The sequence below is a fragment of the Paenibacillus sophorae genome, from assembly GCF_018966525.1.
GTDB lineage: Bacteria > Bacillota > Bacilli > Paenibacillales > Paenibacillaceae > Paenibacillus_AQ > Paenibacillus_AQ sophorae.
Genome location: NZ_CP076607.1, coordinates 2,873,637 through 2,988,979, shown reverse-complemented (window position 1 = coordinate 2,988,979; position 115,343 = coordinate 2,873,637). Strand labels below are relative to the sequence as shown.

Here is a 115,343-nt window from a genome sequence, read left to right as displayed (position 1 = left end):
CCAGTGCCTGGTCGAGGCCGAATTGCGAAGGCACGCCGGACATTTTGATGCTGGCGGCATGCTGCTGGATATCGGGATTGATGCGGATCGCGATGCCGACGGTTTTGCCAAGCTGCCCGGCAATATCGTTGATCATTCGGATTTCCCTCATATTTTCCGTGTTGATACTGTAAATGCCATGACGGACGGCGAGCTGCAGTTCCTCTTCCGTCTTGCCCGGACTTGTAAACACGATATGGCGCGGCTCGAAGCCGGCCTCAAGGGCAGCCGTCAGTTCGCCTCCGGAGGCAACCTCGATACGGCAGCCGTTGCGTCGCAGCAATTGGGCGATGCCCAGGAGCGGATTGGACTTGAACGAATAAAAAATCTCCGTCTGTTGCGGAAAACAGCTTCGAAGCTCCTCCAGCTTCCCTTCAACGACAGCCGCGTCATAGAGATAGAGCGGGGTTCCGTATTGCCGGGCAGTCTGCCGGATACTGTCATCGTCAAGCCCCGATTGTACCGTTGCAGTCATTATTTCCTTTCTCGCCGAATCCACCGATTTGTCCCGCCCGTTCATGCCAGCTTCCATGGAGCCTCCCCCCGTTTCCACAAGCTTTCCAAATATTGCTTATCGCGCAGTGTGTCCATACAATCCCAGAATCCGTTATGCTTATAAGCGGCTAGCTGCCCGTCCTGTGCCAAACGGCCCAGTACCTCCCCTTCCAGTTGCGATTGATCGCCCTGCAAGTAATCGAGCACGCCTGGCTCGAATACGAAATAGCCGCCATTAATCCAGCCGACCTCGGACGGCTCCTTCTCCTTAAAGCCGATCACATGGTCGCTCTCGAAGCTGATTGTGCCGAACCTTCCCCTCGGCTTGACGGCCGTCACGGTCGCCAATTTGCCGTGCGAATAATGAAAATCGAGTAAAGCCCTCAAGTTGACGTCACTCACGCCGTCGCCGTAAGTCATCATAAAGGTTCCGTCCCTCAGTTGATCCCGAAGCCGATACAGGCGTCCGCCTGTCGTCGTGTGAAGTCCGGTATCGTTCAGATGGACAATCCAATCCTTGCTACGGCTTTCCGTCACGTGGACGCTCGAATCCGCCATCCGAATCATCAAGTCGCTGTGATAATAAGGAAAATGCAAGAAATATTGCTTAATTGCCTCCCCCTTATAGCCGAGCGCGACCACAAATTCATTGAAGCCGTAATAGCTGTAGATATCCATAATATGGCACATGATCGGCATATTGCCGATCTCAACGAGCGGCTTCGGTTTGACGACGGTTTCCTCGCTCAATCTGGTGCCGAAGCCCCCGCATAGCAGAACCACCTTGGGTATATTCCCCATTCTTATCACCTCAACTGCTGGCACTCGTATAGTTGTGCACTGCAAATGTCCAGATCAACCGCGTGGCGATGTTCGAGGCAGTCAGTGGAACGGCCGCTTTCCTCCACCCGTAGACGACCATCACGATGCCACCGGTCAGATTCGGAATAGAATAGTCGACGTCGGTCGTTCGCAGCGTCGCCATAAATTGCAGCGATACCGGCAGGGTTATCATTACATCGAACGTTCCTGACTTGATATGCTCGGGAAGCTGGACGAAGTTGTTGTAAAAAAAGTCGTATACAGCCCGGCCATGATCGTGCATACGCCGACGGACAGCACGATCTGATCCGGGGAAACCCCGTTAATGTCGACTCCGATCCTGTAAATAATGCTTGCCTGCAATGTTTTTCGCCCAAAAAGCTGCTCTGCCTGAAAATGAAATAACCGGTAGGCTGCACGATACATTTGCTCAGTTGGCCGTTTTCACATCGTTTGCCATTTCGTGTTCGAACCCGGCCGCCGAGCTTGGCGAACAGCGCCGCCATGACCGCATAAGTGATCGCCTGTTCCTCGGTATAGCCGAGTAAGCTGGCTTAATCGTTGCTGAAAAAATCGCTTTCCACAAAAACATTTGAATCGCAATGGGGTAAATGCGGCTCGCCGGACTAAAACAAAATTCGTGCGGTATTCCATCGCGCTTTGCATCCCTATGGCGAACGTTTTACCGTACTTGCGCCAACTCATGCGCACCGTCCATCTCCTTCTTTCCCGCCGGATAGCCTGGCTTCATCTACACGTTGATTTTGGCCGATTCGTAGATTTTTTCCTGCAAGGTGATTCGTTCAAGCGACGATTCGAGCGGTATATTAGCTTTCAATCCGTCGATTACATCGCTGAAGAAACTCAGTTGATTGACATAATAGCTTTGCGGCGCGAATTCGATCTTAGTGGTTTCCTTCATGCGCAGGTCAGTTACCTTAAGCACAATCTTGTAGAAGCCAAGATTGGCCCGAAAGAAATCTCTCATCTCAACTACCGCATAGTCGAAATAAATCGTGTGCGTCGCCTGATAGGGAATCTCAAACGAGGTGGTCAAACCGGCATGCACGCCTCCCGCCAGCCGAAGCTCCGCCTGGAAGGTCCAATCGGCGCTGTTCGGTCCATCAAACGACGATTGTCCCCGATAATCTTCATACTCAAGCCCGGTGACAGCCTGCAGGAATTGAAGCCAATAGCACCCCAAATCGTAAAATGAGCCACCGCCCCACTCCGGAAAGCTGCGGTAATTGTTCAGGAACGATTCCTTGGGCAAAAATCCAATCGTTGTCTCGATCGAGCGCAATGAACCGTATGTTCGGGCTTCTACCATGCCCTTTACCGCCTGCTGCCAAGGATGATGCTGAACCATGAGACCCTCCAGCACATGAACGCGGTCCCGTTCATAGGCCGACATAATGCGGGCCCCTTCCTTGGAGTTGAGGCAGAGCGGCTTTTCCACCAATACGTGCTTCCCCGCTTCGATCGCTCTAACGATCCATTCTGCATGCAAATTGTTGCATAATAATATATAAACGAAATCGATATCCGGACTTTCGAGCAGTGCTTCGTAGCTGTCAAAGACGATGGGGATGCCGTATTGTTCCGCATAGGCTTCCGCCTTGCTCCTGGTTCGGCTGGATATGCCGTATACTTGCAGATGTTCCAGGCTTTTCGCAGGCTCTATCAGCACTCTTGGCAGGATAGCCGCGCAGCCGATGACGCCGATGTTTTTATTCGTCCTCATACTCGTCTCAAATTCCGTGCAAATGCAGCACGCTGCACTTCGAGCAGGCCGGCGTCAAGCCTTCTACATTAATGATCTCGCGCACACGGTCGAAATTGTCCGAATCCCAAACCTCTTGCGTCCCTTGATGCTTTAAATTGCCGACCGTAAACTCGGCAAAAAATTTGCACGCGCTCACATCGCCGGTCGGCATCACGTCCATCCTCGTCGATAGTGCCATGCAAGTCGTCGCGCAGCGGCTTGTCATCGCTTCCCCGCGGACGAACTGCTCGATTTCGTCATAGTCGAGCCCCGGCTGGTAGCGGACGCGAATATTCCATACGCGCTCGTTGATGCGCTCCAAAGCCTTTACCAAGGAATCGACATGCTCGGGGTTCATCTGGTACTTGAAGGCGTGCCAGGAATTGACTTGATTCTCGTGCAGCTTGCGAAGCCAACTGAATTTTTCCATGAAGTAAGCGTCCATTTGCTTCGAAGTTTCCTTGGAGATGTACCAAGGGAAGCAAAGGATGACGAGATCGAGCTTGAGCGATTCAAAATACTCGAGCAATTCGTAGAGCTTCGGAATCATGGCGTCGTTGATCATGGAATGCACAGATATGCGTCCTTTATAAATGCCCTGCTCGCGCAACTCGACCAGACGCTCGATTTGCTTCATTGTCTTGGCAAAGGTGCCTTTGCCGCGGATAAAATCGTTCTCCGCCTCGAGGCCTTCCACGGCGATCAGCAGCTCCAATCCAGGGGAAATTCTAATGATGCCGTCAAGATATTTATCGATTAGCAGACCGTTGCTGCAAATCGTCATCTCCCGCGGATCGGCTGCCAGCATTTCCAGAATTTGATCGAATTGCTTATGGAACATCGGCTCCCCACCCCATATATACAAACGGGATTTCGCTTCAGACGTTTCCTCCATAATCTTGCGAAACACATCGAGATCTATGTCCTTGTTTTGCTCCTCTTTATCCATCGCATGATGGTATCCGTCCTCGTTCCATTGGAAGCAATGGATGCAACGCAGGTTGCAGCGGTTGGTCAGCTTGATGCCGACCGATTCGGGGACAGGCGTTCTGTATTTCGGATTTTTGAGGCGTTCCCGGTAAGGAACCGCCATATTTCTCATCGTCCGTTTCATCACCTCGAAGGAACCTTCGTCAATCACCACACTGCTTTTTGGCTGCATACGCTCACCTCGCCATTTGATTGTCAGACCATAAATCGGCATAGATGGAGGATGTGTCTTTCTGCCCGGCCAGCGCTTCATGAAGCGGCTGTAGCAGTTCGGGCGCAAATTCCGCCTGCTTCCACGTCTCGTAAGAAATACCGAATCCGCATTGTATCCAGAGCTCCGCATTTTTCTGCTCGTGCAGCCCGAATGGATCAAGGAATACGATCGGAGTCGCCGACGACAGCGAGTCGATTAGCGTGGCGCCGCCCGGCTTGCTGATGATCGCTTTTGAGCTTTTGATGATGTCATATAGTCGATGATGGCTCTCTTGGCTTGCAAATACAGGAGACTCCCCCGCCTTGATTTCTCCGAATCTCGGGAAAGTATGTTTGCCCGTGGACGGGTCTTTCTCCCACGCTTCCCAGGAAGGGTCGTTCATCCAATAACGGTGCCTCGTATTGGCAAGGTCGCAGTCCGCTTCGCTTGAAATGACGATATCCAACTCGTAATGGCGTTCCAGCTCAGCAACCTTCTCCAAATAAGTTCCCATTCCCCAGCCTCCGCCGTGAACGGCCAGCCGGTTCCGACGCTGCACATACGGCACCGCCTGTTCTTCGGTCACCGGAATCCGATACCGGATCGGCCGATCGGCGGCTTCGAAGAGCCACACCTCATGATAACAGTTGCCGTAATCGGGCACGTACTTCTTTACACTTTTCCAGGAAGGCGACAAGTCCGTATCGACGTATAGCAGTTCAACGTGTAACGACTGGTCTCCGACCTGATCGCGGTATATATCGAGAATGTGAATCCAGTGGCCCGAGAAAACGATAAAATCTCTCCGACCCTCCCGTTTCCATTCGGCAACCAGCCGATCGACGGCCTTATAATCGATGCTGTCGCGGATATCTGTCGGAAGCTTTTGCGCGACCCGGGCGACGGCGAAATTGAGGTGATAATCGTTGCGACTTTGGGCAATTTTATCCTTTTTGTTCTTCACGATAAAATTTTCAAAAATTACGACTTCCGCTTCCGTCTGACGTTTGCTCAGCTGATATTCCAGCAGAAGCGCCGGTGTGTAGAAGCCTAGGCCGAATCCAGAGCTTAGAATGGTCTTCTTTCCCATCGTGCATCTCCTTGCCTGTCTCGGCATCGACGCCGGATTAATTCAATACTTGGAGCGATAGTCCAGCAAACAAACGGTTTAAACGTTGATGCAGCTCCTTTCGAGCCTCCTCGAGCCGGCCGACCATCGATACGTATATTCTTCCTTTATATGATTTGTCTGGCCTGCGGTTGATCATCAACATGTTGGCCGTCAAGGGAATGACTCCTTCAGACATACCTGGCTTATACAGGATACCGGCTTCTTCCATAGCTGCAAGAAGGTCTTCAAACTGAAGCTGCGCATTCGTACTTGTAAGCGAATAGAAGCGAAGGTTGCCCAGCAGCTCCTGAGAGGCCAAATACCGGTCAATCCGGCTCTTGATCAGGCTCATCGATTTTCTGGCGTTGATCTCTACGATCGGGACGAGTTCCCCGCTCCCAAGCTGCATCGAGTCAACGCAGACGTGCCCGTAATAACCGTCGCTGTACAACTCCTTCGCCGTTCTCCTCATCAGTTCGAAGTAGCCTTCGCAGTCCAGAAAATGCATGAACTCCGGCTCCGGCGTGTACGATTCTTGATAGGCAAAGTCGTCGTTGGTCAGCCTCTGCAGCGAGAGAAACCGGTACTCTCCGTTGCTTGTAATCTCAAATTGACAGGAGAAGTCGTACAGCTTATCCAGATAGGGCTCTACAACAAACTGTGATCGCATGCCCTTCCTCTCTTGAGCTGCCATATACGCGATAACCCGCTCCAAAATGCTTACCGAATCGATCAGCAAATTGCCTTTTCCGGAAACACCGTAGTTGTCTTTGATCAGAAAAGAGCCTTCCCGCAGCAGCCGCTCGCCGACTTTCCGAAGCTCGGACGAATGATTGACGATGAAGCTGACATTCGGCAGCTCCAGCCTCTCTTTCATTTCTGTAGAATACGTTTTCATATTCACTTTGCGGATAATATCCATTTCGGGCATACGGCAAATGAACCTGTATCTTTCGCTTGCTTCTTTCGTGAAGGGAATTGCCGCAAATGGCTCCAGCTCCGGTCTTGCCTCGGCTTTTGCCTCGGCAGCCATAGCGGCCACTTCCACCGAATCCGCTTCAGCCAATAATTGAAGCATGCTTTTACTCTGTTCCTTCAGCTCACCGTCCATATCGAGCGTATTACTCCAAAACCGGAAGCCGATATCATTCAAATACTGTTTGTGGGCCGGGTTCATCGCTTTACGGGTAATCAGAGCCTCCGAAGGGCTACAAAAAACAAACAAAAGTTCATCCATCACCGAGACGATGCGCAAATTTTCCGGGTCTGCGAACCCCGGCAGCTTCGCCAGATCAGGCTCTCGCCAATACTGCTCCGCATCGAACGTACCACAATGGATTTTCTCGATCCGGTTTGCCGATGTCATGGCTGGCCTTGCCCGCTTAGCTCCGGATTGCGCTGCCGGATATATTTGCAAAATGCGTCGATGGAGTCCAAATTCTCCATGTTGAACTCATCGAAGTTGATTTCGCAGCCGAATTCATCCTCGACTTGGAGAATGAAATGGACGATCTGAAGCGATTCCATGCCCGAGTCGTGCAAAATGCTGGAGCTGCCGTTTAATGTGTCCAAAAGCTTCGGATCGTTCTTAATTTTACTGATTATTCGAATCACTATCTCTTTCATAATCACCACTCCCTGTATTATAGCGTTGATGTTCTTCCGCGCCATGCTTCAGTTCCATCGCCCGAAGCTTTCCGTTAAATAAGATCACCTCCTTATTCAAATATGGGTGGAAGCCGCTGAAATAGCTCGGTATGATCAGCTTCCTTGTATAAATATTTCTCTTGAAAAAGGCAGAATTATTGGCAAAGACGGTCAAAAGCTTCTTTGCCGGATTCATCGGGTTAGGTTGGATAAATAATATGCAATAATCGCCTTTCTCGAAGCCTGCATCAGCGGTAAAGCCGTCCGCGTGCAGCCCAATTCGCAAGTGGCCGACGATTCTCGATAGAAAATCATGCCGGCCGACGCCGGTAGCGATGCAAATCAGATTGCAACGTGCCGCATCCTCATCCGTTAATCGGCTTGACTGCAAAATCGGGTAGTGAACATAAATGTTCGTATCCCAGGTATCTGTCTTGGGGTTCGCAAACACGTCAGAGACTTTCAGAATGTCCAATCTTTCCTGTTCCGATGAATATCGGTCTGGAACGACAATGCGGACCTGGTCCATATAAACGTCCATGATGCCCATGCCATTGCTTGTGATGCCGTCGTGCGCCAAAGCGAACGAAGGCGGCAGCCATACAAAGACGTCACCCGATTTGCGGAACCTCAGCCCCCTTGCCTCCCCTGGCTGCACCGTAAACTGCTGACCATCAATGATCACTTCCAAATGGCCGATTTTTACCGAATCCGGAAGTGTCAATTCGAATTGTCCGATATGGATGGTTTGAATAAGTATCGTCGTATCCCTAATCCATTCGCCTACTATTTCGCCATAATGACTGCCTTCGGCAAATTCCTCGATTTCGACCCAGAAGCACTTTCGATGACGGGCTTTATCCGTCCGAAAATGAATCCGCCTGGGGGCCGTCCTCCTCTTATGCTGCAAGAGCCACCGAATGCCCGACAATTGATGATGGAAATAAGGCGTATCCCAATGGTTGGAATCCGGCTCCAGTATTCCTTTATAATCGTCGCCGCCCAACACTTCGGACGGTTTGGTGTAAGACGTTTCGATGGCGTAGTCTTCCTCGCCGCAAACGTTAAGCACCGCCATATTCGATAAATTGATCAATTTGTCCGGATCGGCTCCCCCGGAATAGGCGGCAATCCCGGCGAACCGGTCCGGATACGCTTGGGACAGCGCCCAAGCAGCATAAGCTCCGTTCGAGTAACCCGAAAGATAGATTTTATCTTCGTCAACGCGGAATCGCTGCGTGATGACGTCAAGTCCCTCCAGAAACGCGGCTTCGCCGACATAGCTTCCCATAGTCACCCCCCTGCAAGAGAAGGTGACTGCAATCGCCTCCAGGTTCCAGTAAGCATAGAGGCGGTCGCGAAAATCGGGAAGATCGAGTTCGTATCGGCCGACAGGCAGAAAGATGATGAGCGGATACGTTCTCTGTTCCGAATAGTCGCTTGGCAATAACACCGTATACCGTTCTATGCTATCGTCCAGTTTCGAACGAAAAAAGCCATCTCCTAGCCTTTGTTCGGCAATCGCATTCTCGTAGCTCCGCCCCTCAAGGAGCTTGCCGCAAGCCCCAAAAAACAGACGCTTGTATTCTTTGACAAGACATAGCCGTTTGGCAGTCAGTTTGTTGGTCTCTAATACGTTCACCGCTCTCAATCTTTCCAGCAGCCCGGCCAATTGAGTCAGATCGTCTGCGCTGCATCGGTCTGTTCGCTCAAGTTCCTCGGCTTGAAGCTCCATCGATTCGATCAACTCGCCAAGCGGATGTACCAGAATGACATGCGACTTTTCATGGAACCGGCTGCCCAAATCTGCATATTCGATTTGAATATGGAGCATGGTACGTGTACGGTTTTTCACGCCTGCTGTATCATAAACGACTTTTCGGCCTATGGCTGTTTCAAACCGATCCACCACATCGCCGTCGTCGTTCATTACGATGATCATTGCAGGCGAACCGTTCGGCACGCCGACCGCATCGCAGCTCAGCAAGTAAAATTCGTAACGTGTCCGTTCCAGTGCATTGGCGGTTTCATGAACGACGCATACGCGATTCTCAATCCACTGTTCCATGAATTCTCCGATCAGTTCTTCGTTAAAAAACCGATCCAAATTCGTATCTCTGATCCGGATCGAATAGTGTTTGCTCACCTCGGCGTATTCGATAACCACTGTGTTGTCTCCCTGTTGAAGCCTGTATCTGAACGGTCCCGAATCGTTGTACAACAGCTCACCATTTATCCATATTTTTCCTTTAACGTCAAATGGGCGTACATAGATTTTCTTCACTTCAGCGCTGTTGATATTAGCGACAAGAAACATCCGTTCGCCTTCCTTGAGTTCGTAACCGGTCAAATCCAACTCCAAAGATTCCATGCCGATCGTGCAATGAAACCTGCACTCGCTTGAACGGCCGTCAGCGAGGCTCACCGTCGCACGATTCTCCAGATCGATTGGTCCCTTCTTGAAAATCCGGTAAAGATCCGAATTGCACTTGTCGTTGTCTGCAGGATTTTGAACAGGACCAATGACGTAAGCCGCTTGTAACCTAACGGCTTTCTTGTCCAGGCAGGCGGTCGCCCTTCCCAAATTGACGAATATGAAAATTTCTCCTCTCTTATACTTTCTCAAAGTGATCCTCGGCTGGGAGTTGAGCTGCGGACGGATTTTTCATTTCCAATCTCCGCAAAAGGATAGCTTAATCGCCGTTTTCGGTGTGACCCCCTATATTTCCTTAACCAGAATTACCACCATACTAGTTTCCTTAGGGGGAAGTGCTCAGATATCAAGCTTTTCGTTATTCAGGCTTAATTGTTATTAGTTAATGACTCAACTTTCTCACCTTAGCTATCAGTTGAATCCCTTGGGGCTGTAAGAAGAATTCAATGTATTTATCCCGTATTGACAAAAAACACCTTGCTTGTTTGGTATCATGGAAGTGTCGAGCAACCATGCCAACAAGAAAGGTGCGTAACTCTTATGTTACAACAACGTTCCCTGTCTGAACAGTCTCGCATTTCCAAACTTTTTGTCACTCTTCAAATCGGGAAATCCTTACGACATGCGGGAATTTCCAAGTCGTTTGGCCTTTCCAGTCTCGTAGTCTTTCAAATTGTCTTCTCTCTGGTCTTCGAGGGGAAAAACTGGTTTCGCATGCTTGAAAGCCAGCGTGGAGCGAATCTTCCCGGCAAAGATGTCGTCTATCGTTTTTTGAATCAAGCTTCCTTTGCTTGGCGGCGCTTTTTGCAGACGTTCAGTCTTCGCATCGTGCGCCATTTCGAATCGCTCATTTCATCGAATCGGATACGGGTGTTCATCGTCGACGATTCCGTTCTGAGCCGAAACCGGAGTAAAAAGGCAGAACTACTGGCACGGGTGTTTGACCATTCCACAGGCAAGTTTACCAAAGGCTACACCATGCTCACGCTGGGCTGGTCGGACGGTTTTAGTTTCGCTCCGCTTGACTTTGTCATGCTCTCTTCCGCGAAGTTAGCCAATCGAATCTGCGAAATGGCTTCCAACCTCTCGAAACGCAGCGTGGGGTACAAACGTCGAATGGAGGCCTTCTCTCGAAAGCCAGATGCCGTCGTCGCCTTGCTGGAACGGGCGGTAGCGGCGGGATTTATCGCCGACTACGTCCTCATGGATAGCTGGTTTACGCAAGCCCCTCTTCTTCGTCAGCTCACAGGCAAAGGCCTTTCCGTGATTGGCATGGTGAAGGAGATGAAACAGCGATATCTCATTCAGGGATAACGAATGACGCTCCATAAAGTCTTTCAAAGCTTTCCATAATCGGATTCCAAAGACATTAAAGGCTCCGCGAGGGTACACACCACTTGCGGTCTGCCAGTGAAACTTGTTTTTGTGCGCAACCAGAATAAAAAACGGGAATGGCTTGCCATTTTAAGTACGGACGTCACTCTGGATGACGCTGAAATCGTACGAATCTACGGGATGCGCTGGAGTATAGAGACCTTTTTTAAAGTCACCAAAAGCTATTTGAAACTGGGAACGGAATTTCAAGGCCGTTCCTTTGACCAACTCCTTAGCCATACGACGATCGTGTTCAGCCGATATTTGGCGTTGGAATACGAACGGCGTCAATCCAGTGATGATCGGACGCTCGGAGGACTCTTTTTTCTCTTTGCCGATGAGGTCCGCGATCTGGACTTCCAGACCGCACTTCAGCAATTGATGACTTTATTTCTCGAAATGTCCCAAGCCACAACCAAGAAGAACAAAGCGGCCGTTTTTTGTCAACTCCAGGATTGGATCTCCAGTTTACCTATCTATATCAAGGGTTTGTTTAAAGATTTGTGCTGCGAAAGTTGAGTTAATGATATTTACTAATTCAAGATTTTATGTTTTTATTTTTTCATTCCGGTTCATATTTAATTTTTATTAAGATCAAAGAATCGGGTAGGAGGCTACCTTCTCCGAAACCGTCCAGCGGATTTCTTTCGTATGTGAACGTTCTGTAGTAGTTAACGCCGATAAAGTCAGGCTTGTTTTGCTAATAATTCCAAATCTCCTTCTTCCAGTTGGGGTGCCAGCCCACGATCAGTGAGGTGATTCCAGACAACACAAAGTAATGATAGGTTCAATATTGTATTTGCGCAGTTCGCTAATTAACGAATCGTAAAAGGCGACCCCCTGCTCATTGATTTCACCGTTGCCGTCGGGATAAATTTAGCTCCACGCAATCGAGAAGCGGTACTTTTTTAAGCCTATTTCCGCCGGACATCTTCTTCCCAGCGGTGGTAATTATCTACTGCTACATTGCCATTCGTGCCTTTGTATGTCGTTCCGGGTATACGGACACCAGCTGTCCCAAATCGAAGGCTTTTTCCCGTCCTCATCCCATGCCCCTTCCACTTGGTAGGCCGCGAAAAAACCTTCCGGAAATGGTTTTAACGTTCATGGATCATGGATAACCTTCCTCCTCGTTATCGTAAATATCTGTCAGCAACCTTCCCAATTCCTCCAGTGCTTCTTCCTCCCGTTCGCCGTCAACCTCCAAGGTGACTTCATTTCCTTTTACCAATTCTAACGACATAACTGCAAGCACGCTTTTCGCGTTAATTCTTGCGTCGCCTTTCGTCAAATGTATTGTGCAGGAAAAATTCATCGCCTTTTCCGTAAAAAATGTGCATGGCCGTGCATGCAGACCGAATGGATTTTGAATAACAATTGTTTTTGTTAACACATAACCTTCTCCTAATTTAGATTCAATCCGTTGTGCCCTGCTTAACGTCGATATTTTTTCATACAAGGTTACAAACTCACTAGCCGAGTCTTTGACCGTAATCGGATTCATCAAATGATCCTGCGTATGGATCAGCAGAATGGAAATTCCCATTTTTCCCCATATGCTTCGTTTTGGATTAATTTGGTTTGGAGGTGATGCGCTTAATTCAAATGTTTCTTTGCATTGTTCAACGCATCTGCAGCCCTGGAAAAATCCCTTTTTTTTGAAAACGCAATTGCTTTCCGAAAATATTCGGTTCTTTAATATTAAATTTGATTATCCAACTAACACAGGATAAGTGATGGTCTTGGTTAGTAGGCAGCAATGAAAGCGAGTCGATTGAATATTTCACTTTTCATTTCACAGCGATTAAAGCGATAGCAAAATTCATCCAAGTATGTTGATGATGCTTCGCATCAAGACCTATTCTCACCTCCAATAAAAGCTTTGGCATTGGAAATGACGGTGTAGAGCCATTTGAGATGATCAAGGTCATCAATAGGGTTAAACAGCTTGGGTGCTGCTGGTACCCTTGCTTGGCTAACGCCTGATAGGATCGTCGGTATTTATCGCTTGAAATCGTGGAACTGCGGCAATGTACTTTTGGGCGAAATCGATAAGGGTGACGCCTATAACATCCGGAATGACTTGCATCTTCAGGTACTTGGGCAGCCGGCAGCCCTATTAATCCAATGACAGCGCCACAAGAACGGGGGTTTGTTCCGTACCGCGCCCACGTTTCCCTCCCTCCGTGGGTGCTCTGAAAAGAGCATCATCCAGTTCCACGATTCCAGCTAAGGTGTAGGAGGCATCGCGCTCGCCCTTAGCTTTTCGGATCTTATGTTGAATCGTCCAAGCAGTTTGGTGGGCAATATCCAGTTCTTGTGCCAGATAGGTCGTGGAAATGCCACGCTTGTCATGTTCAATCAGAAAGATCGCTCAGAACCATTCCACCAATTCCGTTCGAGTCTTTTCAAATAACGTGCCTGCGATAACGTTCGTCTGATGACCACAGTTTGCACATTCATAGAGAGACAGTTTACAGGTTTTGATTTCGTAAGCTATGTCATATTGACATAGTGGGTACCGAAAGCCTTCGGGTCATTTCATCTTATACAAATGCCGGTGACAAGCTTCCTCGGTTTGAAAAGTTTTTTAGAATTGAATGAGGTTCAGCGGCTCCTTGTGTGCCCTGACAATCACTCCCGAACGTACGTTTGACTTCAAAATACCAAATAAACGTTCGTATAAATTGAGTGTCCTGAGCTAACTGATGGATCAAATTATAAAATTAATTAAAGCAACGAGATTATAAACTCTAACCCCTTTTCGCCATTCATCAAACCAAAAATCTGTACTGGGACAACAGCCACTTTCTTTTCAGGAAATTTGTTTTTTACATCTTGTTCAACGTATCGTGTTTGTGGACCAATTAAAATCACATCTGCTTTTACCCCTTCTTCATAAACAACCGAAGTCGAGTATGCCCTAATTTCAGCATCAAGTCCTTTCTCGTCCATTGCTTTTTGAACATTTCGCGCCCAAAGTGAGGTCGATGCTCCTGCTGAACAAAAAATACGAACCGTTAAATGTCCTTCAAACTTAGGTTCTACACTTTCTTTCTCTTGTACTTTTTCTTTTACAATGTCTGCTTTTATGCTTTCTCCTTTCTTTTTTCCAAAACCAAATAATCCCATATTTTTCATCCTCCTTTTTCTAATTAAATACCATTTTTTCGAATGACTTCTTGATACCAATAAAATGAATCTTTTTTACTGCGTTTTAAAGTTCCATTTCCTAGATTATCTTTATCTACATAAATGAAGCCATAACGTTTTTCCATTTCGCCTGTTCCAAAACTTACGATGTCGATAATTCCCCAAGGAGTGTAACCAAGTAAATCCACACCATCTTCTTCCACTGCTGTCACCATTTCTTTTATATGTTGACTCAAATATGCCACACGATATGGATCTTGAATACTTCCATCTTCCTCCACTTTATCATAGGCTCCAAAACCATTTTCAACGATAAACATTGGTAAATTATAGCGTTGGTGGATAATGTTCAGTGTATATCTTAAACCAATGGCATCAATCGGCCAGCCCCAGTCACTTGCTTCGATATAAGGATTGACAACAAGTTTTGCATTTGGATATTCAGTCACTGGAAACTTTTCTACTACATCTTTTAGTGTGCTTACAGCACCCGACATATAATAACTAAATCCGATAAAATCAACGGTTCCTTCTTTTAAGTTAGTTAATTCTTCTGGTGAGTAGTCAATTTTATATCCTTTTGTTTCCCATTCTTTTAAAATGTATGCAGGAATTTCTCCACGAGCATGAATATCACTGTAGAAAAATCTGCGGTTCATCACTTTCACAGAAGCCATCATGTCATCCGGGTTACAAGAATATGGATAGAGAGGTACATACGCCATCATGCAGCCGATTTGAAATTCCGGATTGATTTCATGCCCTAACTTTATGACTTTCGCACTTGCAATTAATTCATTCAGACCCGCTTGATAAATAACTTCTTCTTTATTTTCTCCATCAATAAACTGAATAGCTGAGTTTGTCCAAGCGTGCAACTCGCTTTGTCCATCTGCTTGATTATTAATTTCATTAAAGGTCATCCAATATTTCACTTTGTCCTTGTAGCGATTCATCACGACCTTGGCATAGCGAACAAAGAAATCAATACATTTTTTATTACGAAAACCACCATATTCTTTTGCTAAATGATAGGGAATTTCAAAGTGAGATAAGGTAATGACTGGCTGAATTCCTGCATTTAACAACTCATCAAATAAGTCATCATAAAATTTCAATCCCTCTTCATTCGGTGCTTCTTCGTCCCCTTTTGGAAAAATCCGAGACCAAGCAATAGAAGTACGAAAAGCTTTTAAGCCTAGTTCTTTGAATAATGCTACATCTTCGTTGTAATGATGATAAAAATCAATCGCTTCATGATTGGGATAGTTTTCTCCATCAAGCACACCGTCAGTAATACGACGGTCTACGCCATTGCTTCCAGCGGTCATCACATCAGCGATACTGAGACCTTTGCCACCTTCTTGCCAAGCCCCTTCAATCTGATGAGCGGCAACTGCTCCACCCCATAAGAAATCCTTTTTTAGTGCCATTATTTTTTCCTCCATCTCTTGATTCCACCGCTAGAAGTATAGCAATTTGTACTACACTTTCTAACTTTCTCATTTTTCTATGCCAATTTTTTGTATAAATCAACAAGCTCTTTTGCTAAATCGTTAAAGGCAATCGTTGTCATTAAGTGGTCTTGGGCGTGTACCATATAAATGGTAATTTCCACTTTGTCCCCTTGAGCTGCTTTGGTCAACAAACTCGTTTGTGAACGATGCGCTCCTACCAACGCACTACTTGCGTGTTGTAACAGTTCTTCTGCTTTTTCAAATTCACCATTTTTTGCTGCCTGAATAGCCTCAACTGCGGAAGACTTTGCATCTCCTGCGTTCATAATAATACCCATGATCACTTCCATATTTTCCATGATTTTTCTCCTCAATTCTTTTATCCTTTTGATTTTTCTTCCTCTAGCAATGCCAATCTATCTGCTATGCCAAAGAATGGTTTCCAAACAAGGGTAGATAATATGACAATCGTAGCACCAATGATAAATAATTTTATTCCACCTTGAAAACCTGAAACAATGATTCCTGGAGTTGTCCAAGGAAGTACTAACATTGGATTAAATTTCGTAATATTTAACACTTTGATTAAACCTAACGTCGCAAAGCCATTGACAAGAGGTGTCAAAATCATTGGAAGAAAAAAGATTGGATTCAGCATAATCGGAAAACCAAAAATCAATGGTTCATTGATATTAAAAATACCTGGAGCAGCGGCTAATTTAAATAATTCTTTGTATCGTTTTGATTTTGCCCGAATCATCGCAATCACTAAACCAATAGATGACCCAGTGCCACCGAACGCATTCCCAACTGCAAGTATAACGATTGCAAATGTCAAATAAGGTAGTTTTTCATGAGCTAGAAAAGCATTTTGGTTTTCAACAATTGTTGCCATGATTACAGGAGTAATGACTGAATTAATTGTATTTGGATGAACTCCAAAGAACCAAAGGAAATTCCCAAAGGTCATCACGAGTATCATCGGAACAGGTGAAGCCAATGTATTTTTTATTGGTGCTTGAAAGATACTGCTAATTAATGAGAAGGCATTTCCATAATCACTTAGGAAAGGAACTTCTTTAAAAGCAATGCGAATGACTAAAAATACAAGTAAAATAATTCCTGATGATAAAATTGGACGAAATGATTCTGAAACCATTGGTGGCACACTTGACGGCATTTTGATGACAAGATTTTTCTTGGCAAGGAAAGAATATAATGCACCAACAATCCAACCGACTAGAATAGCGGCAAAAATCCCATTAGAGCCAAGAAAATTGGTGTCATATGCACTAATATTTGACATCGCTGTCACAGTTGTATCATACGGAAATTTTTCTAATGTTTTCTCTACCACTGGAATGCTAATTTGTTGCGGGACTAAAATTAGAAATGAAACAAGTGAGAGTAATCCCGCTGATAATGGTTCATATCCAGCCCTTTTTGTATAAGCATGAGCAAAAGTAAATGCCGTCAGCATGGCGATGATGTTCATTGTTGCTACTTGTGCTGCAGCAAAATGTGCATCAAGCCCTAAACTTTTTAGTAAATCAAGCCAAGGTTGAAATGGAAAATTCCCAATGAATAGGATAAATGCCCCACCTAATGTAATGGGCAATAATCGAATAAATGCTTCAGCCAAAGAAGCAAAAAATATGTTTTCATTCATAAATTTAGCAATAGGTGCAATATACTTGTTCATAAAATCTTCAATCTTTTTCATTATTAATTTCCTCTTTTCTTTTATCTTCTCCAATCTGAAATACAAAATATGTCGTTATTTGTCTAGCAACAATGCGATGAACCGAACTTGAGGACCAAGCAGAACAATATCGGCTTGATTGATGCAATTCCCAATGACACCCCCGGGGATCACCCATATTTTGTGCTACTCACCTTTTTCCGCTATCGCTTTTTCCATTTTTGTCACTACCAAGCTTGTACACATTCCTTCTGTGCAGCATAATAAATGTTCATTTGATTAGCCTCCCTTTTTATCGTTCGGTTTCATCGTAACTTAAAAGCGCTTACATCTAAACACATCCTTTTTCCTTTGCTCAGAGGAAATGATTCTACTTTATTGCTTCGCAAATGCGGTAATAAATTCTTGATATGTCTTGCATTTTAACAGCTTCTGTACGAGATCCGTTTCGTCCACAAGATTGATAAGCATGGCGTACATTTGCTGCAATTCCGCCGTACTGTTCTTTTGTATACTTAATAGGCATACAAACTGCACGCGCTTATTATCCCAATCGATCGGTTTCTGCAAAGTGCAGATGGCCCAGAAAGTCGAATCGGTTTGCGGAATAATCGGGTGGGGAATCGCTACAAGATTGCCGAAACAGGTTGAAGACACGGCTTCCCTCTCGATTACGGAATCGATAAAGGTTTCGTTGATAAGACCCAAGCCCCTCAATTTATCACCCAAAAATTCCAGGACCTCTTCTTTCGTTTCCAAATTCTGCTGAAGAAACAGCAGCTCTTCCCTCAAATATTCAAAGATTGGATCTTTATTTGCAGATATCATCTTTTCAATTTTTTGTATATCATTGCTTCCCAGAATTGCATTGACCTCAATATGCGGAATCGGCAATGAATCCCGGATCGGAATCGTGCTCACAATGAAATCCAGTGAATGCAGGGGTATCTGCTTTAACTTGTAATAATCCGTTGTGCCGAGAATATCGAGCTTGGAACCAAAGACGGACTTCATCTTGTAAAATAGAAAACGTGCGCTTCCCATGCCCGAGGCGCATACGATCATGCAGCGCTTGGGGCTTGTGCTGACATTTTTTCTTTCCATTGCCGCCGCGATATGAAGGGCAAAGTATCCCGCCTCATTCTTATCAATGCCGATTCCCAACTTTTCATTAAGAACCATGGCCGCAAGGATGCCGGCTTCAAACGCGATCGGACAATTGGCTTTAATCTCCTCAAGCATCGGATTTCGCAGATTCATCCCATACCGGTGCCGGTTGATGGCAGGCTTCAAATGCAGGCATAATCCTGCAAACAAATCTTTATCCTGTTTGATACCGAGCTTGAGCTTACTCTCAATGGTTTCCATTATTTCCGTTGCTAGCTGGTGAATTCCCAACCCTTGAGATGTTTGCGCTTCCATTTCGCTGTAGGTATGCGGAATCGTTTTCTTACCCAGCAGCAGGATAGCGATATAGGAAATTTCGGACGGCGGAACGCTGATATTCATGTTTCTCTTCAAACAATTTGCTATTTTAATGGCCGTTTCGAATTCCTTTTGATGAATAATATCTTTTATTTGTTCGGGATGAAGCGTCACAATATGATTGCTTTGTAATCGCTTAACTGCAATTGCAAGATGAACCACCAAATTATTCACTTCAAAATCCGATAGAGAAAAGTCCTCCAGCACATCCTGGTCCAAAATAATGGTCCGTATGATCGTCATCTCTTCATTTGATAGAATCGGAATCCCGGCGTTTAATAAATTTGCTTCCGTCTCTTTTCGGTTAAAGATATATTCAGACATACAGAATCGCAGCTTGACTTCTTCCCCTTTGATCCTGAGTCCGTAATTGGGGCGTTTGTCTAATTCGATTCCATACTCCTGAAGCGCTTTCTTTACGTCCTTTAAATCGTTTTGAATGGTTGATTTGCTGATATACAGCTCATCGGCCAAGTCTTCAAGCTTTACAAACTCCTCTGTAAGTAAAAGCCGCTTGATTAAATAACGGATACGTTCTTCCGGTGTATTGGGAATCATTCCATGCTGTGAGGAGTCGTTTCGAATCATTTCCTGAAGCAGCTTGCAGAACAGTGAATCATCAAGGATTTGCATTTTATATCCGATGCCCCTTACAGAATGAATGACAGCAACGTGTTGAGACAACATATCTTCCAAATCCTTCATGTCATTTCTGATCGTTCTTGATGTTACGCCAATGACATTTGCCAAATATTCGCTGGTTACAACGGTATCTGCTACCATCAGTTCACGTAAAATTGCGTACAACCGGGCATTGAACATCTTGATTTCCCCCTGTCCTTAGAGTATTTTTAAAATTCATCTTATCATAGTTTATAGTCCGTTCAGTACGATTAATCACTTGTTTTGAATTGACACCAGGACAAGACCATGATCCGGTCACCGGCTATCGCCTGCTTCATGAACTGGACGTCTGCCCGGGCGAAGTATTAGGTGATCGCGCCTACGATACCAATGCCATTCTGGGGCTTTTACAAAGCCGAGCGATCACTCCGGTGATCCCAAGCAAACGCAATCGGCGGGTAAAGCGTCCGTTAGATTCTGAACGTATAAAGAGCGACACTTAATCGAATGCTTTTTCAACAAAGTAAAAAACTATCGACGCCTGGCCACTCGCTATGAAAAAACAGCGAATATGTTCTTGGCTTTTTTGACGCTGCTTTCTATTCGTTTATGGCTCAAATAGGTTTGCGTACAGGCCCTAGTAAAGGAGCTCTATTTTTTCACAAAAGATTCCTTGAGTTTGTGATCGAGGATATTCGTAATGGATGGGAAATGACCGAAGGGAAAAAGAGCGGATTGAGCGAGGATGTTCTTGTCCAATTTTTTGCCCCGGCATATGTAGAACTCGTGGAATGGTGGTTTAAGAATGAAATGCCTTATCCACCACATGTTATGGAAGAACAAGTGGGGACTATCCTAGAAAAGAACCTTTCGTAGTATTGATAAAACAAAGTTACATTTGGAAGGCAGCAGCTCCCTCCTTTGAGTTCTTAACTGCTATTGTAAGAAGCAAAGGACAAGAAATTGGTCCCTTTCTCTCAATCATAGCAAACATAGCAAAAAACCGACCTCGTATCGAGGACGGTTCCCTAATTTAAAGTTAGCCATTAAAGTTAACCATTTTTTTCGAATCATCCTGGCATAGATCTTTGGCATTTCAGATGTAACATTAGCTATAGGCTGGTTAATCTGTCCACATTTAATTTGTCATGTTCATATTCTTGGAGAATTGCTTTCGTCATTCGAAGCAAGCGGTCCTCTTTGCTTGTAATACTCCTCCTGTCTTCTAATTGACCACGAAGAGATTTATTTTCGAGCCTCAAAGATATGATTTCTTCGAGTTGAGATAAGATTAAATCCTCTAATTGCACAACTTTATTCTGCACACATTCTAGTTCATACGGATCGCTCATGTTCTCACCTTTAACATTTTGTTGTTTAAGAAATCACTTATAAATATTCCCTCATTTGTTCGTCATCTCAACAATAAGGTTTAATCAAGTGCTGCAAGAGAAATTCTGTACAGCTTGTCATCATTCTCCTGTGGGTCTCCGCGGCCGTCTCGATTATTACTGATGAAATAAAGAAAGTTATCTTCAATTCTTACATCTCGAATTCTTCCAAGCCCTGTAATCACACTACGGGATTCACCTGTGTTAAGGTCAAATTCTAAAACGGCAGCCCCTCTCAAGGCAGCTACATACAATTTGTTATTATCATAGTCCATGCCAGATGGCGCCCACGTGGTCGCATCTCCGGAAGTATATAGCGGAGAAACCATCCCCCTCTGTTCTTCATGTCCTTCAATGATCGGCCAGCCATAATTCTGACCGGGTTCTATAATATTTATCTCATCATTCTGACTGTTGCCGTGCTCACTGGGATACAGCTTTCCATCAGGCGACCAGGCGAATCCTTGCGGATTTCGGTGTCCATAACTATAGACATAGGAATTGGGATAGGGATTGTCACTCGGAACCGATCCATCCAGATTTATCCTTAAAATTTTTCCTCCCAATGAATCGAGATCTTGTGCAAGCTCAGGTTCATAAGAATCCCCTGCTGTTGCGTAAAGTTTTCCGTCAGGTCCAATTTTAAGTCTGCCCCCATGATGCGCAGGACCGCTTCGAATACGATCAAGAAGCACACTGTTTTCACTCCAAACGCCATCATCCAAACGGAGGGCTACAATACGGTTAAATCGTTCGGCGTTATCTTCATACGTATAATATGCATAAGCCAGATTCGATTCCTGAAAATCAGGAGCGAGTACAAATCCTAGCAATCCTGCCTCCGAAGCTGTCGATAGCCGGTTCTTAAGTTCTACCTTCTGCCTGTCCACTTTTCCATTTTCGATTCTAATAATGGCTCCTGGCCTCTCTGACAAATAAAAAGTATCCCCTTCTTTTTCTATCGACCAAGGAATCTCAAGATTTTCGGCAATTACTTCTACATTTAAATTACTTTCTGCATTTTGGGTATTTTCAGTGGCTTGTGTGCATCCAACCAGCAAAAGAATGATCATCATTATGCTAAGAGCTTTACTCAACATGGTCACCTCAACCCCTCTTAATGGTTTTGGTTTCACTTTTAATCATGGTTTTATTAATTCCATGTAATTGGCTACATCTTTTTCCGTCATAGTGCCGGTTATAACCTTTTGAATGGTTCCGTTCTTATCAATCAAGAATGAGGTCGGAATGGGGATAATGTCATAAGCTTCAGTGACGGCCCGATCCTTATCTTTCAGAACCGGGAATGTAAGTCCATGTCTTTTCACGAAAGATTCAATGGCAATGTCGCTTTCCGCAATATTAACAGCCAATATTTCTACACCAAGGTCTTTATATTGCTTATACTGGCTCTCCATATAAGGCATTTCCTGCTCGCATGGTTTGCACCATGTCCCCCAGAAGTTCAAAAAAACCCCTCTTCCCTTTAAGTCTGATAGTTGAACCTTATTTCCTTCCATATCTTCAAGAACAAAATCAGGTGCTTGATCTCCTGCCTGAACCCGAATTTTTTCAGTAAAGAAATGCTGATAAAGTGTGTAAGCTATGGCGAACATCATAATAAGCAGCAGACTCAAGCGAAGAATAAATCGCCTATTTTTGTTCCTCATCTGAACCTTCCTTTACTTATTAGGCGTAAGAATGCAGTCCGGCGATAATCAGATTCACAAAAACAAGGTTGAAAATAATGATTCCAAAACCGATGACTCCGAGCCATGCTGATCTTTCACCCTGCCACCCCCTGGAGAGCCGCAAATGCAAATATCCAGCATAAAATAACCAGGTAATCAGCGCCCATACTTCCTTGGGATCCCACCCCCAAAAACGTGTCCAGGCGATTTGAGCCCAAATCATCGCAAAAATGAGCGCACCCAAAGTAAATATCGGGAATCCAATGGCAACCGACCTGTATCCTATTTCATCAACCAAATCCAGCTTAATATTCTTCGTTAACGGCTGAAGCGCGGCAGATATTCTTTTCCTAACAGTCAGTCTTAGGATGGAGTACAACAGGAAACCCGTGGCAGCAGACCAAATGACCGTATTTAATTTTGCTGCATCAATAACAGCCGGTACATAGGCTAATGCCTCCAGCCTGCCTTCAGTCAGCAGCTCGCCTCGATGAGGTCCTATAAGTGAAGGAAGACTGTAAGTGGTTTCCGTCTCTTGACCATTATGATCGACCCACCTATAAACTGCTTCATATTGTAATCCTCTAAAAATCAGAGTAATGACAATAAAAGCAAGTGTGGCCACCATAAAGTACATGATCACCTCAAGCCAGAAGGTTTTCATGGACGGTTTCGTCTGGTCAACGGAACGAAGTAAATAAATGATACCTGCGATAAAGCTGCTGGCTAGAACAGCGGAACCCAGTGCCGTTGTGGTTACATGAATTGCAAGCCAGTCCGATTGTAATGCGGGGATTAATGGAGAAACATTTGTAGGGAACAAGCTCCCATAGGAAATCATTAATAATGTAATCGGTAAAGCGAATAACCCCAGAATTGACACTTTGTATAAAAAATATAGGATGATAAATGCGAGCACAAACATCATGGAAAAAGCTGTTACGAACTCGAACATATTGCTAACTGGCGCGTGTCCGGAAGCCATCCATCTCGTGATAAAATAGCCCAGATGTATAACAAAGCCCAGAATGGTCACGCTTATTGCGGCTGCAGCCCATTTACTTGGTTTTTCGTATTGTTTTCTGCGATCACGAATCGCTCCGCCAAACAGAAAAGTAGAAATTAAATATAGAAAGAATGCTGCATAGAGCAGGTTACTGCTAAAAGCGATCATTATTCCCCTATTCCCCTCCTTCCATCTTGTTTTCACTTTTTCTGTTTGTTTGATCCGTTAATTCTTGAAGGCCGGTTTCTTTTAAAATAGAGTTGACTTCATTTTGGAGACCGTAGACATTTTTATTGGCATGGCCCGCAATGAATACGGCGTCACCACTTCTCCTGATCCATATTCTACGATGGTTCCAGTACATCCCTTGGATAACCCCAATCATGAAAATGGCTCCTCCCAACCCAAGAATCCATAACGTATTGTCTTTTCGGACGGTAAGGGCAGATACATTTTTCATTTCAACGTTTTCAAATTTCATTTGTAATTGATTATTTCCTCTTGATTCAATGGTGTTTCGAATAGCCACAAAACTTTTCTCACCATCCGGGTGTTCGGGAGATATCATGTTAAAGACAAATGCCGGATTGTCAGGAACTTGTGATCTTGTTGCCGGCTGGCCTTGCCCATTGAAATAGAAATCCGGAAAATATTCCAAAATCTCAATCTTATATTCATTGCCAAGATCATAGCTTTTTTCCGGATTGAACAAATCAATCTCAATCTGGCCGAAGCTCTTTTCAGTCTTTTTATCAACTAAACTAAAGGTCATCTTGTTCAGTTCATTTAATTTGTAGGAAACCTGGTAAAGCGCAAAGGAATCATGCCTTAAAGGGTGATTCACTCTAACGTGCTCATCTTTCACCTTTACGAGTTCAGGGGTGTCCCCAACAAGGATCTCCCCTTTACGTTCATACAAGGTTACATTCGTTTGATAATTTTTAACGCCATTCCCTTGATCTTCTGGATAGGTTTCCAAAATAAACTTGTCACTGCCTAAATAATAATTTCCATTGGTTCCCGGAATTGCACTGGTTTCACCGTCACGAATCCAAAGCGTTTCGTCCACATACATTCCCGGAATAAATCGAAGCATTCCTCCAATCAGGAAGATGACAAGGCCAGCATGATTAACATAAGGTCCCCACCTTGAAAAGCGATTTTTCTCAGCCAGAAAATTCCCGTTCTCTTCCCGAATACGGTACCGTTTATTCCTTAGTTTGGATATAACAAAATCTATCTGTTTATCTGAATTTTTTTTCACTTTGGTTTCACTGAAAAGACGTTGTCTGCGAATAAAGCTTTCGTGCCGCGTAACCCCTTGATTTTTCAAAGCAAAATATAAAGGAACAACCCGGTCCAAACTCGCAATCACAAGCGATATTCCCAAAGCCGCCAGCAGCAGAAAATACCACCAGGATTCATACAGCCTGTTAAAACCCAACTGAACGTAGATTTGGCCTAACAGGCCGTATCGATCCCGATAGAAATCTTCCGGCACAACATTTTGCGGGATATACATTTGCTGAGGAAAAATGGTTCCAATCATAGAAGCGATTAAAATAAGAGCAATAATGCCCACTCCTACTTTAACGGATGAGAATAAGTTCCAAATCCTGTCAAGTGGTGTTCTCTTATAGGTTTGTGAACGTCTTGCACTTCCTTCATAACGCAGATCAACCGACTTTTCCGATAGTTCTTTACCAACTTGTTTCCCGCAAGACTCACAAAGAATGGTTCCGTATGGATTAACATGACCGCATTCGCAATTTACACGTTCCAATACTAAAAACTCCCTATATTCGTCTTTGTCCCTGTTGTTGGACAGCCCTGTTAATTAACAGTAATGGTCGTTTTCATGTTTTCATGGCCAGTTCCGCACATTACGGAACAAACAATGGTATAGGTTCCCGATTGATCAGGGTTCCATGTTACTGTCTGGTCAGAGCCAGGGGAAACCGTGGTGTTAACGTCCGTACCTTCAATTTTGAATCCATGCGTACCCTCTGTGCTGGTGATCATAAAATGAACCGGTTGTCCTGCTTTAACCTCGGTTTTATCAAGCGTCCATTGAAAATTGGATGCGGTCACCATAATCATTTGTTCGTTTCCATTTGACATGGAACTTGAAGTGGGAGTTGGAGGAGTTGATGCGGAACCGGAAGAAGAGCTGTCGCTTGTTGAACTGCTGGAAGAGTTGGAGACGTTTGAAGCATTATTCGTATTGCTCCCGCATCCTGCAAAAATGAGTCCAAATGCCAGAACGGCGCTTCCTGTTAAAAACACAACCTGACGTTTCATGATCAAGATATTCCTCCTAAAAAGTTCAGTATTTTGTTGTCCCTCTTTGTCTTTGTCCCTGTTTTTGAATAAATTTTAAAGCATAGTGCGTCCCGGAGATATAGATTCCCATGATGGATAGATAGTCGATTACAAATTTTATGGAAGTATCATCATTCGACAAGCTGCCAAATGGATTATAAATGGTTAGTTTAGAACCTATTTCTCTTTCAAAGGAAGCATACACCCCGTAAAATACAATCAATACCGCAAGAATACGTAATCCCATGGTGCGAATACGACTCGTTCCGGTGATTCCCGTCATTCTCCGTACTGAATTGAGGATCATTCCCCAAGAAAATCCTATGTGTACCGCCATGATGATAAATCCCCAATAGGCTGTCTGAACATGCATTTGCCGGAAGATCATATCATTCTTTACCGGAATTAAAGGAAATAGATCCCTGGAAATTAGTATTCCGGATACCATCATTACAGCCATTGCTGCAAGAAAAAGAAAATTAAGTCCAATTTGTAGAATCCGCCGAAAGTTATGCTTTCCCCGAAGCAGGGAACTAAACCACCGACGATTTAAAATAATATGGGCGATAAATAAACCAAATAACGTAACACCAACATTTTCATGGACTCTATTTCCGGTAATATAGTAAGCCATTTCTACAAACATGAGAATTGTCATGACCAGGTCAATGATTAGCTTGATTAACACCATTCGACTCAAACCATTCTCCTCTTTCTACTTAGAGAATCAATTAATTTTCATATTGATTTAAATACATGGTTAAAAGAACATCTTGAAGTAATCCTGCTTTTTCCTCTTCCCCTATTGACCTGCTTGCTTCATTGGCTACAACCTTAGATAGATTCGCATGAGCAGGTATTTCAGTTACCTCCCAGTCCTCTGTAGGGATAGCTGCAATTGGGGCTTCTGTACTGCTGCTGTTTGATTGTGGAACCGATCCTAAATCAAACTCTTTCATATCATCTAATGAAAACGAATATTGGTCCCTTTCCTGATTTGCGTGGCAGGCAAAGCAGCGGCCTATATCATCATCAGCCACTTCTCTGGCAGGAGTAAAATGCTGGAATTCCCATTCCCCATTACGTTCTTCAGGCGAGTACTGGGAACCCCAACCCGTGCGTTTTTCCATTACTAAATATTGTTCAAGCTCTCCATCCTTATAGCCTTCGAGAGTGATAACCGTGCCGCTCGGAAGCTCCTCACCATTCTGCACGGCTTCAATCGCTTCTCTGCTATTTACATAGATGTTTTCATGAATATCTCCTCGATCATAGGTCGTAAACACAATCGCATCTTCAAGATCAGGGAATTTAATAAGGTTAGCCCCAGATCCAATTTCAGCGTATTCTCCAGACTCAGCACCCGGGGCACTCTCCTCTTGCTGAGACATATTATTAGACCCTGTCTCCGAGGACTGCTCCCCTTGCTGAGACATATTATTCATACTCATATTATTATTATTGCTGCAAGCAGTGAGGGTGAGGGCAAGTAAAGCAGTAAGTGCCAATTGCTTTTTAAGCATATAAAATTCCTCCGAATTGGTATTATTGTCTCTACCTGGCTACTTAAATGTATGGACCAATAATCCCCCTTTCTTGCTTAATTCGAAAACAAAGAAAACCATCATTTATTCGTTAATAAACATAAGTTTATAATTTCAAAGAAGATGTATACAATGGTTAAATCAATGCGATTCGTTGTTTATTCAACATTTTATTTTAAATTGTTTATTTTCAATTTTGCGTTAATCACTCTAAAAAATCACCATTGATTGATTAAACAACATTCGTTTATAATAATAAAATTGAAACATGTTGCTTTCAATCGTTAAAAGAACATGATTTGTTGATTACTCAACAAATCGATAAAAAGTGTTAATAATATATAGAAAGTCTGGTGACCCAACAATGAAAGTTGATCGAAGAGTAGCCAAAAGCCAAGAAGCCATTAAGAAGGCTCTTATTGAACTGATGACTGAAAAAAGTTTTGATAACATTACCATTCAAGATATTTCCGACAGGGCAAATGTAAACCGGGGAACCATTTATCTTCATTACCTGGATAAATTCGACCTGCTGGATAAGATCATGGAAGAACATATATACAATATGAGTGATTTTTGCGAATCGGCAGCTGAAATGGATTTTTTAGAATCGACTATTCACTGTATGGAATACTTTGAGAAAAATTATCTATTCTTTTCGACGATGTTAGCAAGTGAAGGAGCTTCGTATTTTCGCAGTCGCTTCCTTCAGTTTAATATCGAAGAGTTCAGGAAAGATGTGGACATCACACAAGGAAAAAATGCTGGTCAAAGTGAAGATCTCGTTGTTGAATTTGTTGCTAATGCATACGTAGGGGTAGTTGAATGGTGGTTAAAGAATGGTATGCCTTATCCTCCTCGTGATATGGCAGAAAAAGTTGGAGAGTTATTAGAAAGATTAGTATAAATCAAGTAACTCAATTTAGAAATAACCCTACACCCCACCCTGCAATTCATCAATGGAGCCGATCCGGCGGTTCAGGGGGGGGGGTATGGGATACAGGGTTCATCCTGTCGCTCGACCCACTTCGGCTGTGAGCCGAACCTCATATTTTTTAGTTCATCGGTTGCCCCTCAAGGATTTTCTTACCCTATACAATCTCCTTTAATAAATCCCCCACCTTTTCTGCCCTTTACATTTCAGTTGCTGAAAGATAATCGATATTTAATATTCTTTTGTTGAATAATCAACAAAATGCGTTCATTTAACTATTGAAGGCGTTCTGTTTTTTTTATAATTATTAACAGATGTCGATTAATCAATATTGATTTTTTATAAATGAAGTCAATGTTGGGCATTATACAATGAAATGTTTTCAAAAACAAAAAAAGAAAGGTTGTTGTTTAGCATGTCAAATATTCAAAATAAAGTTGTTGTTATTATGGGTGCGTCAAGTGGAATTGGGGAAGCTACTACCAAAAAACTTGCACAAGAAGGAGCAAAATTAGTCCTTGCGGCTCGTCGTGAAGATCGTCTAAAAAATCTTGTTGAATCATTACCCAACACTGAAATCTCTTACGCGGTTGCCGACGTATCGAATAAAGAGGAAGTTCAAGCAGTCGTAGATTTGGCAATTGAAAAATATGGACGTGTAGATGTACTCTACAATAACGCTGGAGTCATGCCAACTGCTCCACTTTCAGAAACTCGCTTTGATGAATGGCGTCAAATGTTAGATATTAACATTATGGGTGTGCTTAATGGAATTGCTGCTGTATTACCTATTATGAAGCAACAACAGTCCGGTCATATTATTTCAACTGATTCCGTAGCTGGACATGTTGTATATCCAGGGTCTGCTGTATACTGTGGGACTAAGTTTGCAGTTAGAGCAATTATGGAGGGATTACACCAGGAAGAAAGAGAAAGTAATATTCGTTCAACTATAATTTCACCAGGTGCAGTAAGTACTGAACTTTATACAACAATTAATGATCCTGAAAATCGGGAATGGGTAAAGGATCTTATGAGTAAGGGTGCAGAAGGTCTTTCTTTGAAATCAAGCGATATCGCAGATGCAGTAGCTTATGCAATAGCACACCTGAAACTGTTGCGGTAAGCGAAATTATAATTCGTCCAACAAAACAGGTTGTCTAATGGATGTTGCGATAATAATTGAAGATCGGAGTGGCTTATTTGTCTAAACGAAATAATTTACTTATATTTATATTGACCATAGGAGCTTTCGGCATCATAAATACTGAAATGGGGGTTATAGGGATATTACCCTACATTGCTGATCACTTTCATATCAGTATATCTAAGGCTGGGTGGCTGGTGAGTCTCTTCGCACTTACTGTCTCAATAACTGGTCCAACTATGCCGTTATTATTTTCGGGGATGAATCGCAAGAAGGCAATGTTACTTGTACTTGGTATTTTTGTTCTGGGTAATATTGGCTCGATATTTACATCTAACTATGCCATTGCAATAGTTGCGCGTGTGATTCCAGCTATTTTTCATCCCATCTATTTTTCGGCAGCTTTTACAATAGCCGCTAACTCAGTTCGCAAGGAAGAAGCGCCAAAAGCTGTTTCAAAAGTTTTTATTGGAGTATCTGCGGGTATGGTGCTTGGTGTACCCATCGCAAGTTTTCTTGCTAGTACGGTTTCGTTTCAATTATCAATGTCATTTTTCGCCATAGTGAACGCTATAGTATTTATTGCAACACTAGTATTTTTCCCTTCTATGCCTGTTAAAGAAAGACTTTCATATGGAGCGCAATTATCGGTATTAAAAAAACCAATTGCTTGGCTTTCCATTGTTGCTGTCATTTTACTAAATTCAGCAGTATTTGGGGTGTATAGTTTCCTTGCTGAGTATCTTAAAACCGTTACGAATGCCTCTGGGCAATCAATCAGTTTAATGTTAGTCATATTCGGAGGAGCAAATATTATTGGAAACATTGTGGCTGGGAAGTTACTTACTAAAAATGCCATCAAGACTGTAGTATCCTTTCCTTTTGCATTGGGAGTCGTTTACATCATATTATTCCTATTCGGACAATTCACTTTGCCTATGGCGATCATTACTTTAGTTTGGGGAATATTGGCTGGTATAGGAGGTAATATTAATCAATATTGGATTACGTCTGCAGCTCCAGAAGCTCCTGATTTCGCTAATGGATTATTTTTATCGTCCGTTAACTTAGGAACAACATTTGGTACAGCTGTAGGTGGATTATTTATTTCAGAATTAGGTACACAATACGTTGTATTAGTGGGATTATTATCGTTGGTATTAGGTTTGGCCTTTATTATGTTAAGAAACTACAGGAATACTCCTACAAAACAACTTTCTAGATAAAGCGTTAATTAAGAACTGGAGGATTTCAATGTCAAAGGATCAACAAGTTGCCCTTGTTACCGGCGGGAATCGAGGAATTGGGTATGAGCTGGTCAAACAATTGGCTCTGAATGGTTTTAGAGTCATTTTGACAAGTCGGGATCCAGAGACAGGGTATGCAGCAGTGCAACAGCTAAAGGAGTCAAATCTGGACGTTTCGGTTATGGTGATGGATGTAGATAATCAAGAAAGCATCCGTCAATCTGCGATTACAGTAAATGAGCGGTATGGAAGATTAGACGTATTGATTAATAATGCTGGCGTTTATTTGGACGAAAATGAAAAGTTATTGAATCTGGAACCTTCAATTCTAGAGAGAACCATGGCAACTAATTTCTTCGGCGCTTACCATGTGATTCGTTCCTTTATTTCCCTCATGGAAAAACAAGGCTATGGGAGAATTATTAATGTTTCCTCCGAATATGGAGCGATGAGCGAAATGTCATATCAAGGAGTAGGCGCTTATAAGTTGTCTAAGCTTGTCCTAAATGGATTGACACGATTGGTAGCTGCAGAAATCAAGGGTGATATAAAAATAAACGTGGTTGATCCGGGATGGGTAAGCTCAGATATGGGTGGACCATCGGCTCCAAGAACTCCTAAGCAAGCTGCTGAGTCTATCCTTTGGTTAGCGACGATAGGACCTGAAGGACCTTCCGGAAAGTTCTTTAGAGATGGAACACAAATCCCTTGGTAAATATTAATAATAATCGGGCACGTATATGTAATAACAAAAAGCGTAATTTCTCAGCATTACATTGAGAAATTACGCTTTTTAATTACGCTACACTACCCCGTTGATGATTACATATGAATACAACGTTTGGTGTACCCAAATGAAGCTGCTGCTTTAGTCATTAATGGAATATGTGACCTGAACGCTCCCAGTCCCAAGTGCCGATGTAAGACCGGAGATGTCTTCTATATATCCGAGCTTAACGTAACCACCGTATGAATTGGAAAATGTAGTATAGAAAAGTACCAGGGTGTTGGAGGACCATAGCATGATATCGCCTGCATGGATTGTTGCCGGCTTTTCTGTTGACCCAACAGGCAGATTATTAGGGAAATCATAGTATTTTTCCCGACCATTCAGTTCTGACATTCTGACTGTCATCGGCAGCTGTTCAATAAATGCCCTTGTTGTTTCATTATCATACAGTTTTGCAGTGAAAGTAGTATTACCAACCTTGATATTCATGGCAATCATTTCCTCTCTTTCGGGTAGTGCAGGAACCCTTGGAGCTGGGCGTTCAGGTTCTGTGGGCTGTGGAGGAACAGTCGGTTCTGCAGATTCTCCTTTCGCTATGTTTTCCATAAAGCGCATAAGCATTGCTGCAGCCTGGGCGCGGGTGGTAGAGCCAAAGGGCAACAGCCTGCCGCCACTGCCCTGCATGTTCTGGGAGCCCACCATCCAGTGCATAGCAGTTTCTGCAAAGGGGCTGACCTGCGATGCGTCGGCATAACCATCAAATGTTGCATAAGCGGAGGTGTCATAGCTCTTCGCCTCGGCGTAACGGTACAAGATCGTTGCGAATTGCTCACGGGTAATCAGGCTGTATGGTGCAAATTTTCCGTCGCCTATACCAGTAATGATCTGATTTGTTTTTGCCCAAACTACGGCTGAAGTGTAGTAGCTGCCAACGGGAACATCTGAAAAACCACCGTTACCTGATACTATCGGAGAACCTTCGATGCGGTGCAGTACCGTAACAAGCATTGCGCGGGTAATAGGTGTTTCCGGCTCGAAGTTTCCTCCCCCGGTACCGGCCATCAAGTTATTCTCGTTCACATAGTCTATGGCGGTATGATACCATACGTTGTCTGCTACATCATTATAGTCTGCCGCGAAAGCAGGGGTAGCCATACAAAAAATTAAAACAATTCCCAGCATCAGACTAATGAAATGTGATGTCTGTTTTCTCTTCATGATATCATCTCCTTTTCGATACAGAACTGAACTCATTCAGCAAGTGACCATGTTACTTGTACATTGCCTGAACCAAGAGCAGATGCCAGGTTTGAAGGATTGTCCACTCTTCCCAGTGGTACATAACCGCCGTAAGAATTGGAGTGGGTTTCATAGAAAAGCACCAGAGTGTTTCCTGACCAGCCCATTATGTCACCGGCATGAATAGTTGCAGGGCGCTCCGTTGATGCGGCAGGAAGATCCTCTGACAGATCATAATACTTCTCCAGCCCATTATGTTCATTCATCTGGAGTGTCATAGGAAATTGCGCAACTAGCGCCTTCGCCGTTTCGTTGTTATTTAATGTTGCTGTAAATGTACTGCTGCCTACAGTAATATTGATGGAAATGACGCCATTCTCCTCCGTCTTGTTATCTCCTGTTTCAGCCGTTGCTTTTTCCGTAGGTGACACAGATGGCTGCTCTGTTACATTGTTGGGTCCACCACTTGAGGTGGGAATATCCGATTGAGCAGACCCGGAATTCAACTCATTCCGTGCCCCACTACAGGCTGCCAACGCCAATATAATCCAAAGGCAAAACAGCAAGCTTAAGATTTTCCTCATATGTACCTCCTCATTTCAAAAAATCATCCGTCCATGCTAACCGGACACGGCTTTGTAATGGGCAGATGATACCGTTTATTTAGCCAGTTCAATCAGCACATCATAGCTCCCCGTCAGTTTACTGATTACCGATAAATCACTGTCAATTTTTCCGATATTCACTTGATAACCATATTGTTCGGATTTTTCTTCATCTTCAAAAAGAATGGTGAAATAATTTGCATCGGTTGCAAAGTCAATGTCACCATTGAACCAGCCATAATGAACATCTTCCTCCCTGTACTCTAGCGGATCGTCCATTACACCGCAGAAATCGTGGGAATAACGGTTTACATACACTGTATAAGGCAGCTTGGAAATTAAATTCTGTGCCGTAATGCTGTCGTTCAGCGTACCGGGTATCACCACATCACCAAAATGCATATTAATCTTTGTGCCACCCTCCAAGACATGAGTCGCTACATTGGGGTTATCTGTCTGCATCCGGGCACCATCAGATGCCACACGCACCCGATTGTCATCACCTACCGTTCGGTCATCAGAGGGAGCGGCGGATCCCTCATTTTTTGCAGTTGTACCTTCTGTCAGGGACTGGCTGCTGTTCTGTGGCTGCTCGGTGTGATTAGAGGCGTTATTTCCGTTGCCGCAGGCAGCAAGCGTTAATATCGTTATTACTGCGAGGAATAACACGAATAGTTTTTTCATAATAAGTATCATTCCTTTCTTTCGTTAATGCATTAAAACCAACAGAAAGTGCATAATCAAAATAGATTGATTAATCAACTTATATCTATTATAAGAATATGAAGTAGACATACAATGGTTAAAAAAACGCAATTTGTCGATATATCAACACAGCATTCAAAAATATTCATTTTCTTTTAAGGAATTGTAAATAAAAGCGTACTGCTAAATTGCCAGAACGCTCTCATTAAATCAAAAGGTTTGATGTGGACATAAGTGTTCTTCTGTCAAATCAATACCAATCGTGTTTTTCGTTGCGGTCAAGTGCATTGATTTTTGCCATTTCTGCATCTGTCAAAGAGAAGTTGAAGAGGTCCAGGTTTTCTCTGATATGATTCGGATTGCTCGACCCCGGTATGACCACAACGCTTTTTTGTAGATTCCATCGAAGTATGACCTGTGCAGAAGTAACGCCATGGGCCTGTGCGATAGATGAAATCACCTCATTACCCAGCAGTTCGGCTGTATACCCTCGTCCTCCCAAAGGATACCAGCCCTGCACAACGATACCAAGGTCTTGGATGTAAGGGATTACATCGTTTTCTTGGTAATAGGGGTGGATTTCATTCTGGACAAGAGCTGGTGTAATGGTGATTTGAGGCAGAAACTCCCCCAGTTCTTTCACATACCAGTTGGACAGTCCGATGGACCGGATTTTGCCATCTGCTACTGCCTGCTCCATTGCCTTGTATGCCGCCACATCATTAGAGCCAGGATGATGGAGCAGCATCATATCAATATAGCCAATATCAAGTTTTGCGAGGGCCTGCTCAATGGCAGCTTCAGCATTGTCGAACTGATTGGGATAAAGCTTTGTTATGACAAATATTTCTTCCCTGGGTACGCTGGACGCCCGAATGGCACGACCGACACTTTCCTCATTGTGATACATATAGGCTGTGTCAATAAGTCTGCCGCCAGCGTCTAAAAATGCGGTGACCGAATTAAAGCATTCCTCATCTGACAGGCTATAGGTGCCCATCCCTAAAATGGGCATTTCGTATCCGCTGTTTAGTAAAACGGTCTTGGTCTCAAAATTGAAAACACCGACATCTTGGCTTGTCATATTTTCATCTTTCGCATTCGAATTACTCGTTTCATTCGCATTGTCCGATGAGTTTGAGCTGGCAGATGGCTTTACACTGCTTGGGGTTTCCGTTGAACCCGCTGAACACCCCGCAGCGGTTAGCAACAAAGAAAACGCACATATAACGCTTAGTGTTGCTTTCCAAATTTTCATAAACTATCCCTCCCGTGGTCATTTTTCGGTGGTAACCTTAAAAACGCTACTATCTCGTTGATATTTCAAAAGAAGTTAGCCTGTGCTTTCGGCCTTTTGAGCCAAGGTTGGAGGTTGGCATATACCTTGTCCGGAAAAAAATATCAAGTATTTTCCGAGTCCACAGGGATTTTCTTAAAGCGAGCACAGGACGTTTTATCTGTGTGCGATTGAAAGGGTGATATGTAACACGAAACAGCCCCAATATTAACAATCCTCTAATAAGATAATAAGGATGTTTACAAAAATCATAGTTGTTTAGCACAACCTCCAAATGATTACCGAATATAAGAAAACCATGCCATGTATAGCTCCGGTACAATTTGTACGGGATATATGGCGTGGTTTTTCTATTAGGAGTATAAAACGGTTTACTTTAAGTTTTCATTAAAAAACGTTTCCAACTTGTCAAAGGGAATCACATCTATTTGATCATATAGGTCAGTATGAACAGCACCCGGAATAATCATCAATTCCTTATTATCGCCGGTCAGTTTTTCAAAGGCGTCTTTGCCCAAGTAACAGGAGTGTGCCTTTTCGCCGTGAACAATCAATACTGCACTGCGAATTTCGCTGCTATATTGTAAAATAGGCATATTCAAAAATGACAAAGAGGAGGTTACATTCCAACCATCATTTGAATTCAAAGATCTCTTGTGATACCCGCGGCTCGTCTTATAGTAGTCATAATAATCTTTTACGAAGGAAGGCGCGTCTGCCGGCAGAGGATCTACAACGCCACCGGCTCTTGCATATTCTCCATTCTTATAGTCAGCAGTTCTCTGTGCATTCAAGGCTTTGCGCTTCTCATATCGGGCGTTTTCACTGTCCTCTGCGTCGAAATATCCTTTTGCATTTACACGGGTCATGTCATACATAGTAGATGCAACCGTCGCCTTGATTCGTGTATCAATGGCTGCTGCATTTAATGCCATTCCTCCCCATCCACAGATACCGACAATACCGATTTTTTCCGGGTCAACATTGTCTTGAGCGGACAGGAAATCTACAGCCGCCTGAAAATCCTCTGTATTGATATCCGGGGACGCTACATATCTGGGACTGCCACCGCTCTCACCTGTGAATGATGGGTCGAAACCAATCGTTAAAAAGCCTCTTTCTGCCAGCGTTTGTGCATACAAACCAGAAGATTGCTCTTTTACTGCTCCAAACGGGCCGCATACTGCGATAGCAGGCAGTTTTTCTTCTGCATTTTTCGGTGAATACAAATCAGCAGCTAGTGTAATACCATAGCGATTATGAAAAGTGACTTTGCAATGATTAACCTTATCACTTTTGGGGAATGTTTTGTCCCATTCTTCAACTAAAGTCAATTTTTCTTCCATTTTTAGTCCTCCTTTACCCCCGAAACAAGCCCAGCCCGATTTAAAGTGGACAGGTAGTTTCTGAGTAAAATGAATACCAAACTCAAAATCACAAATAAAATTCCTACCCATACGACGTATTCTGTCCCCATGCCTGAAATCAATAATCCGCCTGCAGCGGCGCCAAATGTAGTTCCCAAGTTAGCGGCTGTCAAAAATAATCCATTAGCGAAATCAGGAGCCTCCGGAGCCGCAGACGTAATCCAGTATTGATTAAGATTGGCTCCTATACCCGCGATGATTCCCCAAACCAAAGTCGTTAAAGCCATCGGCACACTGAACTGTCCTGTTAAGAATAATATGACGTAAACAGCTACTAATGCGAAAGGAAAAGACACTGCAGATTTGATGGCATTGTTAATAAGCAGCTTCCCTGCAATAATGTTTCCAATAATATTCGCCCCGCCGAATAGGAGTAACATGAAGCTGATGGCATTCCATGAAAGCTTCGTAATAGTTTCAAGATACTCGGCAAGGAAGCTGTATACTCCGAATACGGCTCCATTCATTAAAATGACAGCGATCAGAGAAAGCCAGGTTATTGATTTTTTTAATACGCTTAATTGCGCACCGTAAGAAAGTCTTTCCTTAACAGGCAAAGATGGCACCAATAGGAAGGTGGCAATGAATACAATCGCATTCACGACAGCAAAGAATAACATCGCCGTTCCTAACGAAGTTGCACTTGCAATTAAACTAGAGACCGGCACACCAAGCACCATACCTGCAGATACTCCAATAAACACCCTGGAAACAGCTTTTGGGACTTCTTCCTTGCTGACTGACGAAGCAGCTACTGTAAAAGCCAAGGAAACATAGATGGGATGGAAAAAGGCAGGTATCACACGGGCAAATAGCAATATGGTAAAGTTTGATGTGAATGCCGATATAATGTTGCCCAGAATAAAAATACCAAGCACAAGCAACATGACCTTTTTCCGATTAAAACCCGAGAACAATAAAGGCATCGTTGGACCGGATACTGCAACAGCGAGCGCAAAGAGACTCACGACCAACCCCGCTTGGGATATACTGACATGGTAATGATCAGCAATTAAAGGCAAGATCCCGATCACACCCATTTCGGTATTTAAAATGCTAAATACGCCAATGGCCAATATTAATACAATCCATTTATTGTGTTTCGTCATCATTCTGCTCCATTCGTTGCAATTACCTCTTTATACCAAAAGAAAGATTTCATTTTTCCATGATTCATCAATCATATCCTCCTCGCTCATCATTTATATTTCTGAGATAATGACCTGCACGTATTCAAGCAGCCGAAAGATTTCCCGCGTCATCGGTTGCGCCAGTTTTCGGTTTGCAGTCATTCTTTGCTGATCTCAATGGCGCCGGTCAGGTTTTGGATGTTGTCGCTGCCGGATACTGCCTGCCCCAGCTCATAAAGCCTACCGCCGGGGCTTGGGCTGAACGATCTGTAAAACATGACCACATCGCCCCATGGATCATAATACGCAAGACTCCCCGCCTCACCGCTGGCCTCTGTTGCATTGCTGGTATCCAGTGTTTCCGGGGGATAAAAGATTTTTTCATTGTTGCTGTAATTCTGTACCTGAATTGTCAGGGGCAACTGATTATAGAGATCTTTTGCCGCCTGACTGTTGTTAAGCTTAAAAACGATGGTGTTCCCATTGGACTTAATGACTATCTGCATATTTTCTTCACCTCCTTTTTCCTTGTGTCCTCAGAATTATTATCGGCATGCCCTTTCAAAAATAATTACCAGGCATAAGCTTCCGGCGCTTCTCCGCCCGGTCCGGGCCAGATTTCATTGAGCATACGGAGCGTCTCATCAGAGAGCCTGATATCCAATGCATAAAGGTTTTGTTTCAGTTGGCCTACCGTTGCCGGACCTATAATAGGAGCGGTTACAGCGGGATTGTAGAGTAACCAGGCAAGGGCCACTACTGCCGGAGGCATTCCCAGTCTTTCACATAAAGCCTCATAGTTTTCAAGCTGAGGCCGGATTCTTGCAGCCGTGCTTATCAAAGCTGAGCGGCGCATGCCAAGATTGCCTTTCAGCATTCCGCCCAAAAGCCCTCCGGCCAACGGACTCCATGGGAGTATCCCCAAGCCGTGATAGCGGCAAGCGGGGATGACCTCCAGCTCGATGCTGCGGGCAGTCAGGTTGTACAGGCTCTGTTCTGAAACAAGGCCTAAGAAGTGGCGGGAATTCGCAATACCTTGCGCAGTGGCAATGTTCCATCCCGCAAAGTTGCTGCTGCCGACATAAAGAACCTTGCCCTGCTGAACCAAAAGCTCCATAGCCTGCCAAATTTCCTCCCATGGGGTGAATCGGTCGATATGGTGCATTTGGTACAGATCAATACGGTCGGTCTTCAAACGGCGGAGGCTGTCTTCACACGCCTTCCTGATGTGATACGCGGACAAGCGCCTGTCATTTGGGCCGAGTCCCATTGGCTGATAGCACTTTGTTGCAATCACCAGGTCGTTGCGCCTGCCGCTTTTCTGCAGCCAGCGGCCGATGATCTCCTCAGAAGTGCCAAAGCCCTTTTTCATATCCGGCGTTTGCGGCCCGCCGTATACATCAGCGCTGTCAAAGAAATTGATTCCCTGGGCGATCGCTTGGTCCATAATCCTAAACGATTCCTGTTCGTCTGTCACATAGCCAAAATTCATGGTTCCAAGACAGAGACGGCTGACTTTTAGCCCGGATCTTCCTAAATTCACATATTGCATTTTCTTATCCTCCTTTTTTATCTTCATATCGTTGCACCCCTTGGTTTAACCTTTCTAAGCCCTCCAAAACTCGGCTTTGCTGGGTACCAAGGTTCATTCGGAGAAAGGATTGCCCATTCTGTCCGTAATCCGAACCAGATGATAAATGCAGTCCGGTTTCATTTCGAATCACCTCGCACAATCGGCCTGCGTCACAGGTAATCCGGTAGCAATCCATCCAGAGAAGATAGGTTGCTTCGGACTGAACAATCTGTATCTGAGGGATATGGCGTCGAATATAGTCTGCTGCGATGTTCTTGTTATCCTTAATATAACCTCGTAATTCATCCAACCATGCATCACCTTGGGTAAAGGCAGCAATGGTGGCTTCTATGGCAAAGGCATTTGGCTCCCCCACTTCATCGGTTTTCAGTCCCCGGTTGACCTTATGCCGAATGTAGAGGTTGGGAACAACTACGCTGGCCGCCTGCAATCCGGCCAAATTAAATGCCTTTGAGGGAGCAATGCAGGTGATGCTGTTTTCGGCGCACAGGTTTGATACGGAAGCAAATGGGGTGTATGTTACTCCTGGATCGGTGAGGTCACAATGGATTTCATCAGAAAGCACCAACACCCGGTACTTTGCACACAATTCACCGATCCGGGCGAGCGTATCTCTGTCCCATACCTTACCGATGGGGTTATGGGGATTGCACAAAATCATCAGCGTGGTTTGCGGGTCGGCCAGCTTGCGCTCCAGATCATCAAAATCAATGCTGTATTGACCCTCCCTGTAAATTAGATTGTTTTTCAGCAGGTTCCGTCCGTTATTCCGTATAGAGTTATAGAAGATATTATAAACCGGAGGCTGGATCAGCACATTTTCGCCCACATCGGTCATCTTCCTGACGATGGAGGAAATGGCTGGCACCACGCCAGTTGCAAAGAGAATCCAATCCTGTTCGATGGGGAACTGATGTCGTCTGGTCCACCAACCGCCCACAGCCTGACGGTATTCATCCGGCATGATGGTATAACCGAATATTCCTCTGTCCACTTTCCGACGAAGGGCCTCCAGCACAGCAGGAGCGGTTTCAAAGTCCATGTCGGCCACCCACATGGGCAGCTCATTTTCGCCTACGTCCCACTTCATGGAATAGGAACCCCAGCGGTCTGTTACCTTGTCAAAGGCATGCGGCACGTTTCACACCTCCCAAAGGTAATACAGGTGTTTTTCGGGTCAATCTGCGGATCGTCAAAGATGATTTCACCGATTCCCTCCGCATTGATAACGCCGCTGATTGGGTTTTTGATACTGTCTATGGTGGTGGTGATGTCTGCCGAGATGTTTTTGCAGTATTCAAACGCCAGATTTGTTTTCAACAAGCGGCAATTTTTCAGCGTCAGGCCGTCGATGTAACAGAAGCCCTGCAAGCTCTCAATGGTGCAATTCACGAAGGTTAAATTGCGAGAATTCCAGCCAATATACTCCCCGGTGATGAAAGTATCGGAAACAACCACATTTTCGCAATTCCAAAACGCATCTTTAGAGAGTAGCTTGGCTCCGGTTATTTCAACGTCTTTACAACCGTCAAAAGAGTAGTTCCCAGTAAGACGGAGGTTTTTCGCTTTAATATTGGAAGCGTTCATGGCGAAATAGTCACCCTTTGCGCTCACATCACTGAGGGATACGCCATCACACATCCAAAATGTCTCGCTGGCGTTTGGCATATCTACATGGTCAAGGGTAATGTCGGTGGAACGGCGAAAGGTTTTGGGAGCTTCAATCGTGGTATGGCTGATACGAACCTGATCGGTGTACCAGATACCAGCCCTGGCGCTATCCAATATGACGCTGTCATGGATATTGGCAGTTTTGCTATACCAAAGGGGATATTTCCACTTGAAAATACTTTGCTCTACCTCGATATCGCGGGACTCTTTGAGTGGCGATTCCCCATGTTCAAAAATTGAATTTTTAATAAAAAGCTCTTGCTCATAAAAGAGCGCACGCTCACCTGCAAAAATATGTTCATCTATAGATTTCCTCATACAGGTTTCCTCCTGTTTTGTTATGTCTGCTGTCTGCACATAGGTTACTTTTCCTTATCTTTCATGGAATAAATCAAATAATCCAGACAGTCCAATTGTTTTTGATATTCATGGATTTTATCTAGAAGAGAACATCTGTGACATGAGAGTAGCCGCAGTTTCTTTTGTTGGTCTGCAAGATGTAAGAAATTATCTGCGAAGTCTCTGCTACACCCCGCATCCAACAGGTTCCTGAATACTTTTTCATTCTCTTCATGTTCCGCCATATCGTCACCTTCTTGTTCGCCTGCTATATTCATATTATATCCCTCAGAGAAAAATATATAAAATGCTTATATTTAATGTTTAATTATGCTCGAAAGGTATAATTTCTTATGATACGATAGACCATATAGAGAAGGGAGGAAAAAACATGGATATAAGAGTGCTGCGTTATTTTTTGACTGTTGCCAGAGAGGAAAATATCTCAAACGCTGCGAAAAGCCTTCATGTAACACAACCGACACTTTCCCGTCAACTCATGGAATTGGAATCAGATTTGGGCATAAAACTGTTTTTGCGCAGCAGCGGGAACCGAACCATCACATTGACAGAAGAAGGAATGCTGCTACGTAAACGAGCGGAAGAAATATTGGACTTGGTAGAAAAAACAGAATCAGAGCTCATGGCACCGGGAGAGAGCATTAGCGGTAATATACACATCGGCAGCGGAGAAACCCATGTAATCAGTCTGCTATCCAAGGAAATCAAAGGCATCCGGGAGGAACATCCCGATATACACTTTCACTTTTTCAGTGGAAATGCGGATAACGTAACGGAGCGGCTGGATCATGGTCTGATTGATTTTGGTGTTTTGGCCGAGCCGTCTAACATTTCAAAATATAACTCGATTTTTCTGCCCGCTACGGATACTTGGGGACTTCTTATGCGGAAGGATCATCCTCTGGCCGAGAAAGAATCCATTGAAGCCAGTGATTTATGGGATATTCCTCTTATCAATTCAAGTCAGCGGCTAACAAGTAACGCGTTTTCAAAATGGCTGAAAGATGACTACGAAAAACTGAATCTCGTAGCTACCTACACACTTCTTTATAACGCATCACTTTTGGTAAAAGACAATATCGGCTGTGCGCTATGCCTTGATAAGATTATCAGTACCTCGGAGGACAGTGAGCTTTGTTTCCGGCCGCTGATACCCAAGCTGGAAGCCCGCTGGCATATCGTCTGGAAAAAGTATCAGGTATTTTCCAAGCCTTCGGAATTCTTCTTAAACAAATTGCAAGAAGCATTTATCGGAAAATAACTGAATTCATTGGAATTTATGTGGCTTAAAGCCTCGAAACAGCGAAGTATGCCTTACTCCAAAACCAAAGGCCGTCCCAAGCAGCCATTTCATGGCTTATGGGACGGCCCGGTTACGATAGTCAAAAATTATAATTCTGCTCCATTTGTTGCAATTACATCCTTATACCAAAAGAAAGACTTCTTCTTCTTACGGTCAAATGTCCCGCCGCCGTCATCATGTTTATCGACATAAATGAAACCGTAACGTTTGGACATTTCACCTGTTGAAGCGCTGACCAAATCAATACAGCCCCAAGGGGTGTAGCCCATCAATTCAACACCATCTTCAATGGCTTCACGCATTTGCTTAATATGATCGCGGATATAGTCAATCCGATAATCATCATGAATCGAGCCATCTTCCTCCACCTTGTCATTGGCTCCCAAACCGTTCTCCACGACAAAAAGCGGTTTCTGGTATCTGTCATAAAACTCGTTCAGGGTGATTCTTAATCCGATAGGGTCAATTTCCCATCCCCACTCACTGGTTTTTAAAAAAGGATTTCTAACACCACCCAAGCCATTTCCTTGCATGATTTCTTCAGGTGATTTCTCTTTCTTTTCCGTGCGTGACATATAGTAACTGAAACTGATAAAATCCACAGGATATTGTTTGAGCAATTCCAAATCGCCCGGCTGTACTTCAATTTCAATGTTATGTTCTTTGAAGTAACGTTGAATAAATGCAGGATATTCTCCTCTCACTTGAACATCAGCACAGAAATTATTGAAGAAACGCGACTCTTGTTTTGCAAAAAGGACATTTTCAGGGTTGCAATCATACGGATACGTTGGCAGGTACAGAATCATACATCCAATTTTGGCATCGGGAATAATTTCATGGCATGCCTTAACTGCTAAACTGCTTGCAACAAATTGATGATGGAAAGCCTGGAAGGTCGTTTGGTATTTGTCTTCTTCGTTTTGAATAGCAAAACCAAAACCCTGAATTGGCATTTCAAAGCTGATATTAATTTCGTTAAAAGTAAGCCAATACTTTACTTTATTTTTATACCGGTTAAAAAGCACCCTTGCATACCTTTCAAAAAATCCAACAACTTCTCTGCTTTTCCAACCACCGTATTCTTTCACTAAATGGATCGGCATTTCATAGTGAGAAATCGTAACCACTGGCTCAATGCCGTACTTATGCAATTCATCAAATACGCTGTCGTAAAAAGCTAAACCTGCTTCATTTGGCTCTTGTTCATTTCCATCAGGGAAAATTCTTGTCCATGCAATGGACATCCGGTAACATTTGAATCCCATTTCGGCAAACAAGGCAATATCTTCTTTGTATCGGTGATAGAAATCAATGGCTTCATGGTTAGGATAAGTGTATTTGTCTTTATCAATTTCAAAATCAAAACCGATACTTTTCAATAAGGTTAGACGTTGTTTGCCCCCGGGCAGAACATCGGCAGTACTTAAGCCTTTGCCACCCTCACCAAATCCGCCTTCCAATTGATTGGCTGCAGTCGCTCCGCCCCATAAGAAGCCTTCCGGAAATTTCATTGTTTCATTTTTCATATTTAGTATCCTCCTCGATCATAATTTATTTACACTAGAGCTAAATAACTAAGGTCAATAAGCTTTCTTTTTGCTGTACCGTTTCTTTATTCATATCGATAATATCGATATAACGATCTGTATTCGTAATAATAATTGGAGTAGTAACCTTGTACCCGGCTTCTTTAATTTTATCAATATCAAACTTTACTAATAAGTCACCTTGATTCACCCGATCCCCCTCTTTAACAGCAATAGAATAATATTTTCCTTTTAACTGAACCGTATTGATTCCAATATGGATTAATATTTCTGCACCTTGATCTGACGTAATTCCAATTGCATGTCCCGTGCGATAAACGGTTGTTATGATACCATTAACCGGTGATACCGCTTGGCCAACATTTGGCTCAATCGCAATTCCTTTTCCCATCGCCTCTGAGGCAAAAGCTTCATCATCCACATCCGCTAACGGCTTAATGACTCCAGTTAATGGACTGCCAATGACTTCTTGTTTTACAAGTGGCTGTCCAGCTTCTACCTTGCTTTCTTCAACTTCTTTTTTCTTTTTATCTTCAAATCCAAAAACGATTGTAAGAATGGTTGTGCAGCCAAAAGCAACCAGTAAAGCAATAGCTTGTAATGCTATTGGTGCATAGGTTGGAATAACCAAAAAGGACGGAAATGCATAGGCTATTGCTTTTGCCCCAACGGCGCCACTAATCGCTCCTCCGGCAACTCCAGCAATGGCTACATAAGGAATTGTACGTTTGTAGCGAAGCATTAACCCATACAGAATTGGTTCGGTTATACCTGACAGTATTCCAGGCAATAACGTAGATCCGGTAAGTGCTTTCAAGCTTCTGTCCTTTGTTTTTAATAAAATGCCAAATGCCAATCCTATTTGTGCAAACACAGCGGTAGCAACCATTGCAAGAATTGGATCTCCACCATTTGCTAAATTTGCAATAATAAATGGTGTGAATCCCGTGTGTATGCCTAGCAAGGTAAGGAAAGTCCAACCGCCACCTAATACAGCGCCTCCCAGGATTCCACTTTTTGAAAATAAAAAGTTGATACCCTGTCCAATACCATTCCCCACATACACTCCGAAAGGACCAAAAGCAATAACCGTTAAGGGTACCATGATAATTAAAGACAACATAGGAACCATAAACATCTGTATATCTTTATAAATAATTTTCTTAAGGAACCGATCTAAAGCAGCATAAATGCTGATTGCGATAAAAGCAGGGAACACAGAGGAAGAATAATTCATCAAAACTACCGGAATACCCAGAAAATGAGAGACGTCACCCGCATTTTTAAGCAGGCTCGTAAAGTTCGGCTCCAGTAATGCAGCTCCGATGGCTCCGCCCACGTAAGGATTTGCTCCAAACTTTGTGGAAATAGTAATACCTAGGAAAATGGGGAGGAAGTAGAACACGGCGTTTCCAGCTGCGGATAAAATAAAGTAAGTTCCACTTTCTGCTGACAATATCCCTGTCATTATTAAAATAGCTAACAATGCTTTAAGCATGCCTGCACCAGCAAAGACTCCGAGCAACGGAGAAATGCTGCGTGAAATAACTTCAAAAATTTGCGCTCCAATACTTTTCTTTGGTTCATCTGATGAAGTTGTTGCGGCACCCACATTCGCAATCTTTGTAAATTCTTTATAGACTTCTGAAACATGGCTTCCGATCACTACCTGAAATTGTCCAGCGCTCTCAACAACACTGAGAACTCCATCTGTGCCTTTGAGTTTTTCCTTATCAGCCAGACTATTATCTCTTAATGTAAAACGCAGACGTGTCGCACAGTGCACAACACCGATTATGTTTTGTTCGCCACCAACCAATTGGAGTATTTCTTTCGCAAGGCTTTGGTAACTCAATCTTCCCCACTCCTTTTCAGTTAATTCTAACCTTGATAAACTGTTCGTATAGTGAAAAGACTTAATAAAAAAACCTAAACCAAACAATTGAATGTTTGATCTAGGTTTTGCCCGTTAGGTTACAACCCTATAATTACTCATTATTATTTTTGAAAACCCTTTCAATATGAATGGTCAAATAAATCATTTCTTCATCAGTCAATTCGTAGGTGTAAGAACTCTCGATAAACTTCTTTATTTTTTTTGAACATTCATATGCATCCGGATACTTTACCTTGATTACATTATATAAGTCGTCATCTGATGTGCTTTTGTAATGATTGCTCTTGACTAGCCGATGTGCAAAAAACTTAAGATGCGTTATAAAACGATAGAATGATAAAGAGTTTTCATTAAAATCCAACTTAAAATGATATCTGACAATCGTTAATACTTCTTGCATAACCTTAGTCATATTTTTTACAACAGGCATCTCTTCATTCAATTCAGCATTAACAATATGAAGGGCTAAGAACCCTGCTTCATCCTCTGGTAAGAGGACACCAAATTTTTCACATATCATATTTAATGCTTCTAATCCAATCTCATGTTCGTCTTTATATATCTGCCTAATTTCCCATAGTAATCCGTTCTTAATAGGCAAATTATTTTTATAACGTTCAATTGCAAAATAAATATGATCAGTTAAATGAATATAAATACTATCGTTTAGCTTCTTTCCTAATTTTATTTTGGCATATGCAATGATTTTTTCGGATATATCCATATACTCCATTGGCATATCAGCAATTAAGGTCTTAAACTTTTTCATTGTATCTTCGTTTTCTAAAGTGAAAATTTTATGAATTTGTTGTTCATTAATATCATCACCAACACGCTTTTTAAAACCAATTCCACGTCCAATGATGATAACTTCTTGTTTTTCTTTTGTTGAGATAACTGCATTATTGTTTAATATTCCCTCGATTTTCACTTTATTCCCCCCAGTTTTATACTGTATCCCCTCCAATTAATAGAAAAAGGCAAGACCCCTACCTCTTTCTAAGGTAATCGGTTTTGCCTGATTTAACAGTAACAATCCGTTTTGTATGCGTTTACTATCCCGCTTCTGTTTTAATTATAAATAAAAACAGATGACATACAATGGTCAAAACATCCGATTTTGTTGATTATTCAACATCTTGATTGGAATTATTGATTGGTCTGAGTATGTTTTTTGCGTTCGCTTTCTAAAGAATCATTAATGATGTATAAAGCTCGTTAACGACTGATTCTGGTGATATCATACTCTCCAGAACGGCAAACTTCGTTCTGCAATATATGGCCAAACCCGGCCAAACAATATGTCCGGCGACGGAATCGGTCGTAATAATGAGACCGGCAATAAAGCTCCAATAGACAACTTATAAGCGCCTAAATCCATAGTTCACCGGCTCCCACTCGCCGCAGGCTGTACGATTGTCAGAGTAAGAGTGGCAAATCCCAGCGTACTTAATCTCCATGAGGACGATCCTTGAATTATTGGTTCTTCAATCATGTCGGTCAAACACAAAAAAGTGAATCCCGACAAGATATGCGGGATTCACGCAGTGGTTTTACTCAAAGTGTCATTTGTTTTTCGCAAAGCCCTCTACGATCTTCAACACAAACCTTATTTTTACTTCAGATTTGCTTTGAAGAAGGACTCGAGCTTGTTGAACGGGATGTACTCCATTCTGTCGTACAGATCCACATGCCCTGCGCCTGGAACAATATAGAGTTCCTTCGGTTCGGCCGCCAACTTGTAGGCATCTTCGCTGTAGTACCTAGAGTGGGCATTCTCACCTGCGATGAACAGAATTGGACGCGGAGAAATCGTATCAATATGCTCGAACGGGTAGAAGTTCACGAGCGCCCCTCTGCTGGTAAGGCTGTAGGGCAATGAGCGGGGGTGATATCCCCTTGGCGTACCGTAGTATTCAGAGAACTCTCGGACTGCTGCTTCTGCTGAGGGTTTTAGTTCCACTGCAGTTCCGCCGCCATATTTTATCTGTCCGCTCTCAAAATCGATCCAGCGCTGTTCAGCGGCTTCTTCAAGGGCTTTTATCTGTTCTTCCTTGGTCATTACATCGTTCGGTGTTACCGCTAACCCCAATCCCTCACGGGTGGCGCGGCCCATGTCGTACATACTAACTGTCGCGATGGCCTTCAGCCGAGGGTCAATCTGCGCAGCGCTGACCGCAAACCCGCCACTGGCACAAACGCCGATGACGCCAATACGGTTACGGTCCACAAACGAGCGTGTGCCCAAAAAGTCCACGGCGGCGCTGAAATCTTCGGCGAACGTGTCCGGAGAAGCAATATTACGCGGTTGCCCGCCGCTTTCTCCAGTGTAGGAGGGATCAAAGGCCAGGGTTACAAAGCCCCGTGCTGCCATCTCCTGGGCATACAAGCCAGCCGTCTGTTCCTTCACGCCAGTGAACGGGGGTCCAACAATGATTGCGGAAGATTTCTTTGCTCTATTCATGTTTTTAGGAAGATACATATCCGCGACGATGTTAATGCCAAGTCTGTTAGTGTATGAGACTTTTTCAACAGTGACCTTGTTGTTTTTAGGAAAGGTCTTGTCCCATGCCAGGCTAATTGCTGCGGGTGAACCGGTGGTCGCGGAAGAAACTGTGTTTGTGGATACAAGCACGGCCAGTACCATCACTATGAGTAAGTGAAGGCCTCCCTTGATAATAGGTTTCTTCTTCATTTTAAAATCATCCTTTCTTATTTTGGTTTGAAAATTTTTTTGCAACTATCATGCTGTCCTTTACCTCGGCTATGTTATCCTTTTACCTCGACAAAAAAGGACCGTTGATGATTAATCAACATTTGAATGTAATTATAAAAAAAGAAAAACGATGCTCTCAATGGTTAAATGAACGCAATTCGTCGATTACTCCACACAAGAATAGTTATTGTTGATTAATTTGATAAATTACAGAATCCAACCATACAGAAAGTAGATAAAAGAATACACAATAGCAAAAAAGTAAAGGCCAAGTATCGAAAATACCTAGCCTTTTTGATACATAAATTTCTTACCTAGAAAATTGTTTTGCATGAGCACTCCTGTAAATTCTTAGCAGAATAGTGATCAAACTAAATATCAATGACAGGATTCCCACCAATATGACGTATTGTGTACCCATTCCTGATATAAATAATCCACCTGCAGCAGCACAAACAGTTGTTCCCAAGTTAGCGGAAGTTAAAAACAATCCATTGGCAAAATCAGGGGCTTCAGGGGCTGCCGAGATGATCCAATATTGATTGATATTCCCTCCAATCCCTGCCAATATCCCCCAAATTAATGTAACGATCGCCGTAGGGATACTAAACTGACCTACTAAGAATAAGATGATGTAAACGGTCCCTAATACAAAAGGAAAAGCGATGACTGATTTGTTCGCATTTTTGGTCAGTAATCTCCCTGCCACTATGTTTCCGATAATATTCGACCCACCGAACAGGATCAACATTAAGCTAATGGAATTCGCAGACATATTCGTGACAGTTTTCAGATATTCCGCCAGATAACTATAAACTCCAAATACAGCAGAGTTTAGTAAAATGACAGCTGCAACAGAAAGCCAGGTCATTGATTTTTTTAGTACCCTTACTTGAGATCCGTAAGAAAGTCTTTCCTTAACAGGCATCGATGGTACAAATATTATTGTAGCAATAAAAACAATCGCATTCACAAAAGCAAAGAATGCCATCGCCATTTCAATCGAAACGGCATTAGCAATAAAACTTACAATCGGTACACCGACCACCATTCCTGATGATACCCCAATAAAAACTTTCGAAACGGCTTTTGGGGCTTCTTCCTTACTAACCGAAGCGGCAGCTACTGTAAATGCCAACGAGCAATAAATCGGATGAAAAAAAGCTGGAATTACACGAGCAATTAATACAACGGTAAAGTTTGTTGTAAATATGGAAACGATATTACTAAGAAGAAAAACACCAAGTACAAGTAACATGACCTTCTTCCGATTTATACCCGAAAACAATAGCGGCATTGTTGGACCGGATATTGCGACAGCTAGTGCAAAGAGACTTACCAGCAATCCTGCCTGAGATACACTGATATTGTAGTGATCAGCAAGAGAAGGCAATATCCCAATAACACCCATTTCGGTATTTATGATACCGAAAACTCCTACGGTTAAAATGAAAATCAACAAATGATTTCGTTTAGCCAAAAACACAACTCCTATCCCTTTAAAATTATGCTAATTAGGTAGACAGTCTCGATTAGCAGATTCTCATCTCCTTCGAGCTTTGGTTTACCCTTATTAGCATTATTCCCTAATTACTACAGCAACAAATACAACATGTAACGCATAAACAAATGTAATCGATTAATCAACTCTTATCTAATTTTATAGAAATGTAATTGTTCGTTCAATGGTTAAAAATAAGTGATATGTTGATATCTCAACACATCATTCGAAAGTGTCGATTATTCGTTTTGCGGTTTTATGAATCTGGCGGTTTTGGAGTTCGTTCACTTCCGCTAGATTTGCATCAAGTCCCGGATACAAGTTGCCTTACTTTCGGATCGACCTTACTAGTAGATCAGGAAATAATTGGCATGCACTTTCGGACGGCCCAGATTGGGTACGTATAGACCACGTTGCGAAAACTCGATAAGCAGCAGCGAAATCAGCTATTGCGAACTCCACACCTATTCCTCGTTCAGTACCTGTGATTAATCAAACTTCTGAATATTGGATACCTTTTTAATTTCTATTACAAATAAAAAACAACAAATAAAAAAACACCATTGATTGATTAAACAACATTCGTTTATAATTATAAACTGAATTATATTGCTTTTTCGTTTAAAAAAATTAATTTGTTGGTTATTCACCAAAACGATAAAAAATGTTAATTAAGTAAAGGCTGGTGTTCAAACAATGCCGAAATTGGATAGAAGAATAGCCAAAAGCCAAGAAGCAATTAAAAGGGCTCTTATCGAATTGATGACCGAAAAAAGTTTTGATAGCATTACCATTCAGGATCTCTCCGACAGGGCAAATGTGAACCGGGGAACCATTTATCTTCATTACCAAGATAAATTCGATTTATTAGATAAGATCATGGAAGAACATATCAACAATATGAGTATTTTTTGCGAGTCGGCCTCTGAAATGAATTATATAGAATCGACTGTACACTGTATGGAATACTTTGAGAAAAATTTTTTGTTCTTCTCGACGATGTTAGCTAGTGAAGGAGCCTCGTATTTTCGCAGTCGATTCCTTCAGTTTAATATCGAAGAGTTCAGGAAAGATGTGGACATCACAAAAGAAAAAAATGCGGGTCAAATTGAAGATGTAATCGTTGAGTTTATTGCAAATGCATACGTAGGGGTAGTTGAATACTGGTTAAAGAATAAAATGCCTTATCCGCCTCGTGTCATGGCAGAAAAAGTTGGGGAGTTATTAGAGCGAATTATATAGAAACACTGTATAAGAGCCAAAAAGGCCAGTAGCGATTGTACAGGCCTTTTTTCTTATGACCTCATTGTCGAAGGCACCGAAAGCTCTTTATAAAATTCAACAAAAGCTCCTTACTTCAGATTTTCTGTGAAGAAGTACTCAAGCTTATTGAACGGAATGTACTGCAGTCTGTCGTACAGATCAACATGCCCTGCGCCTGAAACAATGTAGAGTTCTTTCGGTTCGGCTGCCAGTTTATAGGCGTCTTCACTAAAATATCTGGAGTTGGCATGCTCGCCTGCGATGAATAGAATCGGACGCGGAGAAATCGTATCAATTTGCGCGAACGGGAAGAAATTCATCAGCGCTCCGTTACTGGTAAGAGTAATGGCCGTCGTTGAGCGGGGATGATGTCCCCTTGGCGTACGGTAGTAATCATAAAACTCGCGTGCCGCTGCTGAAGAATCATTCGTAATTACTTCAGGAGTTCCTATGACGTACTTTTTCTGTCCACCTTCAAACTCGACCCAGCGCTGTTCTGCGACTTCTTCAAGCGCTTTTCTCCGATTTTCCTCAGTCATTGTCATTCCCAGTCCCTCACGGCGGTCCCGGCCCATGTCATACATACTTACAGTTACGATAGCCTTCAGTCGTGGGTCAATTTGCGCAGCACTGATCGCAAAACCGCCACTGCCGCAAATACCTATAACACCAATACGCTTACGATCCACAAACTGGCGTGTGCCCAAAAAGTCCGTAGCGGCACTGAAATCTTCAACATACGCTTCCGGAGAAGCTATTGAACGCGGCTGTCCGCCGCTTTCGCCATTGTAGGAAGCATCAAAAGCCAGTGTTATAAACCCCCGTTCTGCCATAGTTTGGGCATACAAGCCCGACGTTTGTTCCTTTACTCCACCAAATGGGGCTCCGACGATGATTGTGGGAGATTTCTTTGATCTATCGACATTTTTGGGGAGATACATATCTGCAACCAAGTTAATACCAAGTCTGTTATAGAATGAGACTTTTTCGACAGTCACCTTGTGGCTCTGTGGAAAGGTCTTGTCCCAAGCCAAGGAATCTGCCGCTGATGCAACAGTAATCGTGGGTAAAAGCACAGACAATACCATTATTGTTACTAAGCGAACAACATGGTTGACAAAAAATTTTTGTTTCATATTAAACACCCATTCTTTCCTTTTTTTGATGAACCTTTGTTAATTTTACACATATATGTTGATGATTATAATTACGAACGATACATTCTCAATGGTTAAATGGGCGCATTTCGTTGATTACTCAACAAATCAGCAGAAATTGTTTTACTTTTGAGTATATATGTAGAGTAGAGAGCCGGAATTTCATTAGAGTGCGTGAGCCCTCTTTTTTCTTTACCAGCTCCTGCAAGTAGAAGGGCCACCCAACTGATGGCCGAACCCTTGAGGTATGGGGCGAGTGGTTGTCGAGCACCACTTGAATCCGAAAATCGGATGGGTAGTAGGCATCCAGCATACTCAAAAAATCAACGAATTCTTTGCTGCGATAACGATCAACGACAGAACCCTGTACTTAGCCGCCGACCAGATCAATCGCTGCCATCAGCATCACAAGTAGACGAACGGCCGGCGACCTTACTGCGCTTAATGATACCGTCAACCAGAACTGACCAACACCTCTATTCGATGTTTCTTTACCTCGAATAGAGGTATAAGGAGCGGGGTATCATGTTATCTCCCGACTTTTTCAAAGTTCCACGGCAAGCATGGGCTTTAGTGGCAAGCTCCATGCTGGTTATGGCGGGTTTTTCCTTTTTGTGGCCGTTGACGGTGATTTATTTAACTCAGTTCCTTCATCAATCCGTCGGTATGGCAGGTATGGTTTTGTCGGCGGAAGCCGCCTCCGGCATATTAGGCAGCATGTTTGGAGGCGTATTGTTCTTTAAATTTGGAGGAAAGAGAACGCTTTTTGCCGCTTTGGTCCTGCTGATTCCAAACAGTGTGTTATTGTTGATGTTTCGGAGCTGGTTAGGTTTCATCGTCTCCTTTATCATTATCGCGCTGTTCATCGGAACGTTTTTTTACTTCCGTTGCCGCCACAGCTGGGCTGGTTTGGCCGGAAGGCGGGCACAAGCCCTTCACGATCAATAATTTTTTTCAAAATATAGGCGTCGCCGGGGGCACTGCACTAGGAGGGTTTATGGCGGAGCACTCCTTCCGCCTCTCATTTATGGTCTTGGGTTCGTTGTTCGTATGCGCCCTTCCTGCCGTCATTCGAGGTTTGCCTGGGCTTGTCGGACCCGTCGGGAAAAGGCGGAGCCTAAAACTGCACAAAAAGGTAACACCTTGCTTTTAGCTAAAATTTATTCGCTCTGCTGGCCATGGGCTTGAGCAACGCCATCGGTATGATCGGTTATATCCAGTGGCAGGCCACTATCCCCGTATACATGGACGAAAAAGGCTTGGGAACGCGCCTTTACAGTTTTCTTTGGACTTTGAACGGAATTGCGATTATGATCCTCCAACCGCTCATCGGGTTCTCCTGCAGCGTTGCCGAACCCAAAACTTCAATTCGCTGTTGGAAACAGCCTTTTTTTACTGTCGTTTGCCCTGCACCTGTTAAAGGAAGTTTATCCGTTATTTATTTTCGGAATGCTGGCCCAGCCATTCCAGGCAGAGCGGAAAACCAGATCGCCAGATGGCTGTCAGGGTTGCCGACCTCCGTAGTGCACATCGACGTTCTGTGCTTGCCCTTCTGGTAGATATGGCATTCGAACGGTACTCTTGAACGCCGCGGCATACATCATGGAAATCTCCACCGGCACGCTGGCGTCTTCCACCGTATGCCATAAAAATGCCGGCAGCGTCGAGGTGTTCACCTGTTTGTCCAGCGATAATAACGCCTCCCTTTCCACTTCACTCCACCGTGCCTAAGCGTCCAGCAAAGCCCCGGTGCTTAAATTCGCCGGCCGAAATCAATGGAATAGAATCGGCTGTCCAATAACAAGTTATACCTATAAACTTATTTTAAAATCGATCTACTAGATGTCTTCTTTAAATTGAAGGATCAGCTTATTCATCAATTGTGAGAATGGCTTGAGTTCTTCTTTCGTAAATGCACTAAGAACTTGGTGATCCATCTCTGCCAACATCACTTCCAGCTCCTCCAATTTCCCACTTCCCGTTTCCGTCAGCTCAACATACACATAACGCCTGTTCTCCGTATCCTGACGTTGCTACAAGCCCTGAACTTTTCATGCATTCAATCATTTTGGTAATGTTCTGTTTCATCACCATCATCCTTTGGCATAAATCCCCAACGATGTTTTGTTCGCTTCCGATCTCTCCTCAAATTATGATGATATGCATCCAACATACAAAGGGACTTTAGCAATTCAATCATGTCATCGAACAACCTTGGTTGCTTTTTTGACGGGAAATCCCATTTAAGTATTTAGAGGATCATTGATGATCTTCCATGTATTTCTTTAAATTCATGTTCCTTGACAAGTTCATACTGCCTATTTCAAGTACGTTCCTCGGCCCCCGTAATCAACGGAAGCGACGAAGCGGTAGCGCCATGACTGTTTCTGACACGAGCGATCAACTACCGGCTGAAATCAACCTGTGGCGGGTTGAATCGCCATGATCGGCTAGAGGAAAAATGATACTTCTGCCCGGCCAACGTCACGGTATTGGGGGCAGTCCGCTCTGATGAGGGGGAGCTTCGGAACACCCGAAGTTATGATGCAGGCCGCCACCTGCAGCTTGAAACAGGCTTTCATTTGCTATCTTCAACTACTATTTTCTCCGTACCCTCATTTTCCCCTCCTGCTACATACAAAAATTCGTTCCAGAGAGGAGAATCGGACCCTGCGTACTCCTGAACTTTTTGAGCTTATGTTTCAAAATTATCCGGATGTTGTCTGTGTCCCGCAACTATGCGAAATGCTAGGCGGCATCAGCACCAAATCTGCATATAAACTCCTGCAAGAAAACAAAATCAAACATTTCAGAATCGGCAGAGCTTACAAAATCCCCAAAGCCAATATCATCTCTTACCTCCGCAGCATCATGACCGGCCCTCCCACTTTACACTGTGACGCTTTAGTGCATTGAATCATTTGCTATACTATGGTATATTAACAGTGTCAATGGTTGGAGATCGGGCTGCTAACCAGGGAGGGATATTTTTAAATATGGTAGCAGGCCACCTACAGGAAAAGAAAGGTCTTTTTTATATCGTTCTGAACTACAATGATGGCGGGAAACGAAAAAGCAAATGGATTCCCACCAAACTTCCGGTAAAAGGCAATAAGAAAAAAGCGGAAACCATGTTACTCGAGGCGCGCAAAAATTTTGTGCTTCCCTCAGAAGCCAATCTGGAAAATGAAGAGGAGATGGTTGTTGAAGAAAAAAGCGAGCAGCCTTATGAGTCCACAGAAAGCGAAGAAACCGAAGAGGACGACATTTTATTCGCTGATTTCATGGTGGAATGGCTTGAAATGATAAAGTATCAGGTTGAGATCACCACCCACTCGGCTTATAGTTTTGCTGTTAACACCAGGATTGTCCCGTACTTCCGGCAAAACAAAATTTATCTGAAGGAACTGCAACCCAAACACCTTCACGACTTTTATCAGTATGTCTTGAAAGAATTTGGGCTGACCACAAATACTGTACTGCATTATCATGCCAACATCCGACAGGCACTACAGCATGCTTTTGAAATGGACATGCTCCCTTCGAATCCAGCAGACAAAGTAAAGCGGCTCAAGAAGAACCAATTTATCGGAAGCTACTATACGAGTGATGAACTAAACGAGTTGTTCGAAGTCGTGAAAGGCGATCCGGTGGAGTTGGCTGTCATTCTGGCAGCTTTTTACGGACTGCGGCGGAGTGAAATTGTTGGACTTAAATGGGACGCCATCAACTTTCAGCATCAGACGTTTACCATTAAGCACACGGTTATCCCTGTATCGTATCAGGGTAAACAAATCATTGTGGCGAAAGACCGGGCCAAAAACAAATCAAGTTATCGCACTTTGCCACTCGTTCCCGTCTTCCTAGAACTGCTTTTGCGGCTTTTGGACGAACAACAAGCGAATCGGGCTTTGTACAAGAACTCTTACAGCAACCAATATCAAGACTACATTTACATCAATAAGTTGGGAGAGCGAATTAAGCCGGGTTATATTACTCAACATTTTCCGCTCGTCTTGAAAAAGCATAATTTACGACGGATTCGATTTCACGATCTTCGGCACAGTTGTGCTAGTTTACTCCTTGCTAACGGTGTCAGCTTAAAGGAAATTCAAGCATGGTTAGGGCATAGCCATTATTCCACAACCGCTAACATTTATGTCCATCTTGAATACAGTTCAAAGCTTTCTTCGGCTCAAGTGATGAGCAATACCTTACAAATTCCAAGTATGCAAAAAGCTCCTGAATCTCCACAAAAGGAAACTCAAGAGCTCGTTCATTGTTAAGTTGGTGCGGTCGAGAGGACTCGAACCTCCACGGGGGGTTAGCCCACACGGACCTGAACCGTGCGCGTCTGCCAATTCCGCCACGACCGCATTTTTCACCTCTCCGATCACTCCTCAGAAAAAGGAGAGAACTGCAGGAGAGAACTAGAAACCACACTTACGAAAAACCGCATAATAACAAGGTTTTTGAGGGCAAATCCTTGACATCCGCACTAGAACCTGAACCGTGCGCGTCTGCCAATTCCGCCACGACCGCGTATTTATTGAGGCTCGCTAACGCGGCCACAAGAGATATCATATCATGATAGCAAACACCAGTCAACACATTTTTAAAATAACATTTTTTCATAAATTATTGTATAAATATTGCTTTCGTGAATGAATTGGATGTATAATAAGAACAAAGGTTCGCATACTACAATTGAGGTGATTGAGATGGCAACAATTGCAAAGCGTAACCAGGAAGCAACCCAAGAAGAACTGTCCCTTGTGAGAAGCTATTTGCTGCTAACGTTTATTCATAAAGTATTCGAGCGCGACTGCCGGGCCATCGGGAAGAGCGGCCTATTTAAAATGCCACAGCTCTATATGGAACTGGTCTCCATCGGAGCAAAGAAGACAGCTGTTATGCTGCAGGAAGTTAAGCGTGAGCTTGATTCGCAGAATGTGGTTATTACAACTGTTCGGCAAAATCAGCATGGCGTTGAAGCCGGATACAAGTGCCGGGGTATTGCCGGAGAGATGCAGATTGAATGGCCGAATTTCCGGCGGGAGATGACGCTGAGAATGCGCGCCTATCTCGGACTTGCCGGAGAGTTCTCGATTCAAGCCCGGGAGGAGCGTTCCGGCCATATGGCTGTATCCATCTGATTGTTCTGCCGGATTAATATCATGATAGCACCAGCCCGATCACGGAAGTGATGGGCTGGTTTTTTGATTTTACCGGGAAACGCCCCAATCATTTCAATAACCCCTCTCTCCGTCCGCTGTTGAACTCACGGTTTACATCTGGATGGTTCCTCCGCGTCCGCCTGGCACATATACATATATAGAGAATCGCCATCGTTCGCCAGATTATGAAGTTGGGAGGAGCGGCAATGAACAAATACTGGAGTGAGACGATCAAGGGGATTGCGCCGTATGTGCCGGGCGAGCAGCCCCGGGCCGGCAGACTGGTCAAATTAAACACAAACGAGAATCCCTATCCTCCTTCGCCCGAGGTGCTGAATGCAATGAAAGCCGCCGTTACCGACAAGCTGAGACTATATCCCGATCCGAATTGCTCCCGCTTGCGGGAAACGGCCAGCCGCCACTACGGCATCCCGGCGGAACAGATTTTTGCCGGCAACGGGTCCGACGAAATTCTGGCTTTTTGCTTCAAGGCCTTTTTCGATCCGGGGGATATGATTCTTTTTCCCGATATTACGTATAATTTCTATGAAGTGTACGCCAAGCTGTTCGGGGTATCGTACAGGACGGTTCCGCTGACAGAAAGCTTCGATGTGCCGGTTGAAGGCTTCTTCACCTATAATGACGGAGTAATACTGGCCAATCCCAACGCCCCTACAGGCAAAGCCATTCCCCTGGAGAACATCGAGGCCCTTGTGAAACGGAATCGGCAGGCGGTTGTTATTGTAGACGAAGCGTACATTGACTTTGGCGGAGAATCGTCAATTGGACTGATTCCGAAATATGACAACCTGCTCGTCATCCGCACATTCTCCAAATCACGGTCGCTGGCGGGTCTGCGGATCGGGCTGGCTATGGGACACAGCAGTTTAATTGAAGCGCTCATTCGCGTCAGAGATTGTATCAACTGCTTCACCGTCGACTGGATCGCCCAGGCGGGAGCCATAGCGTCTCTTGAAGATACGGAAACGTTCACCCGGAATATTCAGTCCGTTATAGCCACTCGAAGCCGGATTACATCCCTCCTCCGTCAAGCGGGATTTCAGGTGGTGGACTCCAGTACGAATTTCTTATTAATCTCCCATCCGAAGGTGGAAGCGGGCACTCTCAATGATGCTTTACGGAGACAAAACATTTTCGTGCGACTTTTTCCGAGGCCCAGGATCGATAACTATTTGCGTGTAACGATTGGAACGGATGAAGAAATGGATATTCTATTTGAAGCGCTGCTGAACCTCGTGCATGGAACTCAACTGAAAATATCGAGAATCGAACCAAACTCGGACCCCAGTCTAAATAAATGAGAATGAACAGCAAACGCCTTAAGAAAAAAAGCAAACGGCTTTCGAGACAAAACCTCGAAAGCCGTTTTACATGCAGTGCCGTGCAGCTGGTCATTGCTTACATTAACCAAAAATATTGCGTCTCGGCTCGGTATTGGACTGAAACATATAATTTCGGTCCAGCTTGACCACTCTCCGGTTGGGTCTGCGGACCATAACCTGGCTGTCATCCCATGCAATAACAATCCCGATAACATCATTGCTCTCCAGAGCATCGCGAATGACCCGGATCTTCTCGCCTGTAAGGCGGTATTCATTCAGCTGCTCATCGCTGATCATGCGGAGTTCTCCTCTCATCCGGAACACCATACTCTAGGCTCCGGATCGGAATATGACATAAAAAAGACCGCAATGAAAGATCATTGGGTCTCATTTAAATAATGAGATATGCACATATCTATGCACCTCTTTGTGTTTGACCTATATCAGCGCTTCATTCTTCTCAAACCAGAAGTCCAGAACTTTTGCGGACATCACACGTTGTTCCAGATACTCTACTTGTTTGGTTGTAAACTTCTCTCTCCAGGCGAAGTCCAGTTCTTCACACAGACCTGCGATAGTCAGAAGTTCCGACCAAGCAACATAGCGTTTGTACCAAAAGAATTGAGGATGTTCGATCATATAGGGATACAGATCGTCAAACTCCGTGTGCTTGCAATCGAGCGCACGCTCGAAGTGATCCTTGGCCTCGGTTAATTTATCAATAAAGAATTGTTCTGTCACCGGTTCTTTCCCCATTGTGACGCCTCCTCTCCTATGTCTGACTTTATTATAAATGAAAATGTATAGGGTGGAAAGCAATTGTTATAAAAATAGGCATTGTTCTCAGATTCGTCACGATTTGTAACCCGATAGATTACTGCTCGAATTCGATTCTTCCGCCAGCAAGGGATTTGATTTTCACAAGCGATTCCAGACGTACGCCCTGTTCGCGGATCGTACGGGCACCGGCCTCAAAGCATTTTTCCACAACAACTCCAAGTCCGACGAGTTCCGCTCCCGAGCGGTTAATAATCTTGATCAGGCCGCGCGCTGCGTCGCCGTTGGCGATAATATCGTCGATGAACAGAATTTTGTCCTCGGGCGATATAAATTGGCGCGAAATCATAATGTCCGTGACGATCCCTTTCGTAAACGACGGAACCCGCTCGCACAGCGCGTCAGGGTCTGCCAGCAGTGTTTTCTTGCGGCGCGCAAAGACAAGCGGCACCTTCAATTCATGCGCGGTGGCAAAAGCAACGGCAATACCCGAGGATTCCACGGTAACAACACGGGTTACTCCCTGGTCTGCAAATAGCCTCGCAAATTCCCGTCCCATCTCCATTGTCAGCTCGGGATCGACCTGGTGGTTGAGCAGTCCGTCCAGCTTCAACACCTGATCGGAAATGACAATCCCTTCCTCCAAAATCCGCTTTTTCAATATTTCCATGACGCTTACGCCTCCATTATCCATTCTTGTTCGGACGTTCCACTGTCAATTTCCCGCAGGCGAAAACAGGCGGAAGTCATGTCCTTCTGCTCAACATCATAACCTGTACTATGCGGAGTACACAAGCATATGGGGCACGCGCATCCAAAAGATCAACTTTTTAGGCTTCACAAGTAGGCAAGCCCCTGCTTCCGATACCAATTTTGCCGGAAAATCAAATGATGCGGCTGATGCTTACAGACACGCTCCGAAACCAGTTGTGCCGAGGACCAAGCGATGCGGCTGATGCTCACAAAACTTTTAGGAGGATAGCTATGAGACAAATGCTCCGCACGCTGCAAATCGCCTTTACTTATATTGGCACTATTGTGGGAGCCGGATTCGCCACCGGCCAGGAAATTCTCCAGTTCTTCACGCAGTACGGCCGCTGGGCAACGCTGACCATTGTGTTCTCCACAGCGGTCTTTATCTGGCTCGGCACCAAAATGATGATTCTTGCCCAGCGGATTGGAGCGGAATCCTATGAGGATTTCAACCGCCATCTGTTCGGGAAGAATGTGGGCGGCATTATCAGCCTGTTCACCCTGATTATTCTGATCGGGGTCAACAGCATTATGCTGGCGGGAGCGGGCGCGATTTTTGAGGAGCATCTCGGGCTCCACTATCAAACCGGGCTGGTGCTGACCGTGATCGGCTCATATCTTCTGTTGAAAAGAGGCATTTCCGGCATTCTGCAAATGAACAGCATTGTCGTTCCCTTGATGCTGACCCTGTCGCTAATTATTATTTTCAATACACTCGAACATCCGGGGGCGCATCGTTTCCTGCTGCTCGGTACCGAACGCAGCGCCTTTGCCGCCGGGCTGTCACCCTTTCTGTATACGGCGTTCAATCTAGGTATGGCGCAGGCGGTCCTCGTTCCCATGGCTCGGCATACCCAGAGTGAACGACCGCTTATTTATGGCGGCATTCTCGGCGGTCTGGGCATTGGCTTTATGCTGATGGCGGCGCATTTTGCCATGAGCGCGCACATGCCGGGCATCCTGCAGTTTGAGATTCCGATGGGCAGCATCGCTTTCGGTCTTGGACCACTGGTGCAGCTTGTGTATCTGATGCTGATCTTTCTGGAAATATTCAGCACCTTTGTTGCCGATATTTATGGCGTTACGCTTCAACTGGCGCAGCGACTGCCGATCTCGTCCGCCTTCATTACACCTGCGGTCATGCTGACCTGCTATGTCTTCAGTCAGTTCGGCTTCAGCTCGCTGCTGGCGCTGTTCTATCCCATGTTCGGGGCGCTGTCGCTCGTCTGGGCAGTCAAATTAATCCTTGCTCCCATGGTTCCGCCGAGTAAATCGGTGGCGCCTCCAAAGTCGGAGCTGCTGCCCGCCTCCAAACCGGTACCGCGGTCTACACGGAGATAACGGAGGCATCCGTCACCAGCCTGGCAGCCGCCTCGGCGACATGACGGTGGCAGGTCAGCATTACAACCTGGCGGGAAGCTGACAGTTCGCCAAGCAGTGAAAGCGCCGCTTGCAAACGCCGCTCATCGAAATTGACGAACAGATCGTCAAACAGCAGCGGCAGCGGGTCCTGCTTGTCCATCGTTCCCGCAAGAGCCAGACGCAGGGCGAGATACAGCTGCTCGGCCGTTCCCCGGCTCAGCAGCCCGCTGTCCAGCAAGCCCGCTTCCCGGTGTTCCGCTTTCAGCTCTTTCTTCCCCAGCGTCATAACGACGCGCCGGTACTCTCCCCCGGTCAGCCGCTCGAAATACGAGGAAGCCAAGGCCAGAACCTGCGGCTGCTTCTCACGCTCGTAAATGCGTCTAGTCCGGCTGATTAATTCCGCCGCGAGCGCAGAAACGGCATATTGCTCGGCGATACCCCGCAGCGCCGCCTTCTGCTCCTCCAGCTGCTGAAGCGTTGTATCCTCCCGGCAGACCTTCTTCAGGCTCTCCCTCTCCTGCAGCAGCCTGCCCCGAAGCTGAAGCAGCGCGTTTCTTCGCTCCTCAAGTTCGGCAAGGCCCGTCTCCTCCCGCTTCCTCTCTTCTTCCAGCGCGTAAGCGTCCTTTAGTGCCAGCAGTTCCAGCAGTCCCTGCCTTTCTTCCTCGTCCCTGCCTCCGAACATGGCCAGCTCCCAGTGCCGGAGCGACCGCTCCAGTTCCCTGCGCCGGGACAAGGCTGCAGCCCGGCGAAGCAGATCTTCGCCGTCTTCCGCCCCGCCTTCGCGCAGCAAATCACCAGAAATTTGCCGCACCGCTTCCAGTTCCCGGCGATTCTCTTCCAGTTCCTCCTCCGCTCCGCGCATCCGGGACATCAGGTCTTTTCGGCGCAAAAGCGCCAACTTAAGTATCTCCCATGCCGCGGCTCTCTCCTCCAGCCAGCGGATCGGCGAAAGCAGCGTGGGGGGGTCAGACGAGTTGCCAGGCCGCTCAGCAGCAGTTGGCAATTCTCCGGAAAGCAAAACGACTCTAGGCCGGCTGTCGGGAGGTGCACTATCCGTTTGTGAAGCGCGGGTAGGCACAGAGGGCGATAAATCAGGCTCTCTAATGCCGGAGAGCGAGGCGGCGGACGATGCAGCATCAGATAAAATGAAGGATGAAGCGCGAGATACGTCTTCGCACGCCTTCCGCGCAGCCTCTTCCGAGGCAGAAGCCGTTTCCTCCGCAGTCTCTCCGGCTTCCGCCATCAGGAGCAGGCATTCTTCCTCAAACGCCGATGTTTCCCGCTTCAGCTCGGCAATTCGCAGGTGAAGCCCGTCCTCCCGGCGAAGCAGCTCATTCCCCTGCTCCGCCAGCCTGAAAATGTCGGGCAGCCCTTCCGGAGACAGATCCTCCGGCAGGTTACGGCGGCGGAGCCATTCCTCGAAGCGCGCTGACGTTCCGCGGAATTCTTCTTCGGCTGCGTCCATCTCACGGACCAGCGCCTGCTCCTGACCGGCCAGCGCATCGGCCTCCGTGCGGCGGAGATCCCGCTCGCCGCTCAGCCGCTCGGCGCGCTGGTGCCAGTCTGTCCAGGCGTCCATCAGCCGCCGCAGCTCCTTCATGCCCGCCTCCAGCCCGCCCGCATCCGGGCTGGCCGGCGCAATGCGCGACCGACGCTCCGGTCGCGCATCCCCGCTCTCCGCCTCCGGCGCGGAGAGCAGCAGCCCCCGCAGCCGCAGCATCTCGGCTGCGGCTTCTTCCCCGCCGCTGACTGGCGGCGGGGAGGTCTGCCGGCGCGCACCGCGCCCGCCGGCAAGCAGGGCCAGATCGGCGGCGGCCAGCACGCCGAGCACGATCCAGGCGCTGACCGGCGGCGCTCCGGTCAGCCACAGCGCCGCCGGCAGCAGCGCGGTGAGCGCGGCGGCCAGCGGCAGCAGCGGCGCGGCGGCGGCGGTTCTACGGCCTCCAGCGGCCGCCGCTGCACCCGGCAGCGCTTGCCGCAGCTGGGCCTCGCGCCAGCGCTCCGCAGCCTGCTGCAGCTCGTCCCACAGCCGCGCCGTCTCGCGCGGGCTTATGGGCCGCAGCGCCGCGAAGGAGGCGGCGCCTTCCCGCTGCTCCCTCGCAAGCGAGCGCTCCGCCTGCTGCAGCGACGCCTGCGCTGCGGCAAGGCGCACACGCAGCGCCTGCCGCTCGGCGGCGAGACCTTCCATTCGCCGGTCGTAAGCGGCGAACTGGACCCCGAAGCGGCGTGCAGCTTCACGATCCGCTGCAGCTCCGGCGAAATCCGTAAGCTCCCCGGCGGTCCAGCCGGGATGTATGCTCCGCAGGATGCGCTGCAAATGCTCGCGCAGCAGCTTCCATTCCTCATCCAGCCGCCGCAGCTCCGTCTTCCGGTTCTCATAGCCGCCCTGGGCGCGGAGAAGACGCTCCAGCCGGGGACCCTGCGCTTCCAGTCGAGGGTCATGAGCGGTCACGGCCAGCTCTTCTTTCAATTCCGCGACGATTCGTTCGGCGCGGGCCGCAGCCTGCGCGGCATTACCGGTCCTTGACTGCAAATCACGCCAGCGCTCCGGAGCATCCTCGGGAAACGACGGAAAGTCGGGCAGTTCCCCCAATTCCTGGCGGGCGGCTTCCCATTTCAGCCACAGATCACGGATATCGAGCGCTTTGCGCAGGCGTGTCAGCCAGGCCCCTTCCTCCCGGCGCCGCCGCTCCAGTTCCTCTAGCTCACTTTCCGCGGCCTGCAGCGCTGCGGTATTGTCATTGTAACGCGGAAGATAAGAACGGCTTTCCGCTATCTGCCGTTCCAGCTTTTCGATCGACTGGAGAGTCTTCGCCGCTTCCTGTGTCCTGCCCCGCGGCTTGTAGAGCTTCTCCGCCTCCTGCTGGAGACGCCGCTCCGCTCGCAGGATCTCTCCTCCTCCGCCGATGCCTGCGTGAAACAAATAGCTGCTCATTTCCTCGGACTGCAAGGTTCCAAGCTCCTGAAGCTCGTCCAGCGTCACCGCAAACAGCTGGCGGAACATAGTCCGGGAGACGCCGCCCAGCAGATGTTTCTCCAGTTCCTCCTGTCCCAGCTCTTCCACGCTTCCGTCCATGCTGCTTAACGTAATCTTGAGCCTGTCGCCCTTTCCGCCCTCCGAACCTCCGGCGTACCTCCGGATGCTCCAGGCTTTTCCTTGTCCGTCCCGGGCGGTCAGGACGCCGCCGTGCAAACCGCCGTGCACAGGCTCTAATCTTTCCGCCGGATAGTTCCGGCCGGGAATCCCGAAGAGCATAGCGCGAATAAACTGCAGCATCGTAGATTTGCCGGCCTCATTGGGGCCGTACAGCACCGTTAATCCCGCTGACAGTTCCAATTCCCTGCCGTGAAGACGGCCAAAGCCGCCGATTTCAAGCCGCTGAATTCTCATCTTACCGACCTCCTTGGCGGCTGCCGGGCCGATCATCGCTTTCTTCATCCGGTGCCAGGGCATCGCTGAGCAGGGTCACGGCCGTTTCGGCCGCCCTTGTCAGCCAGACGCGCATATCGTCTTCCCCGGCTTCGGCCAGCATCCGCCTTAGCTCACGGTTCTCCCCAAGGGGCGCCAGGGCGGTCCGGACAAGCTCGTCCAGCGCTTTGCCATCCTCTGCGCTTTCCGCTGCCAGCCGCATCAGCTCGCCGAGAAAGCTGTCTTCTACAAGTAGACGTTCGCGGTCAACTTCGGTTCCGGATTCTAGAGAGAAGCCTTCCGGCCAGACAAGCCCTTGGAACCGTCCTTGTTCCGCCCGCAGCGCTTCGCGCCGGCGCAGCTCATCCAACAGATCTTCCGCCGCCCCTCTTTCCGAGAGAATGCGGTGAACGGCACCCCGGCCGGTGATTCGGAAACGGATGACGGACATCATGTTCGAATGCTCCTCCCGGACCTCTTCCACCGCCCGCTCCACCGCCTCTATCCATTCAGTTTCCCTGACCATATTGTCAATCGAAATCTCCCGAATCAGGAAACGGACCTCATCCAGTTCCTTGAACCGCAGGGCAGCGATTCCGCCGGCGTCCACATCCACGATGCAGCAGCCCTTTGGTCCTGTCTCCTTGACACTGCGTCCCTGGATATTCCCCGGATACACAATAAAGGGACGTTCATGCAGAACCCGGCGCTTATGGATATGGCCGAGCGCCCAATAGTCGAAGCCGGAGTCGATCAAATCTCTGCGGGTACAAGGAGAGTATGTCTCATGCGCCGGATCGCCATCGACATTAGCGTGTAGGAGCGCGATATGGAACAGTCCGCAGTCTTCATTCCGCCGAAACCGCAGAGACGTATTTTCCGTCACCTTGGCCGTGGGATAGGAAATTCCGCTGACCACCGCAGCTTCCTGCCCATCGATGCGGCGTACGGCGATAACCTGCCCCGGCTTGTCGGCGCTGAAGACCGTGACGCCATCCGGAAGCTCCATTTGAAGACGCGGACCGTCCAGCGGATCGTGATTGCCGTGAATAAGGAAGACCGCGATCCCGCTCTGGGAAAGCTCCAGCAGCGCTTCCTGAAAACGCAGTTGGCTCTGAAGCGAAGAATCGGCAGAATCGTAGACGTCTCCGCTGATAACGACAAAATCGACCTCTTCCGCCAGCGCCACGGCAACAAGCCGCCCCAGGGCGGCAAAGGCGGCTTCCCGCAGATAGTCTCTAATGAGTCCCGGGATATGGGACAAGCCGGTAAACCGGCTGTCCAGATGCAAGTCAGCAGCGTGCAGAAAACGAAACGGGATCATGCCGTTCACTCTTTGCTGCCGGTCTGAAGCTGCAGATACGTCTTTTTCAGTTCATTGGCGATGCGGGTCAGGGAGTACAGATTTTTGGCTTTGTCCCATGCCGAACGGGACAGCTCATAACGAAAGGCCGGATCTGTGATGACCTTCTCCAGCGCATCCGCCAGAGCGATCACATCATCGGGCTTGACAAGCAGACCGTTAATACCATCCTCGATCTGCTCCGGGATACCTCCGACGTCAGTTCCGACGAGTGCCAGACAGCTAAGCGCAGCCTCCGCGAATACGGAGCCGAAGGCTTCCGCGCGGGATGGCAGCACAAAAATATCGAAAAACGGCATAAATTCTTCGGGATGCAAGGTATAGCCGTAAAAAATGGTTTCATTATATATGCCGAGCGACCTCGCCAGATTCTCCAGATCGGCGCGGGACGGTCCGTCCCCGATAATATGCAGCACGTATTCGTGACCGCGCTTCTTAAGCTCGGCGCAGGCGTTGAAGAGCACATCGATCCCTTTGGCCGGAACGAGACGGGTGACGGTCACCAGCTGGGGAACATCGTTTTCATGCGCCACCGGCTTGAACCTTTTTTCGTCAAAACCGTTCGGGATGATTTGAATGCGCGACGGGTTCTCCGTATAATGCGACATATAATCCGCAAAGGACTGTGACACGGTCATCAGCCGGTCGCTTACATGCTCCAGTTCCCCGTAAATCAAGGTCAGGAACTGATGCTCCAGCCCGTCCTCGGCAATTTTCCCGTTCAGTATCAGCTCACGTTCGTAGCTGGAGTGGAACGTCTGGACTAGCGGCACATCCGGAAACACTTTCTTCATTGCCATTCCGGCTATTGGATGATGCGCGTGGATCAGATCGAACCGCTTGTTCAGGCGAAGCTTTGTCCACCACAAATAATCGCGGTAGGTCTGGATATATTTTTGTACAACCGGACTTTCGCCATAAGGCGTCCAATCGAACGTTTCAAAGACGATTTCGTCACTGCCTTTTCCGCGGATGCGCTTGGGCAGCCAGAACAGCTCCATATCCCAGCGGCTTGATCGAAAGCGTTCCTGCAAGTAGGGAATCATTGAGGATACACCGCCGGGCTGCTCCGGCGGAAAGAAGAGCGCTTGCAGCAGATTCATATGGTAAGTCCCCTTTTCTATTGCCCAAGAAGAAACAACTTCACCGTCCCTTCAGGGATGGTACCGTTTCTCATAGAAATAGAAGAACACGATATAAGCGCAGAGCTTATAAATTCTTATATTTTCAAAAACGGCCTTGCTTGGCAATTATGATATAGTTAAGCATATGTACACAGGTATTACTTGAGTTCCTACTTAGATTTTATCGGCATCCGCCCTAAACGGCAACACACAAAACCGTTATCCTTCGCCGATGAGACCGCAATGCCTTGTGCCGCAACGCTTCATTCCACTTGATTAAAATGAAAAAAGGAGAATGCAACAATGAATAAGGAAATGCTGCCCGCCGCTTTTACAGCCATGATCGGAGAGATGCTGGGAAGCGAAACGGACGCCTTTCTGGATACATATGCAGCGCCGAAGACCCAAGGTCTGAGGATGAATGGGCTAAAAACCTGCACAGATTCGGGAAAAAACGCTGCCGAAAAAGCTATGCGTCTATTCGGCCTTCAGCCTGTTCCCTGGTGTCCTGAAGGCTATTACTATGAGGATCCCGCGCGGCCGGGACGCCATCCTTATCATGAGGCCGGGTTATATTATATTCAAGAGCCTTCAGCCATGTCCGCCGCCGTACTGCTCAACCCGCAGCCCGGCGAGACGGTGCTTGATCTCGCCGCCGCTCCCGGCGGCAAGACTACCCATATCGCCTCCCTGATGGAAGGACAGGGACTGCTCGTATCGAATGAAATCCATCCTGAACGGGCTAAAATCCTGGCGGAAAATGTGGAACGGTTAGGTCTTTCCCATGCGCTTGTAACCTCCGCGAATCCTGGCGATCTGGCGCGGCGCTTCCCCGAATCCTTCGACCGGATTATGCTTGACGCCCCCTGCTCCGGAGAAGGAATGTTCCGCAAAGATCAGGGCGCGATCAGCGAATGGTCGCCGGCGCATGTGGAGATGTGCGCCGCCAGGCAGTGGGATATTGTACAGGATGCTTATACTATGCTGAAACCCGGCGGACGGCTTGCCTATTCGACCTGTACGTTCAATAGGAAAGAAAATGAAGAGCTGATCGCGCGGCTGAAGGCAAGCTATCCCGATATGGAGCTGCTGGCGGCAAAACGGCTGTGGCCGCATCAGGACAAAGGCGAAGGGCATTTTGTGGCCCTGCTGGCCAAGTGCGGAACCCCTGATCCTTCATCCGCAGACACGCTACATCAAGGCTCCGCGAAACGCGGGAATCGTAGCGGTAAAGGGCGTGCCGGCGGAAGACCGGAAGCCGCCGCCCAGGCCGCATTCCGGCAGTTTCGGGAATGGGCTGCTGCAGAAATCCCGGGATTCCGGGCGGAAGGCGTTCCGGTTCTGTTCGGGGATTCGCTCTACCTGCTCCCCTCTTCGTTTGGCGAATCCTTTTCCCCGGAACTGCTTCACGGACTGCGTATTCCCCGGGCAGGCCTCCATCTTGCCCATCTGAAGAAGAACAGGCTGGAGCCTGCGCATGCGCTCGCTATGGCTCTTTCTCCAGAGCAGGCAGCGCGTTCGTTCGATCTGGACCCGGAAAGCTCCGAGGTGCGAAGCTGGCTGCGGGGCGAGAGTCTAACCGTGCCGGATGATCTGCAGGGCTGGACGCTGGTCACCGTGGACCATTTGCCGCTTGGCTGGGGCAAAGCAAGCTCCGGTCAGCTCAAAAACCATTATCCGAAAGGACTGCGCCAGCCCTAAGAGTAGCCCGCCTATTTAAGCGAATTAGGCGGCTGACCGGTGCGGCAAGAGCCCTCTCCACATACGATATTGTATCCCACTGGGTCGCGGCGGCATAAGGCGGCAGCGGGGAAACAGATCCTTATTAAAGGAGGAATCCTCATGGGCGTAGCTTACGGAGGCTACAATTCAACCGGAGCTATTTTGGTTCTTTTCATTTTGCTAGTCATTATTACCCGCTCGTTTTTCATTTAATCTACATGATATTATACGCCCTGTTAACAAAAGAGTGCTCTTGGCCGCATAGGCTGAGAGCACTCTTTTATGAAAAATTATACGCGATTGATGCCTCTTAAGATAAGCAATATTTAATGAGTGCCTCCGATACTCCATTCTCGTTATTGGTGCCGGTGATGGCATCCGCCGCCGCTTTGACTTCTACCGGAGAATTGTCCATGGCGATCCCAAGGCCCGCGAAGGAAAGCATCGAAATATCATTATAGTAGTTGCCGATGGACAGCACGTCCTGTTGACGGATACCAAGCTGCTTAGCCAGCTGCTTCAGCGCATTGCCTTTTGAGGCTTCGGGATGCATTAAATCGATGAAAAACTCTCCGCTCCGCTGGATATTAAACGACTGTATCCATGTGCTCCACTCCCGCTCGGCTTCGTCCATCATTTCCGCTGAGGAAAATACGGTGAACTTGACAATGGGTTCACGAAACTCCCCCCATGCTGGCAAGGACGCGGGAACAAGCTGAAGATGCTCATACATAAAGTGGGCTTCTTTGGTCAGATGCGCCACATTGTCAACATACAGCTCGAAAGCGGTGTTCACGTCAAAATGGATATCGCGATGGCGGCAGTACTCAATATACGGATCAAGTCCGCGGCCGTCCATGGGGTACTGATGAATGACCTCCTGATCCTCTACCCGCACGGTGACGGCACCGTTATCGGCAAGCACATAACCGGTCAATCCCATCTCCTGCATAATTGGAATGGCGTTCTTCGGGTTTCTTCCCGTACACAGAACGACCCTGGCTCCCTGTCTGGTGACTTCGGCGACCGTCTTTTTATTCTCGGGGCTCAAGCTATGATCGTCATTCAGCAGCGTACCGTCTACATCGAGCGCTATAAGCTTATATTTCATTCTCCACCATCCCCTAAGCATCTTTTATCTCTATGTAAAATTATAATACGGCGTCATCCGGGCTTGTGCTGCCAAATGTTAAATTTCTGTTCTAAGCAGCTTAAGCTCTTCGCTCGTCAGCTCACGGCAGGCGCCTTCGGGCAGATTCGCATCCAAGGGCAAATTGCCCATCGAGACTCTTTTTAAAAAGATAACCTTCTTCCCGACAGCCTGGAACATCCGTTTCACCTGATGGAACTTGCCCTCGGTAATCGTCAGGGAGATTTGCGAAATGATCAGTCTTCCGCGCTCTCTTCCCAGAATAGTCAACTGCGCCGGCAATGTAACATAACCGTCGTCCAGTCTTACACCCTCCGCAAAAGCCGCCACATCGTCCGGCCCGACCTCGCCTTCCACGAGGGCTTCATAGGTCTTGGGCACATGCTTGCGCGGTGAGAGCAGCTCATGGGCAAGCTGGCCATCACTCGTCAGCAGCAGCAATCCGACCGTATCTTTATCCAGTCTGCCTACCGGAAAAGGCTCGAACACCGCATAACGCTCCTCCAGCAGATCCAGCACCGTCCGGTCCCGTTTGTCCTCCGTCGCCGACAGCACGCCCGGCGGTTTATTCATCATAAGATAAATATGTTCACGGTAAAGAACTGTCTCGCCGTCCACCTCGATTGTATCGTTGTAGGGATCGACATGCGCACTGCTGTCTTTCACGATCACGCCGTTAACGGTGATGAGACCCTGCTTGGCCTGCTTGCGGAGCTCGCTGCGCGAGCCGTAGCCGACATGTGACAGTATCTTATCAAGCCGTTGCTTTTTTCCTTCGCCGCCTTTTGATTTTGCCATCTATGTCCACCTCCAGCCTGCGGGATATTCATTCTTAAGGATGCCATCCTGCCATTTTCCCCAGCCGGCGCTGTATCCGTCGATACAGACGAGTACATACCCCTTCAGCGATGTGCCGGTGATAATCGTCAACCGGTCCTCCGAAATCGACAATGTCTCCCCCTTCAGATAGGACACAGCCTCTGGCTCGTCTCCGGCAAGCGACAGGCTGCGCAGGCTTTCTCCGGAAGTCAGCGCGGTTGCAAGCGGGTGGCCGGGAATGAAACGGCCGCTCCGGACATGACCCATGTACCAGCCGGGACGCACCGTTTTCAGGCCGTTCAGCGCTTCACGCGGAAGCGGCGACAAATACAGATGCTCCCCGAATAGAACAGGAAAGCCTTCCGGCTGCCAGCCAAGCTGCTCACAGGCAAACTCCCTATAGGATGCTAAAATATCTCCCTCCGATGTAATGGCCGCACTGCGTCCCCGGCCATCGTTCCGGGAGGAAGCGCGGCCGTTTCTGCCGTTTCGGTTGTCGCCCCGGCCAACGGATGACTTGTCCTTGCGGGAGACGGCTGTCCGGCCGCCTTCTCCGTTCTGCCCTCTGCGTTCTCCAAGTGGTACGACCGTCAGTGACTTGTCGCTGTTTCCGGACCCCGCCCCTTCGTCCTTCTCCTCTTCCGGCTTTCCATTATTTCTTAAGACGGCAATAAAATGTCCCTCGCCCTTCACCTTGTGGGGCCATAAACGCGCCGTACCCGGAAGCGGTTCCAGCCCCGGGGCAAAGGAGCCAGTGCCCCCGGCCGGAACAACCGAGAACTGCGGATGTCCGGCAAGAAACTCAGCGATGCTCCCTTCATTCTCCTCCGGCGAGAAGGTACAGGTTGAATAAACCAGCGTCCCCCCCGGTCTGAGCGCCAGCGCCGCCGCCTGCAAAATCTCCCGCTGCATGCCGGCATACTTGGTCGGAGTGTTCTCGTCCCACTGCCGGACCATATCCTCGTCCTTGCGGAACATGCCTTCGCCCGAGCATGGTGCATCAATTAAGATGCGGTCGAAAAATCCCGGGAACGCCGCGGCAATTCTCTCCGGGCTCTCATTTAGGACGACCGCGTTTCTCGCGCCGCATAGCTCTAAATTCTTGGCCAGGGCCTTGGTCCGCTCAGGATGCAGATCGTTGCTGATCAGCATTCCCTGTCCTTGAAGCTTGGCGGCGATCTGCGTCGACTTGCCACCGGGTGCGGCGCACAAATCCAGCACACGGTCGCCCGGGAGAACGCCGAGCAGCTCGACGGGCGCCATGGCGCTCGGCTCCTGAATATAGTAAAGCCCGGCGTGATAGTAAGGATGCTTGCCGGGTCTGGCACCTTCGATTGTATAAAAGCCCGTGGAGCACCAGGGGATCGGCTCCAAACGGTAAGGTGAAATCCGCTGCAACTCATCTACCGCAATCTTTAGTGTATTGACACGGATGCCCGTATGAGGGATCTCCCCATAGGTCTTCGTGAATGCTTCGTATTCCCGTCCCAGCAGCTCCTTCATCCGCTCGGAGAAGGAGTGCGGAAGTTGTACCGACATGCTGCCGTCCTCCCGATTATCCCATTTAAGGGTTGAATAACTCAGGAACACCCCTGCGGGTGTTCCTGAGACGTAATTGATAAGCACTTGCAAGGGTCAGCGGCGGCAGGACTACTCTCTCCGGGGTCCCCGCCGCTGGGGGATATTCGGCTTGATGTCCGGCAAAGCGGCATGAACCGCCTCCGACAGCTTCCCGTCCACAATATCGATAGTCAAATCGTAATAAGGCAGATTGTCATACTCCCTCAACCGCTGGATATAATCTTCCGTCTCACGGACCAATTTGCCAAGATGAATGCCCAGCGTAATCTCCGGATATTCCCGAAGCTTCGCGGCCGCTCCTTCCAGCATAATTATGGCGCCGCGCGCATTGCCATTACGGTAATGATACAGTCCCACGGCTACCTGAAGCAACGCCTTGTACAGCGGGTCGCGGTCCTTGGAGAGCCACAGCTCTTCCAGAACCTCGTGACATTCGAAATAATCGCGGTCCCGATTGAAGTAGATCAGATAAGCGACATACAGAGGTTCATAACCCATCCGGCAAATCGTCTTTCTTCGCCTGCGAAATCATTCCGCGCACCCGTCCCAGCAGTTCCTTCATCGCTTCCATATCTTGGCGCTGCCAAATCTCGTTGAACTCTTCCTGGCTGCGGATTGCTTCATTGACAAGATGGTAGAAATACAATTGATGTATCGCATGGAGAACCTGGGTCGTCGTGTTGGAATTTTCCTCGAACGTCTTCTGCGCTTCCAGTATTTCTTCCCGGATGCTGGACATTTCGCTATCCAGAATGGATGCTGCCTCCGCAGCCGTCTTCAGGCGCAGCCGGATTTCATCCGGCAGGCTTTCCCGATATTTATAGTTCAGGGAGTGCTCGATGGTCGCCCAGAAATTCATCGCCAGCGTGCGGATCTGAATTTCGGCCAGCACGATCTTTTGTCCGAGGGCCGTCTGTACCGGATACCTGATGATCATATGGAAGCTGCGGTAGCCGCTCTCCTTATAATTAGTAATGTAGTCTTTCTCATATACCACTTCAAGGTCTTTGCGGACGCGGATATACTCCGCCACACGCCGGATATCCTCCACGAACTGGCACATGATCCGAATTCCCGCAATATCCTCGATCCCCTGCTCCAGATCCTCCATCCGCACATTTAGGCGTTTCGCCTTTTCCAGAATGCTGGACAGCCGCTTCACCCGACCGGTTACGAATTCAATCGGCGTATATTCCTCGCGCTTTTTCAGCTCCGCGCGCATTGTTTTGAATTTGACCTTGAGTTCTTCCACTGTCTGTTCATATGGAAGCAAAAAAGTGCCCCAATCTCTGCCGTCCATCGTCCTTCCTCCTGTCCTTTACTCTCCGCCGTCAGCCAAGAAGAGAAGGCTGCGCATCCCTTATAGGGCTTGCATCCGTCTCTCGTAGAAATATAAGGCTTTGGATAAGCGCATAGCTTATACTTTCTTATATTTGGACGTCCGCGCCCACCGCTTCGGAGATATGCCGGAAGCCGTCCCTTCTCAGGAGATTCCGCAGCCCGGCATGTATCCTGCGGTTTACCTCCGGCCCTTCGTAAATGAGAGCCGTATATATTTCGACCAGGCTTGCGCCCGCCCGGATCTTGTCATAGGCATCCTGGGCGGAGAAAATGCCGCCCGAACCGATAATCGGCAGCTTTCCGTTCGTCTGCCGGTAGATGGCGGAGATGATCTCCGTTGATCTGTCCCGGAGCGGCTTTCCGCTGAGTCCGCCGGTTTCAGACGCGCTTTCATGGGTGAGTCCCTCGCGGCGAACCGTCGTGTTGGTAGCTATGATACCATCCATTCCCGCTTCTGTCAGCGTATGCACCATATATTCAAGCTCCGCGCTACTTACGTCCGGAGCAATCTTGACCAGAATGCTCTTTCGGACGCTGCTTGACCCGCGCTGGAGCTCCATCTCCTGCTTAACTTCCGACAATAAATGGGACAGTTCGCTTCCGTGCTGGAGGCTGCGCAAATCCGGCGTATTCGGAGAACTGATATTAACCACAAAAAAATCACCGTACGGATACAGTGTGCGGATGCACTTCCGGTAATCCTCATGCGCGGCTTCGTTGGCGGTCATCTTATTCCGTCCGATATTGATCGCGACCGGAATGGTCCGTCTGTTCTCTGCCTTGAGGCGCCGCGCCATAACTTCCGCGCCTTCATTATTGAAGCCCATCCGGTTGATGAGCGCTTCATCAGAAGGAAGCCGGAACAGCCTTGGCTGCTCGTTCCCCGGCTGGCCTTTCGGAGTCACCGTACCAACTTCCATAAAGCCAAAGCCGATTGACGAAAATCCGGGGATCGCCTGAGCATTCTTGTCTAATCCGGCTGCAAGCCCTACGGGCGAATGAAAATGAAATCCAAACAGGTCAACAGCCAGCTCCGGCGTCTCCGGGACGCCGTACATCAGGCGCAAGGCGGAGCGTCCGCCCGGCAGGGCGGCTGCTTTTTCAAGTCCCCCGATGACGAGATGGTGTGCTGCTTCCGGGTCCATTTTAAAGAAAAAAGGTTTCGCAATATTTCGATACAGCACCATTCTCGCTCCTTCAGGCGTAAAGTTTCATTTTAATTTTAGCCTTTTCCGCGGGAAAAGAAAAGTTTTAGTCTTCTTCGCGAAAAGCGGGATGGACGGGGAGTATAGTATTTTTTTTGTAAACGCATTACAATATAAGAGCACAGGGAAATCCAGATATAAGAGAAAAGGATGGTCGATTCATATGTCAGCCAAACGCAAACCGCCAACAATACAGCAGAAAAAAGAAGAGGTCAACCGTAAAGCCATCGTGTGGATCGGCGCCAGCATTGCGCTGCTTGTCGTTATTTTCATCGTCCTCTTTATTGTAACCGGCAGTTAATTCAGCCAATGGTACTGTTTGCGGGGGTTGGTCTGGTTCCCGGCGGCTTTCAGGGAGAACGGGTTCTCTGAACCCTGCGTTACGCCAGGCAGAAGACCCCCTTCGGTGATTTGCACCTTCGTTCCTTTCGGGACAAGATCGAACAGCTCCTCAATATCATTTCGCTTCATTCGAATACAGCCCATTGATTCATCCTTGCCCACGCTTTCCGGTTCATTGGTGCCGTGAATGGCGTAATTCGTGTCAGAGAGCTGCATTCCCCTGCTGCCGAATTCCCCTTTGTCATGTCCGTTCGGATTCACGACCTTGTCAGTGATGACGAAGCTGCCTTCCGGCGTCCGGGTTCCTCCCAGCCCCACTTCATAGCTCCGAATAATGATTCCGCCGCTGGTCACCGCCAAGCGGTGTTTTTGCTTGTCAACGAGAATGGCGAGCGGTTGAGACAGGAAAGGCATCTCCGCTCCGCCATTACCTGCTGAGGGCGCGTCCCCTGGGGCGGCTCCGGAATCCCCGCCTGGCGCGTTCCTGTCAGCAGCAGCGCCTTGCGCCGCCTTCTCGCCCTTCCGCTCCGCCTCGGCTTTCAGCGGCGTGAAGGCGCGCTCCATCAGCGGCGTCGTCCCGGCCAGCCAATTACCCGGGAAATCGCCTGTCATCTCGCCGAGCGATTCCGGCAGCCGGCCCTTGGCGGCGCGAAAGCTGTTCAGCGCGCTCCAGAGCGTAGCCAGCTGTTCCTGACGCCGCTGCCACTTGGCCCCGCGGTCCGCCAGCGCCCCGGCATCCGGCGGCTTGCATGCGCAGGATGCCGAATCGTAGGACTGGATCGTCGTCCGGCCGTTCTCCTCCCGCTCTACGGTATACGCCACGGGAAGCCGCTCCTTCCAGAGCAGCCATTTTCCCGACCGCTGCATGCCAAGCACTGCCGTCAAAGAAGGAACCTTGCCTCCTCCGCTTCCAACAAGCCCGGCCAGACCGCGCGCGGAAACTGCGCCATCAGCCTCCCGGGCCGTGAACAAAAGTGTATCCGCCGTTGAATCGCCAGCCTTCTCCTGATCGAGACTGCTTTGCGCGGCCGGAACTGTTTTCGTTTGACCCTCAGGTTTGACTGCCGTCATCATCGAACCGTCGCCCGGCGCTTTAGCTGCAGCCGGCATCAGAATGAGCAGCAGAAATGACACCAGCAGGAGCACCCTGCGTATCCTGCTTGTCCGCATCTCCCGCTCCCGGGCCGTCCTTAGCAATTCTTCTTCATATTCACGAAGCATATCGGACGGCACTTTGCTCTGCTCGAAGGCCTCATACACGCCTCCAGCCTGGTTGAAGCAGTAATTCGCCTTGCCTTCCTGCCCGTTTTTCTTATATTCCTTGCCCAGTAAATACCACGCCATTTTATTGTCGGGATGCATCTGCACGTACTGCTTGAGGTACTGCGAATTTTTCATCGTTGCCTCCGTATGGTTGGAACAGGCTTAACACTTATACTATATATCGGACCAAAAACAGCAAAAAGACACCCCTATTCACAATAAAATCCGTGAACCGGGATGTCTCTTCATAAAGTCAATTTAATAAATCCGTAAAACGGCGGAATTAACCTTACTTGTTGAAAGGTGTATCCGCAATCTTAATCGAGTCCGTCGGACAGCCATCTGCAGCATCTTGCAGATCGTCGAACAAATCTTCCGGAATGTCCGTTACGCCGCGGTTGGCGTCTCCCTCGTAGATGACTTCAGCCAGTCCTTCATCGTCATAATCGTAAATGTCAGGAGCCGTAGCGCCACAGGCTCCGCATGCGATGCAGGTATCTTTCTCAACCCAAGTGTATTTAGCCATTATTATTTGCCTCCTACTAATCAATCAGCTCCGCCCAAAGCAGGCCGTTATTTTAACGATTGTCGTTCCTTGGTGGACGAGTTGTCGTTTCTTCTTGTCATATTAATATAAAAAGACGGCAATTTCAATCCGTATTCCCGTGCTTTTGTTAAGACTGCTCTAATTACGTCACTCCTCATCCTGCTGCGGGGGGCGCAGCTGATCCTTCTGCAGCGAGGTGCCGCGGGCCTTGTGATTGCGCAGCAGATCAGTGTGCGGATCGCTTAACATCCCCGCTGTCAGCACGGCGTTCTCGCCGAATTTGTTGCGCAGCATATCCATTACCTGGTTTAGCGATTCCTTTTTCGGCTGACGCTCGTAATCGAAGAGATCAAGCTGAATGGCGGAATCCTCCTTCGGAGTTAAGCCGTGCAGCGTCACTCCGAGCAGACGGATGGGCTTATCCTCATCCCAATGCTTTTGAAACAGCGCGCAGGCCGCTTTATATATTTCCTCAGCCGTCTCGGAAGGAACTTCCATCTGCCGCGAGCGGGTAATGGTCTTCATATCAGGGGTCCGCACGGTAAGCTGAACGCCGGAAGCGACGAGCTTCTGCCTACGCAGTCTTCTGGCCACCTGGTCGCTTAAGGCAAGCAGAACCGGCCGCGCTTCGGCTATCCCTGAGATATCGCCGGGCAGCGTCGTCGTATGGCCGATCGATTTGCTCTGCTCCCGTTCCGGATTCACGGGGGAATCGTCGATGCCATTCGCTGCGCGTTTAAGCCAGGAACCAAGAACGCCGAAGACGTCAAGCAGCATTCTTTCATCCGCCGCAGCCAGCTGACCGATGCTGTAAATGCCCAATTTTTTCAGCTTATCCGCCGTCTTGGCGCCGATCCCGAACATCTCTCCGCAAGGCTTGTTCCACAGCACCTTCGGCACATCCCGTTGTCTTAAGATTGAAATACCGCTCGGCTTCTTGAGATCCGAGGCCATCTTGGCGAGCAGCTTGTTGGGAGCGATTCCGATGGAGCAGGGCAAACCAAGCTCCCCCATGATTCGGTTCTGAATGGCCTCGGCAATCTCCGGCGGTGTGCCGAACTGGCGCGATCCCGTAATATCGAGATAACACTCGTCGATGGATACCGCTTCCAGTAATGGCGTATAGCTGTAGGCAATCTGCATGAAGGCTGCCGAATAACGGCGGTAGAGATGGAAGTCGGGCTTGATGACAATGAGTTCCGGACATACGCGCAGGGCCCTCTGCACCTGCATGCCCGTAGAAATGCCGCGCCGCCTTGCAGGATAGGAGCAGGTGACGATAATTCCTTTACGCAGCTCCACGCTTCCGGCCACCGCTGTCGGTCTGCCTTTATAAGCTTCCGGATTCTCTGCCTCATGGACGGAACAGTAGAACGCATTCATATCCACATGCAATATAACCCGGCCGCTTGCGGGATAATACCGGTCTACATTATCACTCATGTCAGCCCTCTTCCTTCATGCAATACTGGTGCTGCCTCAATTTCCCTGCTAATTTTCAGCATACCGCTCCCCGCTTAACAGGTCAATCCGGATTGAAACGCATGCCCGCCGCAATTTTCCGCTCTTTTTTACTGGAATTAAATATTAATGTGTGAGTTCTCTGTTACATTCCAGCGTAAAAATGCTATAATATATAAATTCATTCCCCCTGAAGGAGGACGCACATGTCTAAGTCCATCTCCATCTTCGATACAACGCTGCGCGACGGCACCCAAGGCGAAGGAATCAGTCTGTCGGCGGACGACAAGCTGAAAATCGCCAGGAAGCTCGACGATCTGGGTGTGCACTACATTGAAGGTGGCATTCCGGGAAGCAATATGAAGGATATCGAATTTTTCAAAAGAGTAAAGGATCTTCATTTGAATGCCAAAATTACCGCATTCGGCAGCACGCGCCGCAAGAACTCGCAGGCGGATCAAGATGACAATCTCCAGCGCATACTGGCAGCAGGCGTACCCGCAGCGACACTGGTCGGCAAATCATGGGACTTCCATGTGCACACCGCCCTACAAACCAGTCTTGAGGAAAATCTAGCTATGATCGGCGATTCCATCGCTTATTTAAAAAGCAAAGGGCTTGAAGTCATTTTTGACGCCGAGCACTTCTTCGACGGATATAAGAATAATCCCGAGTATGCTGCGGCAGTCATGTCGCGCGCACGCGAAGCGGGAGCGGATTGGCTCGTAATGTGCGATACCAATGGAGGAACCTTGCCGCATGAGATTCGGGATATTATCTCCTCTTTGACTCTTCATCTTCCCGGCGCGCCGCTTGGTATCCATACCCATAACGACTGTGAGCTTGCCGTAGCCAACGCGCTCAGCGCTATTGAGGCCGGAGCCCGGCAGGTGCAGGGTACGATCAACGGATACGGCGAGCGCTGCGGCAACGCCAACCTCTGTTCCATCATTCCGACACTGCAGCTCAAGATGGGCTACAGCTGCATTCCGGGTGATTCTCTGCCGCAGCTTACGAATACGGCCCGCTACGTCAGCGAGGTCGCCAATGTCAATATGCCGGTGAATCAGCCCTATGTGGGAAGCGCGGCGTTTGCCCATAAAGGCGGCATTCACGTCTCCGCCATTCTGCGTGACTCCCGCACCTACGAGCATATCGCCCCCGAATTGGTCGGCAACAAGCAGCGTGTGCTGGTCTCCGAACTGGCCGGTCAGAGCAATGTGCTATCCAAAGCGCAGGATATGGGCCTGAATCTTGACCCTAGCAGCGAGCAGGCGCGTAAAGTGATCGACAAGATCAAGGATCTGGAGCATCAAGGTTACCAGTTCGAAGGCGCCGATGCTTCGCTGGAGCTGCTGCTGCGTGAAGCGACAGGCGAGATGAACGAGTTGTTCACCTTTGAGTCGTTCAAGATGCTCGTAGAGAAATCCGCCGGAAAACCGGTTGTCTCGGAAGCATTCGTCAAGCTGAAGGTTGGAGGCGAAACTCTTTATACCGCCGGTGAAGGCAATGGCCCCGTCAATGCTCTGGACAATGCGCTGCGCAAGGCGCTTCTGGCTCATTTCCCGCAGCTTAAAGACATGCACCTGTCCGATTACAAGGTCCGTGTGCTGGACGAGAAGGATCAGACTGCCGCGAAGGTCCGTGTGCTGATCGAATCCAAAAATTTCAGTGATACCTGGAGCACTGTCGGCGTATCCGCCAACGTTATCGAGGCGAGCTGGGAAGCGCTGGTTGACAGTATGCGTTACGCCCTGCTCGGTCAAATGTCGCCGGAAGTGACCGATCTTCTGGATCTGGGGCAGCGCGGCCTGGTCAATCATTAATTTAACCGCCCCCCAGCATCAACACTTTGCATGCCAAAGAGCCGCTTCCCTTGCGCATCACGCGCGGAAACGGCTCTTTTTTTACCAAATAAATTCGATTTCGTAACCATTTGTCAGCAACCGAATCTGGGCACACGGGATTGCTCAATAAGAGTTCGGCCGGCATCTGTTGGTCATGTTATCCTTACAAGCGCTGCTGCATCAGTTTCTCCAGCTTCTCGTCAAGCTGCTCTGCGGTTAGTCCCCCGAGAATAATCTCGGAAATAACGCCGCTGCGGTCGATTAGCACATTGGTAGGAAACACGGTGCCATTGTATTTGGCATAAGCCTCTCCCTTAAGATCGAACATTACGGGAAAGATAAGCTTATACTTTTTCACAAAACGCTCCGCATTGACCTTGTAATCGTAGCTTGTCACATTTATCCCATAAATATCAAGCGTATCCTTGTACTTCTCGGCTATTTTGTTTAGTTCAGGCGCTTCTGCCTGGCAGGGATCACACCAGGAAGCCCAAAAATTAAGCAGTATCGCCTTATCCCTTGCTCCGCCGACAGCATAAGTGGTCCCATTCTCACCCTGAATCGTAAAAGAGGGCGCCAGAAGTCCAGCCTTAGGTCCGCTCTCGGTCAGCAGGGCCTTGCCGTCAGCTGGAAGAATGGCCTGTTCAGCCGGCGGCGCATCATTAAAATGCTGAACCGTTTCCGTCTTTCCTTCGCGATGCTGCAGCAAAATAACGGATACCACAACTAACGCCAAAATGACGATTACCAGGTTTCTACGGTTTGCCATCTTCATCGTAGGTTATCCTTTACACATGGAGTAGTTAACTCCTATTGTACCCCCGTCTAGGCAAGTTTCAAACGGAACATCGGAAATACCACGTATACACCGTCATTTTTTCCTGGCCAAACCGAGTGTTTGCCATGCGTTTATAATTTTGGACAAAAAAAGGGGATTTCGTCCAGGACGAAACCCAATGAAGAGAGAGGGGTGAACAATGACAGCATTCCAGGGAAAAGTCCCGCCTATATGGCTAAAACCTTCCGTATACCAAGCGCTGGGGAAGCATTTGGCATCCGCTCTTCCGCATGAAGCATGCGGCGTCCTGCTGGGTGCTGCCGCAGCGGGCGGCATGCGCATCGACACCTATGTGCCCATGCGCAACGTAGCGCCTGACCCGCTGCACGCTTTTGTCCCGCATCCGGCTGACTGGATCTCGGCGCTATATCTGGCGCCTCCTCCGATCGGCCTGTTTCACTCCCATCCGCTTGCAGCCCCCCAACCCTCTTCCGCCGACTTTGACGGATTAACCGGACTGGGTGGCCACTTTGCGGTATATTTGATTGGTGCTCCCGGCATAGAGCCGACGCATTCCATTCTTCTGAACGGTTATGGCATTCAGCGTACCCGAACCGAAGACGGGGATCTATCCGTCTCGCTGATTGAAGCGCAGCTTCAGGTTCTGCTCAAGTAAGCATATAGGTCTCCCAGTGTCTCCACCTTCTTGTGCTGGGAAATTTCACGCAGGTAAGACACCCAGAGCTTAGCCGTCATTTTGGCGTCTTCCAGCGCGTTATGTCTTCCGCAAATCGGGATGCCATGCACCGTCAGCAGTTCATCAAGCGTGTAGTTGCCCCGGTTTGGCTCCAGCCAGCGCGCAAGCATCATCGTATCCAGCACGCGGTGGGTTAACTGAACCTTGGATGTCTTCCAAAGCGCAGCGTTCAGAAACGATTTGTCATGAGCACTGGCATGAGCGACCAATACTCTTTTACCTACAAATGACATAAAATTATGAAGTCCGTCAATAAGTGAAGGCGCAGCTTTGCACATTTCTTCGGTAATTCCCGTCAATTCGGTAATATTCGCCGGAATAGAGGTCTGGCAATTGACAAGCGTGTAAAAGTACTCGTCCTCCATGACCTCCTCCCCGACGACCTTAATCGCCCCAAATGACAGAATCTCATCCCCGTGTTGACTGGAAAATCCAGTAGTTTCCAAATCAAACACAATGGTCTCCAGCTCGGACAGCGGAGTATGCAGCACCTCCGGCCGGCGTTTCTCCCTCATCAAAGACCTGATAAAAGCCATTTGCTGAGCGGTCTGCTGTGCGGATTCACCGCCACGAATCGAAGCGATCGCAGACGGCATGCCGCCGTGTCTCAAGTTGTTCCAGAACCCGCCGCCTTTGTTCGGCTCCTTCATAGCTGTCTCCTTTCCGCTAACCGGAGCTGGCGCTGAAGAACGCGATGGATGCGTCTGACAAGCAGTAGGCTGTCTCGCAGTTCGGACATCAGCTGCCTGTTCCTCAGTTCATTTTCGGATGCAAAATCACTGCCCGACAAAAGTCCGTCATTAACCGAATAGGGAGTATTGACCCTCATCTTTAGCGCCGTCAGGAACGCGCTCCGCACACCTTCCGGCAGATGCTGGTACTCCTTGCTTAGTATTTCCAGTCTTTCTAATGTCGAGGTCTTGCGAATTCCATGCTGCAAAGCAAAATATCTTACACCGTTAACTAATGGGATGTATACTCCATATTTGACGTCAAATCCGCCGGCATGCTCCCCGAACCGTTCGGTGAGCACCTGCCCGAGCAGATTAAGCGTCGCTTTATGACGGACGGTATTTCGCAGAACAGCCGCCCAAAGCTTGGGGTTATCGATAAACCCATCATGATAAAAATCCAGCCACTGCTCGGAGAGGCTGCGGTCTCCCGCAACATGACGCATATCGGAACAGATAATAAGATATCGAATAGGTTCCCATTCAAACTGAGTTCTCCAGCCCGTCAACTGTTCCTTCCACTCAATCAGAGTCTTCCGCCACATCGGCTCGGAAACCATGACCTTGCCTTCACATTTCTCATATCCGCTATCAGCCAGCAGTAAGGAAAGCCTGATCCCGAATTCTTCAAAATACTTCTCCTTCGCTTCCTCCGGTTCCCCTTCAATAATCAGCCCGTTATCCTGATCGCTCCACAGCGTCGTTTCTTTTCTTCCCGCGCTGCCAAACACAATAAAGGAATAAGCGCAGGGAGGCGGGCCATGGCCCGCCTCAATCATCTGCGCCTCGGATAAAACAACCGCCGCTTCTGCGATAGCATCATGCATCGCATTGACACGCAGCATCCATTCCTCAATTGGGATAACATTTAACTGTTCCAGGAGAATGCTCTGACAGGCTATGCGCCTTGTCTTCAGCTCCTGCGGCGAACCGGATGTTACGATGGACTTATAAACTGCCTCATAGTCCCAATCGTTAGACTCCGCCTGGGTCACTCGGTCCGCCTCCCTGATGTGATCATATAATTATTTCTTTGGGGATTCGGATTCCGAAATCAGCTTCATTTGCTCAGGATAACCGTAAGTGCCATGTTCGCTGATATCCAGACCCATCAATTCTTCTTCTTCGGTAACGCGAATGCCGCTTACCAGCTTCATGATATACAGGAAGATGAAGGACAGGATTGCTACGAAGGCAAAAGTTCCGATTACACCGAGAACCTGAACACCAAGCTGGTGTACGCCGCCGCCATAGAACAAACCGGCTTTACCGATGCCTACTGTGTCTACAAGCTCAGGAGTCGCGAACAAGCCAGTGGATACCGCACCCCACATACCGGCGATGCCGTGTACGGAGAAAGCGTAGATTGGATCGTCAAGACCCGCACGTTCCAGCCATTGTGAAGTCATGAACGTAAATGCACCAGCAACAAGGCCGATAACAAAGGCTGCCCAAGGTTCAACAAAGGCGCAGGCGCCGGTAATGGCTACAAGAGCGGCCAGAACGCCATTCAGCATGGCCGGAATATCAGACTTGCCGAAGTACAGCCAGGAGGCTACCAGGGCCGCAAGACCACCCGCTGCCGCTGCAATGTTCGTGGTTAATGCCACATACCCGAAGAATCCGCCCATTGGGCTCAGTGCGCTGCCGGGGTTGAACCCAAACCAGCCGAACCACAGAATGATAACGCCGAGAACCGTGAATACTTGGTTATGTCCCGGAATAATAACCGGTTTGCCTTCTTTGTTGAATTTGCCAAGGCGAGGTTTGAGCAGAATGGTAGCGACTACCGCTGCCGTTGCACCCGTCAGATGGACCACTGTCGAACCTGCGTAGTCCTGCATGCCCATCGTTGCCAGCCAGCCGCCGCCCCATACCCAGTGAGCGACAACCGGGTAGATAAAGATGGAGAACAAGATGCCGAAAATAATATATACGCTCAGCTTCGCGCGTTCAGCCATACCGCCGGAGACGATGGCAAGCGAAACAGCCGCAAACGCCATTTGGAACAGGAATTTTACGTTCAGGGTTACATCGGAGAATGCCAGCGATTCAAAGGAAGAAGCCATCGAATCACCGCCATATCCAAAGCCCGTTGTACCGAAGAAATCGTTGCCGTTGCCGAAGCCCAAGCCAAAGCCCAGCGCCCAGAAGCAAATGCTGGCAATCGCAAGCGTCAGCACCGTCTTGCCGGCTACATGGCCCGCGTTCTTCATACGAACCGAACCCGCTTCCAGCATGGCAAAGCCAGCTTGCATAAAGAATACCAGAATAAATGCCAAATAAGTAAAAGCTGTGTCCAGACCGATTTGCAGGTCCGGAGCAGTAGGACCGTCAGCGGCAAAAGCGCTGACCGGGTAAATCGTCAGCGTTAGCATCGCTAACACAAAACATAACCACTTTCTCTTCATTACTCCCCACTCCCCTATGTAATATATTCTAACAAAGCATGAAACTCTTAATGTCATTATAAGCAAAACGAAGCAAAATTGACAAGAGTATTTTTCACGAAACGAGAAATAAATTTTTAGTAAATAATTAGCAGTATCAATCGAGAATTAGATGAATATACTTTTTGAAAGCGTGACGTTTGACTGTATGGTTTTCAGTTTGATATCATTAATAGACAAATCAAGGAAATACAGCACCCGTTTACCCGGAGCCTGAACATTTCCTTCTGCGAGGTGAGCAGCATGGGGATATGAACCTATACCGGATCGGCGAACTGGCCAAGGCGGCTCATATCAGCGAACGCACTATTGATTATTATACCAAGCTTGGACTGATTCATCCCGAGACAAGAAGTATGAAAAATTACCGGCTCTACAGCGATGAAACCTTGGATACTCTGGAACGTATTAATCAATTGAAACAAGAAAAATATACATTGGAAGAAATCAAGTCCATTATAGCCAGGTGGAACGGGGCAACCCCCGATCCCGATGTATCCAGTAAGCTGGCGGAGCTTGAGGCTCATATGCAGCAGCTCCGGCGCGAGGTCATGGCGCTTGAACCGGCGCTGAGCCGAATGAAGCCGGGACAGGCCAAGCTGGCCTTGGCTCATCTGATTCCGCAGGGAGCCGCCTGCATTGAAGCCATACGTCTTCTATTGACGCAAGTGCCGCCATTCTAATTCAAACGACCAGAAAGTGGAGGAATGAGTAAATGATGTATCTATTAGTAATAGTAGCTTTTCTCTTCTCGTTATGGGCTCAGTTCAGGGTAAAGGGAACATTTAACAAATGGGCTCAGGTTGCCAATCAGAACGGGATGACCGGTTACGAGGCCGCAAGACGAATGCTCGATTCCAATGGCCTCGGCGATGTTCCGATTGAGCCCGTCCCAGGCGCGCTCACCGACCACTATGACCCGATTCACCGGGTTGTCCGTTTGTCGGAGCCTGTATACTATGAACGCTCAATTTCAGCTGTCTCCGTGGCCTGCCACGAGGTGGGGCATGCCATCCAGCACAAAGTACATTATCCAATGCTGGTGCTTCGCCACCGGATGTTCCCGATCGTTAATTTTGCTTCGGGCGTCGCTCCTTTCATGCTGCTCGCCGGCTTCCTGTTCAGTTCCTTGAACCTGATCGGCCTCGGTATTATTTTCTTCTCGGCGGCTGTGGCCTTCCAGCTTGTAACATTGCCGGTGGAATTCAATGCCAGCAACCGGGCCCGTCAAGTCATGGTGGAGCAAGGCTTTATCCGAAATGATGAAGAACGCGGAGTCGCCAAAGTGCTTAACGCCGCAGCGCTGACCTATGTTGCCGCCGCTCTCGTCTCCGTACTTGAGCTGCTTCGCCTGATTATGGTCTATACCAGCAATCGCGACTAACTAGCAACTGTACACATAACCCTTGGATCACAACAAACCCCGGAAGGCTCTAGGAGCCGACCGGGGTATTATTTTGCCGTGTTCTGAAATAAGTCAGCAGAAAAGCCCTGAACGAACGCGCGACCAGCGGGAGCCTGCCGTCCGAACGATGTATAAGTCCGATTGTTCGGGTAACCGCTGGCTCTTCCACTCTCACCTGAGCCGGTTGAAGCGAGTTCGTCGGGAACAGAGCCATTTCCGGCAGCAGACTGACTCCCATTCCTGCAGCGACGAGGCCGCGTATCGTATCCGTCTCTCCTCCCTCAAACGCGATCTGCGGCGTAAATCCCGCTTTCAGACAGGCCTGCCAGACGATAGGGCGAAGCGAGTACCCCGGACTGAACAGCACGAACTGTTCATCCTTCAGCTGTTCAAGACGTATAATCTTCTCCTCGGCAAGCGGATGATTCTGAGGAAGGATCGCGAACAGCTCTTCCGTCATGACCACATCCCCGATCAATTGCTCGTCACTATCCGGGCAGGGGGATATGAAAGCCAAATCTACTTCGCCTGAAAGCACATCCTTGATTAAAGAGGGATACATTCCCTGCTTAAAGCGAAATTTGACATGCGGATAATGCCTGCGGAACTCTGCAACGATGGTAGGAATCAAATGCGTTCCCACACTGTTCGGAAAACCGATCCGGATCTCTCCCCGTTCAGGGTCCAGAAATTCGTGAATTTCGGCCACGGACCGGTCCAGATCCTTCAGGATCGATTCCACCCGTTTGCAGAACAGCTGCCCTACCGGTGTAAGGTGCAAATTCCTGCCTTTTTGCATAAACAAATCAATGCCCAATTCCTGCTCCAGCAGGTGAATTTGCCGGCTGACCGCCGACTGCGCCACATGCAGCTCCTCAGCCGCTTTGGTGACATGCTCTTTCTGGGCAACCTTCAAGAAATACTGCAGTTGTCTAAGCTCCACGCCATAATCTCCTCCGTCCTGCGCTTCTTTCTAATTGGATAATTCTCATCATCGCGGCCGCCTGCGGGGCAGCGCCCGAATAATGAGGCCATATAAGAAGAAACCGCCGATTAAACCGCCAATATGGGCGGCCCAGTTCACATTTGGCGTAACGAAGGACATAATAATCCCCATCGTCAGCAGGCCGTACAACGTCCTGCGCGAACCTTCATCCATCATTGTGCGCTGAAACAGGGCAATATACAGGAACGCGCCATAGACAGCGAAAATCGCCCCTGAGGCGCCGACCGAAACAGTCACCACTTCCTCCGTGCCGCCCCCCAATGCTCCATTGGACAAAATATTACCGACGACACCGCCCATCAAATACAGCAGCACATAACGCCACCAGCCCATAAGCCGTTCAAGCGGCGGGGCAAATACCAGCAGCGCAAAGCAGTTAAACAACAGGTGAGAAAACCCATTATGCAGAAAGATCGACGCAACATACCGCCACAGCTCTGTTCTTTGCGGTCCGGCGTCCGTCATTGCGCCGAAGCGCAGCAGGGTATACGGATTCGTCGAGCCGCCATTCAACGTAAGCACCATAAACATGACGATATTTACTAAAATGATGAGGCTTGTGACAGGATAAAATTTAAGATAGCTTTTCCAATTTTCATAACGAATAAATATCATGGCGTCACCCTTCTCTTCCTTTCTTGTTCTATATACGCCCCAGGTTGGACAGGGTCTCATTAAAAAGATTATAATTTATTATGGCGGCAACAAGCCAATTTTGTTAGTTCAAGGAGGAATATTCAGTGACGCAAGAAAGAACAGGCGCAGCCACTTTTAAGGGAAATCCGATCACTCTTATAGGACCGAAGCTGAGTGCCGGCGATCCGGCTCCCGATTTTATTCTCAGCAAAAATCTGCTCGAGGAAGCTACCTTGAAAGACTTCAGTGGAAAAGTAAAGCTCATCAGCGTAGTTCCTTCACTTGATACCGGCGTCTGCGACGCGCAAACCCGCCGATTTAACAGTGAAGCTGCAGAACTTGGCGATGAGGTCGTCATTCTGACTGTCAGTGCCGATCTTCCGTTCGCTCAGGCCCGCTGGTGCGGCGCCGCAGGAATCGACCGCGTCATTACGCTCTCGGATTACAAAACGAACGCTTTCGGCGAGGCCTACGGTGTGCTGATCAAGGAATTTAAGCTCGATATGCGCTCTATCTTTGTAATTGATAAAGATGACAAGATCACTTACGTGGAATATCTAGGCGAAATGGCCGAGCATCCTAACTACGAAGCCGCTATTAGCGCGGTCAAGAGCTTGTTGTAACAGCGAACTTACACTTTCATGTTTAAAAAGCGGGAGAAGGCATTCCTTCTCCCGCTTTTTTGCAAGCAAAAACAAGCCAATTTCCATCTTGGCAAAGATGGGTAAATTTGTTTCTTCCATAATATAAGCGCATACAATACGCGCTTTCCTTCGATAATTCCCGCAGCAGGATTTAATCGAGCTTATGTTTGCCGATCTTCTTGTCCAGCGTCTCGTACAGACGTTGAATGACCCGGTAATTAGAGCCCAAATCACCAAGTGAGCCCCGAGATGCCGAATAGACATCAACCGCACACCGCGTTGGCGAGGTATTAAGCACGGAAACGGTAATATCCAGCGTTCGGCCGAATGCCGTCTTTTTCTCCAGGGTAATCTCTCCTACTGATTGAACTTCATGAAGTACTCTAAAGCCTGGAATCTTCTTTAAAGTGGAGGACACTTCCTCCCATCCCTTTTCTTTGGTGAGGTTGTAATAGCGCGTTTTCAAAGCAGGTTCTTTGGCGCGGTCGCTAGTTCCCTCATGGCTGCGAAACAAGCCGACCAAGGTTCTTTTTAAAGACAACTTACTTCCCCCTCATATCCCAAGTTCACTTAGTTCAGTGTATCACTCTTGCCCCGGGAACAAAAGTAAAATGCTTATTTATCCCCACTGCAGTCTACATTTCGGCAAACAAGAAGGCGCCCAGTCTCCCGCTTAGGGTAACTTGGGCGCCTTCGTACGCGATAAAAGAAAACCCGCCTATGCCGTCCGGCTACAGTGTCTTCTGAACCTGCAATAGCAGGTGGGTGATCGCAGTTGCGGTTTTGAAGTCCCCTTGTCATATAGACAGGGCCTTTCAGCTGCGCTTCATGTAGATCTCCCAAGACATTATCATTGGTTCAAAACAACGAGCAGCCGATAACGTACATCGCAGGATTTAGCCTTATTATATTGCGTTTTAACGAAAAAGTAAACCTTGTATGCGCTTTATTTTACGTGAGAAGGTTTTTCTTTTTATACAAGGATAACAGTCTACAGCAGAATACGCTGAATTAAGGGCGGGTTTGCTCCTCGTCAGGCGTCTCTTTAGAAAGGTTGACTCTCTCTGAAATTTCTTCCGATTCTTCGTTATCCGCGCCGCCCTCAGCCTCTAGAGCTTCTTCTTCCTGACGTTTTCTCGTTTCCGCCTGAAGCTGCAATTTGTTGTATGTAGCATAGAAATTAAAGAAAGCAACTATGGCGATCAGCGTTGGAATACACACAAAATAGAGTGCAGGATATCTCAAACCGATGTAAGCGAGCACAACACCGGCCACAAGCGTAGTAAACACTCGGATCGGGCGGGCGATGGTCAGCAGAATGGAGTTGGTCATCACTTGCTTGAATGTCATCTGATAGTGAACGACAGCAGAAAAAAAGTTGAACATCGACACCATGAGGACAATCATCAGAACAAGCATCAAAATACCAATAATTTTGAAATCGGCCATTTGTGTCATATAAATCGTTACATCAAAGTACATCACTAGGAACAACAGCGTATAGATTAGACCGCCAAGCATGCTCTTCAAGTAATTTTCTTTATATCCCTGAAAAAACGTCTTGAATGTGCTTATGTCCGTATTGCCCATTACCCACTTGCGGACCACCGTGAACAGCGCCGAGGTTGCCGGAAAAACTGTAAACGGAGCCGTGATGGCAAGGCCCCAGTTTAAGGTGCCCTGCTCGTTTGCTCCCCCTTGGCCCGTCGCCATCAGCATGAATTTCATCACAATAAAAAACAAAAACGGAGATGAACATAAGGTCCACAGCACATTGCTGAACGCTATGCGTGAAATCCACTCCGTGATGCGGTATAAACCGCCCATTGCGCCTTTAAATTCCACTTTCCTTCCTCCTGTCTCTTCGCTACTGCATAGCTTAACTATACCTTATTTCACCCTGGCATTTCCATAGCCCAAGTACGTATGTTTGGGCGAAAGACCTAAGCAAACCGATGACAACGGTCATACATTAGAATCGCGACCCAGATAATCACCGCTTTGGCAAAGGAGGCATATATCATGACCGCACCTGTAGGCTACGGCGCCTGGACTTCGACCACTACGATTCTGGTACTTTTCATTCTGCTTGTCATCATCACCCAAATGATGTTCGTGTAACTTCCTCCTGATAAGGGTCTGTCTTACTCGTAGAGAAATTAAAAAAAGAAGACAGCGCGCACAGGGTGCGCACCATCTTCTTTGCTGCTCTGGGCTTGTCACAGCCCGGCAGGCTTAAATATCAAAAGAGTCCTCACGCTTCGGCGTGCGGCGTTCACCGTCGGCCGGACGCTGGAATTTGCGTTCTCCACCGCGATAATTTGAACCTTCACGGCTGCTTCCCTCACGGCTTCCTTTGTATCCGCCGCCACTAGCGCCGCCACTAGCGCCGCCGCTGTTATATCCGCCACGGTTGCCGCCGCCCTCGCGGTTGCCACGGTATCCTCCACCGCCGCCGCCATAGCCGCCACGGTTGCCGCCATAGCCGCTAGGCTTACGGCCGCTGCGGATGTCATTCTTGCCGCCCCGGCGTTTGACGCGGATCGGCTCTTCCGGTGTCAGCTGGATTTCGGAATCCTTCTTCTCCCCGGTAAGAAGCTGCATCGCTGCGGACAGCAGTTGAACGGAATCATACTGTTCGAGCAGTTGGATCGCAATGCCCTTGTACTCGTTCAGTTCGCCATTCTCCATCGTATCCATCAGCCGTTCGGCTGCAACGCGCTGCTTGCCTTCGATCGCTTCAGCCATCGTAGGCAGCGGCTTACGAGTAATCCGGTGACGGGTCACACGCTCGATAAGGCGGAGATGGTCGATTTCACGCGGAGTCACAAACGACCAAGCGGAGCCTTCCTTGCCTGCGCGTCCAGTACGTCCAATACGGTGTACATAGCTTTCCGGGTCCTGCGGCAGGTCAAAGTTGATGACATGCGTTACGCCGGAAACGTCAAGGCCGCGGGCCGCCACGTCGGTTGCAACCAGCACGTCGATGCTGCCGTCGCGGAATTTGCGCATCACGGCGTCGCGCTGATTCTGAGACAGGTCGCCGTGCAGGCCGTCCGCAGAGTAACCGCGTTTTTGCAACGCTTCAGACAATTCGTCAACCCTGCGCTTCGTGCGTCCGAACACAATCGCAAGATCCGGAGATTCCATATCGATCAAACGGCTTAGTGCTTCGAACTTCTGGCGTTCCGGAACTTCAATATACGCCTGATCGATAAGCGGTGCGCTGACCTGCTTCGGAATGACGGAGACATGCTCAGGGTTCTTAAGGAACTGCTGAGCAAGGCGCTGGATGTTCGGAGGCATTGTTGCCGAGAACAGCATCGTCTGCCGTTCTTCCGGAACCAGCTTCAGGATGGACTGGATATCTTCCATGAAGCCCATATCCAGCATTTCATCCGCTTCATCCAGTACAACGGTCTGCACGTCGTCCAGACGGATCGTCTTGCGGTTGATGTGGTCAAGCAGACGTCCCGGCGTACCGATAATGACCTGCGGTTTCTTCTTCAGACCGCGGATTTGGCGGCCGATGTCCTGACCACCATAGATTGGCAGGGAACGGATTCCCTTGAAACGACTAAGCTTGCCGATTTCTTCTGCTACCTGAATGGCAAGTTCACGGGTCGGCGTCATGATCAGCGCCACGATTTTTTCTTCCTCACGGGGGATCTTAGTGATAAGAGGGATTCCAAAAGCTGCCGTTTTCCCGGTACCGGTTTGAGCTTGTCCGATCAAGTCACTCCCTGTCATAGCGATTGGGATAGACTGGGATTGAATCGGAGTTGCCTCCTCGAATCCCAGTTCTGTGATGGCTTGCAACACTTTCGGATCCAAGTCGAATTCTGCAAATGTTTTCAAATTATTCATGCTCCTTCTATACAGTGGACATTCCACATGCTTGTCTGTATTCTTAAGTAGCGGCAAACATTTATAGGGTGTCCAATCATGCCGGAAACTCTGCATGGTTTCGCGTAAGGGGACGGCGGGCCGTCCTTTCATCAGGTGCTCCAATTGGCCCGAACAACAGTAGCTTCACATTCGAAACAATGCAAAAAGTTCATTGTAACGCTCTACTCAAGAATATCCTATACATTATATCACAAATCCAAAGAGGAATACCAGCGTATTCCTTTCATTCGTTTTTACATCGCTTGCATTCTTACTTACATCCATTATCGGAAGGTGATTTTCGCTTGCTTAGATATTGCTTCAACCTTCTGGCCGTGATCTTTGGTTCTGGGCTGATTGCCGCCGGCTTCAATCTGTTCCTCATTCCCCACCGGCTGCTGAGCGGCGGCGTGTCCGGCCTGTCCATGCTGGCAAGCTATTTTACTCCGCTAAACGTCAGTCTGCTGTATTTGCTCTTCAACATTCCTCTGCTGGTTACCGGATGGTTTCAGCTTGGCCGGCGTTTTATCGTGCTGAGCATTGCGTCGGTTGCCGCAGCAACTTGGTTTATTGAAATCATTCCCGCGATGCCGCTTGTCTCCGACATGCTGCTCGCCTCCGTATTCGGCGGAGTGCTCGTGGGGGTAGGCAGCGGAATTTCGTTCCGCGCAGGCGGTTCTTCCGGAGGCTTCGATATTCTGGGATCAATCATCAGCCGCCATAGGGACTTTCCCATTGGCAGCATACTCGTTTCCCTTAACGCGCTAGTTATCCTGGCCGCAGGTTATCTGGAGAATAACTGGAACATCGCTCTTGCTTCCATGGCCTCCATGTACGTAACCGGCCGGGTAGTGGATCTGATTCACGTCAGCCATATTAAAGTTACTGTATTAATTGTTACGAACCGTACGGACGAAATGCTGCAGCACCTGCTTGAACTTCAAAGAGGCGTAACCAAAATCAAGACCGAAGGCGCTTATTCCCATACGGAAAAGGACATGCTAATGACAGTGACGACCCGTTACGAGCTGGCGGAGCTCAAACGAATCATCAAACAGAGCGATCCGCAGGCTTTTGTCAATATTTTGGAAACGGTCGGTATTATGGGTTCGTTCCGAAAACGGTAATTGTTAATTGGTGCACATGCTTAAAAATTGTGATATATTAATGATGCGCAGAAGTCAATACATGCTCTTGAAGATTCTGCTCTGCCCTCTTTTCCAGGCACTTGTCGTTTTTCTGGGTGAAACCTGAATTTAAGTTCAGCAACATTCGAAAAAGGAAAGGGTGATTACTGTGGAAATGGAAACGGTGAAATTGTCAGAAATCGTCATGAAGTGGTATCCGGATATGATGCCGTTTCTCAAGCAGGACGAACTCGATTCCATGATCGTTCTGCGGGACGGGCTGAGCATTCTGGACTCTGCTGATGCGATGGACATCATTCAGTACAGCATTTGCGAGCATCAGGATTCTGCGTATCTTCAATGAAGGAATCACGAGTTTTTAAGGTTGCCGCTTGGACCGGCGTATTTGCCGGGTCAGGCGGCATTTACTTTTTTATAGTTTTACGATCAGCGGAAGATTGATAAATCGTTTCATTATTGTTACAAACCTGTTCTTTTTATTAGTTGCCATTCTTATTATAATTTATACCAACGTACATAAAAGAGGAGAGAGAAAAATGAACATCACTTGGGCTATATTGATGATGGCCCTAGGAAGTGTGGGCGTCCAACAGGGGCAATCACAAGCTGACGCGACTGCCGTGCTTCAATCCGCCACTAATACGGCCGTTGTCGCAAATCAGACCGCCCCGCCAAGCGCAACCGGAGGTGGGGCGGATTCGGCACCAGGAGGCGCTGCCTCAACTCCTGCACCTTCCGCTTCGCCGGGTGCGACCGCAACCGTAGACGCCGCGCCCCTACCTGATCCTCAGCCGGACGCTCCCAAGGTCAAGGGAATATACGTCACGGCGTACAGCGCAGGCGGCTCGCGGATGGATACGCTGCTAAATTTGATCGATACAACGGAACTGAATGCGATGGTTATCGACATCAAGGACGACGCCGGTTACATCACCTACAAGACGGATAACGCAGAATTGCAGCAGTTGGGCAAGCCCCAGCCTTTTATCGGCGATGTCAACAAATTGATGGAACGGCTCAAGAAGCATAATGTCTATCCGATCGCCCGGATCGTTGTCTTCAAGGATTCCGTACTCGCCAAGAAAAACCCGCAATTGTCATTTGTGAAGAGCGACGGTTCTGTATGGCACAACAAAGGCGGGGACAGCTTCGTCAATCCCTATAACGAGAACGTATGGAAATACAATGTAGAAATCGCCAAAGAAGCAGTCAAGCTCGGCTTCAAGGAAATCCAGTTCGATTACGTCCGATTCCCTGAAGGATTTGAAAAACGGGCGGATTCGCTGAAATACACCAAGGACGCAGGAAAAAGCCGGGTTCAAATCGTTTCCGACTTCGTCAAGTACGCGAAGCAGGAATTAAACCCGCTTGGCGTAAGGGTATCCGTCGATATTTTCGGCTATGCCGCCTCGGTTCCAGCTGCCGAAGGAATCGGCCAGGATTTCGTGAAAATTTCCAAGAACGTGGATGTCATCAGTCCCATGGTTTACCCAAGCCATTATTCCACCGGCTGGTTCGACGTCAAGGACCCGGATAAGAACCCTTACGCTACCATTAAAGGCTCTATGGTGGACACCCACAAGAAATTGAATCCGCTTGGCAGCTATAAGCCGATTATCCGGCCTTGGATTCAAGACTTCACAGCCAGTTGGCTCGGCAGCGGGCATTACATCAAATACGGCAAGCAGCAGGTGGAAGACCAGATCCGTGCGATGAACGAACAAAATATTGACGAATTCCTGTTATGGAATGCGAGCAACCGCTATACGCCTGGTGTCGACTACGAAAAATAACGAATACTGCAATTATTCATTCATCAAATTTAGTCTTATATTATGATCAAAGACCCGGCTTAAGTGCCGGGTTCTTTGCTGGAAACGGGTGTGCAGCGGCTCATGCTCACTCATGTTCCCGATTTTTCAAACTTAAAGATAACGAGGCATATTTCATGATACCAACAACATCATTAGGCCAAAAAACAATCCAGTTTCTCCATATTCTCTTCCCCATCCTCATCACTCAAATCGCCTTGTCCGCGATCGCTTTTTTCGATACGAACATGTCCGGAAGATTTGGTACTGCCGACCTCGCCGGGGTCGCGATCGGCACCAGCCTGTGGATTCCCGTCCAAACTGGACTGAACGGTATCTTAATCGGCCTTACCCCAATCGTTTCGCAGCTGTTAGGAAAACGGCGTGAAGGCGAAGTGGCTTACAAAGTCATGCAGGGCATCTGGCTGTCGCTTATCGTATCCTTTTTTGTGCTGGCGCTTGGAGCGCTCGCTTTGGGACCGGTTCTGGGCTTTATGAACCTTGAACCATCCGTACGTAGCATCGCCTTTCGCTTCCTGACCGCCATATCCTTCGGAGTCATTCCGCTGTTCGGGTACACCGTGCTGCGAAGCTGTATTGATGCAACCGGTCAAACCCGGGTGTCCATGTTCATTACTCTGATCGCCCTGCCTGTAAATGTCGGCCTGAATTACCTGTTGATCTTTGGCAATCTTGGCTTTCCCCGCATGGGCGGAGTCGGTGCCGGCGTGGCTTCTGCCATCACTTACTGGGTCATTTTTGGCGTGGCGCTTCTGTTTATATTTCGGGCAGAACCTTTCAAGAATCTGCGGATTCTCCGCAAATTTCACGCGCTCTCGCCAGCGGCCATTAAGGAGCAGCTCTTGATCGGCGTGCCGATTGGCTTCTCCATCTTTTTTGAAACAGCAGTCTTCTCCACGGTTACCCTGCTGATGAGCCGGTTCGATACGATAACGATTGCCGCCCATCAGGCGGCGATCAACTTTGCCTCCATGCTGTACATGATTCCGCTCAGCATCTGTATGAGTCTTACCATTCTTGTCGGCTTCGAGGCTGGTTCGGGAAGATTGAAGGATGCCCGCCAGTACAGCCTGCTCGGCATTGGCTCGGCCGCCGCCATGTCCCTGGCCACCGCACTCGTGCTGCTCTTTGCCGGCAGTCATGTGGCGGGCTTATATTCAACCGATCCGGAAGTTATCGCGCTGATCAAGCATTTTCTAATCTATGCGATCTTTTTTCAAATCTCCGATGCCATTGCGACGCCTACCCAAGGCGTTCTGCGCGGGTATAAGGATGTGAATCCAGCCTTTATCATTTGCTTCGTCGCCTATTGGATTATCGGGCTGCCCATCGGCTATGTTCTTGCCGAACATACGTATTTAGGTGCGTACGGGTACTGGATCGGGCTGATTACGGGTTTGGCTATTGGGGCGGCGCTGCTGCTCAATCGGCTCTTCAAAGTCCAGCGCCGATTTGCGGCGCAATATGCAGGAACGCAGACGGAGAGCTAACCGAGCTGCGGCTAAGAAATTGCAGCACTCTTGAATTAACACTAAGAAAGGCCGCTCATTAGGCAGATCAATCTGCTGAGGAGCGGCCCTTTTTACCAATACTATATATGTTCCTATCTATCGGCTTTTTTTGACAAGAAGTTCTACCGCAAGCGATCATCCGGACGCCTGACTTGGCCGCATTCTCAATCAGCTTTTCCAGCGAGTCAACGTTTTTTCGGCGCATAATGCTCCGTATCATTTGGGCCCCCAGCCCGCCCATGTTCATAGGGGTCTTTAGTCAACGCTTAATCGCTGTCAATAAAAAGGCTTCCACGATATTTCACGCAGCAAAAAAGCCCCACGACGATTCGCGCAGGGCTTGTCCTTCTTAATATGATCAATCTTATTGTGACAGGCGCAAAGCCAGGTGATAAGTCTCAAGATCGAATTCTTTCTTCGTGTTGACGACAAGATCGATATCCGTAAGAGTAAGCTCGCCATTAATGATACCGCAGGCTTTGCCCGATTCACCCTCAATCAATCTGCGTACAGCAAAATCACCCAAACGGCTCGCCAGATTACGGTCTGCCGGAGTCGGGCTGCCGCCACGCTGGATATGTCCCAGTACGGTTACGCGAGCGTCGATCGAAGCATGGCGGTCTTTGAGCGCCTGGGCGATATCTTCGCCTCTGCCTACGCCTTCAGCCACGATAATAATACTATGGCGCTTGCCTCTGGCAAAGTTGTCCTTCATCCGGTCAGCAACTTCATCCAGATCGAAAGGCATTTCGGGCACAAGGATCGTTTCCGCGCCGGAAGCTAGTCCCGCATGCAAGGCGATGTCGCCGCAGTGCCGCCCCATAACTTCAACGACTGAAGAACGTTCATGGGAAGACATCGTATCCCGCAGCTTATTAATGGCATCCACAACAACGCTGACAGCGGTATCGAAACCGATGGTGAAATCGGTAAAGGAAATATCATTGTCAATCGTTCCTGGAAGCCCCATCGTCTTGATGCCGAGCTTGCTCAATTTGTTTGCCCCGTTGTATGAGCCGTCGCCGCCGATCACGACAAGTCCGTCGATGCCGTACTCGCGCAAGATATCGGCACCTTTTTGCTGGCCTTCCGGCTGCAGGAATTCCAGACAGCGGGCGGATTGAAGAATTGTGCCGCCGCGCTGAATAATGTCGCCGACGCTGCGAATCGTCATCGGGAAAATATCCCGGTTCAATAGCCCATGATATCCGCGCTGAATACCGAATACATCAATGCCATGATAAATAGCGCTGCGCACGACGGCGCGAACGGCGGCGTTCATCCCTTGCGAATCTCCACCGCTTGTCAATACTGCAATTTTCTTTACATCTGCCATACGAATGGTTTCCTCCTTAGAATGCTAATACAAATGCTTGCGTATCCATCGGCTGTTGACAAAGAAGAACAGTCTGGTAAGCGGACTTCTCTTCATCAGCCGTCTCGACACTAAGCGAACTTCCCGCTGTTCGCTGACTTTCGGATCGGATAAATACAATGCCAGCAGCCCCTCGATGACCATCCGGTGCAGGGGAGTCTCAGGTATGTTCCGAACATCTTTTCGTGCCCACTCCACGATTGAAGCGATCCGATTCAGCATGATATCCGTATTGTCATAGTAATTGCAGAAATTGAGATCGCCGCCGGCCCGGTCTTCATCCTGGTCAATCAGATAGTCCAGCATAATATGCAGGCAGCATAAATGCGGGAAATACCCGGACCGGATTAATGAAACGTCCGGCTTGGTCAGCCTTGAATCGCAGGAAGCCAGAAAAAGCATAAAGACACCTAATGTCGATCCAGTTGCCGCCGCAAATTCATTCCAATATAATTGCGGCGCCCTGCTTCTGTTCTCCTCCCACCATTCCTTAAGCGCAGCTTCTCTCAATTCCGGACGGATATGCTTGTATACCTGAAGGTCCGTATACAATGCAGCCAGATCATAGATCTCAGAAGCCGCCGACATATAACCAGGAAGCCTTGAGATCATCTCCTGACAAGTGCGGACCAGCCGGTGCAAATATCCGCCGTCATTCTGTTCACTGCGGAGCGCATAATAATTAACCGGTTCAGCACCTGGTGTAATCGCATCCAGCATCGATTGGTGCAGCAACCTGAAGTCGTCCGGGTCCATAGAAGTGCTGCGGTCGCACAGGTTATCCAAGTAATCGCTTATCGTCTGGTAGGCGACTATCAGCGGAATGAGAATGTGCCTCATCGGTAAATTTCCGGCGGCATATACACCTCCGCCTTCGCAATGAAACTGTTTCGTTTCGATGCTTGCGAGCGCTTGCTTCCGGAGCTCGGGATCGGGAATCCCTTCCGCATCTTTGCGCCAAAGATTAAGGCAGTTTCTAACCTCAGGCAGCACGTACTTGTAGACCCTGCTCATTAATCCAATCGGGCCACGCGGACTCAGGGAACGGCCTTGCTCAAATTCACTCAATGACGGTGCCTCCACATTGTTGTCTCCTTATCCAAATCATAATTATTATAATATGATCCAAACGTTTGTACAAACAACAATATCACTTTGGGATCCCCTGGATCTTTTAATGTGAAATGCAACTTAACTGCACTACACGTCAATACTTGAGAGCGGAGATGGAGGTTTCGTCAAACCATAGCAGGCTATGTTCGCTCATACCTGTTCTCGATGCATGGCGAGCAGCCGTCAAAGCAAGAATCGCAAGACCAAATCATTCTGCTGGAAGCAAGCCCGTAGCAGCGTCACCTACCCAAGCCAAGAAACAGAAACTGCTTCAGTTTGGTGTATTCTTTCCTTTTTACTTCTTCGTATTACCCTGTTTTTCCATTGTCAGATACAACGGCGCTCAAATTCTGGAGCGCATGGACGGATCTTTATATCCATACGCCTGTTTGGATACGATAGGCTGCGCTTAGTCACTCACGATCAGAACTTGCTTCGATAATGAAAATCTCTCAGTCTGGATTAAGATTTCGTAAGCAAAGCCTGCTTTCCATACCGCTGTCGATACTTCTCACTTGGAAGAAGTTACGCTATAATAGATTCAGCAGCAGGTATTAGTACCTGGTAACAATATTGGAAGGGGCATTCAGCAATGATTTTTGACGATTTCAAGCAATTGGCACAGTCCCGCCGCAGCATCCGGGATTTCAGTGAAGAAGATGTGCTTCCGGAAGACGTGAGGGATATTATCGACTGCGCCCGGTTTGCTCCCAGCGATACCAACTCGCAGACCTGGGAGTTTATCGCCGTAATGAACCGTGACAAAATCAAAGTGATTGAAGCCTTTACTTGGGATCGGCTGAAGGAAATCGCCGCCTCGGCGGAACAACGCGGACTGGCGCGGGAAGCCAAGCTGATGGTGAAGTCGTTCGGCCCTTACGCCACCGCCTTCGGCAGCGCTCCCGCGATGATTATTTGCCTGGCAACCCCATACACATCGAAATTCCGTGAACGCATTTTCGACCCGCTCGAGTTCGGCAGTCCGGAGATCTGGGCTGAAGAAGGAATCAAGAGCAGCTGCTTGTCCATTCAGAATCTGATGCTCGCCGCACATGCCAAAGGGCTCGGCACCTGCCCGATGACCGGACCCGTGCTGCTAGCCGAACAGGATCTTCGGAAATATTTGAATATTCCTGAAGACCGGCAGATCAATATGGCGGTTGCGCTAGGACACCCAGCCGTTCAACCCAAAATGATTGCCCGCAAAGAGATCGAAGAGATTCTGACAATTGTGGAGTAAATCTATTTATGACCGAAAAGGGCCTGCTGTCTCCTTCAAAAGAGCGGCAGACCCTGATATTTTTATTGGATGACGCAAAAATAAAAAACACAGCTCCCATAGAGAGAACTGTGTTTTGAGTTATACATTGTTGGGTTACGCCTTAATAAAAGCTTACCATATCAAGTATATTCAGAGCGAAGGGCTGCTCCCTTCCGCCTTGTCTTACAGTTTGATTACGTTAGCTGCTTGCGGTCCACGGTTGCCTTCAGTGATTTCGAATTCAACAGATTGACCTTCTTCCAAAGTCTTAAATCCATCTCCTTGGATTGCGGAAAAATGAACGAATACGTCTTCGCCGCCGTCAACTTGGATGAAACCGTAGCCTTTTTCTGCGTTAAACCATTTTACTGTACCTTTCAAGTGAACAACCTCCTAAAAATACCGCCATATATGGCGAATATCTACATTATACTTCAATCTTACAGGCAAAGCAATCCATCTTTTAATTGACCCGGAATTAATTTGCTTTTCCCTTCTCCGGTGCGTTATCATTTATCAAAAGCCAAATATCGCCAGGGTGGGACAACAATGATCAAAAAACACGAAATATACAAGACGGATAAATGGAATATGATGACTGTGGAAGTCCAGGGCCGCTATATTGTACTCAGGGAAATATCCGATCAATGGGGTGAAGAAACGCATACTTTTCTAAGCCGCCCCGCGTTGATGCAATGGGTTAATAACCGGTTCAATAAGGAATCCTATAAAGATAACGAGGAAGAGTACAATCGCATCATGACGGCGTTTAAGCAGGTGTAATCCATGAACAATGAAAGTCTCGCCATATATGTTGTGGCCGTTCTATGCTTGGGCGCCGTGCTGATTATGAGCAAGGATCGCCTTGATCCCAGATTGAGAAGGGGCCTGGCATTAATCGCGGTTGTTATGATTGCGCTGGCTTTTGTCTTTGTCATTTATGACTTCCTGACATAATATTAAGCGAGACAAATGACATACGGCGCAGGAATCGATGCACAAATAGATTCATAATTACAGATTGCCGGGGAATACTAGGCGCACCTTTACATTCAAGGAGGCCGCCGTCATGTTCTTCGCAGCTAGATCCCTTTCAGCGCTGCTTGCGCTCGGTCTGCTGCAGGGGAGTTTCTCCTCCGCCGCGGCCAAACAGCAGCCCGCACAGACCTCATCCCATTTATTAAGGAGGATTCCCATGGAACAATTATTGAAGAGAAGCGAAGTACCCGCTGAGAACCGTTGGAAGCTTGAAGATATGTTTGCTTCACAGCAGGAATGGGACAAAACTTATGACGATGCCAAGAAACTGATTGCGGAAGCCTCCAAATTCCAAGGCAAGCTAAGTACGGCCTCCGCGCTGAAAGATTGCTTCGAGTTGGACGACGAACTGTCGCTCAAAACCGAGCGTCTGTATGTATACGCCCATATGCGCCAGGATGAAGACACCGCGAGCCCGGTCTATCAGGCGCTTTCGCAGAAAGCTAAGAAGCTCAGCGTGGATGCTGGCGAAGCCCTCTCCTATGTAACTCCGGAGATTCTTGCGCTGCCTGTTAAGAAGCTTGACGAGTTCATCGCCGATCCGGCGCTTTCAGATTATACATTTACGCTGACCGAAATGAAACGTCAAAAAGCCCATGTTCTCTCGAAACAGGAGGAAGCGCTGCTGGCGCAGGTCGGCACGCTGTCCCAGGCGCCGCAAAACATTTTCGGCATGCTGAACAACGCCGATCTCAAATTCCCGAAAATCAAGGACGAGTCCGGCAAAGAGGTCGAGCTGACCCACGGAAGCTACATAAAATTCCTTGAAAGCCCGAACCGGGAAGTTCGCCAAAACGCATTCAAGGCGGTATACGACACGTATGCCAAGCAGAAGAACACGATCGCCGCAACGCTGAGCGCCAATGTGAACAAGAACGTCTTTTATTCGCGGGTCCGGAAGTACCCTTCCGTGCTGGAGATGTCCCTGTTCGGCGACAACATATCCAAAGAAGTCTACACGAACCTCATCGACACGATCCATGAGAGCTTGCCGCTGATGCACCGTTACATGAAGCTGCGTCAGAAGCTGCTGGGCGTTGATGAGCTCCATATGTACGATCTGTTCGCGCCGCTGGTTGACGAATACAAGATGGATATTCCTTTTGAAGAAGCCAAAAAAATCACAAAGGAAGGCCTAAAGCCGCTGGGCGAGGATTATCTGAAGACGCTTCAGGAAGGCTACGACAACGGCTGGATCGATATTTACGAGAACGAGAACAAACGCACCGGAGCATACAGCTGGGGAGCCTACGGCACTCACCCGTACGTGCTGCTGAACCATAACGACAACCTGAACAGCATGTTCACGCTGGCGCATGAAATGGGCCACGCCCTCCACTCGTACTATTCGGATAGCGCGTTGAAGTACCGTGACGCACAATATACAATTTTTCTGGCCGAGGTAGCCTCGACGACGAACGAAGCGCTGCTGATGCATTATTTGCTGGAAAAATCGACGGACAAGAAGGAAAAAATGTATCTGCTCACCTACTACGCGGACCAGTTCCGCACCACGGTGTTCCGTCAGACGATGTTCGCCGAGTTCGAAAAAATCGTGCACGAGCGCGCCGAGAAAGGCGAATCGCTCACACCGCAGGATCTGTCGGCCATTTACTATGATCTGAACCTGAAATATTACGGCAAGGACATGGTTGTGGACAAGGACATCGAGATGGAATGGGCGCGGATTCCGCATTTTTATAACAGCTTCTATGTCTACAAATATGCGACAGGCTTCTCGGCGGCCACCAGCTTCTCCAAACAGATTCTGGAGGAAGGTAAACCGGCGGTTGACCGTTATCTCGGGTTCCTGAAGAGCGGCGGCAGCGACTACTCCATCAATATTCTGAAAAAAGCTGGAGTCGATATGTCATCGCCTCAGCCGATCCGCGAAGCCATGAGCGTCTTTGAAAATGTGATTGAGCAAATGGAGCAGTTGACGAAGTAAAGTGTTAGCCTCGCACCGATTTCGGCTACAGTCCATGTTGTCCCTTGCCCTTTTTGGGTAAGGGACTTTATAATGTAAAGCGGCCGTCTAACTGCCGATTCGGAATTTTCCCAAGGAGGAAGTTTGTTATGAAAATGCAATGGTCTTTAATTTTCGGCCTGATTTTTGCGCTGTTTATCGCCTTTTTTGCCGTAATCAACGTCGATCCGGTTCAAGTGAACTTCGGTTTCAGTATCGTGTCGCTCCCGCTGATTCTGGTCATTCTCAGCTGCGCGCTGATCGGCGGAGTCATCGTGGGCTCGTACGGGATATTTCGTCAGTACAAACAGCAAAGAAAGATTAAATCCCTTACTGCCGAGCTTGTGAAGGCGAATGAAAAAATCGCGGAATTGGAAACGGCGAATACGGCGGATACGATGGTGGAGAGCACTATTCCCGGTGGAACGACCACATTTAATTAATTGATGGTTGATTGATCACTAGTTGAAAAAGACAGGAGGATCTCCTTTGACTATCCTTTCGATTCAGCCCAATGAAGATTACATTCTGACTATCCTCAAGAAACTGCTCGATACACCAAGCCCAAGCGGCTACACCCATGCCGTACTTAAGCTTGTTGCTGAAGAAGCCGCAGCTCTCGGAGCAAGCCTGTCCTGGAACGAAAAAGGCGGGCTGATCCTGAGTGTGGAAGGTCTCGATCCTTCCCGTACCGTCGGACTGAGCGCCCATGTCGATACACTGGGGGCGATGGTCCGCTCCATTCGTCCGGACGGCACCCTCCGCCTGACCTCCGTCGGCGGCTTCACGATGTACAGCATCGAGAATGAATACTGCGTCATTCATACACGCAGCGGAAAGACCTACACTGGAACGATCCTATCGACCCGTCCTTCCGCCCATGCCTATACCGCCGATGCCCGGGATATCAAGCGGATCGAAGAAAATATGGAGGTTCGCATCGATGAACTGGTATCGGGCAAGGATGACGTGCTGAAGCTGGGCATCGCGGTCGGCGATTTCATCTCGTTTGACGCCCGCCCCGTGTTCACACCAAGCGGCTTTATCAAGTCGCGCCATCTGGACGACAAAGCGAGCGTCGCCGCCCTGCTCGGCCTGCTGGAAAGCATCAAGCGCGAAGGCTGGAAGCCGCTGCACAACCTGTCTCTGCTGATCTCCAATTATGAAGAGGTCGGACACGGCGCCTCCTGGATTCCCGGTGAAATCAGCGAACTGATCGCCGTCGATATGGGTGTTCTGGGCGACGACTTAAGCTGCAAGGAGACCGATGTATCCATCTGCGCCAAAGATTCCACCGGTCCGTACGATTATACGATGACCGGGCGGTTGATCGAGCTGGCTCAGGGTCTGGGTATCCCCCATGCGGTCGACATTTATCCGCAATACGGTTCCGACGCGTCCGCAGCGCTTCGGGGCGGCGCCAATATACGGGCCGCGCTGATCGGCCCGGGTGTTCACGCTTCTCACTCCATGGAGCGCACTCACAAGCAGGCCGTATTCAATACGGCCAAGCTGCTAGCCGCTTATGTCGGAGCGAACTGACAGAAGCTCGTGCCTACAGCCGGCTGCTGAAAGACATGAACAAGGGAGGCCCTCCGGCCTCCCTTGTATGCTAACGGGACAGACGCGCTGACGCGCTTGTCATTGTGTCACCAAAAAGCTGGCGCCATGAAACCGGACGCCAGCTTTTTTTCACTCTATCTACTTCACAACAACTTTCGCCGCAGCGGCGCTGAAACGCTCCAAGGCTGCCTGCAAAATGGATCTTGGGCAAGCCACATTGATCCGCAGAAACCCTTCCCCTTCGCTTCCGTACACCGAACCCTCATTAAAAGCAACGCCGGCTTCTTGATACATCAGCTTTTTCAGCCCCGCTCCATTTAGACCCAGCGCCCGGCAGTCCACCCACAGTAAATAGGTTGCCTCAGGCTTCATTACCTTGACTTGCGGCAGATGCTCGGCGAGATAAGAGGTAGCGTACTCGATGTTGCCGTTGATGTAGGTGATCAGCTCGTCAACCCACTCATCCCCTTCGGTATAGGCGGCTTCTACCGCGTCCTGGGCGAAAAAGCTGGCCATATGCAGACTAAGTGTCTTGATCCGCGTCTCGAATTTACGCTTCATTTCCGGGTTCGATGCCACGATAAAAGAGGAGTGAATACCCGGCAGATTGAAGGTTTTGGTCGGAGCCAGCGCCATGAGCGTAATGTCCGACAGCTCCTTGGACAGCGAGGCAAATGGAATATGCTTGTGTCCGGGAAGTGCCAGATCACAGTGGATTTCGTCGGAAACCACGGTAACGCCGTATTGCAGGCATAGCTCACCGAGCCGCAGCAGCTCCTCGCGCTCCCACACCCGTCCACCGGGATTATGCGGGCTGCACAGCAGCAGCAGCTTGGCGCCGCCCTTCATCAGCCCTTCCAACTGCTCATAGTCCATTTCATAGCGTCCGTTCCGGAGCACAAGAGGATTGTCGGCTACTTTGCGGCCGTTCATTTTGATAACATCGTAAAAAGGATAGTATACCGGCGACTGCAAAATGACCTCGGCTCCCGGTTCGCTGAACAGCTCAACAGCAAGGCTCAGAGTAGTCACGATACCAGGCGATTGCGAAATCCACTCTTTGGAAATCTCCCAATCGTGGCGGCGGCGGAACCATCCGGTGATCGAGTCAATGTACGAATTGCTTAGGATACAGTATCCGTAAATACCCTGCTCTGCGCGCCGAACCAGCGCCTCTTTCACAGCCGGTGGACTTTCGAAATCCATATCCGCTACCCACAGCGGTAAAATGTCCTTGTTTCCGAACAGCTTTTCCACTTGGTCCCATTTGTAGGAATGCGTATTGGTCCGGTCCTGGGCACGGTCAAAATCATACTTTGTCAATGCTCTCACCCCATCTTTTAGTTTCTTATCTTCTATACTCCGCTTCCATTGTTCGCCTATTGCCATACCTGGTCGAGATTATCGGCATAAAAGCTAATGGCTCGGGCATATTCGTAATTTCCTAGCGTTCGATATGTACTGCCAAGAAGCAAAAGAAGCTTATCCTCGCCGTGGCAGCCGCCCCTCTTCGCGCATCCGGACCGCCTCTTTTAGCATCGTTCGCATAAATCCGCCTCCTCAGTCATTGCTGCAAACGGACCCGTTACGATTTGTTCGCGATTTTCTCCGCCAGTTCGTTCAAATAAGTCCAGCGCTCCATCAGCCGCTCTAGTTCCGCCTCGGCCGCGCGCTGCTCCTCTACCAATTGCTGGAGCTTCGCGGAATCGGCAAAGGCCGCTTCCATCTGCGCGGCAATGGAGCTTAGATGTTGTTCAGCCTGCTCAACGAGGCTGTCAATCTCTTCATACTCCCGCTGTTCCTTGAAGGAAAATTTCAGCTTTTCCCGGGCCGGAGTTTGAGTTGGCTCGCCTTGCAGAGATTGGCTGCCTGCGCCGCGTTTGGCCGCCGCATCATCTTTCCCATCTGCTGCGGAGCCGCGGACCGGCGCATTCTTAGCCAGCCACTCCTCGTACTCGCTGTAATCACCGACATGAACCCGGATCATTCCGTCCTCAAACGCGATGATCTTGTCCACCGTCCGGTCCAGGAAGAACCGGTCATGCGAGACGGTAAAGACGACACCAGGAAACTCATCCAGATAGTCCTCCAATATCGCAAGTGTGCCGATATCCAGATCATTGGTCGGTTCGTCCAGCAGCAGCACATTGGGAGCGCTCATCAGTACGCGCAGAAGATACAGTCTCCTTTTCTCTCCGCCGGACAGCTTCGAGATCGGCGTCCACTGCATCACTGGCGGGAACAGGAAGCGTTCCAGCATCTGGGCCGCCGTAATGGCGGAGCCGTCCGCCGTCCGGACAACTTCCGCTTCTTCCTTGATGTATTCAATCACCCGCAGCGAGTCGTCCATATCCTGATGCTCCTGGGTGAAATAACCGAGCTTCACCGTCGGTCCAAGCACGACTTCGCCGCTGTCCGGCTGAAGCTTGCCAGCAATCAGGTTCAGCAGCGTCGACTTGCCGCTGCCGTTAGGCCCGACGATGCCGACGCGGTCCTGCGGAACGGCAATATAGCTCAAGTCCTTAATGAGCGTCCGGCCGCCCCTGGACATCGCCAGATCCTCAATTTCGAGAATTTTGCGCCCCAGCCTTGTCGAGGCGGCGGAAATCTCCAGCTGGCTGCCAGAGGATACGCCCTGCTGATCTCTCAGCTTCTCGAAGCGCTCGATTCTCGCCTTCTGCTTCGTCGACCGCGCCTTGGCGCCGCGCCGAATCCAGGCCAGCTCGCTGCGCAGCAGATTCTGCCGCTTCTGCTCGGAAGCGGCCTCCCGCTCTTCGCGCTCGGCCTTCAGCTCCAGGAAGCGGGAATAGTTCGCTTCATAGCGGAACAATCGTCCCTGATCCAGCTCCAGCATAACACCCGCCACCCGCTCCAGAAAGTAGCGGTCATGAGTGACCATCAGCAGCGCGCCGCGCCGCTTCTGCAGGTACTGCTCCAGCCAGGCGACCGAGGACGTATCGATGTGGTTAGTAGGCTCGTCCAGAATGAGCAGCTCCGAAGGAGTAATCAAGGCCGCCGCCAGCGCAACCCGTTTGCGTTGTCCGCCGGAGAGCGACGCCATGCGCGCGTCGAACTGCTGAATCCCGAGCTTGGACAGCACGCTTTTCGCTTCACTCTCCAAATGCCAGACCCCTGCGGCGTCGATGTCCTGACCTTGGCGGACCAACTGTTGTTCCAATTCGGCATTACCCGGATCGGCTTCAAGCAGCGCCATTGTCTCCATGTACCGCCGCATGACGGCCAACTCTGGATTATCTCCGGCGAACAACTGCTGAAGCACGGTATACTCCGGATTAAAGGGCGGATTCTGCGCCAAAAACTGTACGCGCACATCATTGCCGATGGCAATTTGCCCCTCATCGGGAGTTTCAATCCCGGCTATAATCCGCAGAAGCGTCGATTTGCCGGTCCCGTTCACGCCGATGACGCCGATCTTGTCACGGTCTTCCATACCGAAGGACGCGTCCTGGAACAGCACTTTTTCTCCGTAACTTTTGACAAGATGCTCTACCGTCATAATATTCATAGTTGTTATTCGCCTTCCCTATATATTTGGAACTGACAATCAAATCAGACCGCCGATCAGCAGCGCCACAGCTCCTCCAGCAATCGAGCTTAGCGCATTCACCGCATCGTTGCTCATCCAGCGCCACCCTCTTGCATGTGCCGTGGGCAGACCGCAATGGACTTCGCTTTCCACCTCACGGCCGCATACGGTGCAGCGGTTCATCTTCTGCACCGTAGCGCCGAGCAGGGAATCGGCAAAAGCGCCAACGAGTCCCCCGAGAAGGCCCGCAGCCGCCAGTACGGCAAGTGACTCTCCGGTCATTCGGGGCAGCTGCTGAAGAATCCACGACGCGATGCCGATTAGGAGGCCGCCCGCTGCGGCCGCAAGCGTGCCCGGAAGCGAGACGCCGCCGGACGCGCCGGTCGGAAGCCTTTTGCCGTTCAGGATCGACCTTGGCGGCTTTCTGCTCAGAGTCCCGCATTCCGTCGCCCACGTATCCGCGGTCACCGTCGCCATCACGCCGACGAAGAGCAGCTCCCATGCAGGCAGCGGGTACACGGCATTCAGCAGAACGAACAGCATGCCAAGACCGCCGTTGGCGAACACCTGGCCGGCGTCCCGTCTGCCAGTCTTTGCATATGACCGTTCCAGTTCCTCCTTGTGCTCCGCCCTGAGCTTCGACAACAGGCTGGAGGAGATGAAGAACAGCAGCAAAATTCCGAACCAAAAGGCGTTACCCGCTCCGAAATAGACGGTGCCCATGAGCACGGCGGCAAACATCCCGGATAAACTCAGCGAGCCTTTAAAATAAGCCGCTCCGGCAACGAACAAGGCGCCAAAGACGCCGATTACCCACTGCATGATTTCAACTCCATTATATGGTCCTTAGATTCAGTTATCCGATCAGGCAGGTCCCCATCAGCCGGTCGCCCCAATACAGCTCGAACGAATCGCCCGAAACGGTCGGACCGACGCCTGCGGGCGTGCCGGTGAAGATCACGTCATCCTTGCCCAGCCCGTAGCGGGTGCCGATGAAATCCACAATCGTCTGCAGCGAAAAAATCATGTTCTTCACATTCCCCCGCTGCACTTCTTCACCGTTCTTGCGGACCGTGAAATCGGTCGCTTCCAGTTCTTCCTTGGAAGGAAACGCGATGTATGGGGTCAGAGGCGCGGCATTCTTAAAACCCTTGGCCGGCGTCCAGGAAAGCCCTCTCTTTTGCAGGTCGTTATGAACGTCCCGCAGTGTGAAATCCAGTCCCAAAGCCATGACATCCACCAGCTCTTCCACGCTCATACCCGGAACGTAATCACGCGCGATGCGCAGCACAAGCTCGCCTTCATAATGAACCTGACCGGAATCTTTCGGCAGCTGAATGGTTTCTTTGTCAAGACGAACGGCCGCATGAGACGGCTTCAAGAAAATCAACGGTTCGGTTGGCACTTTATTGCCGAGTTCCTCCGCATGAAGTTTGTAGTTCCGTCCCACACAGTATAAGTTGTTTACAGCAGCGCACATTGGCATTCAGCTCTCTTTCCCGTCAGTTTGTTTAGTCATTCATTTTCCCAAAAACGTCTCCCCCCAAATATCCGGGCGATTCGTACATATCATTATATCAGAATGCATGTCCGCCAGGCGACGCATCTCCTTCGCTTTATTCACCGTCCAGGCCATGATGCCAACCCCTCGCCCCGACAAAAATCTGGCCAGCCCGGGAGTAAGGCGGGAAAAGCCGATGGATAAAAAAGAGCAGCCCAATTCACGCACGCGCCCGGCCGGATCGCCCCATCTGGAGTCAAAGATGAGTCCCCGGCGGATGCCGGGATCGGCTTCTTCGCACCTTAGCAGCGTGCCGGGGTCGAACGAAGTCAGGACGACCTCGCCCTGCATCCCCTTAGTAGCAATCAGCTCCGTAACCGTCTTTTCGATTCCGGGATACAGATTGCCGGCGTTCTTCAGCTCGATATTCAGCCGCAGCTGTCCTTTGCACAGATCTAGCACCTCTTCCAGTGAAGGAACTCCTTCGCCTCGAAAGGCGCGGCCCTTCCATCCTCCGGCATCGAGAAGCCGCATATGGCTCCAGTCCATATTCTTCACTTTACCGCGGCCATTGGTCGTCCGGTCCAGGCTGTAATCATGGATTACAACAGGTACTCCATCCCTTGTCAGTTGAACGTCGATTTCCATCCAGGTCACATACGGAAGTTCCAGCGCCATGCGGATTGCGGCAAGCGTGTTCTCCGGTGCCTTGCCGGAAAATCCCCGATGGGCGACGCACAAGTTGTTCATCATTCAGAAAGCCCTCCCGCAAAAAATGTAAACATCCTCCGAGGTGTACAGGCTGTGGATTGCCGCCATGCTAACGGCCGGCCTCCGTCACTCTGCCCTCTTCGTCGATCTCCACTTTGCCGGAAGAGAGTGATTCTACCCGCTGCAGCAGCTTCTGCCCGTCAGCGGCGCTCATCGGCACCGGCTGGCCCAATTCGGCTTCAAAAGGCGTGAGCTTCATCGAGCATTGTCCCTTGACGCTGCATTCGGCCTGAAACACCGCCGTCTCCCAGGTGGTCTTCGTGGAAGAACGCGTAAAAATAAAGTTGCCCGTACTGTACGCGATCCACTTCCCTTTATACGGCTCAAGTCCCTGAAGGACATGGGGATGCCCTCCAATTACGAGATCCGCCCCTGCATCGATAAAGCTCCGGCCTAGCGTCTGCTGAACCGCGTTCGGCTGATCCGCCCGTTCCTGGCCCCAATGGACAACAACGGCAACAATATCCGCTTTTTTTCTGGCTTCGGCTATCGCCTTAAGCGCCGGACCGCTGTCGTAAGCGGAGGCTACGCCGGGCTTGCCCTTGCCGGCCGCCCATCCGGCTTCGGGCATGACCCGCGTAAAGCCGAGCAGAGCGATGGTTATTCCTTTGCGGGTAAAATACTGCGCCGAGTAAGCCTGAGCGGAATCTACTCCCGCCCCGACGAACGGAATGCCTCTCTGGTCCAAATTGGCCATTGTATCCCGCAGCCCCTGCTCGCCCATATCCAGCGTATGGTTGTTCGCCAAATTAACGGCATCCACTCCCGCCGCCTTCAGCGCATTCAGCGCCTCCGGAGGCGACTTGAACACAAAGGTCTTATTTGCCTCCGTGCCTCGCTCGGTGACAGGCGTTTCCAGATTGATGACTGAAAGATCATCCTGCAGGAACATACCGCCCAGACGGGCGTACGGATAATCGTAGCCCTTCTGCTTCAACAGCTCACCGACTTTACCGGCAAAAATAACGTCACCCGCAAAATTCAGCGTCACCGTCTTTCCGCTTCCTTCCTCGCCTTCCGGCAGTCCCGCCGACGGCCCGTTACCTTCGGCTCCATCAGCCCCGGCGCCCGACGCCTGCTGTGAAGCGCCGGACGGCGCCGTCATGCTGCCCTCGCTGGCTGCGGGAGACGGCGTCGGCACGGCTTCCGCGGACGGGACAGCATCCGCCGAAAATGTCGGCTGAAGCTCGCCTGACGGAGCAGCTGAAGCCCCGCCCGATGCCACGGGATCAGCCGCTCCGGCGGTTCCCGGCGCCGCTGATCCCTCCGGTGAAGGCGAAGCCGTTCCCGTCTCGGGGATAGGAATGCTATCGCGGCCCGCTCCGCTGTAGAAAAAATAAAACAGCATAACCGTAATCAGCGCCAGCAGGCTGATGTTGATCCAAGACCAGATTCGATTTTTTCTCTGCTTTCTGGTCGTATTGCTTCTTTTTCTGCTGGATCTAGGGGGATACATATGTGTTCTGACTCCTTTACCCGCTAAACTCGTTCTATTATATCATATCTATCAATCTCCCCCGAACAAGCAAGAATGAAGAAGGAAAAAGGCCTCATGTCTCCCGAATAACATGCTGTAAAAACAAAAACGGCGAAGCGGGGGCAGAACCCAAGCTTCGCCGTAAAGCTGATATCGAGATCATATGATAAGGTATGAAGATTAGTTCGCTTGCAGGCCTTCGGCAGCCGCCTTCGCCGTAAGCTTCGCAAATTTGATGCAGTCCGGCATGCCGATTCCGTCATATCCGGCACCAAATACGTGCACGCCCGGAAGAACGGCCGCCAGATCGCTGCGGAGCCCTGCAATTGCAGCCGGATGCCCAACGGGGTACTGCGGCATCGAGTTCGGCAGACGCGTAATTTCCGTGAATAACGGCTGGGCCGTGATGCCCATAACCTCGCGCAGATCCTTGCGCACCAACTCTTCCAGCGCTTCGTCCGGCAGCTGCACATTCTGCTCGTCGCCTGAACGTCCGACATAACAGCGCAGCAGCACCTTGTCATCGGGACTCGTATGCAGCCATTTGGCCGAAGTCCAGGTGCAGGCCGTAATATTCCGTCCTTCCTTCCGGGGAACCAGGAAGCCCGAGCCGTCGAAATTGCCGTCCATTTCTTTGCCGGAAAAGGCCATAACTACATTGGCTACCGATACATAGTTTACCGCGTCCAATGCCGATACATCAACATGCGGACGCAGCAGCTCGGCCGCCGCGAAATTGGGAACCGTGATATAGATGTCGTCCGCAGGCAGCAAGTCGCCGTTCCCCAGTTCTACCGCGTAGCGCGCTTGCGGAGAAGCAGCTGATTCCAAAGCAGCCTGGGCCGCCGCTCCCTCGGCCTCGGTCGTGCCGATATTCGTTTCGGCAATCCGGTCATAAATAGCAATCGCGGCGGTTTCCGTGCGCTGCTCCACATCATGAAGCTCATGCACAAGTGCATGCACGAGGCTTTGCAGGCCCTGACGGAAGGTCAGGAACATGCTCTTTTTCGTGCCGGTATGCGTCTCCTGAGGCTTTTTCCCCGTCATCATCCCGCGAATCAGGCTGCCGTACTGCCGCTCAATCTCACCGAACTGCGGAAAGGTCGCCTGCAGGCTGATCTTGCGCATATCCGCCGCATAAATACCGGCCAAGAGGGGCTCCGTCAAGTTCTCCAGCACCTCTGTGCCGAAACGCCGCTCAATCAGCTCTCCGAGCGGCTCGTCCTCCTTCGAACGCCGGGGCGGAATAACGAAATCCATCAGCGCGCGGAGCTTGCCGGGAAAGGAGAGGAGCCTACTCCCTATAAAGGGCTTAATATCCGTAGGAATGCCCAGCATAAGGCCGGCTGGCATCGGAAGCAGCTTGCCGCGTTGCAAGATATATGTCTTCTTGGCGTTCGGATTGGTCGTAACCAGCTCATGGTCGATCTCCAATTCTTTCGCCAGGTCGCTCATTTCCTGCTTGCGGGCCAGGAATGAATCCGGCCCTTTTTCGATGACGAAACCGTCCTTATGCAGGGTCTCAATTTTCCCGCCAAGGCTCCGCTCTTTCTCGAGAATGACAATTTCCGGCCGGATGCCGGCTTCTTTATAATATTTGCGTACGTAAAAAGCGGCGCTTAGGCCGCTCAGTCCTCCACC

The 115,343-nt window shown here is 48.5% G+C and carries 111 protein-coding genes, 1 tRNA gene, 1 other RNA gene and 4 pseudogenes (2 of these 117 cut by a window edge); 36 read left to right on the top strand and 81 right to left on the bottom strand.

Going from position 1 to position 115,343, the window contains the following annotated elements; genetic code table 11:
- The 9 genes from lysA to KP014_RS13995 all read right to left on the bottom strand — a co-directional run.
- Window positions 1–571, bottom strand: partial view of a diaminopimelate decarboxylase gene (gene lysA, locus KP014_RS14035; RefSeq protein ID WP_246590494.1) — the beginning only. 767 nt of this gene lie to the left of the window's left edge; the window shows 571 of its 1,338 coding nt (coding positions 1–571); it begins with the start codon at window positions 569–571; its stop codon lies beyond the left edge, outside the window.
- Entirely contained in the window at window positions 556–1,326 is a 771-nt protein-coding gene (gene rfbF / locus KP014_RS14030) for a glucose-1-phosphate cytidylyltransferase (RefSeq protein ID WP_090834606.1), read from the bottom strand. The genes lysA and rfbF overlap by 16 nt, the downstream gene beginning before the upstream one ends.
- A 19-nt stretch (window positions 1,327–1,345) precedes the next feature.
- Complete coding sequence (locus tag KP014_RS14025) at window positions 1,346–1,639, bottom strand: ABC-2 family transporter protein (RefSeq protein ID WP_246590493.1); 294 nt, start codon at window positions 1,637–1,639, stop codon at window positions 1,346–1,348.
- A 468-nt stretch (window positions 1,640–2,107) separates the two neighbouring features.
- Window positions 2,108–3,100 carry a Gfo/Idh/MocA family protein gene (locus KP014_RS14020; RefSeq protein ID WP_036600168.1) on the bottom strand — a complete coding sequence of 331 codons (993 nt, stop codon included), beginning with the start codon at window positions 3,098–3,100 and terminating at the stop codon, window positions 2,108–2,110.
- A 7-nt stretch (window positions 3,101–3,107) separates the two neighbouring features.
- On the bottom strand, window positions 3,108–4,283 hold the full coding sequence (locus tag KP014_RS14015) for a radical SAM protein (protein ID WP_036600166.1): 1,176 nt from the start codon (window positions 4,281–4,283) through the stop codon (window positions 3,108–3,110).
- 4 nt (window positions 4,284–4,287) lie between these two features.
- On the bottom strand, window positions 4,288–5,394 hold the full coding sequence (locus tag KP014_RS14010; protein ID WP_036600165.1) for a glycosyltransferase family protein: 1,107 nt from the start codon (window positions 5,392–5,394) through the stop codon (window positions 4,288–4,290).
- 37 nt (window positions 5,395–5,431) lie between these two features.
- A complete protein-coding gene (locus KP014_RS14005) occupies window positions 5,432–6,781 on the bottom strand; it encodes a hypothetical protein (protein WP_090834595.1) in 1,350 nt (449 codons plus the stop codon).
- Window positions 6,778–7,041, bottom strand: a complete 264-nt coding sequence (locus tag KP014_RS14000; protein WP_036587698.1) for an acyl carrier protein — start codon at window positions 7,039–7,041, stop codon at window positions 6,778–6,780. The genes KP014_RS14005 and KP014_RS14000 overlap by 4 nt, the downstream gene beginning before the upstream one ends.
- Window positions 7,010–9,688 (bottom strand): carboxylesterase family protein, encoded by a 2,679-nt coding sequence (locus tag KP014_RS13995; protein WP_139210653.1) that lies wholly within the window; start codon window positions 9,686–9,688, stop codon window positions 7,010–7,012. Before KP014_RS13995 ends, KP014_RS14000 begins: the two co-directional genes overlap by 32 nt.
- A gap of 348 nt (window positions 9,689–10,036) precedes the next feature.
- Here KP014_RS13995 and KP014_RS13990 point away from each other — a divergent pair.
- Window positions 10,037–11,389 (top strand): annotated as a pseudogene (locus tag KP014_RS13990) (IS4 family transposase).
- A gap of 228 nt (window positions 11,390–11,617) precedes the next feature.
- Here KP014_RS13990 and KP014_RS13985 read toward each other — a convergent pair.
- The 8 genes and pseudogenes from KP014_RS13985 to KP014_RS13945 form a co-directional block, all read right to left on the bottom strand.
- Window positions 11,618–11,932, bottom strand: a pseudogene (locus KP014_RS13985) (family 1 glycosylhydrolase).
- A gap of 49 nt (window positions 11,933–11,981) precedes the next feature.
- A complete protein-coding gene (locus tag KP014_RS29105) occupies window positions 11,982–12,416 on the bottom strand; it encodes an HPr family phosphocarrier protein (protein ID WP_090834596.1) in 435 nt (144 codons plus the stop codon).
- Between the two features lie 165 nt (window positions 12,417–12,581).
- A pseudogene (locus KP014_RS13970) lies at window positions 12,582–13,454 on the bottom strand (IS1595 family transposase); the annotation flags it as partial.
- Window positions 13,455–13,600: 146 nt separating this feature from the next.
- On the bottom strand, window positions 13,601–14,011 hold the full coding sequence (locus tag KP014_RS13965; protein WP_216700356.1) for a PTS sugar transporter subunit IIB: 411 nt from the start codon (window positions 14,009–14,011) through the stop codon (window positions 13,601–13,603).
- Window positions 14,012–14,025: 14 nt separating this feature from the next.
- Window positions 14,026–15,456 (bottom strand): 6-phospho-beta-glucosidase, encoded by a 1,431-nt coding sequence (locus tag KP014_RS13960; protein WP_036587693.1) that lies wholly within the window; start codon window positions 15,454–15,456, stop codon window positions 14,026–14,028.
- A 77-nt stretch (window positions 15,457–15,533) separates the two neighbouring features.
- Window positions 15,534–15,839 (bottom strand): PTS lactose/cellobiose transporter subunit IIA, encoded by a 306-nt coding sequence (locus tag KP014_RS13955; RefSeq protein WP_036587691.1) that lies wholly within the window; start codon window positions 15,837–15,839, stop codon window positions 15,534–15,536.
- A 20-nt stretch (window positions 15,840–15,859) separates the two neighbouring features.
- Window positions 15,860–17,203, bottom strand: a complete 1,344-nt coding sequence (locus tag KP014_RS13950; protein WP_036587690.1) for a PTS sugar transporter subunit IIC — start codon at window positions 17,201–17,203, stop codon at window positions 15,860–15,862.
- A 354-nt stretch (window positions 17,204–17,557) separates the two neighbouring features.
- Window positions 17,558–19,489 (bottom strand): BglG family transcription antiterminator, encoded by a 1,932-nt coding sequence (locus KP014_RS13945; RefSeq protein WP_036587689.1) that lies wholly within the window; start codon window positions 19,487–19,489, stop codon window positions 17,558–17,560.
- Between the two features lie 53 nt (window positions 19,490–19,542).
- Here KP014_RS13945 and KP014_RS13940 point away from each other — a divergent pair, with 53 nt between their 5' ends.
- The gene (locus tag KP014_RS13940; RefSeq protein ID WP_090834597.1) at window positions 19,543–19,794 is read left to right on the top strand and encodes a transposase; all 252 of its coding nucleotides are present in this window, start codon (window positions 19,543–19,545) and stop codon (window positions 19,792–19,794) included.
- Window positions 19,795–19,900: 106 nt separating this feature from the next.
- On the top strand, window positions 19,901–20,167 hold the full coding sequence (locus KP014_RS13930; protein ID WP_051499255.1) for a TetR-like C-terminal domain-containing protein: 267 nt from the start codon (window positions 19,901–19,903) through the stop codon (window positions 20,165–20,167).
- Between the two features lie 236 nt (window positions 20,168–20,403).
- Here the strand turns inward: KP014_RS13930 and KP014_RS13925 are convergent, their stop codons facing one another.
- The 8 genes from KP014_RS13925 to KP014_RS13890 all read right to left on the bottom strand — a co-directional run bounded on the left by KP014_RS13925 (window position 20,404) and on the right by KP014_RS13890 (window position 27,224).
- Window positions 20,404–20,643, bottom strand: a complete 240-nt coding sequence (locus KP014_RS13925; RefSeq protein WP_036587688.1) for a hypothetical protein — start codon at window positions 20,641–20,643, stop codon at window positions 20,404–20,406.
- A gap of 80 nt (window positions 20,644–20,723) precedes the next feature.
- On the bottom strand, window positions 20,724–21,782 hold the full coding sequence (locus tag KP014_RS13920) for a PQQ-dependent sugar dehydrogenase (RefSeq protein WP_036587685.1): 1,059 nt from the start codon (window positions 21,780–21,782) through the stop codon (window positions 20,724–20,726).
- 42 nt (window positions 21,783–21,824) lie between these two features.
- On the bottom strand, window positions 21,825–22,352 hold the full coding sequence (resA, locus tag KP014_RS13915; protein WP_036587682.1) for a thiol-disulfide oxidoreductase ResA: 528 nt from the start codon (window positions 22,350–22,352) through the stop codon (window positions 21,825–21,827).
- Between the two features lie 19 nt (window positions 22,353–22,371).
- Window positions 22,372–23,547 carry a c-type cytochrome biogenesis protein CcsB gene (gene ccsB, locus KP014_RS13910; protein ID WP_090834599.1) on the bottom strand — a complete coding sequence of 392 codons (1,176 nt, stop codon included), beginning with the start codon at window positions 23,545–23,547 and terminating at the stop codon, window positions 22,372–22,374.
- A 7-nt stretch (window positions 23,548–23,554) separates the two neighbouring features.
- Window positions 23,555–25,162, bottom strand: coding sequence for a cytochrome c biogenesis protein ResB (resB, locus tag KP014_RS13905; protein WP_216700355.1), 1,608 nt, complete (start codon window positions 25,160–25,162; stop codon window positions 23,555–23,557).
- Window positions 25,163–25,212: 50 nt separating this feature from the next.
- A complete protein-coding gene (locus KP014_RS13900; RefSeq protein ID WP_090834601.1) occupies window positions 25,213–25,680 on the bottom strand; it encodes a cupredoxin domain-containing protein in 468 nt (155 codons plus the stop codon).
- A 25-nt stretch (window positions 25,681–25,705) separates the two neighbouring features.
- On the bottom strand, window positions 25,706–26,392 hold the full coding sequence (locus KP014_RS13895) for a DUF4405 domain-containing protein (protein WP_246590757.1): 687 nt from the start codon (window positions 26,390–26,392) through the stop codon (window positions 25,706–25,708).
- A 40-nt stretch (window positions 26,393–26,432) separates the two neighbouring features.
- Window positions 26,433–27,224 carry a cytochrome P460 family protein gene (locus tag KP014_RS13890; protein ID WP_216700353.1) on the bottom strand — a complete coding sequence of 264 codons (792 nt, stop codon included), beginning with the start codon at window positions 27,222–27,224 and terminating at the stop codon, window positions 26,433–26,435.
- A 385-nt stretch (window positions 27,225–27,609) separates the two neighbouring features.
- Between KP014_RS13890 and KP014_RS13885 the strand changes: the two genes are divergently transcribed.
- The 4 genes and pseudogenes from KP014_RS13885 (at window position 27,610) to KP014_RS13870 (ending at window position 31,288) form a co-directional block, all read left to right on the top strand.
- The gene (locus KP014_RS13885) at window positions 27,610–28,152 is read left to right on the top strand and encodes a TetR/AcrR family transcriptional regulator (protein WP_090834847.1); all 543 of its coding nucleotides are present in this window, start codon (window positions 27,610–27,612) and stop codon (window positions 28,150–28,152) included.
- A gap of 442 nt (window positions 28,153–28,594) precedes the next feature.
- Window positions 28,595–29,343 (top strand): annotated as a pseudogene (locus KP014_RS13880) (SDR family oxidoreductase).
- Between the two features lie 39 nt (window positions 29,344–29,382).
- Window positions 29,383–30,552, top strand: coding sequence for an MFS transporter (locus KP014_RS13875; RefSeq protein WP_216700352.1), 1,170 nt, complete (start codon window positions 29,383–29,385; stop codon window positions 30,550–30,552).
- Between the two features lie 28 nt (window positions 30,553–30,580).
- The gene (locus KP014_RS13870) at window positions 30,581–31,288 is read left to right on the top strand and encodes an SDR family NAD(P)-dependent oxidoreductase (protein ID WP_090834566.1); all 708 of its coding nucleotides are present in this window, start codon (window positions 30,581–30,583) and stop codon (window positions 31,286–31,288) included.
- 153 nt (window positions 31,289–31,441) lie between these two features.
- Here the strand turns inward: KP014_RS13870 and KP014_RS13865 are convergent, their stop codons facing one another.
- From KP014_RS13865 to KP014_RS13815, 11 genes are all read right to left on the bottom strand, one after another.
- Entirely contained in the window at window positions 31,442–32,521 is a 1,080-nt protein-coding gene (locus KP014_RS13865) for a cyclophilin-like fold protein (RefSeq protein ID WP_175491938.1), read from the bottom strand.
- Between the two features lie 32 nt (window positions 32,522–32,553).
- Window positions 32,554–33,126: a cyclophilin-like fold protein gene (locus tag KP014_RS13860; protein WP_051499740.1), complete on the bottom strand. Its 573-nt coding sequence runs from the start codon at window positions 33,124–33,126 to the stop codon at window positions 32,554–32,556.
- Between the two features lie 75 nt (window positions 33,127–33,201).
- Window positions 33,202–33,831: a cyclophilin-like fold protein gene (locus KP014_RS13855; protein ID WP_216700351.1), complete on the bottom strand. Its 630-nt coding sequence runs from the start codon at window positions 33,829–33,831 to the stop codon at window positions 33,202–33,204.
- Window positions 33,832–34,102: 271 nt separating this feature from the next.
- Window positions 34,103–35,110 carry an aldo/keto reductase gene (locus KP014_RS13850; RefSeq protein WP_216700350.1) on the bottom strand — a complete coding sequence of 336 codons (1,008 nt, stop codon included), beginning with the start codon at window positions 35,108–35,110 and terminating at the stop codon, window positions 34,103–34,105.
- Window positions 35,111–35,520: 410 nt separating this feature from the next.
- Window positions 35,521–36,495 carry an alpha/beta hydrolase gene (locus KP014_RS13845; protein ID WP_036592835.1) on the bottom strand — a complete coding sequence of 325 codons (975 nt, stop codon included), beginning with the start codon at window positions 36,493–36,495 and terminating at the stop codon, window positions 35,521–35,523.
- Between the two features lie 2 nt (window positions 36,496–36,497).
- A complete protein-coding gene (locus KP014_RS13840; RefSeq protein ID WP_090834564.1) occupies window positions 36,498–37,685 on the bottom strand; it encodes an MFS transporter in 1,188 nt (395 codons plus the stop codon).
- Window positions 37,686–37,864: 179 nt separating this feature from the next.
- Window positions 37,865–38,212, bottom strand: a complete 348-nt coding sequence (locus tag KP014_RS13835; RefSeq protein ID WP_036592838.1) for a cyclophilin-like fold protein — start codon at window positions 38,210–38,212, stop codon at window positions 37,865–37,867.
- A 65-nt stretch (window positions 38,213–38,277) separates the two neighbouring features.
- On the bottom strand, window positions 38,278–39,258 hold the full coding sequence (locus KP014_RS13830; protein ID WP_036592839.1) for an aldo/keto reductase: 981 nt from the start codon (window positions 39,256–39,258) through the stop codon (window positions 38,278–38,280).
- 4 nt (window positions 39,259–39,262) lie between these two features.
- Window positions 39,263–40,438, bottom strand: a complete 1,176-nt coding sequence (locus KP014_RS13825) for a MalY/PatB family protein (protein WP_036592842.1) — start codon at window positions 40,436–40,438, stop codon at window positions 39,263–39,265.
- Window positions 40,414–41,289, bottom strand: coding sequence for a DUF3737 family protein (locus KP014_RS13820; protein WP_036592844.1), 876 nt, complete (start codon window positions 41,287–41,289; stop codon window positions 40,414–40,416). The genes KP014_RS13825 and KP014_RS13820 overlap by 25 nt, the downstream gene beginning before the upstream one ends.
- A 44-nt stretch (window positions 41,290–41,333) precedes the next feature.
- Complete coding sequence (locus KP014_RS13815; RefSeq protein WP_051499742.1) at window positions 41,334–41,588, bottom strand: hypothetical protein; 255 nt, start codon at window positions 41,586–41,588, stop codon at window positions 41,334–41,336.
- A 113-nt stretch (window positions 41,589–41,701) separates the two neighbouring features.
- Here KP014_RS13815 and KP014_RS13810 point away from each other — a divergent pair, with 113 nt between their 5' ends.
- Window positions 41,702–42,592 (top strand): LysR family transcriptional regulator, encoded by an 891-nt coding sequence (locus KP014_RS13810; RefSeq protein WP_036592845.1) that lies wholly within the window; start codon window positions 41,702–41,704, stop codon window positions 42,590–42,592.
- A gap of 128 nt (window positions 42,593–42,720) precedes the next feature.
- Here KP014_RS13810 and KP014_RS13805 read toward each other — a convergent pair whose 3' ends face one another.
- From KP014_RS13805 to KP014_RS13785, 5 genes are all read right to left on the bottom strand, one after another.
- Window positions 42,721–44,163 (bottom strand): glycoside hydrolase family 1 protein, encoded by a 1,443-nt coding sequence (locus tag KP014_RS13805; protein WP_090834563.1) that lies wholly within the window; start codon window positions 44,161–44,163, stop codon window positions 42,721–42,723.
- A 40-nt stretch (window positions 44,164–44,203) separates the two neighbouring features.
- Complete coding sequence (locus KP014_RS13800; RefSeq protein WP_036592847.1) at window positions 44,204–46,039, bottom strand: beta-glucoside-specific PTS transporter subunit IIABC; 1,836 nt, start codon at window positions 46,037–46,039, stop codon at window positions 44,204–44,206.
- A gap of 133 nt (window positions 46,040–46,172) precedes the next feature.
- A complete protein-coding gene (gene licT, locus KP014_RS13795) occupies window positions 46,173–47,012 on the bottom strand; it encodes a BglG family transcription antiterminator LicT (protein WP_036592848.1) in 840 nt (279 codons plus the stop codon).
- Between the two features lie 684 nt (window positions 47,013–47,696).
- A complete protein-coding gene (locus KP014_RS13790) occupies window positions 47,697–48,776 on the bottom strand; it encodes an alpha/beta hydrolase (protein ID WP_090834562.1) in 1,080 nt (359 codons plus the stop codon).
- A gap of 331 nt (window positions 48,777–49,107) precedes the next feature.
- A complete protein-coding gene (locus KP014_RS13785; protein ID WP_036595165.1) occupies window positions 49,108–50,277 on the bottom strand; it encodes an MFS transporter in 1,170 nt (389 codons plus the stop codon).
- A 717-nt stretch (window positions 50,278–50,994) separates the two neighbouring features.
- Here KP014_RS13785 and KP014_RS13780 point away from each other — a divergent pair.
- The gene (locus KP014_RS13780; protein ID WP_036595167.1) at window positions 50,995–51,540 is read left to right on the top strand and encodes a TetR/AcrR family transcriptional regulator; all 546 of its coding nucleotides are present in this window, start codon (window positions 50,995–50,997) and stop codon (window positions 51,538–51,540) included.
- A gap of 110 nt (window positions 51,541–51,650) precedes the next feature.
- Here the strand turns inward: KP014_RS13780 and KP014_RS13775 are convergent, their stop codons facing one another.
- Window positions 51,651–52,697, bottom strand: coding sequence for an alpha/beta hydrolase (locus tag KP014_RS13775; RefSeq protein WP_036595191.1), 1,047 nt, complete (start codon window positions 52,695–52,697; stop codon window positions 51,651–51,653).
- A gap of 268 nt (window positions 52,698–52,965) precedes the next feature.
- Between KP014_RS13775 and KP014_RS13770 the strand changes: the two genes are divergently transcribed.
- On the top strand, window positions 52,966–53,133 hold the full coding sequence (locus KP014_RS13770; RefSeq protein ID WP_216700349.1) for a hypothetical protein: 168 nt from the start codon (window positions 52,966–52,968) through the stop codon (window positions 53,131–53,133).
- 110 nt (window positions 53,134–53,243) lie between these two features.
- Entirely contained in the window at window positions 53,244–53,666 is a 423-nt protein-coding gene (locus tag KP014_RS13765; RefSeq protein WP_036595170.1) for an MFS transporter, read from the top strand.
- 212 nt (window positions 53,667–53,878) lie between these two features.
- Here KP014_RS13765 and KP014_RS13760 read toward each other — a convergent pair whose 3' ends face one another.
- Window positions 53,879–54,040, bottom strand: a complete 162-nt coding sequence (locus KP014_RS13760; protein WP_216700348.1) for a hypothetical protein — start codon at window positions 54,038–54,040, stop codon at window positions 53,879–53,881.
- A gap of 280 nt (window positions 54,041–54,320) precedes the next feature.
- On the opposite strand from KP014_RS13760, the gene KP014_RS29100 reads away from it, so the two are divergent.
- Complete coding sequence (locus KP014_RS29100) at window positions 54,321–54,449, top strand: hypothetical protein (protein ID WP_281426399.1); 129 nt, start codon at window positions 54,321–54,323, stop codon at window positions 54,447–54,449.
- Window positions 54,450–54,556: 107 nt separating this feature from the next.
- Here the strand turns inward: KP014_RS29100 and KP014_RS13755 are convergent, their stop codons facing one another.
- Window positions 54,557–54,721: a hypothetical protein gene (locus KP014_RS13755; protein WP_175491936.1), complete on the bottom strand. Its 165-nt coding sequence runs from the start codon at window positions 54,719–54,721 to the stop codon at window positions 54,557–54,559.
- Window positions 54,722–55,229: 508 nt separating this feature from the next.
- Here KP014_RS13755 and KP014_RS29235 point away from each other — a divergent pair.
- Both KP014_RS29235 and KP014_RS13745 read left to right on the top strand, forming a co-directional pair.
- Window positions 55,230–55,634, top strand: a complete 405-nt coding sequence (locus KP014_RS29235; protein WP_343223115.1) for a helix-turn-helix domain-containing protein — start codon at window positions 55,230–55,232, stop codon at window positions 55,632–55,634.
- A gap of 35 nt (window positions 55,635–55,669) precedes the next feature.
- Window positions 55,670–57,004, top strand: a complete 1,335-nt coding sequence (locus tag KP014_RS13745) for a tyrosine-type recombinase/integrase (RefSeq protein ID WP_246590755.1) — start codon at window positions 55,670–55,672, stop codon at window positions 57,002–57,004.
- Window positions 57,005–57,006: 2 nt separating this feature from the next.
- Here KP014_RS13745 and KP014_RS13740 read toward each other — a convergent pair.
- Window positions 57,007–57,094: transfer RNA gene (locus KP014_RS13740), tRNA-Leu, on the bottom strand.
- 345 nt (window positions 57,095–57,439) lie between these two features.
- Here KP014_RS13740 and KP014_RS13735 point away from each other — a divergent pair.
- Window positions 57,440–57,874, top strand: coding sequence for a YhjD family protein (locus tag KP014_RS13735; RefSeq protein WP_036595196.1), 435 nt, complete (start codon window positions 57,440–57,442; stop codon window positions 57,872–57,874).
- A gap of 227 nt (window positions 57,875–58,101) precedes the next feature.
- Window positions 58,102–59,217, top strand: coding sequence for a histidinol-phosphate transaminase (hisC, locus tag KP014_RS13730; RefSeq protein ID WP_051500047.1), 1,116 nt, complete (start codon window positions 58,102–58,104; stop codon window positions 59,215–59,217).
- Between the two features lie 102 nt (window positions 59,218–59,319).
- Here hisC and KP014_RS13725 read toward each other — a convergent pair whose 3' ends face one another.
- The 3 genes from KP014_RS13725 to KP014_RS13715 form a co-directional block, all read right to left on the bottom strand.
- A complete protein-coding gene (locus tag KP014_RS13725; protein ID WP_036595176.1) occupies window positions 59,320–59,535 on the bottom strand; it encodes a hypothetical protein in 216 nt (71 codons plus the stop codon).
- Window positions 59,536–59,676: 141 nt separating this feature from the next.
- The gene (locus KP014_RS13720; RefSeq protein ID WP_036595178.1) at window positions 59,677–59,994 is read right to left on the bottom strand and encodes a hypothetical protein; all 318 of its coding nucleotides are present in this window, start codon (window positions 59,992–59,994) and stop codon (window positions 59,677–59,679) included.
- Between the two features lie 118 nt (window positions 59,995–60,112).
- On the bottom strand, window positions 60,113–60,685 hold the full coding sequence (locus KP014_RS13715) for a xanthine phosphoribosyltransferase (protein WP_036595181.1): 573 nt from the start codon (window positions 60,683–60,685) through the stop codon (window positions 60,113–60,115).
- 314 nt (window positions 60,686–60,999) lie between these two features.
- Here KP014_RS13715 and KP014_RS13710 point away from each other — a divergent pair, with 314 nt between their 5' ends.
- Window positions 61,000–62,109, top strand: a complete 1,110-nt coding sequence (locus tag KP014_RS13710) for a YkvI family membrane protein (RefSeq protein ID WP_036595184.1) — start codon at window positions 61,000–61,002, stop codon at window positions 62,107–62,109.
- Here KP014_RS13710 and KP014_RS13705 read toward each other — a convergent pair.
- From KP014_RS13705 to KP014_RS13695, 3 genes are read right to left on the bottom strand one after another with little or no spacing between them, the layout of a single operon-like run.
- A complete protein-coding gene (locus tag KP014_RS13705) occupies window positions 62,096–65,569 on the bottom strand; it encodes an AAA family ATPase (RefSeq protein WP_216700501.1) in 3,474 nt (1,157 codons plus the stop codon). The genes KP014_RS13710 and KP014_RS13705 overlap by 14 nt on opposite strands.
- A complete protein-coding gene (locus tag KP014_RS13700; RefSeq protein ID WP_036597361.1) occupies window positions 65,523–66,863 on the bottom strand; it encodes a metallophosphoesterase family protein in 1,341 nt (446 codons plus the stop codon). Before KP014_RS13700 ends, KP014_RS13705 begins: the two co-directional genes overlap by 47 nt.
- Window positions 66,864–66,868: 5 nt before the next feature.
- Window positions 66,869–68,005, bottom strand: coding sequence for a glycosyltransferase family 4 protein (locus tag KP014_RS13695; RefSeq protein ID WP_036597362.1), 1,137 nt, complete (start codon window positions 68,003–68,005; stop codon window positions 66,869–66,871).
- 324 nt (window positions 68,006–68,329) lie between these two features.
- Here KP014_RS13695 and KP014_RS13690 point away from each other — a divergent pair, with 324 nt between their 5' ends.
- Together KP014_RS13690 and KP014_RS28765 are read left to right on the top strand one after the other, a co-directional pair.
- Window positions 68,330–69,727: an RsmB/NOP family class I SAM-dependent RNA methyltransferase gene (locus KP014_RS13690; protein WP_036597363.1), complete on the top strand. Its 1,398-nt coding sequence runs from the start codon at window positions 68,330–68,332 to the stop codon at window positions 69,725–69,727.
- A 141-nt stretch (window positions 69,728–69,868) separates the two neighbouring features.
- A complete protein-coding gene (locus KP014_RS28765; RefSeq protein ID WP_246590720.1) occupies window positions 69,869–69,961 on the top strand; it encodes a YjcZ family sporulation protein in 93 nt (30 codons plus the stop codon).
- A 97-nt stretch (window positions 69,962–70,058) separates the two neighbouring features.
- On the opposite strand, the gene KP014_RS13685 is transcribed toward KP014_RS28765, so the two are convergent.
- From KP014_RS13685 to KP014_RS13660, 6 genes are all read right to left on the bottom strand, one after another.
- Window positions 70,059–70,859, bottom strand: coding sequence for a Cof-type HAD-IIB family hydrolase (locus KP014_RS13685; protein WP_036597364.1), 801 nt, complete (start codon window positions 70,857–70,859; stop codon window positions 70,059–70,061).
- Between the two features lie 78 nt (window positions 70,860–70,937).
- On the bottom strand, window positions 70,938–71,696 hold the full coding sequence (locus KP014_RS13680) for a pseudouridine synthase (RefSeq protein WP_036597365.1): 759 nt from the start codon (window positions 71,694–71,696) through the stop codon (window positions 70,938–70,940).
- Window positions 71,697–73,256 (bottom strand): RsmB/NOP family class I SAM-dependent RNA methyltransferase, encoded by a 1,560-nt coding sequence (locus KP014_RS13675; protein ID WP_036597366.1) that lies wholly within the window; start codon window positions 73,254–73,256, stop codon window positions 71,697–71,699.
- Window positions 73,257–73,367: 111 nt separating this feature from the next.
- Window positions 73,368–73,796, bottom strand: a complete 429-nt coding sequence (locus KP014_RS13670) for a DUF309 domain-containing protein (RefSeq protein ID WP_090834560.1) — start codon at window positions 73,794–73,796, stop codon at window positions 73,368–73,370.
- On the bottom strand, window positions 73,786–74,598 hold the full coding sequence (gene yjbM / locus KP014_RS13665) for a GTP diphosphokinase (protein ID WP_036592252.1): 813 nt from the start codon (window positions 74,596–74,598) through the stop codon (window positions 73,786–73,788). The genes KP014_RS13670 and yjbM overlap by 11 nt, the downstream gene beginning before the upstream one ends.
- Window positions 74,599–74,725: 127 nt before the next feature.
- On the bottom strand, window positions 74,726–75,823 hold the full coding sequence (locus KP014_RS13660; RefSeq protein WP_036592260.1) for a quinone-dependent dihydroorotate dehydrogenase: 1,098 nt from the start codon (window positions 75,821–75,823) through the stop codon (window positions 74,726–74,728).
- A gap of 184 nt (window positions 75,824–76,007) precedes the next feature.
- Here KP014_RS13660 and KP014_RS13655 point away from each other — a divergent pair, with 184 nt between their 5' ends.
- Complete coding sequence (locus tag KP014_RS13655; protein WP_175491934.1) at window positions 76,008–76,145, top strand: hypothetical protein; 138 nt, start codon at window positions 76,008–76,010, stop codon at window positions 76,143–76,145.
- On the opposite strand, the gene KP014_RS13650 is transcribed toward KP014_RS13655, so the two are convergent.
- From KP014_RS13650 to KP014_RS13640, 3 genes are all read right to left on the bottom strand, one after another.
- On the bottom strand, window positions 76,142–77,584 hold the full coding sequence (locus KP014_RS13650; protein WP_036592253.1) for a L,D-transpeptidase: 1,443 nt from the start codon (window positions 77,582–77,584) through the stop codon (window positions 76,142–76,144). The two genes, KP014_RS13655 and KP014_RS13650, sit on opposite strands and share 4 nt — an antisense overlap.
- 154 nt (window positions 77,585–77,738) lie before the next feature.
- Window positions 77,739–77,975, bottom strand: a complete 237-nt coding sequence (locus KP014_RS13645; RefSeq protein WP_036592254.1) for a ferredoxin — start codon at window positions 77,973–77,975, stop codon at window positions 77,739–77,741.
- Window positions 77,976–78,143: 168 nt separating this feature from the next.
- On the bottom strand, window positions 78,144–79,439 hold the full coding sequence (locus KP014_RS13640) for a DNA polymerase IV (RefSeq protein ID WP_036592255.1): 1,296 nt from the start codon (window positions 79,437–79,439) through the stop codon (window positions 78,144–78,146).
- 224 nt (window positions 79,440–79,663) lie between these two features.
- Between KP014_RS13640 and cimA the strand changes: the two genes are divergently transcribed.
- Window positions 79,664–81,283, top strand: a complete 1,620-nt coding sequence (gene cimA, locus KP014_RS13635; protein WP_036592256.1) for a citramalate synthase — start codon at window positions 79,664–79,666, stop codon at window positions 81,281–81,283.
- A 184-nt stretch (window positions 81,284–81,467) separates the two neighbouring features.
- On the opposite strand, the gene KP014_RS13630 is transcribed toward cimA, so the two are convergent.
- Entirely contained in the window at window positions 81,468–82,079 is a 612-nt protein-coding gene (locus tag KP014_RS13630; RefSeq protein ID WP_051499692.1) for a TlpA family protein disulfide reductase, read from the bottom strand.
- 202 nt (window positions 82,080–82,281) lie between these two features.
- Here KP014_RS13630 and KP014_RS13625 point away from each other — a divergent pair, with 202 nt between their 5' ends.
- Window positions 82,282–82,758, top strand: coding sequence for a M67 family metallopeptidase (locus tag KP014_RS13625; protein ID WP_051499695.1), 477 nt, complete (start codon window positions 82,282–82,284; stop codon window positions 82,756–82,758).
- On the opposite strand, the gene KP014_RS13620 is transcribed toward KP014_RS13625, so the two are convergent.
- From KP014_RS13620 to KP014_RS13610, 3 genes are read right to left on the bottom strand one after another with little or no spacing between them, the layout of a single operon-like run.
- Window positions 82,740–83,489: an exonuclease domain-containing protein gene (locus KP014_RS13620; protein ID WP_036592257.1), complete on the bottom strand. Its 750-nt coding sequence runs from the start codon at window positions 83,487–83,489 to the stop codon at window positions 82,740–82,742. The two genes, KP014_RS13625 and KP014_RS13620, sit on opposite strands and share 19 nt — an antisense overlap.
- Complete coding sequence (locus tag KP014_RS13615; RefSeq protein WP_036592258.1) at window positions 83,486–84,565, bottom strand: DUF294 nucleotidyltransferase-like domain-containing protein; 1,080 nt, start codon at window positions 84,563–84,565, stop codon at window positions 83,486–83,488. Before KP014_RS13615 ends, KP014_RS13620 begins: the two co-directional genes overlap by 4 nt.
- A gap of 30 nt (window positions 84,566–84,595) precedes the next feature.
- Window positions 84,596–85,981, bottom strand: a complete 1,386-nt coding sequence (locus KP014_RS13610; protein WP_090834559.1) for an ammonium transporter — start codon at window positions 85,979–85,981, stop codon at window positions 84,596–84,598.
- A 290-nt stretch (window positions 85,982–86,271) separates the two neighbouring features.
- Between KP014_RS13610 and KP014_RS13605 the strand changes: the two genes are divergently transcribed.
- Window positions 86,272–86,703, top strand: a complete 432-nt coding sequence (locus KP014_RS13605) for a MerR family transcriptional regulator (protein WP_036603763.1) — start codon at window positions 86,272–86,274, stop codon at window positions 86,701–86,703.
- Window positions 86,704–86,735: 32 nt separating this feature from the next.
- On the top strand, window positions 86,736–87,404 hold the full coding sequence (locus KP014_RS13600) for a zinc metallopeptidase (RefSeq protein ID WP_036603766.1): 669 nt from the start codon (window positions 86,736–86,738) through the stop codon (window positions 87,402–87,404).
- Window positions 87,405–87,453: 49 nt separating this feature from the next.
- On the opposite strand, the gene gltC is transcribed toward KP014_RS13600, so the two are convergent.
- Together gltC and KP014_RS13590 are read right to left on the bottom strand one after the other, a co-directional pair.
- Entirely contained in the window at window positions 87,454–88,368 is a 915-nt protein-coding gene (gene gltC, locus KP014_RS13595) for a glutamate biosynthesis transcriptional regulator GltC (protein WP_036603768.1), read from the bottom strand.
- 48 nt (window positions 88,369–88,416) lie between these two features.
- A complete protein-coding gene (locus KP014_RS13590; protein WP_036603770.1) occupies window positions 88,417–89,046 on the bottom strand; it encodes a rhomboid family intramembrane serine protease in 630 nt (209 codons plus the stop codon).
- Window positions 89,047–89,171: 125 nt separating this feature from the next.
- On the opposite strand from KP014_RS13590, the gene tpx reads away from it, so the two are divergent.
- Window positions 89,172–89,690, top strand: coding sequence for a thiol peroxidase (gene tpx / locus KP014_RS13585; protein WP_036603773.1), 519 nt, complete (start codon window positions 89,172–89,174; stop codon window positions 89,688–89,690).
- A gap of 172 nt (window positions 89,691–89,862) precedes the next feature.
- Here the strand turns inward: tpx and KP014_RS13580 are convergent, their stop codons facing one another.
- From KP014_RS13580 to KP014_RS13570, 3 genes are all read right to left on the bottom strand, one after another.
- Window positions 89,863–90,252, bottom strand: a complete 390-nt coding sequence (locus tag KP014_RS13580) for a DUF1499 domain-containing protein (protein WP_036603776.1) — start codon at window positions 90,250–90,252, stop codon at window positions 89,863–89,865.
- Between the two features lie 166 nt (window positions 90,253–90,418).
- Window positions 90,419–90,610, bottom strand: a non-coding RNA gene (ssrS, locus tag KP014_RS13575) — 6S RNA.
- Between the two features lie 112 nt (window positions 90,611–90,722).
- Window positions 90,723–91,556, bottom strand: a complete 834-nt coding sequence (locus tag KP014_RS13570; protein WP_036603779.1) for a YesL family protein — start codon at window positions 91,554–91,556, stop codon at window positions 90,723–90,725.
- A 177-nt stretch (window positions 91,557–91,733) separates the two neighbouring features.
- Between KP014_RS13570 and KP014_RS13565 the strand changes: the two genes are divergently transcribed.
- Window positions 91,734–91,832, top strand: coding sequence for a hypothetical protein (locus tag KP014_RS13565; protein WP_036603782.1), 99 nt, complete (start codon window positions 91,734–91,736; stop codon window positions 91,830–91,832).
- A gap of 114 nt (window positions 91,833–91,946) precedes the next feature.
- Here KP014_RS13565 and cshA read toward each other — a convergent pair whose 3' ends face one another.
- Window positions 91,947–93,569: a degradosome RNA helicase CshA gene (gene cshA, locus KP014_RS13560; protein WP_090834558.1), complete on the bottom strand. Its 1,623-nt coding sequence runs from the start codon at window positions 93,567–93,569 to the stop codon at window positions 91,947–91,949.
- Between the two features lie 335 nt (window positions 93,570–93,904).
- On the opposite strand from cshA, the gene KP014_RS13555 reads away from it, so the two are divergent.
- The 4 genes from KP014_RS13555 (at window position 93,905) to KP014_RS13540 (ending at window position 98,069) form a co-directional block, all read left to right on the top strand.
- Window positions 93,905–94,726 (top strand): YitT family protein, encoded by an 822-nt coding sequence (locus KP014_RS13555; protein ID WP_036589329.1) that lies wholly within the window; start codon window positions 93,905–93,907, stop codon window positions 94,724–94,726.
- 175 nt (window positions 94,727–94,901) lie between these two features.
- On the top strand, window positions 94,902–95,090 hold the full coding sequence (locus tag KP014_RS13550; protein ID WP_175491940.1) for a hypothetical protein: 189 nt from the start codon (window positions 94,902–94,904) through the stop codon (window positions 95,088–95,090).
- Window positions 95,091–95,283: 193 nt separating this feature from the next.
- Window positions 95,284–96,540, top strand: a complete 1,257-nt coding sequence (locus KP014_RS13545; RefSeq protein WP_036589333.1) for a putative glycoside hydrolase — start codon at window positions 95,284–95,286, stop codon at window positions 96,538–96,540.
- 155 nt (window positions 96,541–96,695) lie between these two features.
- Window positions 96,696–98,069 carry an MATE family efflux transporter gene (locus tag KP014_RS13540; protein WP_090834556.1) on the top strand — a complete coding sequence of 458 codons (1,374 nt, stop codon included), beginning with the start codon at window positions 96,696–96,698 and terminating at the stop codon, window positions 98,067–98,069.
- A gap of 67 nt (window positions 98,070–98,136) precedes the next feature.
- Here the strand turns inward: KP014_RS13540 and KP014_RS29365 are convergent, their stop codons facing one another.
- From KP014_RS29365 to KP014_RS13525, 3 genes are all read right to left on the bottom strand, one after another.
- Window positions 98,137–98,331 carry a DsrE/DsrF/DrsH-like family protein gene (locus KP014_RS29365; protein WP_367888872.1) on the bottom strand — a complete coding sequence of 65 codons (195 nt, stop codon included), beginning with the start codon at window positions 98,329–98,331 and terminating at the stop codon, window positions 98,137–98,139.
- Window positions 98,332–98,454: 123 nt separating this feature from the next.
- Window positions 98,455–99,426 carry a 6-phosphofructokinase gene (pfkA, locus tag KP014_RS13530; protein ID WP_036602135.1) on the bottom strand — a complete coding sequence of 324 codons (972 nt, stop codon included), beginning with the start codon at window positions 99,424–99,426 and terminating at the stop codon, window positions 98,455–98,457.
- 24 nt (window positions 99,427–99,450) lie between these two features.
- The gene (locus tag KP014_RS13525) at window positions 99,451–100,533 is read right to left on the bottom strand and encodes a tetraprenyl-beta-curcumene synthase family protein (RefSeq protein WP_036602149.1); all 1,083 of its coding nucleotides are present in this window, start codon (window positions 100,531–100,533) and stop codon (window positions 99,451–99,453) included.
- A gap of 637 nt (window positions 100,534–101,170) precedes the next feature.
- Here KP014_RS13525 and KP014_RS13520 point away from each other — a divergent pair.
- On the top strand, window positions 101,171–101,818 hold the full coding sequence (locus KP014_RS13520; RefSeq protein ID WP_036602138.1) for a nitroreductase family protein: 648 nt from the start codon (window positions 101,171–101,173) through the stop codon (window positions 101,816–101,818).
- A gap of 204 nt (window positions 101,819–102,022) precedes the next feature.
- Here KP014_RS13520 and KP014_RS13515 read toward each other — a convergent pair whose 3' ends face one another.
- On the bottom strand, window positions 102,023–102,220 hold the full coding sequence (locus KP014_RS13515; protein ID WP_025334410.1) for a cold shock domain-containing protein: 198 nt from the start codon (window positions 102,218–102,220) through the stop codon (window positions 102,023–102,025).
- Between the two features lie 168 nt (window positions 102,221–102,388).
- Here KP014_RS13515 and KP014_RS13510 point away from each other — a divergent pair, with 168 nt between their 5' ends.
- From KP014_RS13510 to KP014_RS13490, 5 genes are all read left to right on the top strand, one after another.
- Window positions 102,389–102,622: a hypothetical protein gene (locus tag KP014_RS13510; RefSeq protein ID WP_036602143.1), complete on the top strand. Its 234-nt coding sequence runs from the start codon at window positions 102,389–102,391 to the stop codon at window positions 102,620–102,622.
- 3 nt (window positions 102,623–102,625) lie between these two features.
- Window positions 102,626–102,796, top strand: a complete 171-nt coding sequence (locus tag KP014_RS13505; RefSeq protein ID WP_036602145.1) for a hypothetical protein — start codon at window positions 102,626–102,628, stop codon at window positions 102,794–102,796.
- A gap of 238 nt (window positions 102,797–103,034) precedes the next feature.
- Entirely contained in the window at window positions 103,035–104,825 is a 1,791-nt protein-coding gene (gene pepF, locus KP014_RS13500) for an oligoendopeptidase F (protein ID WP_036602150.1), read from the top strand.
- A 128-nt stretch (window positions 104,826–104,953) separates the two neighbouring features.
- Window positions 104,954–105,286, top strand: a complete 333-nt coding sequence (locus tag KP014_RS13495; RefSeq protein WP_036602147.1) for a LapA family protein — start codon at window positions 104,954–104,956, stop codon at window positions 105,284–105,286.
- Window positions 105,287–105,338: 52 nt separating this feature from the next.
- Complete coding sequence (locus KP014_RS13490; RefSeq protein ID WP_036602151.1) at window positions 105,339–106,385, top strand: M42 family metallopeptidase; 1,047 nt, start codon at window positions 105,339–105,341, stop codon at window positions 106,383–106,385.
- A 159-nt stretch (window positions 106,386–106,544) separates the two neighbouring features.
- Here KP014_RS13490 and KP014_RS13485 read toward each other — a convergent pair whose 3' ends face one another.
- The 7 genes from KP014_RS13485 to hemG form a co-directional block, all read right to left on the bottom strand.
- Complete coding sequence (locus tag KP014_RS13485) at window positions 106,545–107,729, bottom strand: MalY/PatB family protein (RefSeq protein ID WP_246590719.1); 1,185 nt, start codon at window positions 107,727–107,729, stop codon at window positions 106,545–106,547.
- A gap of 262 nt (window positions 107,730–107,991) precedes the next feature.
- Entirely contained in the window at window positions 107,992–109,932 is a 1,941-nt protein-coding gene (locus KP014_RS13480; protein WP_090834553.1) for an ABC-F family ATP-binding cassette domain-containing protein, read from the bottom strand.
- Between the two features lie 39 nt (window positions 109,933–109,971).
- Window positions 109,972–110,775 carry a DUF92 domain-containing protein gene (locus KP014_RS13475; RefSeq protein WP_036592523.1) on the bottom strand — a complete coding sequence of 268 codons (804 nt, stop codon included), beginning with the start codon at window positions 110,773–110,775 and terminating at the stop codon, window positions 109,972–109,974.
- 34 nt (window positions 110,776–110,809) lie between these two features.
- Window positions 110,810–111,433: a fumarylacetoacetate hydrolase family protein gene (locus KP014_RS13470; protein ID WP_036592525.1), complete on the bottom strand. Its 624-nt coding sequence runs from the start codon at window positions 111,431–111,433 to the stop codon at window positions 110,810–110,812.
- A gap of 39 nt (window positions 111,434–111,472) precedes the next feature.
- Window positions 111,473–112,204 (bottom strand): glycerophosphodiester phosphodiesterase, encoded by a 732-nt coding sequence (locus KP014_RS13465; RefSeq protein WP_036592527.1) that lies wholly within the window; start codon window positions 112,202–112,204, stop codon window positions 111,473–111,475.
- Between the two features lie 70 nt (window positions 112,205–112,274).
- A complete protein-coding gene (locus KP014_RS13460) occupies window positions 112,275–113,681 on the bottom strand; it encodes a CapA family protein (protein WP_090834552.1) in 1,407 nt (468 codons plus the stop codon).
- A gap of 201 nt (window positions 113,682–113,882) precedes the next feature.
- Window positions 113,883–115,343, bottom strand: partial view of a protoporphyrinogen oxidase gene (gene hemG / locus KP014_RS13455; RefSeq protein ID WP_036594900.1) — the 3' portion only. Its footprint extends 33 nt past the window's final position; only the last 1,461 of its 1,494 coding nucleotides appear in the window; its start codon lies beyond the right edge, outside the window; its stop codon occupies window positions 113,883–113,885.

What these genes read in the sequence shown, in the direction of transcription:
- KP014_RS14025 (WP_246590493.1), bottom strand. Translation starts at nt 1,639, where the DNA reads ATGCACGATCATGGCCGGGCTGTATACGACTTTTTTTACAACAACTTC.
- KP014_RS14020 (WP_036600168.1), bottom strand. Translation starts at nt 3,100, where the DNA reads ATGAGGACGAATAAAAACATCGGCGTCATCGGCTGCGCGGCTATCCTG.
- KP014_RS14015 (WP_036600166.1), bottom strand. Translation starts at nt 4,283, where the DNA reads ATGCAGCCAAAAAGCAGTGTGGTGATTGACGAAGGTTCCTTCGAGGTG.
- KP014_RS14010 (WP_036600165.1), bottom strand. Translation starts at nt 5,394, where the DNA reads ATGGGAAAGAAGACCATTCTAAGCTCTGGATTCGGCCTAGGCTTCTAC.
- KP014_RS14005 (WP_090834595.1), bottom strand. Translation starts at nt 6,781, where the DNA reads ATGACATCGGCAAACCGGATCGAGAAAATCCATTGTGGTACGTTCGAT.
- KP014_RS14000 (WP_036587698.1), bottom strand. Translation starts at nt 7,041, where the DNA reads ATGAAAGAGATAGTGATTCGAATAATCAGTAAAATTAAGAACGATCCG.
- KP014_RS29105 (WP_090834596.1), bottom strand. Translation starts at nt 12,416, where the DNA reads ATGGGAATTTCCATTCTGCTGATCCATACGCAGGATCATTTGATGAAT.
- KP014_RS13965 (WP_216700356.1), bottom strand. Translation starts at nt 14,011, where the DNA reads ATGAAAAATATGGGATTATTTGGTTTTGGAAAAAAGAAAGGAGAAAGC.
- KP014_RS13960 (WP_036587693.1), bottom strand. Translation starts at nt 15,456, where the DNA reads ATGGCACTAAAAAAGGATTTCTTATGGGGTGGAGCAGTTGCCGCTCAT.
- KP014_RS13955 (WP_036587691.1), bottom strand. Translation starts at nt 15,839, where the DNA reads ATGGAAAATATGGAAGTGATCATGGGTATTATTATGAACGCAGGAGAT.
- KP014_RS13950 (WP_036587690.1), bottom strand. Translation starts at nt 17,203, where the DNA reads ATGAAAAAGATTGAAGATTTTATGAACAAGTATATTGCACCTATTGCT.
- KP014_RS13945 (WP_036587689.1), bottom strand. Translation starts at nt 19,489, where the DNA reads ATGTTCAATGCCCGGTTGTACGCAATTTTACGTGAACTGATGGTAGCA.
- KP014_RS13930 (WP_051499255.1), top strand. Translation starts at nt 19,901, where the DNA reads ATGGCTCAAATAGGTTTGCGTACAGGCCCTAGTAAAGGAGCTCTATTT.
- KP014_RS13925 (WP_036587688.1), bottom strand. Translation starts at nt 20,643, where the DNA reads ATGAGCGATCCGTATGAACTAGAATGTGTGCAGAATAAAGTTGTGCAA.
- KP014_RS13920 (WP_036587685.1), bottom strand. Translation starts at nt 21,782, where the DNA reads ATGTTGAGTAAAGCTCTTAGCATAATGATGATCATTCTTTTGCTGGTT.
- resA (WP_036587682.1), bottom strand. Translation starts at nt 22,352, where the DNA reads ATGAGGAACAAAAATAGGCGATTTATTCTTCGCTTGAGTCTGCTGCTT.
- ccsB (WP_090834599.1), bottom strand. Translation starts at nt 23,547, where the DNA reads ATGATCGCTTTTAGCAGTAACCTGCTCTATGCAGCATTCTTTCTATAT.
- KP014_RS13900 (WP_090834601.1), bottom strand. Translation starts at nt 25,680, where the DNA reads ATGAAACGTCAGGTTGTGTTTTTAACAGGAAGCGCCGTTCTGGCATTT.
- KP014_RS13895 (WP_246590757.1), bottom strand. Translation starts at nt 26,392, where the DNA reads ATGGTGTTAATCAAGCTAATCATTGACCTGGTCATGACAATTCTCATG.
- KP014_RS13890 (WP_216700353.1), bottom strand. Translation starts at nt 27,224, where the DNA reads ATGCTTAAAAAGCAATTGGCACTTACTGCTTTACTTGCCCTCACCCTC.
- KP014_RS13885 (WP_090834847.1), top strand. Translation starts at nt 27,610, where the DNA reads ATGAAAGTTGATCGAAGAGTAGCCAAAAGCCAAGAAGCCATTAAGAAG.
- KP014_RS13870 (WP_090834566.1), top strand. Translation starts at nt 30,581, where the DNA reads ATGTCAAAGGATCAACAAGTTGCCCTTGTTACCGGCGGGAATCGAGGA.
- KP014_RS13865 (WP_175491938.1), bottom strand. Translation starts at nt 32,521, where the DNA reads ATGAAGAGAAAACAGACATCACATTTCATTAGTCTGATGCTGGGAATT.
- KP014_RS13860 (WP_051499740.1), bottom strand. Translation starts at nt 33,126, where the DNA reads ATGAGGAAAATCTTAAGCTTGCTGTTTTGCCTTTGGATTATATTGGCG.
- KP014_RS13855 (WP_216700351.1), bottom strand. Translation starts at nt 33,831, where the DNA reads ATGAAAAAACTATTCGTGTTATTCCTCGCAGTAATAACGATATTAACG.
- KP014_RS13850 (WP_216700350.1), bottom strand. Translation starts at nt 35,110, where the DNA reads ATGAAAATTTGGAAAGCAACACTAAGCGTTATATGTGCGTTTTCTTTG.
- KP014_RS13845 (WP_036592835.1), bottom strand. Translation starts at nt 36,495, where the DNA reads ATGGAAGAAAAATTGACTTTAGTTGAAGAATGGGACAAAACATTCCCC.
- KP014_RS13840 (WP_090834564.1), bottom strand. Translation starts at nt 37,685, where the DNA reads ATGACGAAACACAATAAATGGATTGTATTAATATTGGCCATTGGCGTA.
- KP014_RS13835 (WP_036592838.1), bottom strand. Translation starts at nt 38,212, where the DNA reads ATGCAGATAGTCATTAAGTCCAATGGGAACACCATCGTTTTTAAGCTT.
- KP014_RS13830 (WP_036592839.1), bottom strand. Translation starts at nt 39,258, where the DNA reads ATGCAATATGTGAATTTAGGAAGATCCGGGCTAAAAGTCAGCCGTCTC.
- KP014_RS13820 (WP_036592844.1), bottom strand. Translation starts at nt 41,289, where the DNA reads ATGAGGAAATCTATAGATGAACATATTTTTGCAGGTGAGCGTGCGCTC.
- KP014_RS13815 (WP_051499742.1), bottom strand. Translation starts at nt 41,588, where the DNA reads ATGAATATAGCAGGCGAACAAGAAGGTGACGATATGGCGGAACATGAA.
- KP014_RS13810 (WP_036592845.1), top strand. Translation starts at nt 41,702, where the DNA reads ATGGATATAAGAGTGCTGCGTTATTTTTTGACTGTTGCCAGAGAGGAA.
- KP014_RS13805 (WP_090834563.1), bottom strand. Translation starts at nt 44,163, where the DNA reads ATGAAAAATGAAACAATGAAATTTCCGGAAGGCTTCTTATGGGGCGGA.
- KP014_RS13790 (WP_090834562.1), bottom strand. Translation starts at nt 48,776, where the DNA reads ATGAAGAAGAAACCTATTATCAAGGGAGGCCTTCACTTACTCATAGTG.
- KP014_RS13780 (WP_036595167.1), top strand. Translation starts at nt 50,995, where the DNA reads ATGCCGAAATTGGATAGAAGAATAGCCAAAAGCCAAGAAGCAATTAAA.
- KP014_RS13775 (WP_036595191.1), bottom strand. Translation starts at nt 52,697, where the DNA reads ATGAAACAAAAATTTTTTGTCAACCATGTTGTTCGCTTAGTAACAATA.
- KP014_RS13770 (WP_216700349.1), top strand. Translation starts at nt 52,966, where the DNA reads ATGGGGCGAGTGGTTGTCGAGCACCACTTGAATCCGAAAATCGGATGG.
- KP014_RS13765 (WP_036595170.1), top strand. Translation starts at nt 53,244, where the DNA reads ATGTTATCTCCCGACTTTTTCAAAGTTCCACGGCAAGCATGGGCTTTA.
- KP014_RS29100 (WP_281426399.1), top strand. Translation starts at nt 54,321, where the DNA reads ATGGAAATCTCCACCGGCACGCTGGCGTCTTCCACCGTATGCCATAAA.
- KP014_RS29235 (WP_343223115.1), top strand. Translation starts at nt 55,230, where the DNA reads ATGAGGGGGAGCTTCGGAACACCCGAAGTTATGATGCAGGCCGCCACC.
- KP014_RS13745 (WP_246590755.1), top strand. Translation starts at nt 55,670, where the DNA reads ATGGTTGGAGATCGGGCTGCTAACCAGGGAGGGATATTTTTAAATATG.
- KP014_RS13735 (WP_036595196.1), top strand. Translation starts at nt 57,440, where the DNA reads ATGGCAACAATTGCAAAGCGTAACCAGGAAGCAACCCAAGAAGAACTG.
- hisC (WP_051500047.1), top strand. Translation starts at nt 58,102, where the DNA reads ATGAACAAATACTGGAGTGAGACGATCAAGGGGATTGCGCCGTATGTG.
- KP014_RS13725 (WP_036595176.1), bottom strand. Translation starts at nt 59,535, where the DNA reads ATGATCAGCGATGAGCAGCTGAATGAATACCGCCTTACAGGCGAGAAG.
- KP014_RS13720 (WP_036595178.1), bottom strand. Translation starts at nt 59,994, where the DNA reads ATGGGGAAAGAACCGGTGACAGAACAATTCTTTATTGATAAATTAACC.
- KP014_RS13715 (WP_036595181.1), bottom strand. Translation starts at nt 60,685, where the DNA reads ATGGAAATATTGAAAAAGCGGATTTTGGAGGAAGGGATTGTCATTTCC.
- KP014_RS13710 (WP_036595184.1), top strand. Translation starts at nt 61,000, where the DNA reads ATGAGACAAATGCTCCGCACGCTGCAAATCGCCTTTACTTATATTGGC.
- KP014_RS13705 (WP_216700501.1), bottom strand. Translation starts at nt 65,569, where the DNA reads ATGAAGAAAGCGATGATCGGCCCGGCAGCCGCCAAGGAGGTCGGTAAG.
- KP014_RS13700 (WP_036597361.1), bottom strand. Translation starts at nt 66,863, where the DNA reads ATGATCCCGTTTCGTTTTCTGCACGCTGCTGACTTGCATCTGGACAGC.
- KP014_RS13695 (WP_036597362.1), bottom strand. Translation starts at nt 68,005, where the DNA reads ATGAATCTGCTGCAAGCGCTCTTCTTTCCGCCGGAGCAGCCCGGCGGT.
- KP014_RS13690 (WP_036597363.1), top strand. Translation starts at nt 68,330, where the DNA reads ATGAATAAGGAAATGCTGCCCGCCGCTTTTACAGCCATGATCGGAGAG.
- KP014_RS28765 (WP_246590720.1), top strand. Translation starts at nt 69,869, where the DNA reads ATGGGCGTAGCTTACGGAGGCTACAATTCAACCGGAGCTATTTTGGTT.
- KP014_RS13685 (WP_036597364.1), bottom strand. Translation starts at nt 70,859, where the DNA reads ATGAAATATAAGCTTATAGCGCTCGATGTAGACGGTACGCTGCTGAAT.
- KP014_RS13680 (WP_036597365.1), bottom strand. Translation starts at nt 71,696, where the DNA reads ATGGCAAAATCAAAAGGCGGCGAAGGAAAAAAGCAACGGCTTGATAAG.
- KP014_RS13675 (WP_036597366.1), bottom strand. Translation starts at nt 73,256, where the DNA reads ATGTCGGTACAACTTCCGCACTCCTTCTCCGAGCGGATGAAGGAGCTG.
- KP014_RS13670 (WP_090834560.1), bottom strand. Translation starts at nt 73,796, where the DNA reads ATGGGTTATGAACCTCTGTATGTCGCTTATCTGATCTACTTCAATCGG.
- yjbM (WP_036592252.1), bottom strand. Translation starts at nt 74,598, where the DNA reads ATGGACGGCAGAGATTGGGGCACTTTTTTGCTTCCATATGAACAGACA.
- KP014_RS13655 (WP_175491934.1), top strand. Translation starts at nt 76,008, where the DNA reads ATGTCAGCCAAACGCAAACCGCCAACAATACAGCAGAAAAAAGAAGAG.
- KP014_RS13650 (WP_036592253.1), bottom strand. Translation starts at nt 77,584, where the DNA reads ATGAAAAATTCGCAGTACCTCAAGCAGTACGTGCAGATGCATCCCGAC.
- KP014_RS13645 (WP_036592254.1), bottom strand. Translation starts at nt 77,975, where the DNA reads ATGGCTAAATACACTTGGGTTGAGAAAGATACCTGCATCGCATGCGGA.
- KP014_RS13640 (WP_036592255.1), bottom strand. Translation starts at nt 79,439, where the DNA reads ATGAGTGATAATGTAGACCGGTATTATCCCGCAAGCGGCCGGGTTATA.
- cimA (WP_036592256.1), top strand. Translation starts at nt 79,664, where the DNA reads ATGTCTAAGTCCATCTCCATCTTCGATACAACGCTGCGCGACGGCACC.
- KP014_RS13630 (WP_051499692.1), bottom strand. Translation starts at nt 82,079, where the DNA reads ATGAAGATGGCAAACCGTAGAAACCTGGTAATCGTCATTTTGGCGTTA.
- KP014_RS13625 (WP_051499695.1), top strand. Translation starts at nt 82,282, where the DNA reads ATGACAGCATTCCAGGGAAAAGTCCCGCCTATATGGCTAAAACCTTCC.
- KP014_RS13620 (WP_036592257.1), bottom strand. Translation starts at nt 83,489, where the DNA reads ATGAAGGAGCCGAACAAAGGCGGCGGGTTCTGGAACAACTTGAGACAC.
- KP014_RS13610 (WP_090834559.1), bottom strand. Translation starts at nt 85,981, where the DNA reads ATGAAGAGAAAGTGGTTATGTTTTGTGTTAGCGATGCTAACGCTGACG.
- KP014_RS13605 (WP_036603763.1), top strand. Translation starts at nt 86,272, where the DNA reads ATGAACCTATACCGGATCGGCGAACTGGCCAAGGCGGCTCATATCAGC.
- KP014_RS13600 (WP_036603766.1), top strand. Translation starts at nt 86,736, where the DNA reads ATGATGTATCTATTAGTAATAGTAGCTTTTCTCTTCTCGTTATGGGCT.
- KP014_RS13590 (WP_036603770.1), bottom strand. Translation starts at nt 89,046, where the DNA reads ATGATATTTATTCGTTATGAAAATTGGAAAAGCTATCTTAAATTTTAT.
- KP014_RS13565 (WP_036603782.1), top strand. Translation starts at nt 91,734, where the DNA reads ATGACCGCACCTGTAGGCTACGGCGCCTGGACTTCGACCACTACGATT.
- KP014_RS13550 (WP_175491940.1), top strand. Translation starts at nt 94,902, where the DNA reads ATGGAAACGGTGAAATTGTCAGAAATCGTCATGAAGTGGTATCCGGAT.
- KP014_RS13545 (WP_036589333.1), top strand. Translation starts at nt 95,284, where the DNA reads ATGAACATCACTTGGGCTATATTGATGATGGCCCTAGGAAGTGTGGGC.
- KP014_RS13540 (WP_090834556.1), top strand. Translation starts at nt 96,696, where the DNA reads ATGATACCAACAACATCATTAGGCCAAAAAACAATCCAGTTTCTCCAT.
- KP014_RS29365 (WP_367888872.1), bottom strand. Translation starts at nt 98,331, where the DNA reads ATGGGCGGGCTGGGGGCCCAAATGATACGGAGCATTATGCGCCGAAAA.
- pfkA (WP_036602135.1), bottom strand. Translation starts at nt 99,426, where the DNA reads ATGGCAGATGTAAAGAAAATTGCAGTATTGACAAGCGGTGGAGATTCG.
- KP014_RS13520 (WP_036602138.1), top strand. Translation starts at nt 101,171, where the DNA reads ATGATTTTTGACGATTTCAAGCAATTGGCACAGTCCCGCCGCAGCATC.
- KP014_RS13510 (WP_036602143.1), top strand. Translation starts at nt 102,389, where the DNA reads ATGATCAAAAAACACGAAATATACAAGACGGATAAATGGAATATGATG.
- KP014_RS13505 (WP_036602145.1), top strand. Translation starts at nt 102,626, where the DNA reads ATGAACAATGAAAGTCTCGCCATATATGTTGTGGCCGTTCTATGCTTG.
- pepF (WP_036602150.1), top strand. Translation starts at nt 103,035, where the DNA reads ATGGAACAATTATTGAAGAGAAGCGAAGTACCCGCTGAGAACCGTTGG.
- KP014_RS13495 (WP_036602147.1), top strand. Translation starts at nt 104,954, where the DNA reads ATGAAAATGCAATGGTCTTTAATTTTCGGCCTGATTTTTGCGCTGTTT.
- KP014_RS13480 (WP_090834553.1), bottom strand. Translation starts at nt 109,932, where the DNA reads ATGAATATTATGACGGTAGAGCATCTTGTCAAAAGTTACGGAGAAAAA.
- KP014_RS13475 (WP_036592523.1), bottom strand. Translation starts at nt 110,775, where the DNA reads ATGCAGTGGGTAATCGGCGTCTTTGGCGCCTTGTTCGTTGCCGGAGCG.
- KP014_RS13470 (WP_036592525.1), bottom strand. Translation starts at nt 111,433, where the DNA reads ATGTGCGCTGCTGTAAACAACTTATACTGTGTGGGACGGAACTACAAA.
- KP014_RS13465 (WP_036592527.1), bottom strand. Translation starts at nt 112,204, where the DNA reads ATGAACAACTTGTGCGTCGCCCATCGGGGATTTTCCGGCAAGGCACCG.
- KP014_RS13460 (WP_090834552.1), bottom strand. Translation starts at nt 113,681, where the DNA reads ATGTATCCCCCTAGATCCAGCAGAAAAAGAAGCAATACGACCAGAAAG.